Source organism: Actinomadura atramentaria DSM 43919 (assembly GCF_000381885.1).
GTDB lineage: Bacteria > Actinomycetota > Actinomycetes > Streptosporangiales > Streptosporangiaceae > Spirillospora > Spirillospora atramentaria.
This window is the reverse complement of sequence record NZ_KB907223.1, coordinates 1-81,216: the sequence shown is the minus strand read 5'-3', so window position 1 is coordinate 81,216 and position 81,216 is coordinate 1. Positions and strand designations below refer to the sequence as shown.

Sequence of the window (81,216 nt, the reverse complement as noted above, 5' to 3'; positions counted from 1 at the left end):
GAGAACAGAGAACAGAGAACAGAGAACAGAGAACAGAGAACAGAGAACAGAGAACAGAGAACAGAGAACAGAGAACGGTTTACGGGCTGGCGCCGGAGCAGTTGCTGCATCGCGGGCGCGTGATCCCGTCCGCCCTCGTCCTCTCCCATGACGAGCAGTTGCGGCGGCTGCGCGCGTCGTGCCCTCCGGCGGTTCCCGTCGCCCGCGTCGCGGGCGACGTGTGTTTCGACCGGATCGGGGCGTCTCTGCCGTGGCGTGCGTATTTCCGGTCGCGGCTCGGTGTCCGGGCCGGGCAGCGGCTCGTGGTCGTCTCGTCCACCTGGGGGGCGAACTCGACGCTGGGCCGCCATCCCGAGCTTCCCGCGCGGCTGCTGGCCGAGTTGCCCGCCGACGAGTACCGCGTCGCGCTGGTGGCGCATCCGAACATCCGGGCGGGGCACGGCGCGTGGCAGATCCGGTCGTGGCTCGCCGACGCCCGCCGGGCCGGGCTCCTGGTGATCCCGCCGCTGGAAGGGTGGCGGGCCGCGGTCGTCGCGGCGGACTGCGTCCTCGGCGATCACGGTTCGGTGGGGCTGTACGGCGCGGCGCACGGCCGGGCGACCATGTTCGCCACGTATGCGGCCGACGAGACCGATCCCGAAACCCCGATGGCGATGCTCGCGGCTCGGGCCCCCCGGCTGGATCACGATGCTCCGCTGCGTCCCCAGGTCGATGCCGCGATCACCGGTGCAGATCCCGCGTTCGCGGCATATCTGGCCGAGCACGCGGTCGCCGGACAGGGCGAGGCCGCCGCACGGCACCGCGCGCTGTTCTACGAACTGCTCGGGCTTCCCGAACCCGCATCTCCCGCCCGCTCGCTACCCGTGCCGCCCGCAGCGCCCGAACCGGCCGGGTGGGGTTACGGCCGTCCGGCCCTGCTCGTCGCGGCGCGAACGGGCGGCCCCGGCGAGCATCCGGTCATCGGTGTCGAACGGGTGCCCGCGATCGTCGCCGACCTGCGGACGCGGCCGCTGCGCGATGTTCATCTCCTCGTGGAGGACACCGAGACCGATCAGTCGCTCCGTGACGTCGCCGCGGTCCTGGTTCGCCGGGCGGACGAGCCCGGGGCGACCGCCGGGCTCACCGCACGCGAGGTGCTGAACCGCAACCCCCGGTGCCGGGTGGTCGCCGACATCGACTCCGGCCGCTGCGCGGTCTGGACGCGCGGCGGCGGACCGACCGTGTTCGACCCGCTTGGTGAGGCGGACGCCGCGTTGTGCGCGTCGGCCGCGCTGGCTCTCGGTGAGGCGCCGTACCCGCCGGAACTGACGATCGGGATCGGAGCCCGGCGGCTCAACGTCGAGGTCAGCCGATCTCGCGGGTGATCCGTTCCCGGACCTGCTCGGCCCGGACGCTGTTGATCCGCGCGTACGCCTCGACGGCCTGCTCCAGATGGCCCCGCCGGTCCTCGGTGCCCGTCTCCGCGAGCTTTTCGAGGATCTGCGCCTCCTGGTAGGCGCGCCCTTCACCGCGCATGATCTCCAGGGCCTCCAGCAGCGCGGCCCGCGCTCCGGAGACGTCGCCGTCGGCGAGCCGCGCCTGACCCAGCGTCGTGAGCGCGCGGCCCTGGTTGTAGCGGTCGGGTTCGGTTCCGGAGCCGTCCTTGCGGGGAATTTCGCCGAACAGCCGGTGCGCGGCCTCCGCCGCGTCGATCGCCGCCGCCCGCTCCCCCAGCCCGAGCCGCGCGCGGGCGATGTGGTGCGACTGGATCGCGGTGCCCCGCGCCCGCCGCCTCGGGTCGGTGCTGCGTTCTTCCAGGTTTTTCGCTCGTTGGAAGAATGGCAGCGCTTCACCGAACTCCCCGGCGTCCAAATAGGCCCGGCCCGAGAACTCTTCCGCGGTCGCCTCGTCCTCTCGCCGGCCCGTCGCCCTCGCCGCCGCCAGGCCCTCCGCGAGGACGGCGTGCGCCTTGGGGAAATCCGCCGTCTCGAAATACGCGCGGCCCAGTCGGCATGCGATCTGGAAGATCCACCGATCGTCTCCCAGTTCGCGGGCGGCGCGCATCCCCGTCTCCAGAACCGGCAGCAGCGAACCGTAGGGGCGCGTGGCCAGTTGCAGCGCCCACTGGGCGTCGCAGAGTTGGACCACGAGGCCGTGCCAGCCGCGTTCGGCCGCCGTGCGCGCGCACGCGCACAGGTTCAGATGCTCGATCTCCAGCCAGCGCACGGCCCGGTTGCGCCCCTGCGCGCCGCCGCCGAAGGCCGATGGCCCGTCGGCGCCGACCGCGACCAGGCGCGGCCGGTAGGGGTTGATCGTGACGTCCGCGACCCATGCCATCGCCAGATACGACTCCACGACCCGGCGGACCGCCCGATCCCGGAGATCCTGCGGAATGTCCCCCGCTTTGCGCACGGCATGGCGGCGCACCCGGTCGTGCAACCGGTAGCGGCCGTTCTCCTCGGTGAGGAGCTGCCAGTCGAGCAGGGTCTCCAGGTCGTCCTCCGTCTCGTCGGCGGACGCTCCGAGCAGCGCGGCGGCCGCCGGCAGAGCGAACGACGCCCCGGACGCGGCCGCCCGGCCCGGCCGGTCGCCGGCGGCCGGATGCAGCCCGAGCAGCAGGAACGCGCGGCGGGCGCGTTCGGGCAACGCCTCGTAGGCGCCATCGCTGACCGCGACGATGCGAGGCCCCTCCGGACCGGCGCCGTCCGCGTCGCGCGCGGCCCGCAGCCGCCGCACCGCCGCCGTGATCTCCCGGCCCGACCGCTTGCGCAGCCAGCCCGCGGCCAGGCACAGCTCGTCCGGCCAGCCCTCGCTCAGCTCCAGCAGCGCCCGGACGGCCTCGGGATCGCCCGCGACCCGCTCCGCGCCGACCATGCGGTCCAGCAGCTCCCGGCACGACGCCTCGTCCAGCGGGCCCACCCGCAGGCGCGTCGCGCCGTAGGCGTCGATCACCGAGTCGAGGTCGTGGTCGGTCGTGACGAGGACGACGGCCTTGTCCGACGACGGCATGACCGCCTCGATCTGGGCGTGGACCTGGACGTTCGCGAGCACCACCAGCAGCTTGGAGTTGAAGGTGCGCGCCCGCCACACCGATTCGAGATCCGCGCCGGACGCCGACAAGTCCTCTTCCGGGACGCCGAGCTGCCGCAACAGCGACGCCAGCAAATCCGTCGCACTTGTCACCGCGCGCCCGGCCGGGCCGTCGAAATCCACGTAAAGGCTGCCGTCGGGAAACGAACCGGCGTTGTCGTGCGCCCAGCGCAACGCCGCGGTACGACGCCCGACCCCGGGCGTTCCGGCCAGCACCACCACCGCCGGGCTCGCCTTGTCCCGCGCCGCCGCGACGGCCGTGTCGATCGCCGCGAACTCGGCCGTGCGGTCGGTGAAATACGCGATGGCCGCCGGGAGGGTGTTCAGCGCCCCCACCCGCCGATCGAGCCTGCCGTGGTAATGATGGTGAATGCTTCCGATGGACCTCGCTTGGACGACGTTGTAGGCATCCCCGTCCGACCGGTTCTCGACACCGCCCGCCTCGTCCATCGACCCCACGATTCCGCTCGCCGCCACAACCCGGTCGCGCGCCAACCTAACCCGTCCACCGGAAAACGCGCGGCCGATTCCCCGAACCCGACCACAAGCGGCCTCTGATCACCCCGCGGCGCCCGGCGGGGTCGGTACTGGGCCCGGTGGCGACGAAGGTGCGGCAGCACCTGCGCGGCAGGCCCGACGTCGTCCAGCGGCGAGGCGACCGGTTTTCCGTCGATCAGCGACCGCATCTACGCCGCGGCCGACTGTCTCAATTGAACGTGATGTTGCCGCTGTTCTCGGTGATCTGGACGACGTTCTGCGCCGTCCCGTTGAAGGAGTTCCCGTGGTTCGCCTGCTGCCACAGCGAACGGATCTCCTTCGCGAAGGCCGGGTCGCGGGCGAATTCCGCTTCGAGCGCCTCGGCCATCTCCTCGGTGGTCCGCGGCTCCCCGGTGATCCGCTGCCGAACGCGCCCGGCCAGGGTCGCAATGGCCGTGCCGGCGCGCTCTCCGACTCCCGTCGCCATCCCCGTGCCCAGGGCACCGGCGATGGCCAAGGTAATCGGGTCCATGAAAGCCTCCTTCTTGCCGGGGAACTCCAAGAGTCAACCACGAGACCCGCCGACCTCGGAAGCGCGTCGGCATCCCGATGAACAGGGCCCGCAGGCAAGAACAGCACGAACGGCGCCCACAGTCGGACATCAGATAACGAATCGGGCACCTACTATCTGCACAGAGCACCATTGCGGTTAGCCGATCCAGTCCCTGGCCGAACGCGGCGAGGCCGACGTCACCCACCTGCCCACCGGTGAATCGCTCTACCGGCACTGCAGCCCCGAGCACCACCACCACGTGGTGTGTCGCTCGTGCGGCGCGGCCGAGGAGATCCGGGAGGGCGCCATCGAGGACTGGGTCGCCCGCGTCGGCGGCGAGCACGGCTACACGCAGCTCACTCACAGCGTCGAGATCTACGGCCTGTGCGCCGTTTGCGCCGCCTGACGAGTCGCATAGACCAAGCGGTACTGGCTGCCGTCCGAGGGCCGCCACGTCCGGCTGAAACTGTCGGCCCGCGCCATCAAGACGGTCGACGAGATCGGGATCGAGGCGGCCGTCGCCCGCATCCGCGCCCGCGGGGAGAAGGTCTGATGGCCAAGGAGAGCAAGATCGCCGCCAACGAGCGCCGCCGAAAGGTCGTCGCCCGGTACGCCGCCCGGCGCGCCGAACTCAAACGGCTGATCGCCGCGCCGCGCACCGACGCCGGGGCCCGCGCGGCGGCCGTCGCCGAACTCCGGCGCCAGCCGCGCGACGCCAGCGCGACCCGCGTCCGCAACCGCGACGCCATCGACGGACGGCCGCGCGGCCACCTGCGGCGATTCGGCGTGTCCCGCGTCCGCTTCCGGGAGATGGCCCACCGCGGCGAACTCCCCGGCGTCACCAAGCTGATCGTGGACCTGTGGGACACGGTCGAGCCCCGGTCCGTCGCGGACGCCCGTCCGGACCGCCGCAAGACCAACCCGCTCAAAGCCGAGCCGGATGCCGGTGCTACAGCGCGGGACCGCGCCGACTCGTGCGCCATCGCTCACGAACAGATGCCGCCACTGCGCGGGGTTTGCGCACCGAGCCCGGTCCGGACGCGGGGCGGCGGGCTCCTTAGTCGCGGGTGCCCTGGTCTCCGCCGCGCGGGTCGTCGGCTCGGGTGCGGCGGCCGGCCAGGACGCGGTCGGCCAGGGCGGTGAGCGTGGCGCGGTCGGCCGGGTCGAGGACGGCGGTCAGGGCGCGGACGCGGGCGCGGACGTCGCGCTCGGCGGTGCGGGCGAGGCGGCGGCCGTGGCCGGTGAGGGTGACCAGGACGGCGCGGCCGTCGCGCGGCGAGGGGACGCGGCGGACCAGGTCGCGGCGTTCGGCGCGGGTTACCAGGCCGGTGACGCTGGACTTGTCGAGGTCGAGATGACGGGCGAGCTGCCGCATCTCGGCGTCGCGGTCGCGCAGGATGCCGAGGAGGCGGACCTGCGGCAGGGACAGGTCGTGCTCGGCCGCCGCGGCGGCCAGGACAGCCTGGACGTGGAAGGAGAGCTGGACGAGCCCGTCGACCAGCGCGTCGGCGGGCGGGTCGGCGGGGCCGGACGGCTGTGCGGGCATGGCGGGCAGTCTAGTTGACTTGGTTTGTTGGGCAAACTAATTTGGTTTGTGTCACCAACTACTTGGAGTTCCGCCATGCCGTCCACCGCGCCCGCGTCCGTGCGCGCCGCCGTCGTCCGCGCCTTCGGCGAGCCGCCCCGCTGCGAGTCCGTGCCGCTGCCCGAGCCGCACGGCGCCCACCAGCGCGTGGTGGACGTCCTCGCGGCGGGACTGCACCCGCGCGTCCGCTCGGCCGCCGACGGCGGCCACTACACCTCCACCGGGGAGCTTCCCCTGGTCCCCGGTGTCGACGGTGTCGGCCGCGACGCCGACGGGAGCCTGCTGTACTTCGCGTTGCCCGACACCGCGTTCGGGTCGATGGCCGAGCGCACCGTGATCGACCGGCGCCGCGCGTTCCCGCTGCCCGCCGACGCCGACCCGGTGGCGGTCGCGGCCGGGATGAACCCGGCGATGTCGTCGTGGGTGGCGCTGCGCCACCGCGCACCCGCGTTCGCGCCGGGGAGCGCCGTGCTGGTACTCGGCGCCACCGGCAACGCCGGCCGGGCGGCCGTCTCGGTCGCGCGGCTGCTGGGCGCGGGCCGCGTGGTCGGGGCGGGGCGGGACGCCGCGCGACTCGCCGCCCTGCCCGCGCTGGGCGCCGACGCGACGGTGCCCCTGGTCGGCGCGGCCGACGAGGTGGCCGGACGGCTCGCCGCGCAGGCCGCGGACGTCGACGTGGTCCTGGACTACCTGTGGGGACCGCCCGCCGCAGCGGCGATGGAGGCACTGGTCCGCGCCCGCGCGGACCGGTCCGCACCGCTGGACTGGGTGCAGATCGGCGCGGTCGCCGGCCCGGAGCTGGCACTGCCGTCAGCGCTGCTACGCGCCGCGAACCTCCGCGTGTCGGGCAGCGGCCAAGGATCGGTCGGCCTCGACGCACTGCTGGCCGACCTGCCGGAGCTGGCCGACCGGATCTGCGCGGGAGACCTGCCGGTGGACGCCGAGGCGGTGCCGCTCGCCGACGTCACCCGCACGTGGACCCAGCCACCACCGGAGGGCCGCCGCGTCGTACTCGTCCCCTGAACCACACCCCAAGCCCGATCCCGCACAGACAATCCCAACGATTCCGCTCCGCGGGCCTGTAACTCAATCGTTTTCACGGGCATAGTCGCGCCAGAACGGCACGGTTGCCTCGGGCGGCCAGGAGTCGGGGTATTCGGGCCGAGGCTCTTCGAACTCCTGGTCGATGTAGTCGAGCAGGTCGGCGCCGTAGGAGATGATGTCGTGGCCCCGCATCGACAGGACCGGGTGGCCGAAGGCGCCGCGGCCCGCAGGCAGGAATCTGTGCGCGTAGACGGGGACCATTCTCGGCACCTCGGCCAGCCGCGACCGTGCCAGGTCGACGGCCGCTTCGCCGGAATCCGGCCGCGCGTCCCAGCCGGGCGGCCAGTGACCGCGCCGAATGTCGCTGAGGAGAAAGTCGATCGGCCAGTCGAGGTGGTTGCGGAGTTCGTCGGGGTCACCGTTGCGCCAGTCCGGCCACGGTCTTTCCCAGGCGTGGGAGACGTCCGGTTCCTCTTCCCGCGGCTCGTGGACCGGCAGTCCAGCGGCGAGGAACGCCCGGTGGTCGTCTGCGAACTCGAAGCCGTACTCGCGCTCGATGCGAGCGAATTCGGCGTCGGTCAGCCCCGCTTCGATCACGCAGCAGTCCAGCCGGACCAGACGGCGCGCGGCCTGCTTTCCGAGCCGGGTCCCCCCTTCGGTGATCACGTCCGAACCGTACCGCCGCCCGGCTCGCCGAGGTCAAGGGATCCGGGTCAGTGGGCGGTGTAGCCGCCGTCGACTGGGAGGGCGATGCCGGTCACGTAGCTCGCGCCGGGGCTGCACAACCACAGGGCGGCCTGGGCGATCTCGTCGGCGGTGGCGAGGCGGTCGATGGCCTGGCCCGGCCTCGGTTCGGACGCGGTCGAGTTCACCGCTCGCGATCATGGCGTCGACCATCGGCGTGCCGATGGTGCCGGGGCGGACGGCGTTGACGCGGACGCCGTCGTCACGTGGCCGGGGCGGCGGCGTACTCGGCGTCGGTGTCGGGCGTCAGCCAGTGGACGCCGACGAAGCCGACGACGCCGCCCGGCCGCGCGGAGCGCAGTGCCTACCGCATGGCCTGCGGAGTGCCGACGCATTCCAGCACGCTGTCGGCGCCGATCCCGCCGGTCAGTTCCTTGATGTGGGCGACACCTTCGTCGTCGCGCTCGGTGATGATGTCGGTCTCGAAGTCGTGGGCCAGCTTCTGGCGGGGTTCGTGCCTGGCGATGATCCGTTCCGCGCCGGTGCCCATCACGTCCGGGACGGCCAGGAGGCCGGGCTAGGGCCGCCGGGACCTCGGCGGCGGCGGCCAGCGTGCCCTGGGCGTTGGGGGTGCGGACGTACTCGGACTGGCGGGCTCGAAGCGGATGTCGCCGGCGCGTGGATCAACTGCTCCGCGCAGGGCCGCCGCGCCCGCCCGCGCGGCGTGCTGCGGGGCCGGTCGCCGGGTGGGCGCTGATCAAGTTCGGTGCCAACGGCCGCACTGGAGATCGCCAAGGGTCGCGGCGGACGGGGTGGTCTCCGGCGTCGGCGGGGCAGGTTCCCGCACGGGGCGACCCTCACCGCCGTTCTTCCTGTCCGTTCGCGGTGACGCCGGCGACGAGGTCGCCGCGCTGTGGACGGGCCTCGCGGACGGCGCGGCGGTCATCGAGGAGTTCGGCCCGTCGCCGTGGGCGCCCGCGTTCGGGATGCTGCGCGACCGTTTCGGCGTCACGTAGATCCTCGCGGCCGAGTACGCCTAGAGGATCTCCCGCAGGTCGCGGCGCATCTGCGTCACCTCTTCGCCGCCCGCCATGTGCCGGACGAGCTCGTCCAGCGTGATGTCGGAGGCGGCGGCGTCGATGGCGACCGCACCCCGTTTGAGGACGACGAACCGGTCCCCGACCGCCCACGCGTGGTGCGCGTTGTGCGTGATGAGGACGACGCCGACGCCCTGCCGCTTGGCGCGCACCGCATAGCGCAGCACCGTCTCGGCCTGGCGGACGCCGAGCGCGGACGTCGGCTCGTCCAGCAGCAGCACCCGCGCGCCGAAGTACACGGCCCGCGCGACCGCGACGGACTGCCGCTCGCCGCCGGACAGCGTGGAGATCGGCCGTTCGGGGTCGGTGAGGCGGATGCCGATGGACGCGAGTTGCTCCTCGGTGATCGCGCGGGCCTTCCGCTTGTCGAACCGCGCGAGCGGTCCCCGGCCCCGGACGGGCTCGTGCCCCATGAAGAAGTTCCGGTAGACGGGCAGGGCGGGGACCATCGCGAGGTCCTGGAAGACGGTCGCGATGCCGCGGTCGAGGGCGTCCCTCGGGTCGGCGAAGCGCACGGGTTCGCCGTCGACGGCGAGCGTGCCGCCGTCCGGGGCCGTCACGCCCGACAGCACCTTGATCAGGGAGGACTTGCCCGCGCCGTTGTCACCCAGCAGGCACGTGATCTGCCCGGCTCGGACGGCCAGGTCCACGGACGTCAGCGCCCGCACCGTCCCGTACGCCTTGCTGACGCCGCGCGCCTCGAAGACGACGGCCTGGTCATCGGTCATCGCGCAACCGCCTCATCGTGAACTCCCGCGCCGTGTTGTTGCTGGTGACGGCGATCAGCAGAAGGATTCCGAGCAGTGCCTGGAACCAGTTGGTGTCGATGTCGGTGAAGTAGAAGCCCTGGTAGACGAGGCCGAAGAACAGCGCGCCGAAGACCGTCCCGATCGGTGTGCCGAGCCCGCCGAACAGGAACGTCCCGCCGATGACGGCGGCGACGATGACCTCGAACTGCAGGCTGCTGCCGTCCGCCGCGTTCGCGGTGTTGGTGCCGAGCGCCGCGAGGACGCCGGACAGCCCGGCCCCGGCGGCGGCGAGGACGAACATCAGGATCTTCACGCGGGCCACCGGGATGCCCGCGCGCTCGGCGGACGCGCGGGCGCCGCCCGTCACCGAGATCCAGTTGCCGAAGCGCGTGCCGCCGAGCACCCACGCGGCCAGGACGCTGAGGACGAGCCACCACGCGGCGGCGACCGGGAACCAGTCGGTGATGTTCCCCTTGAAGAGGGACAGCAGGGGGTCGCCGTCGAGGGCGTCGGTGACGCCCGCGATGGTCGTCCCGCCGAGGTTGCCGTTGGCTATGGCGGCCGCTCCCCCGGCGACGATGAACATCGTCGCGAGCGTCACCAGGAACGACGGGATGGACGTCCGGACGGAGAGAATCCCGTTCACCAGGCCGATCGCCGCGCAGACCGCGAGCGTCAGCAGCAGCGCCGACCACAGCGACCAGCCGTGGACGACCGCGTACCCGAAGACGATCTCGGCCGCGCCGACCGTGGACCCGACGGACAGGTCGAACTCGCCCGCGACCATCAGCAGCGTCATCGGGGCCGCGACGATCCCGATCGTCGCCGACACCTGGAACACGTTGCGGATGCCGAGCGCCGACAGGAACCCGTCGTCCCCGCCCGCGACCGCGAAGATCACGAAGACGACGACCGTGCTGGCGACCGCCGTCAGCTCCGGCCGCAGCAGGGCCCGGCGGCCCGGCGCGGTCATGTGCGCGATGGCCACGTCAGTGAATCCCTTCCGCGGCGGCCTTCTGGTATCCGGCGATGTTGTCGCGGGTCACCAGGAACGGGCCGGTCGCCATGACGGGGTCGGCGGGCTTGAGCCCGTACCGGACGTACTGGTGGCAGACGAGCGCGGCCCAGTAGCCCTGGAGGTACTGCTGCTGGTCGAGGGCGAAGGCGAGCTTCCCGTCCTTGACCGCGCCGAGGATCTGCGCGCTGGTGTCGATCGTCGCCCAGGTGAGTTTGTCCGCGCGGGCACCGGTGGCGTCGCGCGCGGCGAGGACGGCGGGCGCGAAGACGACGCCGGTGGTGAACACCGCGTCGATCGACGGATCGCGCGCCAGCTTCGCTTCGATCGTTCCAGCGATGGACGCGGTCGTGCCGGACGCCTCCCGCAGCGACATGTAGAGCCAGTCGGTCTTGCCGCTGAAGCCCTGCTTGAACCCGTCGTTGCGCTGGTCGGTGAGCGGCAGCGAGCCGGGCGCGAGCGTCACGACCAGCGGGTGCTTGACGCCGCGGCGGGCGAGTTCCTGTCCGCCCGTCCGGCCCTGCGCGGTCTCGTCCGAGCCGATGTACGTCAGCGCGCCGTACTTCTCGGCCTCCTGGTAGCCCGCGTTGGCGAACACGACGGGAATCCCGGCGCCGATCGCCTTCTCGACCTCCGGTCCCTGGGCGGACGGGGTGTCGAAGGTGACGATCATGCAGTCCGGCTTCTCCGCGACCGCGTTCTGCAGGAGCCGCTTCTCCTGGGCCGGGTCGCTCGCCTTGGTGTTGGCGGGCGCGCCCTGGAAGACGACGTCGTCGCCGAGGGCCTTCCCGGCGGCCTGGTAGCCCTTGACGATCGGGGCGTCGAAGGGCGCGGGCTGCGGCACGTCCCGCACGTAGACGATCTTGAGCCGGGGGCCGCCCGCGGCCGCGCCGCCCGACGACCCGCACGCGGTCGCGAGCGCCGCGACGGCGGTGATCGCCGCGGCGGTGCGCACCCCGGTGCGCAGGTTCGAGTGCTTCACGTTGCGCTCCCTTCCCGGGACCGGCGTTCGGCCCGGTCCGCCCCCTGTGACGCAGCTCACCGGGGCGTGTAACGAACGACTATCGGCGCGCGCCGGAGCGGTGTCAATAGATTCTTGTCAGTCTTGAAAATTTTTCTGGGCCGTGCGATCGTCCCTGCCATGCGATGGCCAGAGGGGTTCATATGGGGCACGGGAGCGTCGGCGACTCAGGCGGAGGGGGCCGCGCCGGCCTCCGACTGGCACGCGTGGGAACGGCTCGGCCGCGCCCCCGCGTCCGGTGACGGCAACGGGTTCGCCCGCTCGTACGCGGCGGACTTCGCGCTCTACGCCGGGCTCGGGCTGCGCCACCACCGGATGTCGGTCGACTGGGCGCGGCTGGAACCGGAGCCGGGCCGCCGCGACCGCGCCGAGGTCGCGCGCTACCGGGACGTCCTGCGCGCCGCCGCCGACGCCGGGATCACGCCGTGGCTGTGCCTGCTGCACTTCACGCTGCCCGCGTGGTTCGCGGACGACGGCGGGTTCGCCGACGAGCGGACGTGGCGGCGGCGCTGGCCCGACCACGTCGAGTTCGTCGCGGACGCGTTCGGCGACCTCGTCGGCGGCTGGCAGCCCGTCAACGAACCCAACTACTACCCGTGGATCGCCTACGGCGGCGGCCCGTTCCCGCCCGGCCGCGACGACCCCGACGAGTTCGGCCGCGTCAGCGAGGGCATCCACCTCGCCACCGCCGAGGCGGCGCGGCGGCTGCGCGCCACCGGCCGGCCCGTCGCGTCGATCTACGGGCTCTCGACGGCGGTCGCGCTGGACGACTCCGCCGCGACGGCCGCGCGGATCGCCGAGCACCGGGCCGACCACTGGGCGTCCTGGCTCGGCCTCGTCCGCGACGGCGTGCTGCGCGTCCGGGACCGGCCGCCGATCGAGGCCCCCGACCTCGCGGGCGTCTTCGACATGATCGGGTTCTCGTACTACCGGACGGTGGGCGTGCGCGACGGCGCGCCCGTCGGGTACCCGTCCGGCGCGCCGCGCTCGGACATGGGGTACCGGGTCTCGGCGGACGGCCTGCGGCTCGTCCTGGACGAGCTGCGCCGCGAACTGCCCGGCACGCCGCTGCTCGTCGCGGAGTACGGCGTCGGCACGGCCGACGACGGGCTGCGCGCCGCGTACCTGCGCGACGGACTCGCCGTCGTCCGGGCCGCCATCGCGGACGGCGCGGACGTCCGGGGCTTCTTCCACTGGACGGGCGTGGACAACTACGAATGGCTGCGCGGCCACGACGTGTCGTTCGGCCTCATCGACCGGGACCGGAACGTCCGGCCGAGCGCGGCCGTCCTCCGCCGCGAAGCGCTCGGCTGACCGCTCAGCCCGCCGCCGCGCGGACGGCCCGCATCAGCTCCAGGGCGCGGGCGTCGCAGCGCGGCGGCAGCGCGATCCGCTTGACCGTGTAGCCGAACGCCAGATCGTGGAACGGGTCGCAGACGCCCGCCGAGCCGCCCAGCCCGTCGTGCCCGAACGCCCACGCGCTGCCGTAGGCGAGCCGGGGCGCGACGGGCCGCTGGAACACGATCCCGTAGCGGAACGGCAGGCCGGAGAGCAGGTCGTCGCCCTGGACCTGGAGTTGCGCGACCTGCGCCACGGCGTCGGCCCCGGCGATCGGCTCCGCGCCGACGTCGTGGCGCAGCGCCGCGTACATCCGGGCGAGGCCGTGCGCGGTCGCGAGCCCGGCGAGGGCGGCGGGGCCGACGCGGCGGGGTTCCTCGGCGTTGACCCAGTCCCAGACCGGGCCGCAGTCGCGCGGGGCGATGAAGGCGTCCAGCGTGTCGGGTTCGGCGGGCCGGATCGCGTCGGCGTTCGCCGTGATCTCCTCGACGGTCGGCAGGTCCACGGGGACGACGCGGTGGTCCAGTTCGGGCGGGACGCCGAGGTGGACGTCGATGCCGCGCGGCGCGGCGACGTCGTCGCGGAAGACCTGCGCGAGGGGGCGTCCGGTGACGCGGCGGACGAGTTCGTCCGCGAGCGTCCCGATCGTCACGCCGTGGTACGCGAACGCCGCGCCGGGGTGCCAGAGCGGGCGCTGCGCGGCCAGCCGCCGGGCGAGTCCGTCGTGGCCGAGGAGTTCGGCGGCGCCGTAGCCGCCGTCCACGGTCGGGAGTCCGGCCTGGTGGGACAGGAGCCGGCGGACGGTGACGTCCTGTTTCCCGGCGGCGGCGAATTCGGGCCAGTAGTCCGCCACGCGCGCGTCGAGGTCGAGCAGTCCGCGCCCGACCAGCAGCGCGACGGTCACGCCGATCGCGCCCTTTCCGCAGGAGAAGACGGGCAGCAGCGCGTCGTCGTCCCACGGGCCGCAGGCCAGGTCGACGACGGGCGTCGCGCCCCGGTACGCGGTGAACTGGGCGCAGTACGTCGGGTCCGCGGCGGCGAGCGCCGCGAAGGCGTCGCGCACGGCCTCGTAGCCGGGCGCGACGCGGCCCCGGACGTCTGGAGCGGTCATGGCCGATATTATACAGTCCTGTAAAGAAATTCCTCCTCTATCGTGGACCGGCACCGCATCCCCTCCAGGGAAGGACCTCGCATTGGCGGACAGCCCGACTGACGAGCCGCGCGCGCCGCGCAAGCGCGCCCCGGCGGACGGCGCGAAGCGCCAGCCGCGCGGCGAGGCCCGCCGCCAGGCCATCCTGGACGCCGCCATCGAGGCCCTGGCCCGCAAGGGCCAGCGCGGCCTGCGGCTCACCGAGCTGGCCGAAGGGCTCGGGATCAAGCACTCGCACCTGATCTACTACTTCGGCAGCAAGGCGCGGCTGCTCAGCGAGGCGGTCGAGGAACGCGAGCGGCGCGAGCGGTGGTTCTACCGGATTCCGGACGAGATGGTGAGCCTCGGCGAGCTGTACGACGCCGCGAAGCTCATCAAGGAGAACGCGCTCTTCACCCGGCTCTACATCGTCCTGGCGGCAGAAAGCCTCGATCCGGACGACAGCCTGCACGAGTTCTTCGTGAACCGCTACGACCGCGCCCGGCAGCGCATCGTCACGGCGGTCACCACGGACAAGGCGGCCGGGCGCGTCCGCCCGGACGCCGACGCGGAGCAGATCAGCTACGAGGTCATCTCGATGATGATGGGCCTGGAGATCCAGTGGCTGATGGACCCCGACAACGTCGATTACCTCGCCGTCATGCGCAAATACACCGAACAGCTCCACGACCGCTTCGCCGTTCCCGAGAGCGAGCGCGCGGCGGACGAGTGAGCGCCCGTCCGCCGCGCACCCGGCGGATCAGCGGCACCGACACCCCACCAGGCGGCGGGTCGAGAATTCCTCGGCCCGCCGCCGTCGCATGTCCGGACTCGAAAAAGCGAATCTCCCGTGCGTCGCGGCAGGTCACGCGCGGGATACCCGGATTGGTATAACAAGACCGGCAATTGGCATTGGTTCCGCGAATTTCGGCGAGTGCATGATACCGGCACGCTCCCGGATGGCGGCGCCGATGATCCACCGCGTTATCCCGAAAACCCGATGACGGAGAGATCCCATGCTGACCGAACGCGCCGCCGAACTCGACGCCGCCGACGCCCTCGCCCACGTCCGCGACCGCTTCCTGCTCCCCGAAGGGGTCGTCTACCTCGACGGGAACTCGCTCGGCGCGCTGCCCGCCGCCGTGCCCGCCGCCGTCGAGGACGCGGTGCGGCGACAGTGGGGCGTCGACCTGATCCGCTCCTGGAACGGCAACGGCTGGTGGGACGCGCCGATCCGCGTCGGCGACGCGCTCGGGCGGCTGCTCGGCGCGGCCCCCGGCCAGGTCGTCGTCGGGGACTCCACCAGCGTCCAGTTGTTCAACACGCTGGTCGCGGCGGCGCGGCTGCGGCCCGGCCGCCGCCTGCTGCTGACCGACCCCGACCACTTCCCCACGGACCAGTACATCGCGGACTCGGTGGGGCGGCTGCTCGGGCTGGAGGTCCGCCGGGTGCCCGCGCGGGACGCCGCAGCGGCGCTGGCCGCGTACGGCGCGGACGTCGCGGTCGCCGCGTACGCCCCGGTGGACTACCGCACCGGCGAGCTGTACGACATGGCCGCGCTCACCGCCGCCGCGCACGGCGCCGGGGCGCTCGCCCACTGGGACCTGTGCCACGCGGCGGGCGCGCTGCCGGTCGGGCTCGACGCGATCGGCGCGGACTTCGCGGTCGGCTGCGGCTACAAGTACCTGTCCGGCGGCCCCGGCGCACCGGCGTTCGCGTACGTCGCGCAGCGCCACCAAGCCGACTTCGACCACCCGGTCACCGGCTGGCACGGGCACGCGGAGCCGTTCGCGATGTCCGGCGCGTACGCCCCCGCGCCGGGCGTCGCCCGCGCCCGGATCGGCACGCCGCCGCTGCTGTCGCTGCTCGCGCTGGAGGCCGCGCTGACGGCGTACGACGGCGTGGAGATGGCGGACGTCCGCGCCAAGGGCACGTCCCTGACCGGCTTCTTCCAGGAATGCGCCGACGCGCTGCTGGACGGCCTCGGCTTCACCGCCGTCACGCCGCGCGACCCCGCCCGGCGCGGCAGCCAGGTCTCGCTCCGCCACCCCGAGGCGTATCCGCTGGTCGCCGCGCTGACCGCGCGCGGCGTGATCGGCGACATGCGCGCCCCCGACCTGCTCCGGTTCGGGTTCAACGCCCTCTACGTCACGCACGCCGACGTCCTGCACGCCGTGCGGGAGCTGCACGACATCGCGACGACGGGCGCGCACCGCGCCCCGGAGTTCCAGCAGCGCCCGACGGTCACCTGAACGCGCGGGCCCGGGCCCGCACGCGCTTCTCGACGCCCATCCCCCCGAAAGGACCGTCAGATGCGACATGCCCGAAGGAACACCGCCCTGGCCGCCGCGGCCGCCGCCGTCACGGCCACCGCGCTGATCGGGACCGGCACGGCCGGCGCCGGTCCGGCCCCCGATCCGAACATCCCCGACGTCTGCGCCGACCGCCGCCCCGAACCGGCCGATCCCGGCTCGTACGGAATGCAGTTGGACGGCACTTTCCGGCACCCCTCCCTCACGCCGGTCGACGAGGAGAACGGGCATCCCTTCCCCGGCCGCAACAAGAATTACGACACCCGCTCGTACATCAGGAACATGAAGGTCGAGGCCGCCTACGAGGGCGCCGACTTCACCCCCGACTACTGGCACACCTGGCAGAACATCGTCGATTTCGACGGCCGCCGCTACCTTTTCCAGTACGACCGCTCGGAGGGCCGCGTCTACGACGTCACCGACGTGAAGAAGGTGAAGGTCGTCGAGAAGCTGAGCCGCGGGGACGTGGACGGCGACGAGACGAAGCCGAACCGCGACTGGGCGGCGAACGACTACTGGGGCGCGTCCACGATCCAGTGGAACAAGCGGCTGAACGCCTACGTCATGGTCCAGAGCTTCGAGAGCAAGCGCCAGATCGACGACCTGCTGGACGACCCGGCGAAGGACAAGTACCACAACCCCGACGGCGTGAAGAAGGTGCGGAGCAAGCCGGGCCTGAAGGGCTTCAAGGTCTACCGCCTCGACGGCCCGCGCAAGAAGGACTGGAAACTCCTCGCGACCGTCTCCACCGATTCCACGCAGCGCGACCCGCTGCACAGCGACACGTCCAAGGCGCAGCAGGGCTCCGGCTCGCTCGACGTGCCGTACTGGACGGGCGAGCGGTACATGTTCATCGCCACGGCCCCCGACGACACCTACTCCGGCAGCGAGTACCCGACCAACCTGTACTCGGCGGGCTACCAGTCCTGGGACATGGCCGATCCCGCCCACCCGAAGCTGCTCGACACCTGGCACCTGCCCGGCCAGCGCACCGGTGAGGACGCGGCGTACGCCAAGAACCCGCGCTGCGGCAACCACACGAGCTGGATGGGCGCGCGGATGCCGCTGTTCCTGCCGAAGCCCGTGGAGCGGGGCGGCCGGTACGCGTTCGCCGCGATGGGCGGCTACGGGCTGACCGTGCTGGACGTCTCCGACCCGGCGCACATGCGGACGGTGAGCCACCTGGACCTGCCCGCGTCGGTGTCGGGCACCGAGGGCGACAACATCGACGTCTCCCAGTACGAGAAGACCGGGATGATCTACTTCTCCGGTTACCCGCTCACCGAGGACTGCTACGAGCCGTACAAGGACGTCTACCAGATCGACGTCAAGGACCCGAAGAATCCCCGCGTCGTCGGGGCGCTCCCCCGCCCGACGCCGCCCCGGTCCGCCGGATTCACGGACTACTGCCAGCGGCGCGGCAGTTTCGGGCCGAAGCGCACCGGCTACTACACCAATCCCGGCCGGCACACGCCGGGCGTTCTCGGCTACGGCTTCTACAACGCGGGCGTGCAGTTCTTCGACGTCTCCAACCCCGCGAAGCCGGAGATCACCGCGTACTTCGTCCCGAAGGCGTACGCCGCCGACACCCCCGACTACGCCTACGGCAACCAGACCCACGGCATCTACGTGGAATGGGACCGCAACATCGCCTGGGCGATGACCAATCACGGCATCTACGCGCTGTCCTCGCGCAAGGTGCTGGGGAAGCCGGACCTGAACCGGCCCGCCAAGCCGTTCCGCAACAGCGAGTTCTGAGACGACCCGCGGGGGCGGCGTGAGCCGCCCCCGACCCACCCCCCCCCGCTCAGAAGGACAGTTATGGCTTCCTCGGAAAAGTCCGCGCCGCCGCCGACCGAAACAAGGACACCGGCGCGGGACGGCGAAAAGCTCGTCCGCGCCCTCACCCACCGCCAGACCACCATGATCGGGCTGGGCTCCGCGCTCGGCACCGGCCTGTTCCTCGGCTCCGGGTCGGCCATCGGCGCCGCCGGGCCCGCCGTGATCGTCTCGTACGCGGTCGGGGCCGTGCTGGTCGGCGTCATCGCCGTGCTGCTCGGCGAGATGTCCGCCGCGCACCCCGTCCAGGGCTCGTTCGGCGCGGTCGCGCAGCGGTACCTCGGGCCGTGGGCCGGGTTCCTGAGCCGCTGGCTGTACTGGTTCAGCGCCGTCGTGGTCATCGGCACGGAGGTCGTCGCGTCGGCGCTCTACATCCGCTGGTGGTGGCCGGGCGTGCCGATGTCGGCGGCGATCCTGGCGGTCGCGGCGGTCGTCCTGGCGATCAACGTCATCAGCGTGAAGTCGTTCGGCACCGCCGAGTTCTGGCTGTCCACGATCAAGGTCGTGGCGCTGTGCGCGTTCGTCCTGTGCGCCGCGCTGCTGGTCTTCTTCGGGCTGCCCGACACCGAGGCGACCGGGTTCGCGCACCTCACCGACGACGGCGGGTTCCTGCCGCACGGCGCCAGCTCGATCTGGATCGCGATGTCGGTGGTGATGTTCGCGTACGCGGGGTTCGAGGTCGTGGCCATCGCGTCGGCCGAGGCCGCCGACCCGCAGCGGACGATCCGGACGGCGATGCGGCAGCTCGCGTGGCGGCTGGCGTTCTTCTACGTCCTGTCGATCGTCCTGGTGACGGCGCTGATCCCGTGGCGGAACCTGGCGGCGGGCGACGGGAGCGTGGAGGCGAGCCCGTTCGTCCGGGTCTTCTCCGACGTCGGCGTGCCCGCCGCCGCGACCGTCACCAACGCGGTCGTGCTCATCGCCGCGATGTCCGCCGCGAACGCCCACCTGTACGGCGCGTCCCGGCTGCTGCACTCGCTCGGCGACGACGGGCTGGCGCCCCGGGCGACGGCGCGGCTCAGCGGCCGGGGCGTGCCCGCCGTGGCGCTGGCGTCGTCCAGCGCGGGGATCGCGGCGGCCGCACTGCTCGCCTTCTACGACGTGGGCGGCCTTTTCTCGATCTTCATGTCCATCGCGCTGTTCGCGGTCCTGCTGGTGTGGCTGCTGATTCTCGCCGCCTACGTCGCTTTCCGGCGGCACCGGAACGCGAATCCCGGGGAATTCACCGGATTCAGCGTTCCGGGCGGCAGCGGGCTGGCGGCCGTCGCGAGTGCCGGGGTCGTCGCGGTCGCGGCGACGGCGGTCAAGGTGCCGGACATGCGGCGGGCCGCGGGAATCGGGCTGGCGTTCACCGTCGTCCTGCTTGGCTGCTACGCGCTGACGGCCCTGCGCCGGAAATAGCGATGGCAAGGAGGAGACTCCTTGCCACTACCAACATATAGCGCACCGGGGGGCTTGCGGCAAGACCCGGGTCGTCCCTCATCATTGCCGACCGGAAATGGAGTCGAGGGGACGGGGGATTCTCCGCATGCGAATTCTGCTCACGACCTGGGGGTCGCGCGGGGACGTCGAACCGCTGGTCGGACTGGCGGCGGCGTTGCGCGGACTGGGCGCGGAGGCGCGGGTCTGCGCGCCGCCGGACGACGATTTCGCGGAGCTGCTGAGCGGCGCCGGCGTTCCGCTGGTGCCGCTCGGCCCCGCGGTCCGCTCGATCGTCGCCCGCGACCGGCCGCCGACCGCGCAGGACGCGTTCCGGCTCGCGGCCGACCTGGTCGCCGCCCGGTTCGAGACGCTCGGCGCGGCGGCCGGGGACTGCGACGCGCTGCTGGCGACGGGCCTGATGCCCGCCGGGGCGCGGGACGTCGCCGAGCTGCACGGCATCCCCTACACGATGGCGTGCTTCCACACGTTCGGGCTGCCGTCGCGGCGCTTCCCGCCGGGGCGGCGGCCGGGGAGGGCGTCCGACCCGGCCGAGACCGACCTGAAGGTGCTGTGGCGGGAGGACGCGCAGCGGGTGACCGCGCTGTACGGCCCGGCGCTCGACGAGCATCGGGCGGCGCGGGGCCTGCCGCCGGTGGACGACGTCCGCGCGCACGTCTTCGCGGGCCGGGTGCTGCTGGCGGCCGACCCCGTCCTGGCCCCGTGGAAGGACGACTGCGAACTGGACCTGGTGCAGACCGGGGCGTGGTTCCGGCCGGACCCGCGTCCGCTCCCGGACGACCTGGAGGACTTCCTGGCGGCGGGCGAGCCACCGGTCTACGTGGGGTTCGGCAGCATGGCGTCCTACCTCTCGCCGGACGTCGCGCCGACCGCCGTCGCGGCGATCCGCGCGCAGGGCCGCCGCGTCCTGCTCGCGCGCGGCTGGGCGGGCCTCGCCGCGACCGACGACGGCGACGACTGCCACGTCGTCGGCGAGGTGAGCCACCGGGCGCTGTTCGGCCGGGTGGCGGCCGTCCTGCACCACGGCGGCGCGGGCACGACGGCGGCGGCCGCGCGGGCGGGCGCGCCGCAGGTGGTGGTCCCGCAGATCGCGGACCAGCCGTACGCGGCGGCGCGCGTCGCGGAACTCGGGATCGGCGCGGGGCACGACGGCCCGGTCCCGACGTTCGCGTCGCTGTCGGCCGCGCTCACGACGGCCCTGGCCCCCGGGACCGCCGCGCGGGCGCGGGAGGTCGCGGGGACGATCCGCACGGACGGCGCGACCGTCGCCGCGCGGCTGCTGCTCGACGGGTTCAACGGGTGAGCAGGTCCGCGACGGCGGCGGCCACGTCGTCGGCGTCCGCGTAGTAGGTGAACGCGGGCGCGGGGTTGGCCTCGAAGCAGAACCACTCGCCGTCCGGCGTGACGCGCAGGTCGATCCCGGCGACGTGCAGGCCGAGGCCGCGGGTCAGCGCGACGCAGCGGGCGGCGAGGTCGGCGGGCAGGTCCACGCGGCGCTGGCGGGGGTCCGCGCCGGGGGTGCGGTAGTCCACCGCCTCCGACTCCACGCGGACGGCGAAGACGCGGTCGCCGACGACGTGGACGCGCACGTCGTCGCCCGGCACGTACCGCTGGAAGTACGTCGGGCACGCGGCGAGGCGGGCGAGCCGGTCGCGGTCGCCGGGGTCGACGAGCGCGACCCGCGCCCGCACGCCGCTGCCCGGCTTCACCACGACGGTCCCGTGCCGGGCGGTGAAGGCGGCGAGCGCGTCGGCGTCGCCGGTGACGAGGCTCGGCGGGACCGCGAGGCCCGCCGCCTCGATCAGCCGGCCCTGGTACGCCTTCGCGCCGTTGCTCGCCGACGCGGACGGGCGGTTGACGACGCGCGCGGGCGCGTGGTCGGCCCAGGCGGTCAGCGCCGACTCGGCGCGCGCGGCCCGCCGGGTCAGCGCGGTGCGCGCCGCCGAGCGGGTGACGGCGGCCATCCGCGCGGCGTCGTAGGGCCGCAGGTAGGCGGCGGTCACGTCGGCCAGATCGAGGCGGACGCCGTCGCCCGTGCGGACGCGCGTCCCGACGACGGCGACGTGGCGGCGCTGGTCCAGGACGGCGAGCGGCGCGCCGCGTTCGCGCAGCGTGCGGACCATCCGGGCGAAGGGCCGGTCGGCCGGGTGGCCCCACAGCAGGATCATCGCGTCCCTCTCGCCAGGAGCGCCGCGACGGCCTCGGCGGTCGCCCGGTCGGCGGCCCGCCACCACGGCTCGACGGCCGACACCGCCCAGCCGCCGGAGCCGCACGCGACGCGGGCGCACAGCACCTCGGCGCCGAGCGCGGCGGCGAGCGCGCGGACCAGCTCGCCCGCCCCCGCGTCGGCGGTGGCACCGGTGCCGGCGGGCAGCAGCCGGTCCCCGACGAGCGTGAGCCGGACCGCGTCGCGGGCGGGCCGGTCCAGCACCGGGAGCCCGGCGGCCCGCGCGGCCCACCGGACGTCGTCGGCCTCCAGCCCGCGCCCGCACAGCACTCCCCCGGCGGGCCGGTTCACGACCCGCCGCGCACCCTCCAGCCAGAGGGCGAGCAGCGCGGTCAGCTCGGCCGCGACGAACGCCCGCTCGGCGCGGGCGATGTGCGGCAGGTCCCACGGCGTGACGGCCGGGAGGCACGCCGCGACGTCCGCCGCCCCGGCGCGCAGCGGCCCGGCGCGGGTCGCCAGGACGGCGTCGGCGGGGCGGGCGGGATCGCAGCGCGTCCCCGGCCCGGCCAGGGTCCGCGCCGACACCAGCCGGGCCGGGGACAGCGCCGCGAGCAGCGGCCGGGACGGCCGGTGGCCGTGCCCGGTGAGCAGGACGATCAGCGCCCGTCACCGCCCTCGTCCGCGCCGTCCGTGTCGTCCGTGTCGTCCGTGTCGTCCGTGTCGTCCGTGTCGTCCGCGTAGACGTGCGAGCCGACGTCGGGCCGGTCGTGCCCGCTGATCCACGGCGTCGCGCCCGCGCCGCCGTCGTCGGGCCCGAGCTCGTCCGGACTCCCCCCGCGGACGTTCTCCATGTCCTTCTCCTTGGGGAGCAGCTTCTCGCGGCCCAGCTTCTCGATCTTCGGCTTCTCCTCGCCCTTCGGGAGCTCGACGCGCAGCGTCGCCTTCCACTCCCGCATCCCGGCCACGACCCAGATCGTGTGGATGCCGACCGTCAGCAGCGGCAGCGTCATGCCATCGCTGTAGAGGCTGTTGCGCTGGACGTTGTACGTCCCCACGTTCACGTTGTCGATGATCAGGTACACGGGGAACGCCTGGGGCGCGGGGACGTTGAGGACGGCGCGCAGCACCGGCCGGACGCCGTGCTCGATCACGGCGGGAAGCGCGGTCCCGTCCGTCCGCGTCACGGTCGTCATGCCGCAGACGGTCAGGCTCCACGTGCGGAGCGGGCCGAAGTATCCGACGTCGCGCTGCGTCATGCGCAGGTAGAGCGGCAGGACGCCGACGTCGTCCAGGTTCGTCGCCAGCAGGACCTCGACGGTCTGGCCCGGTTCGACGGTCCCCACGTCGCCGCGGTAGGTGTGGAACCAGTCGACGCCGTCCGGCGGGGCGGCGACCAGGCGGTGGCCGAACAGGTCGAGCCACGGGACGGTCCCGGTGTTGGTGGCGTACACCGGAAGCGAGGGCGAGCCGCCGGAGACGAGCGGCGGGAGCACTCCCAGTTCGAGCCGCGCGGAGAGCTGCGCCGGGCCGACCTGCGCGACCGCGACGGTCCGGGTCGCGGTCGGCTGGCCCCACGTCGCGGTGATCGGGCCGGGGACGCCGCCCGTGGACGTCACGGTCGCCATCCGGAACCCGCCGGTCAGCGTCGCCGGGGCGTGCGGGGCCTGCGCGACGAGGTCGAAGACCGCCTCCTCCCCCGGCAGGATCACGCCGGGCACCGGGACGCAGCTCGCCAGCTCGACGCTGGTCCGGTAGATCCGCAGCCGCGTGAAGTCCCCGAACGGCACCAGGGCGTGGCCCGCCTCCGGACGCCAGATCGTGTTCCCGGTGTTCCGGTAGCGGATCTTGAAGCGGTACGCCTGGTCGGTGTACGCGCTCGCCGGGAGGTCCGCGCTCGTCGGGGACGCGTCCAGCAGCGGGGTGTCCACGTCCACCGCGCGGATCTTCCACTGCTGCTCGGGCAGCCCCTTGTACTCGGTGACGGTGCAGGACGGGCCGTTCGGCCCGTCCACCGCCGTCAGGCACCGGTAGCCGCCCCGCAGGTACATGACGACGTACCCGTCGCCCGTCGAGACGGGCTGCCAGAGCTGGTTCGAGTTGGGGTACGAGCCCGGCGCCGGGGCCTGGACGACCGGCGCGCCCTCCTGCCCCGCCGGGTCGGCGGTCAGCAGCAGGCCGCTGTTCCACGCCGTGACGGCGAAGTTCGCGTGCTCGACCCAGCGGAACGCCCACTGCTGGTTCGGCCCGCCGTGCTGCGGCCAGGTGATGATCGGGACGCCCGCGTCCACGACCGCCGCGCCGCCGGTGACGTCGAGGCAGTCGCCGTCGCCGCGGACGGACAGGAAGTACCGCCGGTAGGCGTCCTTCGGGTCGAACGACGCGGTGTTGGCCCGGTCGTAGATCTTGATCTCGGGGATGTCGGTCTCGGGCAGCGTGAGGAGCGGGTCGGTGAAGTCGAGCGGCAGCGTCGTGTAGAGGAACGGGTCGCCGTCCGGGTTCGGCTCGACCTTGATCCGCCGGGCCTCGCCCGCGGGCCGCCCGGCCGGGTTGCCGTCGTCGGTCGGCTGCATCCAGAACTCGAACCGGCCGCTGCGGACCAGCTCCGCGACGTGCTCGGCGGTCAGCGACCACGGGCGTCCGTCGGTGACGCCGCCGATGCGGCGGACCGGCGCGGTCAGGAGCTGCCGGGGCGCCTGGCTGACGGCCGAGACGTCCACCCGGACGGCGTACTGCTCCCAGCTCGCGTCCACCAGGCCGAGCCGCAGCCAGCCCTCCTCCACGACCGGCGGCCGGGCGGGCTGCGCGCCGTCCGCCGCGGCGGGCGGCAGCGCGGCCACCTCGTCGGCGGCCCAGGCGTACGGGTCGGGGCGGTGCAGCCACGACCACGCGCCGTGGACGTCGGCGGGCAGCGGCAGCCGCCGGTTCTCCCGGTCCACCAGGACCGGGCCGTACCGGAACGTCGGCGTCATGCGGGCCAGCGGCTCGGCCACCCACGCCCGGCGCATGCCGACCGCCTTGGCGGGCAGCAGGCCGGTGCGCACGTGGACCTGGCAGTCGGGCGCGACCAGCAGCGTCAGCTCGACCGGGACGCCGGGCCGGACGATCAGCGGCTCGCCGGTGACGTACCGCTCGGCGAGCGGGTGCCCGGACTCGCGGGCGGCGTCCACGACGGCCGGGTCCACGACGTGCAGCGTGTCGGGGTCGCCGTCCACGAGGTAGCCGACCAGGCCGTCCTCGAAGCGGTCCAGCGCGCCGAGCCGGACCTCGACCGGGACGTCCCGCCGGGGGCCGCCCGCCGGGTCGTCCACCTCGACGGTCAGTTCGGCGCGCAGCACCGCGATCGGGTGGCCGAGCAGCAGCGCCAGGTGCTCGTCGCCCGCCTGGCCGGTGAAGTCGATCGTCCACCACGTGGTGTCGGCGACCTTGAGCAGCGACGACAGCGCGGTCGGCTCGTAGGCGCCCGCCGCGCCCCGGTCGGCGCGGACGACGGCGGAGGCCAGGTCCGCGAGCGCGGGGTCGTTGATCGCCTCGGCGGGGTCCGCGCCGAGGCGGCCCGGCCGGTCGGGGCGGGCCGGGTCGTCCTCCCAGCCCGTCGCGCCGGTGCCGGTGTCGCGGAGGCGGCCGAGCCCGGCCCCGGCCGCGTCGAAGAACTCGGCGGAGCCGTCCACGTAGTCGGGCATCAGGAAGCCCGCGACGGGGCTCACGGTGTCGTCCGCCTCGACGCGCGCGCCGGTGACCGGGTCGGTGCGGCCGTCCGCCGCGACGTACCGCAGCGTCACCCGCGCGGGCGCGGTGAAGCGGGGCGCGAGGGTGAGGACGCCCGCGCGGCCCGAGCCGGGCGGGACGGCGACGGGCGGGCGGTCCGGCGGCGCGACGCTCGCCGGGTCGCCGCCCGTGCCGAACTCGACGGTCTGGCCGTAGGTGTCGACGAGCCGCAGCCGGGTCAGCGTGACGTCGCCCGCGCGGACCGGCGGGGGCGGCGACGCGGGCGGCGGGCGCTCGCCGTCGCCGACGAGGTGGCCCTGCGGCTCGCCGCGCAGCATGCTCGTCAGCCCGTCCAGCCGCCCGCCGAGCAGGTCGAGCAGGTCGAGCGCGCCGGGATCGGCGGCGGGCGCGGCGAGCCCGGCGGCGTCCGCGCGCCGCCGGGCGCGCCGCGCCGCCCCCGACAGGACGGACGCCGGTCCGGCCGCGAGCGGCGCGCGGCCCCGGAACACGCGGGCCGGTTCGGGCAGCGCGGGGCGCGGCGCGCCCTCCAGGTCGGTGTCGCCCAGCCGCCAGCCGGTCGCGGCGAGCGGTTCGTAGCGCAGCTCCCAGTCGGCGTGCAGCGGGTTCCACGGGCGGGTCGGCGGAGTCACCGCGACCGGGGACGGCAGCGCGGCGCCGTCCGCCGCCGGGGGGTTCTCCGGGTTCCACGTCGCCCACCAGTCGGTGCGGGCGAGCGCCGGGGGGCGCTCGCCGGGGCCGGGCGGCGGCGCGGAGCCGGGGTCGAGCGCGGCGAGTTCGGCCAGCAGGTCCTGGCAGGGGGCGGGGACGCCGGGGCGCAGGACGCCGTCCGCGAGGCGGTCGGCGGGCGGGCCGCCCGACCCGTCGGCGGCGGGGCCGAGCGTGCGCACGACCATGCCGCCGAGGCGGACGGTCAGCATCCCGTCGTCCTCGTGGCGGCCGTCGCCGCCGTGCTTGAAGCTGCGGCCGCCGCCCTGCACGACCAGGACGGGGTCGGTCGGCTCGAACCGGCGGGGGCGGGCGCGGTCGACGCCGACGAACCGGCCCGCGCCGACCGGGTCGGCGGCGGCGGCGAGCCCGGTGACGGCCGGGCGGGCGTCGGCGGCCTCCCAGATCGTGTCGGCGTTCGGCTCGTCCGGCGCGGCCCCGAAGCGCAGCGCGTGCAGGGCGGCGGCGAGCCGGGGCGCGCCGTCGGCCGATCCGTCGCCGAGGCTCTCGCCGTCCGCCTGCGCGAGGAACGCCTGGATCGCGGCGGCGTCGGCGGCCGGTTCGCCGGGTTCGACGGCCAGCGCGGTCAGCGCGTCCACCAGCGACTCGGCCAGCGCGAGCCGGACGTCGGCGGGGTCGGGGCGGCGGTCGGCCTCCTGGGACAGGACGCCGCCGAGGTCCCCGGCCCAGCCCTCGTCCGGCCAGCCGATCGACACGGCCGAGCCGTGCAGCAGCAGGCCGGACGGCGGCGCGGCGAGCGGGTCGTACTGCCCGGCGGGCAGCCGCCAGCGGTGCGCGGTGAGGAAGTCGGCGACCGCCGTCCACGTCGTCGCGCGGGCGCGGCGCAGCGGGTCGAGGTCCCGGTGCGCGTACCAGCCGCAGACGAGGTAAGCGACGGGGCCCTGCGCGTCGGTGAGCGGGTCGTAGAACCCGAGGCGGCCCTCGACGTTGTCGTAGTAGGCGGCCCAGCCGAAGTCGCCGTGGCCGAGGGCCGTCAGCGGCTTGTCCGGCACCGGGCCGGGGTCGGGCGCGGTCCACTGCGGCAGCGGTGTGACGACCGGCGGCGCGGCCGCCCCGGCGGTCGCGTCCAGGACCCACGCGCGGACGGCGCGCGGCCTCGGCCCCGGCCCGGCGGACACGCGGACGACCAGCCACCGGTCGGGCAGCGCGGGGAAGTCCACGCCGCCCGGCGCGCCGCCGGTCGGCGGGGCCTGCTCGGCGTGGGTGAGCCCGTCCGGGACGCCCCAGTGCAGGTACGCCCCGGCGGGGCGCGGCGCGGACCGGGCGGCGAACGGGTCGGGGAACAGTTCCTGGACGGTCGGTCCGGCCGGGTCCGGGACGCGCATCGCGCAGTCGGCGAACGGCGGCCCACCCGGTCCGGCGCGCAGCGCGAGGACGTCGAGGGCGACCGGGACGAGCAGCCAGGACGCGGCGTCGGGGGCGATGGCGGTGGTGTTCAAGGCGGGTCCTCCCGCGTCGCGTGTCACTGGAAGACCTGCCGGTAGGGGCGGCGCAGCAGCGCCGCGCCGAGCGGGCCGGGGGCGGCGGCCGGGGTGCGGCCGGGCTGGACGGCCAGCAGGTTCGCGAGCTGGGCGACGTCCACGGCGCGTCCGTCGCGCGTCGGGACGGGCACCGGACCGCCGCCCGACGCCGGGACGGGCGGGACGACCAACTGGCCGCCGGAGCGGTCGAAGCCCTGGCCGAGTTCGCGCTCGGGCTCCTCGATCCACACCGCCGCCGGGGTGCCCGGCCACAGGACGAGCAGCAGCGTCGGCGTCAGCGTCTCCGACCGCAGCGGCACGAGCGCGCCGCGCGGCTGCGCCGCGTCCGGGGCGGGCGGCGGCGTGCCGAACGCCCGGACGCGCAGCGTCGGCCAGCGCGCGATCAGGCTGGAGCGCAGCAGCATCCCCGACACCGGCCCGGGGAACGCGGCCGTCCGCCGGAGCGACTTGAGCGCGGCGGCGTGCCGGGCGGTGAGCGCGCGTTCGCGGCTGCCGGTGCCGCCGACGCCGAGGACGCCTTCGGCGAGCGCGTCCAGCCACGCGTCGTCCAGGACGAAGAAGCGCGCCGACTCCTGCGGCAGCAGGTCGGGGTCGGGGATCAGGTGGTCCAGCGGGATGCCGTACAGCAGGCGGTACCGCTCGACGGCGTCGGCCACGGCGGGCGGCGGCTCGCTGGGGGCGGCCGCCGCGAGCGCGGCGGGGCCGGGGCGGACCGGCGGTGGCTCCGCCGCGAAGTCCTCCGCCGCGGCGCGGCGCACGCGGCGGGCCGGGGGCTCGTCCGGCTCCCGCAGCGCCTCGGGCACGCGCCACGGGTCGGCGGTCGCCGCCGAGAGCCGCGCGGCCGTCTCCTCCGCGACGTCCGCCGGACTCGTCCGGGCGGCGCGCGCCAAGGGTGAGAAGGCGGGCGGGCCGAGCGCGGACATCAGGTCGCGCCTGCGCCACTCGCTCAGCTCGCGGACGAGCGGCCGGTCGGCGGCGGCCAGCAGGCGGCCGAGCGTCGCGGCGGCGGCCAGGCTGACGTCGGTCTCGTCGTCGGCGGGCTGCTTCGGGTCCGTCGCGCGGCCCACGATCGGCCCCCGGTACAGGGCGGTGCCGGGCGTGCCGTCGCGGCGCGTGTGGGCGAGCCGGACGGGATTCGCCGCCGTGACGCCGAGCAGCGCGGCGCGCTGCGCGAGGTTCAGCGCGACCTCCTGGAACGTCCCGCCCTCCCCGACGCGGAACGTCCAGTCGTAGAGGACGGGCAGCGCCACCGACGCGGGCACGGGACCGCCCGAGCCGACCGCGTCCAGCACCGCGCCGTGGTCGGCCAGCGACACCAGGCAGGCGCGCTGCGGCTCGCCGTGCGCGGGGAGCCGGTTCGCGGTGACGACGGCGACCCAGCCGTCGTCGTCGGCGGCGACGTCCGCGCCGCCGGGGGCGACGTGCCGGGCGTGGCAGAGCAGCCGCACGTCGGCGCGGCGCGGCAGGGCGCGGCGCGCGACGGCCTCGGTGAGCGTCACCGTCGTGCAGGGCCGGCCGTCCGGCGCGACCGCCTCGCGTTTGAGAACGGCCTCGCTCTCGCCGAGGACGAGCACGGCCAGCCACGGCGTCGTCGTGCCGGGCGGGACGACCCGCTCCCACGGCAGCGTCCGGCGGCGCAGCACGACGTGCGGGAGGGTCGTGTCGTAGTCGCCCTCGGCGTCGGGCGGCGGGAACGCGGCGAGCACTTCGCCGCGGTCCAGCCGGTAGCGCGGGCCGGCGACCTCGATCCAGCGGTCCTCGGTGAAGACCTCCAGGACCTGGGCGTCGGAGGCGTCCGGGGCGTCGGCGTGCTCGACGGTCGTCGTCACGCGGACGCGGTACCGGTCGTCGCGCAGGCCCGGCGTCACGTCGTCGTAGAAGTCGATGCGGCCCGGTTCGAGTTGTGCGGTCATTCCTGTCCCCCGTTCTGCGAGTCCGTCCAGCGCACCGACGCGGGCGCGCGCGCCGCCAGGCGCGTCTCCGCACGGGTCGCGCGCGGCGCGGTTCCGTGGACGGCGACCGGCCGCCAGCCCTCGGGCAGCGCGACGTCCACCTCCACGGGACGGTCGGTGTCGTCCCGCGCCGGAACCTCCAGCAGCAGCCGCACGCCGGTGGCGGTGCGGGCGGTCTCGCCGCGCGCGGGCAGGCCGTCGACGGTCACGGCGGCCATGAGGTCCATGCCGGTTTCCGTGCCGGTTTCCGTGCCGTCACCGGTCGGTTCGGCGACGACCGTCACGGCGGTGACGGTCGGCGGCAGCAGCGTCCGGCAGGCCGCGCGGCCCCGGAGCAGGTCGGCCGCCGTCAGCAGCGCGACGCCGTGCGCGGCGGTCGGCATCGGGACGGGCCCGTCCGGCAGCAGGGTCGCCCCGCCGCCGAGGGCCGCGCCGGGCAGGATCTGCGCGAGCGGCGTCCCGAGGTGCCAGCCGGGGTCGGCGGCGTCGGGCTCGTCGTGGACGACGACGCGGGACGTGCCCGTCGGGACGGCGAACGCGCCGCCGTCCACCGCGCGGTCGGCGAGGACGTTCCCGGACTCCGCGACGCACACGACCCGGACCCGGCCCTGTTCCACCGTCAGATCAGGCGCACCGGAAGGTGAAACTCGCCAGACCTGCGGTGAACCAGGTTCGAGATCCACCGATTCGGCGGCCAGCGAGGCGCGCGCCGGTCCCGGGACGGGCCGCAGCGCGCGCCGCCCGCCGGGGCGGACGACGGCGAGCAGCGCGGGCGGCTCGACCTCCGCAACGGGCTCGGGCTCAGGCACGGGCACGGGCTTGGGCACGGGCACGGGCGCGATGCGCTCCGGCACCGCCGACTGCGCCGGTCCCCCCGACGACGACCCCGACGCGAACGGCAGCGACACCCGGTTCACGTCCGGCCCGGGCCGCGCCGTCACCGGCGCCGCCGCGACGGCCGTGATGAAGTCCAGGTCCAGCCCGCCGAGCGCGGGCAGCGCGTCGGTGTTCTGCGACCGGTCGCCGGGGCCGGGCGCGGGCTGCCAGAGCGCCGTCTGGAACCCGCCCTGGCGCGGCGTCGCCGCCAGCGACGGCGGCGGCGCGCCGAGGCTGTCGGTCACCGTGACCTGGTGCGTGACCCGGACGCGCGCGCGGACGTTCGTGCCGCACGGCGTCGGGTGGATCGGGTGCGCGCCGCCGACGACGACGCCGGTCAGCGGGACGTCGGCCGTCCCCACCTGCGCGCGGGTCGCCGGGACGCGGGTCTCGGTGCGCAGCCGGCACGACGCCTGGACGAGCCAGGGCCGCTGCTGCGTCCCGTCCGGCGGCGCGGCCGCGCCCGGATCGGCGGCGGCCCCGGCCGACACGGCGACGACCGCGGGCCCGGCGGGCCCCGCCAGGTACCGCCCGCTGAACGCGAGCCAGGTCAGGTAGGACGGCGGCGGCGGGACCGGCTTGCCGATGTGGACCGTCACCGACGCGACGGCCAGGTCCACCCGCGCCTTGCCGTGCAGCGGCGGCCCCTCCAGTTGCAGGGACGCGCTGAGGCTGACGCTGACCTTGACCGTCACGCACGCGATGACGCACACGCGCATCCGGAACGACGCGCCGACCTCGATCCCGAGGTCGAGCCGGTAGTAGAACGGGTCCCAGCCGATGAGGACGTCCAGCCAGGCCGTGAACCAGACGCGCACGATGTCGGTGGCGTACGCGGCCTCGATCCGGCCGCCGAACATCACGAAGCCCGGGACGAGCGCGAAGTACGTCTCGCCCTTGACCGACACCTCCTTGGACACCGCCCAGCGCAGCCCGACGCGCGGCACGGCCGGGAACCCCTCGGCGTCGAACCACGGCGAGTAGCCGCCGATCGTCAGCACGAACCGCCGTTCGCGGAACCAGATGACGAACGCGAACCCGCCGGTGAGCTGGCAGTCCCGCGACAGCAGCCACGAGTTGTCGGTGAGCTGCGCGCGGATCGACAGCAGTTCCTCGGCCGAGTCGTAGCGCGCGTTGACGGCCAGTTCGACGTTGGCGATCGGCGGCCCGGTCATCGGCAGCGTCATCCGCGAGACGCCGAGCAGCCCGACCTGGAAGCCGCGGTCCAGCGCCGCGTACACGACGGCGGTGGTGTGGACCAGCTCGAAGCTGGTGAAGCGCACCCCGGCGGCGATCCAGTGGCTGCCGCGCCGCGCGGGCGCGGCCTTGCGCAGCGCCGCCAGCGCCGTCTCGGGGCTCTGCGCCTGCCCGACGTCGCCGTGCTGGATGGCCTGGACGAGCGGGAACGACGCCGCCGCGACCGGGTCGGTCGGGACGACGAGCGCGCGGTTGTACCCCACGCCCCCGGCCAGTCCCTCGACGAACAGGTACGGCGGGCCGCCGAGCGGGTAGCCGAGCGAGGCGAAGACGAACAGCGACGTCGCGCCGTCCGCGGCGCGGGAGAACCCGCCGATCGCCGTGAAGCCGCGGCCCGCGACGTCGACCGTGACCGCGCCGTCGTACTCGACCTGGCCGTCCTCGACGACGCGGCTGAGCCCGCCCGCGACGCGGACGCCCGGCAGCTCCAGCGACATCGCGATGCCGTCGAGGCCGATCTCCCACTCGCCCGGGTCGCCGAGGTGGGCGAGCGGGACCAGGACGCGCAGCCCGTCCGGCTCGACGGCCATGCCCGCCAGGGCGACGCCGCCGTCGAAGTAGACGGCGACGGCGTCGGGCGCGGCGGCGTGCTCGGGGCCGGTGAGGCGGCGGTGCGCGAGGCCGATCTGGTCGAGGTGCAGCGGGCCGAACGTGCGCTGGACGCGCAGCCAGTGCGGTTCGGCGGCGTCGGCGCCGTCGAGGACGACCTGCGGGCCGTTCGGCCCGGTCGCGACGACGACGTCGATCGGCGGGTTCGCGGGCGCCGCGTCGCCGCCGCCGGGCGCGAGGATCGACCCCGCCACCGGATCGTTCGGCGGGCCGGGCGGCGCGAGCAGCGGCAGGCCGAGGCCGCCGAGGACGACGGCCGTCCCGAACGCGCCCGCGCCGGTCCGGCGCGGCGGCGTGCCGATCGGCAGCGCGATGTCGGCGCGGACGAAGCCGGAGACGCGGCCGACGCGGAAGCCGCCCGCGTCCACCAGCGCGGCGGCGTCGCGGCGCCGCACGGTGAGGCCGACGCCGCCGAGCCGGAGCCGGGGGGCGAGCCGCGGGGCCGCGCCGGAGACGTCCAGGAGCAGGACGGACACGCCGCCGCCCCCGTCCGCCCACTGCACGGCGGACCCGGCCGGGAGCCCGGCGTGCAGGTCCGCGACGATGTCGCCGCCGCCGAGCGCGGCGGTGCCCGACAGCCGCAGCCCGAGCAGGTCCCCGGACCGGACGGTCGCGAGCCGCACGCCGCCGGGCAGCGGGACGGCGATGCCGTCGATCGCGCCGATCAGGTCGCGCAGCGCGGTCGCCGGTTCGGGCGGCGGGAGGACGAGCGCGCCCGCCGCGTCCACGACCTTCGCGGCGCGCAGCAGGTCGCCGGCGGTCTTGGCCCCGGTGCCGCGCCACAGCGGGCGCGTGAGCCAGGGCGCTGCCGCGTCGAGCATGAGCTTCGTCGCGGGCGGGACGATCCAGGCGCGGGCGAGGCGGACGGCGTCCGCGACGGTCGGCGGCGCGGGCACGGGGGCCAGCGGCACGACGACCTGGTCGTCCCCGAGCGGCCGGAACTCGACCGTCAGCCGTCCGTCCGCGGGCGCGGCGGACACGTCGAGGCGCGGCGTCAGGACGAGCCCGACGCCGGTGTCCAGCCGCAGCCCGAGCCGCGCCGACGCGGTCAGCGCGCCGCCGGACCAGCCCGCCGCGACGTCGGCCGTGACGCGCCCGGCGGCGGGCGTGGCCAGCGTCAGACCGGACAGCGCGACGCTCACGGCGGGCGCGGACGCGGTGCGGGCGTCGAGGGTCACGGTGCCGCCGAGGACGCCGGTCGTGACGCGCAGCGCGCCCGGCTCCGGCGACGCGACGGTGACGCCGGGGCCCAGCAGCCGCCCGAGCAGCGTCGCCGCCGCCGTGACCGACGCGGCGGTGACGCCGTCCGGGCCGGTGAGCCCGGCGGCGGCGAGCCGGGCGAGCCGGTCGCCGCGCGCCGCGAAGCCGTGGCCGGGGCCCGCCGCCGGGTCGTAGGCGCCGAGCGCCTCGGCGACGGCGAGCGCGTCCGCGAGCAGCGGGGACGGCGCGGAACCGGCGGCTGCGGCGGTCAGGCCGTCCAGGACCTCCGGCAGCAGCCGCGCGGCCTGCGCCGACACCAGTTCGGCGACGCCGCTGACGGTCGGCAGGAGTTGCACGACGGCGTTCGCGCCGGGCAGGCCGACGCTCAGCCGCGTCCCGTCCGGGCCCTGGCCGAGGGAGAACCGGACGCTCCCCCACGAGCCGGGCAGCGGGACGTCGAGGCCGAGCGTCCCGCCGACGACGGCGTGGCGGCCCGCCAGCGCGACGGACGCCGCGAGGGTCAGGGCCGCGCCGCCGACGTTCAGCGGCGTCGCGGTGGCCAGCGACAGCGCGGTGCCGTCGTCCGTCGCGTCCGCGCGGACGGTGAGGCCGCCGGGCAGGGCGAGCGGCCGGTCCGGGCCGCCGCCGAGGCCGACCGCGCCCGCGAGTTCGGCGAGCACCGCGTTGACCGCACCCGCGTCGGGGGTGCCGTCCGTCCCGTCCAGCAGGGCGTCCAGCAGCCAGCCCGCCGGGTCGTGCAGCGCGCGCGACAGCGCGGCGGCCGGGAACGGGATCGCGCGTTCGAGCAGGCCGGTGAGGCAGACGTCGGTGACCAGGCGCAGCGCGAGCGGCGCGAGGACCGTCCGGAGCCCGGCGGCGCGCAGCGGCACCGGCTCGGTCAGCCAGGGGGCGCGCAGCAGCGGCCCGCCGTCCGCGGCGCGCTCCAGGCGCGCGCCCGCCAGCGACAGGGCGGCGTCCGCGTCGGCGGCGCCGTCGAACCGGAATTCGCCGGTGCCCTCGAAGCGGCCGTGGCCGGAGGTGCGCAGCCCGCCGTCGACCGTCCGCACGGTGACCCGCCAGGGGTCGGCGGCGACGGCGAGTTCGACGGGCAGGTCCGGCGAGCGCCACCGCCACGCGCCGTCGCCGGCCGCCGCGTCGCGCGCCAAGCCGTACAGGCCCTCGGCGCGGTCGAGCAGCGCGACCAGGCGCGGGCCGAGGAAACCGGCGGGGTCGTCGGCGAGGGCGCGGAAGGCGTCCGCGACCAGGACCGCGCCGTCCGACGCCGGCGCGGTCAGGCCGAGGTCGGCCAGCAGCGCGCGGAACGCGGCGAGCGAGCCGCCCGCCGGGTCCTCCGCGCCGAGCGCGGCGACGAGCCGGGCCAGCAGCGGCTCGGCGCGCGCGTCCCCGAGCCGGACGGACGGCGACCAGCGGCCGTCCAGCGCGGCGTCGCGCAGGACGGCGTCGAACACCGCGCCGTCCGCCGTGACCGCGACGGCCAGCTCCGCCGAGCCGACGCGCGCGCCGGTCTCGCGGGCCGCGCCGGTCTCGGTGTCCAGCAGCGGGCCGTCCGCGCGGGTCAGGGCGATCCGGACGGTCAGCCCGGTCGCCGGGGCCTGCGGCTCGGGCGCGCCGACGACGAGCGGGACGCGGCCGAGGTCCAGGCGGACGTCCGCGTCCGCCCGCACCGCGCCCGGCACGCCCGGGGCCGGCAGGCCGATCCGGACGCCGTGCCCGAGGTGCGTGACCTCGTCGCTTCCCGCGACCGCGGCACCGGCGACCAGCGCGCCGAGCCGGTCGGTCAGGTCGGCCGGGAGCCGCCCCGCGACGGCCAGGACCGGGACGGACCCGGTGCCCGGCGGCTCGGCCGGGACCGCCGCGAACCGGGCGGCGGGCAGGTCCGCCGGGCCCGCGGCGGGCGGCGGGTCGTCCGGCGTCGGCGCGAGGAACACGAGCATGTCGTCGGTGCCGGGGGCGTCGAGCCCGTCCGGCGCGGCGCCCCGGACGAGCCGCGCGGCGGACCGCACGTCCGGCCCGGCGAGCCCGGTCACGTCCACCGGGGCCAGCGGCGTGCCCAGCGTGACGAGCCCGAGCACGCCGCCTTCCGCCGGGAGGTCCGCGACGAGCCGCCGCGCCGCGACGCCCGCGACGGAGTGCGCGACGAGCACCGTCCGCACGCCGGGCCGCGCGACGGCGACGCGGTCGAGCACGCGGCGGAGCTGCGCGGCCTGGTGCTCGGCGGGATACCGGTCGTCCTCGTTCAGGCGGACGACGTAGTACGACGCCGCGCCGACCGCGCCGAGGTCGGCGCGCAGCGGGTCCGGCGCGGCCCGCAGGTCGGCCGTCGCCACGCTCGCGGGCGCGGCGGCGGCGAGCAGCTCCGTCCAGCAGTCGTCCCCGGCGAAGGACGGCGCGACCAGCACGACCGACCACGGCGTGCCGCCGAGCCCGGCGGTGCGCCGCCCGACCTCGTCCAGCACCGCCTCGACCGCGCCGGACGCGCGCGGCAGCCGGTGGTGCGCGGCGGCGACGACGCGGCTCGGCAGGCCGGGCGTCCACGGCCCGGCGTCCGCGAGCGGGACGACGCCGTCGCCGTCGCCGAGCGTCGCGGCGAGCAGTTCGAGGGCGGCGGTCGCGCCGCCGAGCGCGGCGGTGTCGGCGTCGAGGAACGGGGCGAGCGCGGCGGCCGCGTCGGCGACGTCGGCGGCGTCGGGCCGCCGCTCCAGCAGCCGTCCGACGGCCGGGGCCGCCCACGCGCCGGGCGCGCCGTCCGGCAGCGCCCAGGCCAGGAGTTCGACGGGCGCGCCCGCCTGCGGCTGGAGCGGCACCGTCCACGGGTCGGCGGCCGTGCCCCGGCCGCCGGGTTCGACGCCCGTCCCGCCGGCGTCGGCGAACAGCCCGGCGCGGTCGGTGAGGAACGCGGCGAGCGGGCGGCGGAGTTCGGCGAGATAGGGCAGGCCGTCCGCCGCCAGGCCCGCCTCGGCGGAGACGAGCGCGGCGGCCCACTCCCGCAGGGCGTCCAGCGGGCGGTCGAGCAGCGAGCCCGCGTCGTCCGGGTCCGGCGGCGCGAGCGCGGGCGCGCCGAACAGCGCGGGCAGCAGTTCCGCGCCGGGCCCGCCCCAGGACCGGGCGGCCCGCGCGACGGCGGCGCGCAGGACCGCGACGGCCTGCTCCGGCGTGACGGGCAGGCCGAGCGACGCGTCCAGGGCGTCGGCGGCGGCGGGCAGCCGCAGCGTGCCGAGCGCGACCTGCTCGTCCCCGGCCGACAGCGTCACGTCCGCCAGTTCGGCCGACGCGGTCAGGGGCGCGCCGGGCCGCCACGACGCCGTGGCGCGCACCGCGCCGACCGTCAGGCCGAGGTCGTCGTCCAGGATCTCGGCGGGCGGCGTGACGGACAGGTCCGCGTGGACCGCGCCCAGCCACGCGACGGTCCCGCCGCCGCCTTCCGGCAGGTCGACCGCCAGCAGCGCGGCGCGCGCCGACGCCGCCCACGCGGCGCGGGCGTCCGGCGCGGACGCGGCGCGCAGCCGCAGGCCGAAGCGCAGCCGGGGCTCGGCGGCGTCGCCCTCGTCCCACAGGGCGAGGCCGAACCCGGCGGTCGCGGCGGGCCACCAGTCCAGCGGCAGGACCCACGGGTCGGCGGCCGTGCCCGCGCCGGTCACGCGCGCGACGTCGTCCGGACGGTCCGAGCCGAGGAGGCCGCCGACCGCGGCGAGCAGCCGCCGCCAGCCGTCCGGGGCCCGGCGCAGCCGCCGGACGCGGTCCGCGAGCGCGCGGGTCGGCGCGGTGGTGAGCAGGCCGAGGTCGACGGGGGTGTCGCCGCCGAGGCCCAGCAGCGTCCGCAGCGCCGACGCGTACGGCCCGGCCGCGCCGAGCCCCTCGTCGAGCGCGTCGCCGAGGGCGGTCACGGCAGCCGCGCCGAGGCCGCGCGCGTCGGTCAGGTCGAGCCGGGGGAACACGTGCTCGGGCGTGACGACGTCGCGAAGCTCCACGACGGCCGCCGGGCCGCCCGACCCGTGGTTCAGCCCGTGGTTCAGCCCGTGGCGCAGCCCGACCCGGACGTCCCCGACGCCGAAGCCCGCGCCGCCCACCGGCACGACCGGGCCCGCCGCCGTCCGCCGGACGGTCAGCTCGACGCGCTCGACCAGCGCGGTCGGCGCGGTCCCGCTCAGCGGCACCGTCAGCAGCACGGCCTCGCCGACGACGGCGACCCCGGCGGACGGGACCGGCAGCTCGGCGGACAGCGCCGCGACCAGCACCGGCGTCCCGCTGTCGGGTGCGGGCCGCAGCCAGACGCGCGCCGTCACGGCCGGGCTCGCGCCCGCCGCCGTCAGGTGCAGGACGACCGGGTTGTCCTCGCCCGGCTGCCCGGTCGCCGGGGCGGTCGGCGGCGGGCCGCCGAGCAGCCCGCCGACGTGCCGCAGCCACGCGACCAGCGCCGAGCCGCCGTCCGCCGGCGTCGTCGCGGCGAGCCGCGCCAGCCAGCCGCGCAGCGCGGCCGGGTCGCGGACCAGGTCGCCCACCGGCAGCGGCGGCAGCGCGCCGTCCAGGCCGAGCAGCCCGGTCAGGCCCGCCGCGAGCCGCCGCACGTCGGCCGGCTGGTCCGCCGACGACAGCACCGCGTCGACCAGCGCGACGGCGAGCGGGGCGAGCCCCGCCGGGGCCGCGACCGGGTCGAGGTCGAGCGGCGGGAACACCGAGCCGGGGCCGGGGCGCAGCCGGGCGCGGAACCGGGCGGCGTCCGCCGCGACCGCGAGGGACGCCGCCAGCTCGCCGTCGTCCGGCAGCCGCACCGCGACCGCGAGGTCGACGGGGTGGTCCGCCGAGCCCGTCACCGCGACGAGCGATCCGTCGCGGACGAGGACCAGCGGGACCGTCGCGGTGACGCGCGGCGCGGCCGGACCCGGCCGCGCCACCGCGACGAGATCGAGCCGGACCGTCTTCGCTTCGGGGGTCACGCCCAGGTAGACGCCGCCGACGCCGTTCGGCGGCACGAGCGGGTGCAGCCGCGTGCCGTTCTCCTCGGCGGTGTGCGGCAGCAGGAGGTCCAGCGCCTCCAGCACGGCGTCGCGCTGCTCGGCGTCGGCCAGGAGCCGGGCGACGTGCTCGCCGGGCGAGCCGAAGAAGTCCTTGTCGAGGTGCAGCCCGCCGGCGGCGTCGCGGCGCAGCAGGCCGATGGCGCGGCCGAGCGCCGCCGCCTCGGCGGCGATGTCCTGGGGGTTCACGGCGCGGGCCATCCCTTGAACGTGCCGGGCTTGGGGTCGAGGTCGTCGGTGGCCGCGTCATGGCGGGTCAGCAGGACGTCGTCGCGGCGGCCGCGGTCGTCGGGGATCACGCGGCGGATCGCCATGTAGTTGACCGCGAGCCGCATCAGCCACTCGTCGTCGCGGCTCCCGCCCAGCGTGTAGGCGTCGGCGGCCTGGGTGCGGCGGTAGGCGGTGTCGATGTCCTTGACGACGTATTTCGGCATGTTGATGTGCGAGTCCAGGACGATGGCCGCCGCGAACTGCGACGACATCAGCCGGGCCAGCGGGTACCGCGGCGCGGGCGGGGCCGCGCCGATGGGATACAGGATCGGCTGCCCGTGCTCGTCGAAGGTCGCGTCGAGCAGCCGCTGGAACCGGAACACCGCGACCTGGAACTGGACGGCGCGCAGATCGGGCGACATGTCCGCGGCGAGCCGCGCGACGCCGCTCCACACCGACGAGAACTGGATGACCTTCCCCGGCTTCTCCACGCCGCCGAACAGCGCGTAGCGGGGCTTCCAGTCGCGCGCGACCGGCCGCGGGACCTCGACCGTCCCGCCGGTGCTCCAGCCGAGGGAGTACAGCTTGGCGTAGGTCGCGAACCCGTCGTCGGGCGGTCCCGACCCGGCGTCGCCCCACCGCGTGAACGGCGGCGCGGCGTACGGGCTCCGCCAGGTCTCGGGGGTGTCGGGCCGGGCGCGCGGCCGCAGGTGCTTGTTGGACGCGTCGATGTCCGCCGGGCCCGGCTCGGTCGCGGCGTCCGCCTTGGTCCACGGCCGCACGCTGATGCCGCGGATGCCGAAGAACAGGTCGAAGTGGTCGGGGGCGACCTGCTGGTAGCGGTACAGGACGACGGTCAGCTCGTCGTCGCCCATGATCGTCCACTGCTGGATGCCGATCGAGATCAGGCCGTAGTCGGCCTGCCGGGTGGCGTTCAGCTTGCCCTCGCTGGGCGCGATGGCCTCCACGATCTTGCACGCCGCCGCCAGCAGCGGCGTCGGGGACGGGCCGAGGAGCCCCGGCGTCGCCTTGCTGTAGACGTCGGCGCTCAGGCTCCCGGACGCGCCCGGACCCGTGAAGGCGTACCCGTCGTGCTTGCGGGTGTCCTCCGTCCCGACCTTCATGACGCGGCCGTACGTGATCGCGGTGTACCTGGGCTTGGCGCCCTTCTCGTAGCCCTGGTTCCTGGTGAGCGCCAGGTCGACCGGCTGGACGGACGGGCCGCGCTCGGTCGGCGCGTACCAGGTCGCGGTCCCGTTCGGCGCGAGGCCGAGGGCGTCCGCGAGCAGCGCGCGGGCCGCCGCGACGGCGGGCTTGTCGGCGGCGGGGACGGCGTCGCCCTTGCGGCGCAGCGCGTCCCAGAAGCGGCGGAACAGCGCGTTGCCCGCCATCGTCCAGCCGACGACGCGGGCCTGGTGCTCGGGCAGGCCCGCCAGGACGGCGAGGACGAGCGGCAGTTCGTCGGCGGGCCGGTCGCGGCGGAGCTGCCGCAGCACCTCGACGGCGTCGAAGAGGTCCGCGAACGGGTTGGCCAGCAGCGACGTGCGGAGCTGGCCGCCGAGCGCCTGGATCTGCGCGGGGGCGGCGGGCGACGCGCCGAGTTCGGCGACCCGCGCCGCGACCCGGGCCTCGACGTCCTCGGGGCGGTTCGGCGCGGCCTCCGGCGACCCGAGCGGGCGGGCCGTCATCGTCAGCAGCGTCTGGAGCTGCGCTTCGCCCCAGGTCGCGCCGGTCGCGGCCCACGCGCGCATCTGCGCCCGGCCGACCGTCCACCGAATCCCGGTCGGCGCGGCGGTGAGCTCGATCGGCAGCAGGACGCGGTCGCCCACCCGCCAGCTCGACGGCGCGACCGGGCCGAGGCTGAGGTCGAGGTAGACCAGCAGCGCCCGTTCTAGCTGCTGCTGGGTGAGCTTCAGGTCGGTCGCGCCGGGCGGCGTCGCGGGGTCGGCCGGGTCGAGCGCGCCCTGGTTGACCAGCGGCGCGATGGCGGCGGCGAGGCCGCGCACGGTCGCGCCGAGGCTGAGGAACGCGCAGACGCGCGGCGGGCCGGCGACCTCCAGCGCCGGTTCGGCGTGCTCGGCGGTGAGGGTTCCGTCCACGACGGGCGGCGGGTCCGCCGGAACGGTCCCGTCCGGCTTGGTGACGCGCCAGAGCAGGACGTTGGCCTCCTCCGCGCTCGGCGGGCGCGGCGGCGCGGGCGCTTTCGGCGGCTTCGCCGCGACCGCGTTCTTCAGGACCGGCAGGGACGGGCTCACGGGGCCACCTCCGTGGACGGAACGGGCGCGGTGCGCGGTGCGGCGACCCGTTTCCGGGCATGCCGAAGAGAACTTCCGATCACGGAAAAGACCCCCATCGAAGAAAACCCGAGGCCCCCGCCTCCGGGCTTGGCGAGGTTGATAGAAGCACATCTTCGCCGCCGCCAAGGAGCCGTCCGCGTGACCGCATCCGGACGCGCCCGGACGTCAACCGGCCGCCGGGCGACGCGGCACGGAGTCGATCATGAAAAACGGATCGAATTCCCTTTCCCATTCCCCCGGAAGCCGTGACTCAGGTCAAGGAGCCAGTGAACGAACCCCCGCCGACCGGGGCGTTCGGCGGTCCTGACGGCCGAGTCGACCACGGCTCTCCCGGCCCGTCGACCCCGCTACCAGCCACGTTCCCCCGAGGCCGCGACCCGCCGGTCATCAGACCCCGGGAAATCCCGCCCATCGCCCAACTATTACAGAAGTAACCATCGAACCGGAATGCATTTCACAAGCACACAAGATCAATCTTCAATTCCGCGTGGAATCGGCGGGCCGCCGAGCGTCCGGAAACGCGACCGCGCCGCCGCCCGGAAGGGGGTCCGCACGCGTTCCCCGTTCGGGGACGTGGGTCGCGGAGGTAGTCGGCGAGCCCCGAAGTCCTTGATCACGTCGCCGTTGCTTGATCTAATGCGCCCGATGACAACGTTGTCGGCACATCCCGCCCTGGCGTTGCTGCTCCTCGTGCCCGCGCCCGCGAAGCCGCCCGTCGTCGTGGGCGTCCGCCCGGACGCGGGGCTGACCGGCGCGTGGCACCGGTTCGGCGACGCGGGCGGCGGCCGGGCCGACCGGCGCGGCTGGGCGGCGGGCGACGGCACGTACTCGGTGCCGCTGCCGGACGGGCGCGTCGCCTGGCTGTTCGGCGACACCTTCCTCGGCCCCGTCGACGCGGACGGGGGCCTGCCGCGCGACGCCCCCTTCCTGCACAACAGCATGGTCGTCACCGGCCCGGACGGGCGGCCGGGCACGACCGCCGCGCGCGGGACGCCCGCCGCCCCGCGCTCGCTTCTCGGCGCGACGCCGACCGCGCCGCCCTGGAACCCGTCCGGCACCAACCCCCGCTGGTACTGGCCCGGCGACGGCATCGTGGACGGCGGCAGGCTGCGCGTGTTCGCGTACACGATCGCTCCCGCCGACGCCGCGCCGCCGTGGAACTTCCGCTGGGTGCGCAACGGCCTGGTCACGTTCGGCCGCGGCCTGCGCCCCGGCCGGGTGCGGCGGACGTACGGCGACGGCGGCGTGATGTGGGGCGTCGAGCTGCTGCGCGCGGGCGGGTACGTCTACGTGTACGGCTCGGAGGCGGGCCATATGCACCTCGCGCGCGCCCACAACGGGCACCTAGCTGAGCGGTCGTGGGAGTTCTACACCGGTTCGGGCTGGTCACGCGATCCGAAGGCGTCCGCGCGGATCGCTGACAACGTCGGCGCGTCCTACAGCGTCACGCGGGTCGGCGGTCGGTACGTCCTGACAACGACGGACGCCTACCTCGGCCACGACGTGTACGCGGCGACCGCCTCCACGCCGACCGGCCCCTTCACCGGCCGCACGGCCGTCTACACGGCCCCCGAGGGACGCGGCACCATCTACGCGCCGTACAACGTCGCCGCGCATCCGGAGTTGAGCCGCCCCGGCGAGCTGGTGATCTCCTACAACGTCAACAGCGAGAAGCTGGACGATCTGTACGCCGACGCCGACAACAACCGGGCGCGCTTCCTCGTCCTGCGCTTCGCCCGCTAGCTCCCGATCCCGCGCCGTTCGAGGCGCGTCGGGACGACGGTCTCCGAAGGCCAGGACGCGTCCCCACCGATCCGCGCGAACAGCCGCGCGGCGGCGGCGCGGCCGAGTTCCCGCACGTCGTAGCCGACGACGGTCAGCGGACGCGGCATGAGCGCCGACAGCTCGAAGTCGTCGAACCCGGTCAGCGCGGCGTCGTGGCCCCGGCGGCACAGCTCCTGGATCGCGCCGACCGTGATCCGGTTGTTCCCGGTGAAGAACGCGGTCGGCGGGTCCGCGCCGTCGAGCATGGCGGCGACGGCGCGCGCGGCCCGCCCGGGGTCCGCGACGTCCGTCCTGACCAGCGCGTCGTCGTAGGGGACGCCCGCGCCCGCGAGCGCCGTGCGGACGCCCGCCAGCCGCTCGCGCGCGGTGTAGACGGACGGCGAGTCGGTGATCACGCCGATCCGGCGGTGCCCGGCGGCGAGCAGGTCCGCGACGCCCGCCGCCGCGCCCGCCGCGTTGTCGACCACGACGCTGTCGGCCAGGATTCCCGAGGGCGGCCGGTCCAGGAACACCATCTTCAGGCCCAGCTCGGCCTCGGACCGCGTGTAGGCGTGGTCGGACCCGGCCGGGACGATGATCAGCCCGTCCACGCGCCGCTGGCACAGCTCCGCGAACTGGCGCCGCTCCAGCGCGGGGTCCTCCTCGGAGCTGACGGTGATCAGGTGGGTGTCGTGCCCGCGCGCGACCTTCGCGACCGCCGCGGCGATCGTGGAGTAGAACGGGTTCGCCAGGTCCTCGATGATCAGGCCGATCGTGGCGGACGCGCGGCCGGAGCGCAGCCCGCTGGCCAGCGCGTTGCGGCGGAACCCCAGCTCGGCGACGGCGGCGAGGACGCGTTCGGCCAGCGCGGGGCGGACGCCCGGTTCGCCGTTGATGACGCGGGACACCGTCTTCACGCTGACCCCGGCGGCGGCCGCCACGTCCGAGATCGTCGGCCTGCGCCGTCTGTCCTGCCCGTCCACCGCAGCCTTTCCGCCGAACCCCGTCCAACCGTATCCGACCGCCCGGGGACGCCGTTGACAACGATGTCTTCCGTGGGCGACATTGGCCACCATGCACCCCCTGCTGCTGCCCGCCAACCAGCCCCGGCACTTCTACCGGGGCGGCGCGGGGATCGGCCGCTTCCGCGGCGCTCCCCCGCCCGACGACCACCGCCCCGAGGACTGGGTCGGCTCGGCCACCGGCCGGTTCGGCGGCACCGCCGGCCCGACCGTCCTGCCGGACGGCCGCCCGCTGCGCGCCGCCGTCGCCGCCGACCCGGCCGGCTGGCTCGGCCCCGCCCACGTGCGGGCGCACGGCGACTCGCCCGCGCTGCTGGTCAAGCTCCTGGACGCCGCGCAGCGGCTCCCGGTCCACGTCCACCCGACCCGCGAGTTCGCGCGGTCGCACCTCGGCAGCCCGTTCGGCAAGACCGAGGCGTGGCTGGTCCTGGACGTCCCGGGCGGCGCGGGCGGCACGGGCGAGGTCCACCTCGGCTTCCGCGAGGACGTCGGCGCGGACCGCCTGCGCGGCTGGATCGACGCCCAGGACGGCGCGGCCATGCTCGCCGCCCTGAACCCGGTGGCCGTCCGCCCCGGCGACGCCGTCCTGGTCCCCGCCGGGCTCCCGCACGCGATCGGCGCGGGCGTCTTCGTCGTCGAGGTCCAGGAGCCGACCGACTTCAGCGTCCTGATCGAGTGGGCGGGGTTCGCCCCGGACGGCGCGGACGCCGACCTGCGCCTCGGCTGGGACACGGCGGTGCGCTGCGTGGACGGCCGCGCCCGCTCGGCGGCGGACGTCGCCGCGCTCGTCCGCCGCCCCGCCGGGCTGCCCGAGTCGCGGCCCGGCGTCCGCCGGGTGTGGCCCGAGGCCGCCGACCCGTTCTTCCGCGCCGAGCTGGTCGGGGACGGCGCCGACCTCGACCCCTCGTTCGCGGTGCTCGTCGTGCTGCGCGGGGCGGGCGAGCTGCGCGCCGCCCGGACGACGCCGCTGCGCGCGGGCCAGACCTGCGTCGTCCCGTACGGGGCGGGGCCGGCGACGGTGCGCGGGGACGTCGAGATCCTGCGCTGCCTGCCACCGGCGGCGACAATCTGACCACCGACGGCTGCTGAGGGAGTGCGGATGGCGCGGATCACGGTGCTCGGCGAAGCGCTGGTCGACCTGGTCGGGGAGCCGGGCGGGCGGCGGTTCCGGGCCGAGCCCGGCGGCGGCCCGGCGAACGTCGCGGTCGGGCTCGGGCGGCTCGGGGAGCCGGTCACGCTCGTCACCGGGCTCGGGGACGACGCGTTCGGCCGGCTGGTCGAGGCGCGGCTGGCCGCGTCCGGCGTGGTGGCGGACGTGTGGCGCGCGCCGTTCACGCCGCTGGCGGTCGTGTCGGTGGACGGCGCGGGCGTCCCGTCGTACGACTTCGCGTTCGCGTGGGAGCCGCCCGCGCTGCGGCCGCCGCCGGACACGGCCGTCCTGCACACCGGGTCGCTGGCGGCGGCGCTGGCGGCGGACCGCGTGGAGGCGGCGATGGCGGCCGCGCCGACCGCGACGTACGACCCGAACGTCCGGCCGCCGCTGCTCGGCGCGCGGGACGCGGAGCGGGCGCGGGTCGAGCGGCAGGTCGCGCTGAGCGCCGTCGTCAAGGCGAGCGACGAGGACGTCGCGTGGCTCTACCCGGGCGAGGACGCGCTGGCGGTCGCGCGGCGCTGGCGCGGCCTCGGCCCGGCGCTCGTCGTCGTGACGCGGGGGCCGCGCGGCTGCGTCGCGGTCACGGGCGCGGGCGCGACCGCGTGCCCGGCCCCGCCCGTCGAGGTCGCCGACACCGTGGGCGCGGGCGACGCGTTCATGGCGGGCCTGCTGTCCGGCCTCCGCGCCGCCGGCCTGCTCGACCCCGCGCGCCGCGCCGACCTCGCCCGCGCCGACGAGGCCGCGCTCGCCGCGCCCCTCTCCCGCGCGACGAGGGCGGCTGCGCTGACCTGCGCGCGCCCCGGCGCGGACCCGCCCACCGCCGCCGAACTCGCGGCCCCGGCCCCATGAGGCCGGGACGGGCCGTTCCCACAGCATAGAAACCGTTCGCTTTTCCAAATACCTCATCCCGGTGCAGCGCGCCTCGTTGTGGCCGCCCCGCCCACCGTTGATCTTCGGTGGGAACGTTCGACGGGGGGACGGGAATGGCAGAGGACGAAACCTACGAGCCGGTCCATTCCGACCGGGAACTCGGCATGGACCGGGCGATCAGCCGCCGCGACTTCCTCGACGGAATGGCGGTGGCGGTCGGGGCGGCGGTCGCGGGCGGCGCGGTGGCGGGCTGCTCGGCGGGCTCGTTCGGCGGCATCCACGACAAGGTCGTCAATCCGCCGAACGGCTGGAACTACGCGGGTCAGGGGAATCCCGCGTACCCGCCCGCGATGACGGCGCTGCGCGGCAGCACGAATCCCGCGATGCGCATCCCCCACGAACTGCGCGACGGGATCTTCTGGACGGCCGACCGCTCCGTCCGGCCGACCGGCGAGCACTACGACCTGGTCGTGGTCGGCGCGGGGATCAGCGGGCTGAGCGCCGCGTACTTCTACCGGCGGCAGCACCCGGACGCGACCGTCCTCATCATCGACAACCACGACGACTTCGGCGGCCACGCCCGCCGCAACGAGTTCCGCCCGAACGGGAACCTGATCATCGGGTACGGCGGTTCGCAGTCGATCGAGGCGCCCTCGGTATGGAGCCCGGTCGCCAAGGGCCTGCTCACCGACCTCGGCATCGACGTCCAGCGGTTCAACCAGTTCTACGACCAGAAGTTCAACGACCGCTGGAAGCTGAACGACTCGGAGTTCTTCACCCGCGACCTGTTCGCCCACGACTACCTCGCGGTGATGAAGGGCGACACCCAGAACGCCGAGACGCTGCGGAACGCGCCGATGTCGGAGGCAGCGAAGGCCGCCTTCCTCGAACTCCAGGACCACCCGCGCGACTACATGCCGGGGCTGACCGCCGAGCAGAAGAAACAGCGGCTCGTCGGCCTGACCTACAAGGAATACCTCCGCGACTACGCGCGGATGCCCCCCGAGGTCCTGAGCTATCTGCAGACCTACACCAGCGACGAGTGGGGCTTCGGGATCGACGCGTTCGGCGCGGTCGACTCCTGGGCGCTGGAATACCCGGGATTCGACGGCCTGAAGGTGGACCGCACGAAGACCCCGTACAAGTACTGCGGTCCGACCGTCCAGATCCAGTGGAACGAGGACGAGCCCTACATCTACCATTTCCCGGACGGAAACAACGGGATCTGCAAACTGCTGATCGACAAGCTGATCCCCGGCACCGGCGCGCCCCGCTCGATGGACCAGGAACCGCTCGCGCACATCGACTACGCCAAGCTCGACGTGAGCGGCAACCAGGTCCGGCTTCGGCTGAACTCGCCGTGCGTGCGCGTCCAGCACGAAGGCGGGCTCATCAACGCCAAGACCGTCAACGTGGACTTCTTCCACGCGGGCGAAGTCCACCGGGTGACCGCGAACGGCGTCGTCCTGGCCTGCTACAACACGATGGTCCCGTACCTCGTCCAGGACCTGCCGATCGAGCAGAAGCGCAATCTGTTCTACGGCACGAAACTGCCGATCGTCTACGCGATGGTGCAACTCAGGAACTGGCGCGCGTGGGAGAATCTGAAGATCTACCACACGCGTTTCACCAGCGGAGACTGGTGCGTCGCCGAACTCGACTACCCCGTCAGCATGGGCGGCTACGAGTTCTCCAAGGACCCGGACCAGCCGATCCTCGTCCACATGATCCGGATGGCGACGCAGGAGGGCTACCGCAATCCGCGCGGCGGCATCGGGCCGGGCCGCCGCGAGCTGTTCGGCCGCCCGTTCGAACGCTACGAGCGGACGATCCGCGACCAGCTCACCCGGCTGCTCGCCGCCGGGGGCTTCGACCCGGCGACCGACATCCAGGCGATCACCGTGAACCGCTGGGGCCACGGCTACGCGCTGGAGTACGGCCGCCCGTGGGCGGAGTTCTGGCCGGACGGCCCGCTGCCGTCCGTCGAGGGCCGCCGCAAGTTCGGGCGGATCACGATCGCCAATTCCGACTCGGAGAACCGCGCGTACGCGGACGCGGCGATCGACGCGGCCTGGCGCGCCGTCAACGAACTCGGCTGACGGCGGTCAGTGCAGCACGAACGCCACGGCCTGGTCGAGCTGGAGCGCCAGCGACGCCAGGCCGCTGGTCGTCACGCCCGTCCCCGCGAGCGTCACCGGCCCGCTGATGGTGTTCTGGCCGGGCGGGTCGGTGAGCAGCGCCTCGACGCGCCGGACGACGGCCGAGTCCGCGAAGCCCGGCGCGAGCGGCGGCCGCGCGCCCCGGCTCAGCGCGACGTGCGCGATCGTGCGGGCGACGAGCCGCCGGTCGCCGAGGCGTTCGGCGGCGTCCTCGTCCGCCCAGCGCTCGACGGCGAACCGCAGCCGCTCGTTGAGCCGCCGCAGCGGCGGCAGCGTCGCGGCGGCGAGCGCGCCCGCCGCCAGGTACCGGTGGTGCCGGTGCCGCAGGTGCGCCAGCTCGTGCTCGAGGACGGCCCGCAGTTGCGGCGGCGCGAGCGCCGCGAGCAGGCCCCGCGACACCAGGACGCCCCCGGCGCGGCCCGGCACGGCGACGGCGACCAGGTCGTCGGTGTCCAGCACGGTCCCGGCGGCCTGCCGCTGCGCGGTCCGCACGTCGGCGCGCCAGCGGCGGGCGAGCCGCGCCACGACGGCCGCGTTGACGAGCGTCACCGCCAGCGCGGGCGCGCCGAGGACGGCGGGCACGGCCACGTCGTCGCCGAACAGGGCCCACTCGGGCAGCCGCCGCGCGGCGGCGGGGGCGAGCGTCGCGACGTAGTTGACGGCGACGAACAGCGCCGTCCCCGCGACGGCGGTCGCGGTGGTCCCGGCGACGACGGCGAGCAGCCGCGCGGACCAGCGCGGGTGCAGCGGCGGCGCGACGCGGCCGAGGACGACGCCGAGGGTGAGGGTGAGCGCGGCGGGCAGCAGCGTGAACCAGGTCACGGCGCGGCCTCCCCGGGGCGGCGCGCGCGGTCGAGCAGGTCGCGCAGCGCGTTCTCCTGCTCGGGGCTCAGCTCCTGGAGGAACTGCGCGAGGACGCCGTGCGGGTCGCTGGCGTGCCGCAGGTGCTGGTGCATGCGGTTCGCGACGAGCCGCGACTCGTCCACCGCGAGGACGTACCGGAACTGCCGCCGGTCGCGCCGCCGCGTCACCATGCCCTTGCGGTACAGCCGGAACAGGATCGTGTTGACGGTCGTGTAGGCGGGTTCGCCCGCGAGGCGGCCGCCGACGTCGCCCGCCGACAGCGGCGCGCCCGCCGCCGCGAGCGCGGCGAGGACCTCGGCTTCGAGCTGGCCGAGCGGTCGTCGGGACACGGGCTCCCCCTCACCGGGTCGGGTCGGCGGGGCCGCCCGCGCGGGGCGGCCCCGGGGGGATCACAGGTCGAACTCGGCGGGCGGCAGGCCGACCGCGTAGCACGCCTCCCGGACGACGGCCTTCTCGTGGTCGTCGAAGTGCCCGTCCGCGCCGCCGATGACGATGCCGATCTGGATGACGGCGCGCGCCTCGGCGGGCTTCTTCTTCACCTTCGCGACGTCCTGGAGGACGCCGACCTTGCCGAACTCGAAGTCGGCCTCCAGTTTGGCGAGGTAGCCGTTGAAGCGCTGCCGCAGGTCGTCGGCCGGGAAGTTGGCGAGGACGTCGTTGGCGCCGATGAGCGCGGCGGTCCGCTGCCGCTCCGCCGGGTCGACGACGCCGTCCGCGGCGGCGACCAGGGCGCAGATCGCCATGCTCGCGTCCCGGAACGCTCCGCTCTTCAGTTCGTTCTTCTTGGCGTTGAGCTGTTCCTGCATCGTCTGGGTGGACTCGCGCAGCCTGGACCAGAGCGCCATCGAAACCTCCACGTCACCGGGGACGGCCCGGCCGGACCGTCTGCTACGAGTGTAGTAGCGGCTCGGTCCGGTCCGCCGTCACCGGCCGGGCCGGCCGCCGATCGGCTTGCGCAGGACGAACCGGTCCAGTTCCTCGTAGTTCCGCGAGCCGAGATCGGCTCCGTAGTGCGTCACCGTGATCTGCGTGTGCCCGCGCTTCGCATGCGGCTCGAAGTCGAACGACGCGAACCCGTAGGGGCGCATGAGGTCCCGGTACGCCGACCACGGCGCGGGCTCGGTCGCGAACTTCGACGCCCGCCCGCTGCGCGGCCCGCCCGCGCCGACGCCCGTGATCACGACGCCGTCGTTGGGGCTGTCGAACGCCGACCACGGCGTCGCCGACGAGTGCCCGCCGCCGCCGATGATCATGTGGACGGCGCCCTTGGTCGTGTCGATGACCGACGGGTCCGTCTCGCGCGGCGCGGGCGTCAGCAGCGCGCTGCCCGGCAGCACGCCCCGGACGGGGAACGTCCGCTCGAAGTGGTGCTCGTGCCCCGCCAGCACCAGGTCCACCCCGTACTCGTCGAACAGCGGCAGCCACTCCTGCCGGATGCCGAGGTCCGCGCCGTTGAAGTGCGCCGACGACATCGCGACCTGGTGCATGCACACGACGATCCAGTCGATCGCCGGATCGTGCGCCGCCGCGCGCAGCGTCCGCTCCAGCCACCGCTTCTGCTCGCCCCGGCTGTAGCCGCGGATGTAGGGGTCGTAGCCCTTGGCGTCGTAGCCGGGGACGTGGTCGCGGCGGTACGCGCTGAACGCGCCGTCCTGGAGGCACACGTCGTCGTTGTTCAGCGAGACCACGCGGATCGGGCCGACCGTGAACGCGTACCAGTTGCCGGAGAACTCGCGCGAGCCGTTGTCGGGCAGCGCGAACCGCGTCCGGTACGCCTCGTAGCCCTGCGGGCCGTTGCCGACCTCGTTCTCGTGGTTGCCCGCGCACGGCATCCACGGGCGGCGGCTCGCCGACCGCTGGTTGTTGGCGAAGAACGACCGCCACGTCCCCACCGGGTCGTCGCTGACGTTGGCGTAGCACAGGTCGCCGTTGAGCAGGTGGAACAGCGGGTCGAGCCGGTCCACGGCGTCCACGACGTACCCGGCGTTGGGCGTCGCCGGGCCGAGGCCCGCGCCGACCGCCGCCGGGATCGCCTGGTCCCCGAAGCTGGTGAACCGGAAGCCCCTGGACCGGCCGTGCGGCGCGGTGCGGAACGAGCCCGCGACCGGCGCGGCCCCGTCGTGCTCGACGCGGTAGACGTAGCCGGTGTCGGGGCTCAGCCGGGGCAGCTCGGCGTGGTACGTGAAGACGCGCTCGCCGGTCAGCGCCTCGGTGTAGACGCGCTCGCGCGCCCGGACGGTCGTGCCGAACCCGTGCCCGGGGCGGCCGAGGCGCACCAGCGGCCGGGCGACGCGCCGCGGCGCGGCCCAGGACACCGCCATCTCGCGCGCCGCGTCCGCGCCGAACTGCAGGTGGAGCTGCTCGGGCGCGGGCGCGCCCGCCCGGTCCGGCGTCGTCACCAGCGCGGCGGCGGTCCCCGCCCGGCCGAGCACCGGGACGGCGATCGCCGCCCCGCCCAGTCCCCGCAGCACCTGCCGCCTGCTCGTTCCGTCCGTCACGCGGGCCTCCCTCGGTGGTCGTTCGCGGCTGGAACGATCCACCTCGCAGGTGAGCGGGACGTGACGCCCGGGTGGACGGGCGGGTGAACGCTAGTCGGCCGCGGGCGCGGACCGGCGCAGCAGGTAGGTGTCCATGATCCAGCCCTTGCGGCGGCGGGCCTCGGCGCGCGCCTCGGCGATCTGCGCGGCGACGTCGGGCAGCCGCCCGGAGATCAGGATCTCGTCGGGCATGCCGAGGTAGGCGCCCCAGAAGATCTCGACGTCCCCGCCGAGACCGGCGAAGGCGTCGCGGGCGTCGAGCATGACCACGACGTCGTCCGCGTCGTCCGGCCAGCGCTCCGCGAGCCGCCGGCCCGTCGTGATCTGCACCGGGCGGCCGACGCGGTTCAGGACCGTCCCGTGCCGCGCCGCGAGCGCCGAGACGCTGCTGATGCCCGGGACGACCTCCACCTCGGCGTCCAGCGCGCCGCGTTCGCGCAGGTCGTCGAGGATCGCCAGCGTGCTGTCGTACAGGGCCGGGTCGCCCCAGACCAGGAACGCGCCGGTCTCGCCGTCCGCGAGGTGTTCCGCGATCAGCCCCGCGCAGACGTCCGCGCGCCGCCGCCGCCAGTCCGCGACGGCCTCGGCGTACGCGCCGCTCGCCCGGTCGCGGTCGGGGTCGCGGCCGACCGCGACGCGGTACTCCCGCCCCTCGACGTAGCGGTCGAGGATCTCCTGCCGCAGGTCCACCAGCTCCCGCTTGACGTCGCCCTTGTCCAGGACGAAGAACACGTCGACGCGGTTCAGCGCCCGGACGGCCTGCACGGTGACCTGCTCGGGGTCGCCCGCGCCGATCCCGATCACGATGATCCTTCTCACCGCGCCATTCTCCCGCATACCGGGCACCCGGCCGGACCGGGCCGTCCGGGAAAGCCCGCGTCAAGTCTTCGTCCCGGAACGTCCCGGAGCGCCCCGGAACGCGCACCACCGCGCGGCGGCCGGGGGTACGGAGCGGGAAACCACAATCCTCGGAAAGTGGGACCAATGCTCAAGAAACTCGTGGCGGAATTCCTGGGGACGGCGCTCCTCGTCTACTTCGCCGTGGGCGTGGCGACCCTGTCGTTCGGCTTCGGCGTCACCGGGCGGAGCCTGTCGGCCGGCGTCGTCGCGACCGCGCTGACGTTCGGTCTCGTCGTGCTCGTCCTGACGTACGTGCTGTCGCCGATCTCGGGGGCGCACGTCAACCCGGCCGTCACGCTCGGCGCGCTGCTGGTCGGCCGCATCAGCCCGCGCGGCGCGGTCGGCTACTGGATCGCCCAGTTCCTCGGCGGCATCATCGGCGCGCTGCTGCTCTGGGCGACGTACTCGGCCTCGCCGCTGTACCGCCGTCCCACGACGGGCCTCGGCGCGGACGGCTGGGGGTCGCTGAGCCTCATCCACATCAACGCGGGCGGCGCGTTCCTCGTCGAGGTCATCCTGACGGCGTTCTTCGTGTTCGCCGTCCTGGCCGTGACGAGCAAGACCGCCGACCGCACGACGGCGGGCCTGGTCATCGGCTTCGCGCTCGCGACGGCCCACCTCATCGGCCTCGCGATCACCGGCACGTCGGTGAACCCGGCGCGGTCGCTCGGCCCGGCGCTGATCGCGGGCGGGACGGCGCTGCACCAGGTGTGGCTGTTCATCCTCGCGCCGTTCGTCGGCGCGGTGCTGGCGGCGGCGATCCACATGTTCTTCAACGGGCCCGCGCGGATCGCGACGGCCCCGCCGACCGAGGAGCGCGCCGGCGCCGAGCCCCAGCCGGGAAACCCGCCGGACGACGGCTCCCCCGGCTAGGGTCCGCCTCGAAGTGCCTCAGCCACAGCGCGAGTGCGTTACCTGGCCGGGGAAGCGACGCCGGAGGCGAGCTTCCCCGGCCGGATCGCGAAGCGATGCCGCGCTCGCACAGGCCCGGTGAGGCCCGAGCCGCCAGGCGAGGGCCGTAGGCCGGGACTTTGGAAATTCAGCCGTAAAGATCCTGGTCCGTCGGGCGGGGGCCTTCGGGGCCGTCCCGCCCGACGCGTACGGCGCGGGTGATGCGGACCATTCGGAACGAGCGGCCGAACGCCGTGAAGTCGGGGCCGGGGGACGCCTCGATCGCGTCCGCCGCCGCCTGCCACTCGGCGAGGTCCTCGGGCGTCGGCGGCCCGCCGCGGTGCCGCCGCAGCACCGGGAGGATCTGCGTCCAGTACGTCGCCAGCATGGTCCGCGCGGCGGCGGGCCCGTGGCCGCTGGTGAACGGCTTCCACCGCTCGCCGTCGACCTCGATGACCGTGAAGCTGGGCGGCAGCAGGACGACGCCGGGGTGGGTGCGCACCGCGTGCCGCGCCTCGGTCTCGGCCGCCGCCGGGACGGTCTCGGGCGGCGGCAGGTACCCGACCAGGTTCAGCCGGAACTGAGCCTCCCACGGCCCGGCCGGGGCGGGCGGGTCGATGAGCCACCCGCGCGCCGGGTCGCGGCCGTCGGCGGGGTCGGTGTCGCCGGCGCGCGGCGGCTCCAGCTCCCCGGTGCGCAGCAGCGTGAACTTCTCGACGCGAATGACGCGGTAGCGCCGGTCCCCGATCTCCCACTCGTCCTTGGCGAGCTGCTCCCCGTCCTCGGGGTCGAGGCGCGCGGCGGCGGCGAGCATCGCGTCCGCCGCCTCCGCGTCGGCCTCGCGGGCGGTCTGGCGCAGGCGCGCCCCCAGCGCGATGCGGGCGGTCGCCGGGTCGGGGCAGCCGAGTTCGGCGACGCGCCACTCGGCGCCGCGCTGGACGGCGAAGCCGAACTCGGGGCGCTCGGGCGAGAACAGCTTGGGGTAGGCGCGCATCCGCTCCCCGAGCTCCCCGTCCCGCACGGCGGCGACCGGGTCGAGGTCGGCGACGATCTGGATGTGGTCGTATCCGGGCATGAGGGGAAAGGACTTCGCACCGTTCATGCTTTCCATCCTGACCTTCGCCGCGCGCCCGGTCAGGGAATTTCCGGGATTCGGCGGGCGAATGCGCGGTCCGGCCGCGAGCATTTCCGACAAAAGCCGAATTTCAGAAACCCGCTAACGGGCGTCGCCGAGGACCGCCGCCCACAGCGCGTCCGGATCGGCGCTCGCCGCGCCGCGCCACGCGACGTGCTGGTCGGGCCGCACCAGGACGAGCGGCGCGCCGAACAGCGCGTCCGCCCGCTTGTACGCCACCTCCGCGAGCGGGACGCCGCGCCGCCGGGCCGCCGCCGCGATCGGTGCCGCGCCCGGCTCCCCCAGATCCCCGACGAGCGAGAATCCCGGGCCGAGCCGGTCGTACAGCGACTCGTCGGGGCCGAGCCAGACGTGCGGGAGCCGCGCGCCGGGGGCCGCCTCCGGCTCATAGACCGAATGGTCCCATTCGTCCGCCGCCGCGCCCCCGACGACGTTCGGCGAGTCGCCGTAGGCCGTCCCGAGGACGAGCCCGAGGCTGCGGAACTCCGCCGACTTCGTCCGGCGCACGGCCGCCTCGACGGCGGGCTTGGCGGCGCGGAACTCCTCGTCGGCGCCGACGAGCCGGCGGTCCCCGAGTTCGGGCGTGAGCACGGCCATGTTCCGCGCCGCCGCGTCGATCGTCGCGGCCGCGACGGGCCGCCGCTCGGCCTCGTAGCTGTCCAGCAGCCCGGCGGGGGCCCAGCCGGACAGGACGGCGGCGAGCTTCCAGCCGAGGTCCACGGCGTCCCCGACGCCGGTGTTGAACCCGTGCCCGCCCCACGGCGGGTTCAGGTGCGCGGCGTCGCCCGCGAGGAACACCCGGCCGCTGCGGTAGCGGTCCGCGAGCCGCATCCGGGCGCGCCACGGGTCGGTGGCGACGACCTCGATCGGGACCTCGCCGTCCGCGTCCCCGATGAGCGCGCGGACCATCCCGACCGGGTCGGCGGACCCGCGCTCGGCGTCCACGCCGATGCCGATGCACCACCAGGCGTCGTCGAGGTCCAGGCGGCCGACGAGCCCGGGGCGGCCCGGGTCGAGCACCCAGTACTGCACGGCGCGGCCGTGCGGGACGCGGTCCGCGAGGCCCGGCGCGCGGAACACGACGTTGAAGTTGGGGCGGCTGTCGTCGTCGCCCTCCAGCGCCGCGCCGATCGCGTCGCGGACGACGCTGCGCCCGCCGTCGCAGCCGATCACGTAGGACGCGCGCAGGGTGCGGTCCCCGGCGGCGTCGCGGACGTCCACGTCCACGCCGTCCGCGTCCTGCCGCAGCCCGGTGACGGTCGCGCCGGTCAGCAGCACCGGCCCGGGCCGCGCCTCGACGGCCTCCCGCAGAACGCTCTCCACCAGCGGCTGCGGGACCTGCTGGCCGCCCTCGGCGACCAGGTCGTCGCGCAGCAGGTCCAGGCCGAAGCAGCGGTCGAACCGGGCGACCTCGCGGCCGAGCAGCGTCGTGCAGAACACGACCTCGTCCGACCACGCCTGCGGCAGCGGCGCGCGCTCGCGCAGCGTCCGGGCCAGGCCCCAGCGGCGCAGGTGCTCCATCGTGCGGGCCGAGGTGGTCTTGGCGCGCGGCCGGGCGTGGTCGACGGACGCGCGCGGCTCGACGACGGTCGCGGCCACGCCGTGGTGGGCCAGTTCCAGCGCCGCCGCGAGCCCGACCGGCCCGCCGCCGACGATGAGCACGGGGAGGTCAGCGTCCACGGGTTCGTCCTTCCGTCGCGGGGGTTCCGGTGGCATCGTGGCCGCTCGCGACCCGCTCCGGGCCGGAGGTTCCATTGGACGGAACGCGGGTCAGCGCCCGCCGAGGCCCCGCGAGACGGCCCGCGCGGCGGTGCGCACCGCCGGGACGAGATGGCGCACGTCCGCCCCGCCGTCCGGCACGACGACCGACAGCGCCGCGACGACCTCCCCCGCCGCGTCCCGGACCGGCGCGGCCACCGACACCATCGGCGCGGGCGCGGGCCGGGCGACGACCGCGAACCCGTCCCGGCGGACGGCCGCCAGGTCGCGGCGCAGCGCGTCCGCGCGGACCGGCACGCCCTCGGGCTCGGCCCGCCGGTCCCGCGCCAGGTACGCGGCCTGCTCGTCGAACCCGGCGTGCGCGAGCAGCACGTGCCCGACGCCGGTCGAGTGCAGCGGCAGCCGCCCGCCGACGCGGTACAGGACGGGGTCGGCGCCGGGCGCGGACAGCCGCTCCACCAGGACGGCCTCCTCCCCGTCCCGGACGGCCAGCAGCACGTGCTGCCGCGTGACGAGTCCCAGGTCCTCCAGGTACGGCATCGCGACGGCGCGGAGCCCCTGCGCGCGGGGCGCGAGCGTGGCGATCTCGAACAGCCGCACGCCGATGGAGAACGCGCCGTCCTCGGACCGTTCCAGCGCGCCGAGCCCGGTCAGGACGCGGGCCAGCCGCAGCGCGGTCGTCTTCGGCAGGCCGCTGCGGCGGGCGAGTTCGGCGAGGGTCAGCGACCGGTGCCGGGCGTCGAAGGCCGCGAGCAGCGCGAACGCGCGCTCGACGACCGGTTCGCCGTGCGGCGGGCGCTTGCCGCGGGCGGGCTGCGAAGGCGTGGGATCGGCGGTCATGGGCGGTTCGAGCGTAACGCCCGGCGCGGCGGCTACGTTGGGCCGGGTGGAAAAGATCATTCTGCTGCTGTCGGGCAGCATGCGCGCCGGATCGTCCAACGAGGCGGTGCTGCGCACGGCCGCGGCGGCGGCCCCGCCCGGCGTCCGCGCGGTCCGCTACGACGGGCTCGCCGGACTCCCCCACTTCAACCCCGACGACGACGGCGACGCCCCGCCCGCCCCCGTCGCGCGGCTGCGCGCGGCCATCGCCGGGGCGGACGCGCTGCTGGTCTGCACGCCCGAGTACGCCGGGACGCTGCCCGGCTCGTTCAAGAACCTGCTCGACTGGACGGTCGGCGGCACCGAGATCTGCGACAAGCCCGCCGCCTGGGTGAACGCCGCCGCGCCCGGCCGGGGCGCCGGGGCCGCCGCGACGCTGCGGACCGTCCTCGGCTACACCGGCGCGGCCATCGTGGAGGACGCGGTCGCGGCGATCCCGGTCGGCCGGGACGCGGTCGGCGCGGACGGGCTCATCGCCGATCCCGGCGTCCGGCGGCGGATCGCCGGGGTGCTCGCCGCGCTGGCGGCGGCGGCCTGACGCGTCAGCGCGCGCCGCGGCCCCGGCCCTGGCCGTTCCCGTCGCCCTGGTCGTCCTCGTTCCCCTGGTCGCCGCGCGCGGGCGGCCCGCCGCGGCCCTGGTCGGGCTCGCCGCGCCAGTCCTGCCAGTCCGGCCAGTCGGACCAGGCCACGCCGCCGCGCGGCGGCGTGGCCGGGGCGTGCCCGCGCCCCGGGCCCTCGGCGGTCCCGGGCGCGGGGCGGGGGCGTGTCCGGCCGCCCGTCGCGGCCGCGTCCGGGCCGGGCGAGGCGGCGGTCCCGTCCGGGGACCCGGGCGTGCGGCGCGCCACCCGGTCGCGGCCCACCGAGTCGGCGGGCGCGGGGCTCGCCGGGGCGGACCGGTCCGCGTCCGGGCGCAGGTGGCCGCCCGTCGCCGCGAGGGCCGCGCCGCCGCCGAGCGCGAGGACCGCGCCGGTCACCGCGAGCGTGCGGGCGGTGCGGCCGCCGAACCGGCGGGACCGGCGGCCGGGCGGCCGGGCGGGGCGGGCGCGGCGGGCGGCGCGGAACGCGGCGGCGGCGCGCTCCTCGCCCGCCAGCTCGTCGGGCGTGCCGGGCGCGGCGGCGGCCGCCAGCAGTCGCGCGAGGTCCGGGTCGTCCGGGTGCCGGGCGTCGCGGACGCGGTCGCAGGCGGCGCGGCCGACGCACCGGTCGCCGCCCGTCTTCCCCGTGTCGCGGGTCATCGCGCCCCTTCCGTCCTCGGCCCGGTGCGCAGCGCCGACCGGACGGCCGCGCGCGCGGGCACCGGTACGGGCGCGGGCTCGTCCCGCCGCGCCTCCGCCGGGCGCGCCTCCGTTGGGCGCGCCCCGTCCGCCGCCCCGTCCAGTGCCGCCGCCTCGGCGGCGCGGGCCGCCTCCAGCCGCGCGGCCAGCCGCCGCAGGCCCCGGTGCGCGGCGGTGCGCACCGCGCCCGCCCGTTTGCCGAGCACCCGGCCCGCCCGCTCGGCGTCCAGGCCGAGCACGACGCGCAGCAGGACCGCCTCGGCCTGGTCGCGCGGCAGCTCGCCGATGAGGCGCACGGCGTCGTCGGTGGCGATCCGGCCGAGCGCGAGGGCCTCGGTGTCCTCCGGCGCGGGCATGCTCAGCACCTCCTCCAGCGGGCGGTCGGCGACCGGGCGGCGCGTCCGGCGGCGCAGCAGGTCCAGGGCGCGGTTGCGGACGATCGTCGCGCACCAGCCCCGGAACGCGTCCGCGCCGCCCTGGAACCCCGGCAGGTCGCGGGCGATCTGGAGCCAGGCGTCGGCGGTGACGTCCTCGGCGTCGACGCCCGTCAGCGCCCGCGCGTACCGCAGCAGCCGGGGCTGGACGTCCCGGTACAGCACGCGGAACGCGTCCTCGTCGCCCGCCCGCGCCGCCGCGACGGCGCGGCCGAGCACGTCCTCCGCCCCGCCGGGCGCCGCGCCGTCCACCGCGCCATTGTGCCGACATTCAGGGACTGGTGTGACGAAAACGGTCGGCAGAGCGCTGAAGGGGTCGGAGTCCGCCGCAGATTCGGACGCCGCCCCCGAGATCCGCGAAGGGACCATGACCGACGAGATGACGGCCCCCGCCACCCCGCCGCCCGGCGCGGGCCGCCGCCGCGCGCCGCGCCCGGCCCCGCTGGCGGCGCCCGTGCCGGGGCCCGTGCCGGGACGCGGGCTGGGGCCCGTCCCGGCCGCCTACTACCCGGGCGTGTCGGTGATCGTCGCCGCGCGGGACGCCGAGGACCGGATCGCCGCCGCCGTCCGCGCGGCGGCGGACGCCGAGTACCCGGGGCCGCTGGAGGTCATCGTGGTGGACGACGGGTCGCGCGACCGGACGGCCCGCGTCGTCGAGGCCCTGGCCCTGCCGCGCGTGTGGGTGGTGCGGGGCCGGCGCGGCGGCCGGGCGAGCGCGCTGAACACCGGCGTGGCCGTCGCGCGCCACGACCTGCTGGTGTTCGCCGACGCGGACGCGGTCCTGGCGCGCGACGCGGTCCGGCGGCTCGTCGCGGCGCTCACCGATCCGGGCGTGGGCGCGGTCGGCGGCGCGGTGCTGCGCGGGCCCGAGCGGGACCGCGCGGGCACGCGCGGCCGCGCGCCGGGCTCGGTCGGCGCGGTCCGGCGGCTGGCCCTGTCCGACGCGGGCGGCGTCCCGGACAGCGCGGCCGGCGGCACGGGACGCGGGACGGGTCGTAACACGGGTCGCGGCACGGGCCGTTACGGCGGCGACGCCGCCCTGCGCGCGGCGATCCGCCGGGCCGGGTGGCGCGTCGTCCGCCGCGACGACGCCGTGGCGTGGAAGGACGCCCCGCGCCGCAAGCGCCTGCGCCGCCTGCTGCGCCGCCGCCGCTAGCCGTCAGCGCAGGTACGCGATTCCGTCGATGCCGACCGTCGGCCGGCCCTTGGTCCCGGCGACGACCACGGCGATCGTGTGCTTGCCGGACGACGACCACGCCTTCGTCCAGGCGAGCTGCCGGTACGCGGTCGAGGACGCGCGGGTGTCGAGCGTCCCGGCCTTCTTCCCGTCGATGTAGACGGTGACCGCGCCGAGGTTCTTCGCGCGCTTCACGATGAGGCCGACCGACCGGCCGGTGAACGTCCACTTCGCGGTCGCGCCCTTGGACGACGAGTACAGGCCGCGCCCGCCCAGGTAGGACGACGTCGTCGTGGTCTTCCACTTGCCCTTGCGGGTCGCCGAGGTCTCGGCGACGAGCGCGGCCGTCCGCGCGACGCTGGACGACGCGGTGTTGCCCGCCGCGTCCGCCGCCGTCAGCGCCCACGTCTGCGCCGTGCCGGGCCGCGCGGACGCCGACCAGCTCGTCGTCGTCGCGCCGAACGTCCGCGCGGCGGGCGAGGTCGCCCGGACGGACGCGAGCAGCGTCCCGTCCATCGCCTTCCAGCTCAGCGTCACGGGCACGGCCGTCGTGGCGACGGTCCCGCGCCGCACGGCCAGCGTCGCGCCGGTCTTGAACACCGGCCTGGTGGTGTCGGCGGTGACGGAGTACGCGGTGGAGTCGGCCGTGGTCCCGTCCGCGTAGACGGCGCGGAGCCCGAGCGTGTGCGCGCCCGCCTTGAGCGGCACGGCCGCCGACGTCTCGGTCGCGGCGGGCTTGGCGACGACGGCCCCGTCCACCCTGACCTGGTACGACGCGGCACCGGTCGACTTCCAGCCGAGCGTGACCGCGCCCTTGGTGTAGTACCTGCTCCCCGACTTCGTCGCCCCGGACAGCGTGGTCGCCGGGGGCGGCGACGTGATCGCCTTCGCGGCGGTGCGGATCGCGGGCAGTTGCGCGTAGAGCTTCGCGCCGGGGCAGGCCGTGGCGAACCCGTCGCGGTGCCCCGAGACCGTCTTGAACGAGACCTTCTGCCCGTACTTGTACTTCCCGCCGGTCCCGTCCGGGGCCATCGACGTCAGCGTGGTCGAGCCGTTCGGGTCGACGCCGGTCAGCGCGAGCTTCCACGCGGCGACGCGGGCGACGGCGTCCAGCGCGGCCTTCGCCGGGGCGGTGGACTCGTAGTTCCCGAGGACGGCCACGCCCGTCGTGTCGGTGTTGAAGCCGTAGGTGTGCGCGCCGTGGACGGGCTTGTCCGCGCCGCCCGCGCGGCCCTCGAACACCGTGCCGCACTTGTCGACCAGGAAGTTGTATCCGATGTCGTCCCAGCCCTCGCTCTTCACGTGGTACAGGAAGATCGACCGGACGACCGACGCCGACTGCGCGCACGTCGCCGTGTTCGCGGTGTCGGTGTGGTGGACGAACACCGCCTTGACGGACGTGTCGTAGGTCGGCGGCCCCTTGACGATCGACTCGTCGGCGGCCCATCCGGCGCGCGAGACCATCGCGGGCCGCGGCACCGTCCGCTGCGCCTCGACGGGCGGCGGCGCGGGCTCCGAGGGCGCGGGCGGGTCCGGGGGCGGCGCGGACGGCTCCGGCGCCGGATCGGCGGGCGTCGGCGAGTCCGCCGGCGCCGGGGACTCCGGCGGCGCGGACGGGTCCGCCGGAGCGGGCGAGTCGGACGGATCGCCGGTGTCCGCCGCGAGCCGCACCGGCACGCCGCCGCCCGTCCCCGACGCGCGGGCCACGGTCCGCCCGCGCCTGGGATCGACGAGGTCGACGCGGAGCCCGGCGGGCAGCGCGGACCCGTGCCTGGACCCGTGCCCGGTCACGCGGACCTCGACGCCGTCGGACGGCCCGGTCCACAGCCCGCCCGTCCCGCCGCGCGCGGTCCGCTCCGGCGCGTCCGGCGCGTCGGCGGTCTCGACGGGCACGGTCTGCCACCGCGACCACGTCCCGGTGCCGAGCGCCCGCGCCCGCACCTTGACCGTCCCGCGCAGCTCGGCGCGCGGCCGGTCCCAGGTGACGCCGACGAGGCTGAACGGCTCGGTCGGCGCGGCGGGCAGCCCGCGCGCGCCGCCGGGCAGGGCGCGGAGCGCGTGCGCGGCGACGCTGCCGTGGTCGACGGAGACGGCGGCGGCCGCGCGGCCGGGCGCGGGCGCGTCGGCGAGCCGCAGCGCGACGACGCCGCCGCCGGACGCCGCGAGGACGACGGCGGACGCGCCGAGGAGGATGCGCCGGGACATGGGGGAGCTCCGTTCCGGGGGGAAGATCGCGCCCCAGAATCCCACGGCCGACGTCCGACCGGGCCACCAGTGCGGCTTATGTCCACATCCGGCGGGGAATGAGCGGAGACCCGGCCCGCCGATTCACCGCGCAGGACCGGCGGACCGGGCTCCGAACGCCGGAACGAACGTCACCGGCGAGCATGAGACTACTCTGTGTCACCACTTGATACGCACCGAAGTCGAAAATCCCGATCAACGGTGGCCCGGTTCGCCACGCGGTGTCTACTATGCGGCGCAGGCGGACGATCGGTTGGCGGGAGGCGCCTCCCCCGCTGCGGGTCACGGCGGTGAGGACGGGACGCCAGATGGGCATGCGGGGAACGGCGGGGCGCGGCGGCGTGCTCGCGAAGCGGGTCGCGGCGGGCGCGGTCGGCGCGGCGGCGGTCGCTTCGCTGGCCACCGGTGTCGCCCGGGTGACCGCCGGGGACGGCGAGGCGCCGGGCGGGCGCGCGCCGCGCGCGGGCGACCTGGTGTCGGTGGCGCAGGAGGCGCGGGCCCCGGTCGTCGCGCCGCTGGGCAGGCGGCTCGCGCCGAGCGTGCTCGCCGCCGGGACCGGTCCGCTGCCCGCCGCCGCCGTGGAGCGCGTCCGGCGGCTGACGGGCGTCGCGGGCGTGACCGTCGTGGACGCCGCGCAGGCGCAGGTCGCGGGCCGCCGCGTCGGGCTGCTCGGCGTGGACCCCTCGGCGTTCCGCGCGTACGCGCCCGCCGCGACGGCCGCGTCCGACCAGCTCTGGCAGACGGTCGCGACGGGCGGCCTGGCGGTCTCGTTCGACCTCGGGCGGGACGGGTCGCTGGCGCTCGGCGCGATCGTCCCGGCGGGCGACCCGCGCCGCCCCGGGCAGGTCCGGGTGGGCGCGTACGCGTCGATGGGCATCGGCGACGTGGACGCGGTGGTGTCCCGCGCGCAGGCCCGCGCGCTCGGCATGCCGGACGGCAACGCGCTGATCGTCAGCGCCCCCGAGGCCGACCCGGCGGCGCTCGGCAGGAAGCTGCGCGAGCTCCTGCCCGCCGGGACGAAGGTCGCGGCGCTGGCGAAGAGCGAGCAGCGGAAGCAGCGGGCACCCAAGAGCACCGGCCCGGCCGTCACGGGCCGTCCGGACGGCGCGCAGGGCGACCGCACGACGGTCTCGGGCAACCGGATGACGCCGACGATGCGCGCCGTCGTCCTGGAGATCAACCGCTACTTCGGCCCGTTCCCCGTCATCGGCTGCTTCCGCAGCACCGGCGACCCGCAGGACCACGGCGACGGCCGCGCCTGCGACTTCATGGAGACGACGACCGGGCGGATGCCGAGCGCCGCCGCGCAGCGGCACGGCGACGCCGTCGCGCAGTACGCGATCACGAACGCGCGGCGGCTCGGGATCTCGTACGTGATCTGGAAGCAGCACATCTGGAACGTGCGCGGCGGTGGGTGGCGGCCGATGGAGAACCGGGGCAGCATCACCCAGAACCACTACGACCACGTCCACATCTCGGTGTTGCGCTAGGGCAGCGGCTGTTCGCACCAGACGGCCTTGCCGCCCTGCGTGCGGCGGACGCCCCAGCGGCGGGAGAGGCGGCCGACGATGTGCAGGCCGCGCCCGTCCTCGGCGAACGCGTCGTCGCCCATGTGGACGCGCGGCCGCCCGTCCGAGGAGTCCAGCACCTCGCAGACCAGGCCCTCGTCGCGGATGAGCCGCAGCACGATCCGCCCGTCCGCGTGCCGGATGGCGTTGGTGACCAGCTCCGACGCCAGCAGGACGGTCGTGTCGGCGAGCGCGTCCAGGCCCCAGCGGCGCAGCCGGTCCCGGATGAGGCCCCGCGCGCGGCGGACGGCGGCGGGCTCGGCGGGCAGGTCGAACGAGACGTGGTCGTCGGCGGGGATGCGGTGCAGGCGGGCCAGCAGCATCGCGATGTCGTCGCGCTGCCGGTCGTCGTAGACGCCGTCGAGGGCGGCGCGGCACAGCTCGTCCAGGTCCGGTTCGCCCCGGTCGAAGACGCCGCGCAGCCGGGCGAGGCCGTCGTCGATGTCGCGGGCGCGGTTCTCCACGAGTCCGTCGGTGTAGAGGAACAGCAGCGTGCCGTCCTCGACGGCGAACTCGCGGCTGGCGACCGGGCCGTCCCCGACGCCGAGCGGCGGCGCGGGCGGGACGTCGAGGTAGGCGGCGGGCCCGCCGGGCGGGGCGAGCAGCGGCGGCAGGTGCCCGGCGCTGGCGACCTCGCACCGGCCGCTGACCGCGTCGTAGACGACGTACGCGCAGGTCGCGAAGTGGGGTTCGCGCTCGCCGAGGGTGCGCATCAGCGAGTCGAGCCGCTCCAGCGCCTCGGCGGGCGGCAGGTCGAGTCCGGCGAGGGTGTGGATGGCGGTGCGCAGCCGCCCCATCGTGACGGCGGCCTTGACGCCGTGGCCCGCGACGTCCCCGACGATCAGCGCGACGCGCGCGCCGGGCAGCGGGATCGACTCGTACCAGTCGCCGCCGACCTCGACCAGCTTGCTGCCCGGCAGGTACCGGTGCCGGACCTCGATCGGCGCGGGCGCGGACAGCCCGGTCGGCAGCAGGCTGCGCTGGAGCGTCAGCGCGGTGGCGCGCTCGCGGCCGTACCGGCGGGCGCTCTCCAGGAAGATCGCCGACCGGTTCGCGAAGTCCATCCCGATCTCGACGTCGTAGGCGTCGAACGGCCGGTACGCGGGCGTCCGGACGCACACGAAGAACCCGAGCAGCCCGCCCTCCGCCGTGATCGGCAGCAGCAGCATCGACGCGCCCTTGAGCAGCTCCGCGACCGGCGGCCGCCGCCACGCCTCGGCCAGCTCGGCGGCGCGCTCGCCGTCCAGCGCGACCAGCACCGGCTCGCCCGTCGCCAGGCACCGCGCGTACGGGCTGCCCTCGGGGTAGACGACGTTCTCCCCGGTGGGGAACGCCGCGTCCCACGCCGAGTCGCCGTCGTCGGCGGCCAGCGCCATCCGCCGCATCGGCGGGACGCCCGCCGCCGGGGGCTCCTCGGGGTCGAGCGCGCTCTCCAGCAGCAGCAGCGCGCCGGTGTTGCACAGGTGCGGGACGGCGACCTCGATGAGCCCGCGCGACAGCAGGTCGAGGTCGAGCGTGGACCCGATGCGCGGCAGCGCGTCGTCCAGCAGCGCGCGCCGCACGACCGCGGGGTCGACGAACCGCTCGGCGTGCGGGACGGGCACCCGGACGACGGCCAGCACCGCGACGCCGCCGCCGGCCGCCGCGCCGCTCAGCGGGTGCAGCGTGACGACCGCGTCGTGCGCCGCGCCGGACGGCGTCTCCAGCGGGAGCATGACCGTCCGCTCCCGGCCGCCGCGCAGCGCCTCGCGCAGCGGGCCCAGCGCGCCGGACACCACGTCGTCGAGGCGGTCGCCCGGTTCGACCTCCAGCACGGCCGCCGCGTTGCGGTCGAACTGGAGGACTTTCCCCGACGAATCCATGCCGAGGATAAGAATTCGGGTGGACGAGTCCATCGCTCGATTATGGGACACCGGAAGGCCGCGCGCAGGGCGATGCGCGGACGTGATCGAGAAGAATTGCGCCCGCCGTTTCCGGCGGCCGGAAAACACGCGGTCAGGGCCGCCCGAAGACCGGTTCGGGCGGGACGGGCGGCACCACGTCGGCGGCGTCCCGGATCGGGGCCGCGCCGCCGCCGAACGCGGCCAGGTCCGCGCCCGCCACCAGCCGCGCCCGCGCGATGCCCCCGGCGGCGCGCCGCCGCAGCGCGTCGGCGGGCAGCGGGGCGCGCGACGCGGCCAGCACGAGGTTGCCGAACCGGCGGCCGCGCAGGACGCCCGGGTCGGCGAGCAGCAGGACGTGCGGGAACACCGCGCGGACCGTCGCCGCGACGCGCCGCGCGAACGCCAGCCCCGGCCCGTCCGCGATGTTCATCAGGTATGCGCCGGACGGCCGCAGCACCCGCGCCGCCTCCCGGGCGAACGCCTCGGTGACCAGCTCGGCCGGGACGGCCGCCTCGGCGAACGCGTCGAGGACGACCAGGTCGTCGGCGGCGTCGGGGACCGCCGCGAGCCCGGCGCGGCCGTCGGTGATCCGGATCTTGACGCCGGGCACGCCGCGCAGCGGCAGCCGCTCGCGGACCAGCGCGACGAGCCGCGCGTCCGGCTCCAGCACGACCTGCCGCGAGCCGGGCCGGGTCGCGGCGACGTAGCGGGGCAGCGTGCAGCCCGCGCCGCCGATGTGGACGGCGGCCAGCGGCTCCCCCGCCGGGGCGAGGCAGTCCACGATGTCGCCGAGCAGCCGCATGTACTCGAAGTCCAGGTGCGTCGGGTCGCGAAGGTCCACGTAGGACTGGGGGACGCCGCCGACGACGAGCACCCAGCCGCCGTCGCGGTCGGCGTCGCGCAGCAGCTCCGCCGCGCCCGACCCGACGACGTGGAGGTCCGGCGCCGTCCTGCCCTTGCGTGCCATGCGCCCACTCTAGGAGGACGGATCGGCAGGTCGTTCCGCCCGCGCCTGATAAGGACCCCGCCCGTTCCCTGTGCGCGGCGATGAAGTAGGTTCGGCCGCGCGTCGGAGCAGCCGCGCCGCGGCGCGCGGAGAAAGGGGCCACGGTGACCGAACCGCTCATGGAGCAGCCCCCGGACTGGACCGAGCCCGGCGCGCACCCCGTCGTCCCCGGCGTCCACCGCGTCCCGCTGGCCCTGCCGATCCCGTCGCTGCACGCCGTGAACGTGTACGTCATCGACGACCCGGCGGGGCCGGTCGTGGTGGACGCGGGCTGGGCGATGCCCGACAGCCGCGCCGCGCTCGCGGACGCGCTCGGCGCCCTCGGCCACACGCTCGCGGACGTCTCCCAGTTCCTCGTGACGCACGCCCACTGGGACCACTACTCGCAGGCGCTGACGCTGCGCGAGTCCTTCGGGACGCGGGTCCGGATCGGGCGCGGCGAGGAGACGTCGATCAAGGCGTCCGAGGGCCCGCGGCGGCACCGGCGGCAGGTGGACCTGCTGCGCCGGTGCGGCGCGCCCGACCTCGCGGCGGAGATCGAGGCGCTGGACCGCGTCGAGGAGGAACGGTCCATCGGCAGCCGGTTCCCCGACGGCTGGCTGGACGACGGCGAGCGCGTCGGCCTCGGCCGCCGCGACCTGGAGGTCTTCGCCACGCCCGGCCACACGCGCGGCCACGTCGTGCTGCGCGACGCCGCCGCCGGGCTGCTGTTCGCGGGCGACCACGTGCTCCCGCACATCAGCCCGTCGATCGGCCTGGAGACCGAGCCGGAGCCGGGGCCGCTGCGCAGCTACCTGGCGTCGCTGCGGCTCGTCCGCGACATGCCCGACACGCTGCTGCTGCCCGCGCACGGCCCGGTCACCGGCAGCGTCCACACCCGGGTGGACGAGCTGCTGCGCCACCACGAGGAGCGGCTGACCGCCGCCGCCGACCAGGTCCGCGCGGGCCGGGCGACGGCGTTCGAGGTCGCGTCCGCGATGCCGTGGACGCGCCGCCGCCGCGCGCTCGCGGACCTGGACGTGTTCAGCCGGATGCTCGCCGTCCTGGAGATCGACGCGCATTTGGACGTCCTGGTGGATCAGCGCGTTCTCGAAACGGACGACTCGAACGGCATTCGCTCTTACGCCGTGCGCGCCTAATCGCGGGGGAACGGCGCCCCGTGCTCCACGCGGTCAAGAACCCGTCGTTCCGCGTCCTCCCAAAGCGAGGCGGCGGCGCGCGGGCCCGGAAGGGACTCCGCCGGAACGGTCCAGAAAACGAATTCCGCGTCGCGCGTCCACGCGGCGGCCCGCTCCCGGACGGCCGCGTGCGGGTCGGCGCGCGCGTAGGCGGCGAGCGCCGCCCGGTCCGTCCACGCCGACAGCGTCCAGAACTCGCCGCGCAGCGGGTGGGCGCGCAGCGACACCCCGAGCGCCCCGCGCGCCCGCAGCGCCTGGCGGCGAACGCGCAGAGCATCGAGCAGGAACGCGGGCGAGCGCCGGACATGTTGCAAGCGGAAGCGGGACGCCATGATCACGGCTTCCCCGTCGTCCTTCGCGACGACGGTCCACGGGAGTTCCACGGCTCCTCCTAGATCTTTCCGATGCCGAGCGTGTTCTCGGCGGGCAGCAGCCCGCTGCCGACCGCCGCGACCCAGACGGGCCCGAGCAGGTCCGCGAGCCGGTCGGCGTCCGCGCCGAGCGCGGTGTAGGCGGGCTCGGCGAGCTCGTCGGTGCGGCGCTCGACCTCGTCGCGGAGCGCGCGGCCCGCGTCGGTGGCCGCGCCGGACGCGTCCAGCAGCCCGCGCGCACGGAGCCGGTCGGCCGCCGCCGCCCACTCGTCCTCGCTCCAGCCCCGGCTGGCGAACACCTCGACGGGCGCGGCCCCGACGGCGGCGAACGACACCAGCGCCTCGACGGGGTCGAGCCCGGCGGCCAGCAGCGCCGCGACGTGCCCGTCGCCGCGCTGCTCGCGCAGGACCGTCGCGGCCTGCCACAGGACCAGGTGCGGCTCGTCCGGCCAGGGCAGGTCGGCGTTGGCGGCGGCGAGCGGGCGGCCCGCCAGCGGCGCGGCCTCGGCGGCGCGCCGGGCGAGCGCGGCGGCGGCCGCCAGGTCCGCGCCGCCGAGGGCGGGGCCGAGCAGCCGCCGGTACAGCGCGTCGATCCCGCGCAGCCGGGCGGCCAGGACGCGGTCGGGCGCGGCGGTGTCCCAGGCGCGCTCGGTGTGCCGGCGGACCATGCCGGGCTCGAAGCTGTAGAACGCGGCGGCGACCGCGCGCGGTCCGGGCGCGCCGAGCGGCGCGGCGCGCAGCGGGAAGTAGGCGGGCCAGCGGACGGCGGGGTCGTAGCCGAGCGCGGTCGTCTCGGCGACGACCTCCGGCGCGTAGTAGACGACCGCGTGGACGGGCTCCAGCAGGTGCCAGAGGCGGCGGGCGAGCACGGGCGGCTCCTCTCAACAGATCTTGACACCGACAAGATTCGCATCCGCGCGGCGAACTTGTCAACGTCAAGATTGCGGCTAGGATGCGGCGCATGTGCCCTTACCACCACGGCGACCTGCGGCGCACGCTGCTCACCGAGGCCGCCGTCCTGCTCGCCGAGCGCGGCCCGGACGGCGTCAGCCTGCGCAACCTCGCCCGCCGGACGGGCGTCTCGCACGCCGCCCCCGCGCACCACTTCGGCGACAAGACCGGCCTGTTCACCGCCCTCGCCGCCGAGGGCCACGCGCTGCTCGCGGACGCGCTCGGCACGCCCGGCACGTCCGGCCTGCGCGAACTCGGCGCGCGGTACGTCCGCTTCGCCCTGGCCCACCCGTCCCACTTCGCGATCATGTTCCGGACCGATCTGGTGGACCCGGCCGACCCCGAACTCCAAGCCGCGCAGGACCGCTCGTACGCGCCGCTGCGCGCGGCCGTCCCGGACGACGACGCACTGCTCGCCGCGTGGTCGCTCGCGCACGGCTACGCCTCGCTCGTCCTCGCGGGCGTCGGCCCCGAGCAGACCGGGGCCGCCGACCGCTTCCCCGCCATCGCCCGCGCCGCCGCGGTCCTCGGCGACGGAACCGCGCCGTCCTGACCTCATGCCGTCCCGGCTACAATCCTCCTTAGCCCTCAGAGATCCAGGCCCAGGAGACGCCGATGGCGCGCAGACCCGCGGATCGGCTCGACACGGTCGAACTGATCATGGAGCAGTGGCGGCGCGAGCGCCCCGACGTGGACGTGTCCGCGCTCGCGGTGTTCGGCCGCATGCACCGGGCGTTCCTGCGCTACGCGACGCTGCTCAACGAGGTGTTCGAGCGGTACGACATCAACATGGCCGCGTTCGACGTCCTCGCCACCCTGCTGCGCAGCGGCCCCCCGTACCGGCGGACGGCCGGCGAGCTGGCGGGCATCGCGCTCGTCACCACGGGCGGCATCACGCTGCGCCTCGACCGGCTGGAGAAGGCGGGGCTCGTCGTCCGCGAGCGCGACCCCGCCGACCGCCGCGTCGTCCACGCCCGGCTCACCGACGCGGGCCTCGCGCTGATCAACGAGGTCGTCGCCGTCCACTTCGCCAACGAGAAGCGGATGCTCGCGGGCCTCACCGAGGCCGAGTCCGAACGCCTGGCCCGCCTCCTGGCCAAACTCGAACGCTCCCTGCAACACGCGGAGCAGACGGCCCAGGCACCAGAAGAGGACCAGGAACCAGAAGAGGGCGCTGCGGACGCGCGGCCCGCGAGCCCGGGGGGCTCGCGGGCCGCGCGTCCGCAGCGGTGAGGCTGCGCCACAGCGCGAAACCGGCACCGCAGCGCGAAACCCCGCCACAGTGCGAGGCCACACACCTCAGCGGAGCGCCAGAGGACGCGGCCTCACCGCCCGCAGGGGACGGTCACCCGGCCCAGGGCAGTACCTCGTCGGTGCCCCAGTACACGCTCTTCTGGCGCATGTAGCCGAGGATGCCGTCGCGGCCCTTCTCGCGGCCGAGGCCGCTCTCCTTCATCCCGCCGAACGGGGTGGAGACGCTGAACTGCTTGTAGGTGTTGACCCAGACCGTCCCGGCCTCGACGCGGCGGGCGACGCGCCAGGCGGTGCGGTGGTCGCGCGTCCAGATCCCGCACGCGAGGCCGTAGACGGTGGCGTTGGCCTGGGCGACGAGGTCGTCCTCGTCGGTGAACGGCAGCGCGACGAGCACCGGCCCGAAGATCTCCTCCTGGCAGATCGGCGCGTCGTTCGGGACGCCGTCGAGGATCGTCGGCAGGTAGTAGGCCCCGGCCGCGTACTCGGGGCCGTCCGGGGCACGGCCGCCGCAGCGCACCCGCGCGCCGCCGGCGACGGCGGCGTCGACCATGACGGCGACGCGGTCGCGGTGCGCGTGCGCGACCATCGGCGCGACCTGCGTCGCGGGGTCGTCGCCCGGCCCGATCCGCAGTTTCCCGGTGCGGCGGACCAGCTCGTCCAGGAACTCGTCGTAGATCGACGCGTGCAGGAACAGCCGCGACCCGGCGATGCAGCTCTGCCCCGTCGAGGAGAAGATCCCGAACATCACCCCGGCCAGGGCCTGCTCGCGGTCGGCGTCGGGGAACACGATCGTCGGGGACTTGCCGCCCAGCTCCAGCGACACCGGCATGATCTTCTCGGCCGCGAGCGCCCCGATGCGCCGCCCGGTCGCTGTGCCGCCGGTGAACGACACCTTCCCGACGCCGGGATGCCGGACGATCGCCTCCCCGGCGACCGGCCCCGGGCCGGGCAGCACCGACATCAGCCCGGCGGGCAGCCCGAGGTCCGCGAGCGCCGCCGCGACGATCCGGCCGAGCGCGAGCGCGACCAGCGGCGTCCACTCGGCGGGCTTGAGGACGACCGCGTTGCCGCCCGCCAGCGCGGGCGCGACCTTCTGCGCGTCGCTGGCGATCGGGGAGTTCCACGGGGTGATCGCGCCGACGACGCCGATCGGCTCGTGGACGCTCAGCGTCACGTACGGCCCGCGCGACGGCGTCAGCGACCCTTCGAGGGTCTCCAGCGCGGCCGCGAAGTACCGGAACGTCCCCTCGGCGCTGGCGACCAGCGCGCGCGTCTCGTTGATCGACTTGCCGGTGTCGGCGGTCTGGAGCCGCGCCAGGTCCTCGGCCCGCTCCGCGACGAGGTCCGCGACGCGGGAGAGCAGCCGCGCGCGCCGGTGCGGCGGCAGGTCGCGCCACGCGAGGTCGGCCGCGGCGGCGGCCCCGGCGCGGACGGCCTCGTCCACGTCGGCGGGGCTCGCCCCGTGCAGTTCGGCGAGCGGCGCGCCGGTCAGCGGCGAGCGGGTCTCGAAGGGGTCGCCCGTGCCGCGCCGCCAGCAGCCGCCGACCAGGATCTCGTCCGGGTGTCCCATCGCCGCTCCTCCTCGCGCCAGTTACCTTAGCTCTAAGGTTAATACGGCGAAGTAGGCGCAACGACCAGCCGTCAACAACGGGATACGAAGCCAAGAAACCTGAGCCATCATCTTCTCGGCACCGAAAGACCGGTCCACGGCCGAGATACGCGCTGGACAGCGCGCCGCACGCCGCTGGAAGATGAACGGCGGACCGGCCGTACGGCCGGAGAAAGGGGCTCGTACCGGTGTCCGACCCGGCCGAGATCACCACATCCGACGACCTGCGCGCCCTGCTCGGCACGCCCAAGCCGCGCGCGGTCTCCAAGGAGCGCGTGAGGCTGCACGCGCGCGACCGCGAATGGCTGGCCGCGTCCCCGTTCTGCCTGATCGGCACCAGCGACGCCGACGGGAACTGCGACGTGTCCCCCAAGGGCGACCCGCCCGGCTTCGTCCACGTCATCGACGACACGACGGTCGCGATCCCCGAGCGGCCCGGCAACCGGCGCGGCGACGGCTACCTGAACATCCTGAGCAACCCGCACGTCGGGCTGCTGTCGATCGTGCCGGGCCGCAGCGAGACGCTGCGGATCAACGGCCGGGCCCGGCTGCTGCGCGACGCGCCGTACTTCTCGTCGATGGTCGTGAAGGGCCACCGGCCGATCCTGGCGATCGAGGTGGACATCGAGCAGATCTTCTTCCACTGCGCGAAGTCGTTCCTGCGCTCGCGGCTGTGGAAGCCGGGGACCTGGAACCCCGACGCCCTCCCGTCCCACGCGCGCCTGGTCAAGGAGGTGCAGGACACGCCGGAGACGCTGGAGGAGCTGGAACAGTACTACGGCGAGACCTACGCCAAGACGCTGTACGCGGGCTGATCCCGGCGGCGGGCCGCTCCGCCGCCGGGGCAGCCGTCAGCCGCTCTTGCGCCGGAACTGCCGTTGGTGGTCGGCGCGCTCGTGCGCGCCGCGCACCTTGGAGCCGCTGCGGCCGCCCGCGCCGTTCTGCCGGTCGGCGGCCGCGCCGCGCTTGCGCTCCAGCGCCTCGCGGAACTTGCGCTTGTTCTCGTCCGCCTGCTCGTCGGGCGTCTCGGGCATGGTGTCCTCCGGTGGGGTCGGTGTGGCGCGGTGTGCGCCGCTGGACGTTCCCAGCCTCGCACGGCTCCGCACCGGATGCGCGCCGCCACCCCACCAGACATTTCCTGATGTATCGGGACTGAGCGGGCAGCCGTCCTCTAGAGTCTGGGCCGATGGAGCCACTGACGCCGCCGAACGACCCCGCCCACGGCCATCCCCCGCTCGCCCGGCTGGCCGTCGAGCCGCTGCTCACCGGCGACGGCCGGGCGCGGCCCGCGCCGTTCCACGAGGAGCTGCGGGCCGCCCACGGGGCCGTCGCGCCCGTGGACGTCCACGGCGTGCCGGTCTGGCTCGTCCTCGGCTACGCCCAGACGCTCGACGTGCTGCGCGACACGCGCGCCGTCTGGAGCAAGGACCCCGCCGCCTGGCGCGAACGCGAGGGCGGCCGGGTCCCGGCGGACTGGCCCGCCGCGCCCGCCGCCGCCGAAGGGGCCGTCCCGTTCGCCGACGGCGCCGCCCTCGACCGGCTCCGCGCCGCGTGGAACGCCGCGCTGACCGCGTTCGGCGACGGCAAGCGCGCCGAGTCCCGCGCGCTGGAACGCCACGTCGCCCGCCGCGCGGACGAGCTGATCACCGCCCTGGTCACCGCGCACGGCGTCGCGGGCACCGCCGACCTGGCCGCCGGATACGCGCGGCCGCTCGCGCTCGCGACGGCGGCGCGGCTGCTCGGCCTGCCCGAGGGGGAGGACGACGCGGGCGGCGGCATCGTCGCCGACCTCGGCCGCTCCCTGGACGACGACGCCGAAGCCTCCGCCCGCGTCGCGGCGCTGATCGCGGACCGCTGCGCGGCCGTCGCCTCCGGCGAGCCCGCCGCCGAGCCCGTCCCCGACCTGCCCGCCGCCCTGCACGCCGCCGACCCGACCCTGACGGCCGACGAGCTGGCCCGCGAGTGCGCCCTCGCCGTCCGCTGGATCGGCGGCCACACCGCCGCCCTCATCACCGGGACCGTCGTGGAGCTGACCGGCGGCGGCCGCCCGGCGGGCCTGCCGCTGGAGGCGGTGAACCGGGCCGCGATGAGCGCACCGCCCGTCCCGTACCTGACGTTCCGGTGCCCGCGCTCGGACGTCCGCCTCGGCCGCTACCGCCTCGCGGCGGGCGATCCCGTCCTGCTGTCGCCCGCCGCCGCGCACGCCGACCCGGCGTTCGCGGGCGGCCTGGCCGCCGACGCGGTGTTCACCTCCCGCGCCCACCTGGCGTGGGGCGCGGGCCCGCACGCCTGCCTCGGCCGCGACCTGGCGACGGCGCTGACGGTCCTGGCCGTCGAACGGCTCCTGGCCCGCTTCCCGGTGCTGCGGGCCGCCGTCCCGGCCGAGTCGCTGGAATGGCGCGCGACGCCGCTGGCGCTGGAGGTCGCGGCGCTCCCGGTCGCCTACGAGGCCGCCGCCGAGCCCGTCCCCGACGAACCGGCGGACGAGGCGGACACCGCCCGCCGCCCGAACCGGTCCGCCGCCCGCCGCCTGCTGCGCATCCCCCGCCGCGGCCGCTCCCCCAGGGACACCGAACCCGGCGAACCGGACTGAGGGTTCACCCGCCCCGAACCGGGCAGGAGCGCGCTTCGAGGGAAGGGAGGACCCCATGACCGAGCAGCAGACCGGCAAGCACGGTCCGCACCTCGACGACGAGCTGGAGCGCGAGACCCGCGGCATGGTCAACGGCGGGCACTCGACGCACGCCGAGGAGTGGAAGGAGACCGAACCCGTCTCCGACGACCCGGTGTGGCACCCCGGCGAGCGCCCTGACCCCATGCAGCCCCGCGACCCGCTGCGCGGCTCCCCGCCCGGCATGACCGCCGGCGACGTGGACGGCCGCAGCGCCCTCGCCCGGATGCTGACGGGCGTCCGCTACCCCGCCCGCCCCGACGACCTCGCGGCGCACCTGCGCGCCGGGGAGTCCGACGAGGCGGCGGAGTTCCTGCGGGACCTGCCCGACCGGCCCTACGAGAACCTGGCGGACGTCGCCGAGGAACTCGGGTACGGCAGGGAAGAGCGGTTCTGAGCGCGCGTCACCCCGCGCCCCGGGCGGGCGCGGGGTGGTCCGCGCCCGTCCACGCGGCGAGCGCGTCGTGCGCCGTGGCGGGCGCGGGATCGTCGGCGGCCCAGGCGATGTGGCCGTCCGGCCGGACGAGGACCGTCGTCCGCGTCCGGCCGTCCGCCACCGCGTGGCGGACGCGGTCCGCGAAGTCGCGTTCGACCAGCGCCGCCAGAACCGGGTTCGCTTCGGGCGCCGCCAGGACGAACCGGCCGTCCCGCAGCGCCTCGAACAGCCGCGTGCCGCCCGTCAGGGGCACGTCCGGCGCGCGGCGGCCCGTGAGCGGATGCGCGTCCCGCGGCGCGGGGTAGTCGACGCCGATTCCGGACACCGCCCGCGCGACCCGGTCCCCGACCGGCGGCGCCGCCGCGACGGCCCGCAGCAGCACGTCCCGCGCGGCCCGCAGCGGCGCCGGCCGGAGCAGCGCGCCGCGCAGCAGCGCCCCGCTCCCCCGCAGCACCGCCCGCCCCACCGGATGCCGCTCGGCGTGGTACCCGTCCAGCAGCGTGTCCGGGACGCCGCCGCGCAGCACCGCCGCGAGCCGCCAGCCGAGGTTCGCCGCGTCCCCGAGGCCGACGTTCATCCCCTGCCCGCCCGCCGGAGAGTGGACGTGCGCCGCGTCGCCCGCGAGCAGCACCCGCCCGACGCGGTACCGGGGCACCTGCCGCTCGTCGCTGTGGAACCGGGACGTCCAGCGCGGCTCGCCGATCCCGTGGTCCGTGCCGTGCGCGGCGCGGACGGTCTCGCGCAGCTCGGCGACGTCCACCGGCTCGGAGTCCGGGAGCTGCCGGGCGCGGTTCCACGCGATGACGCGGTACCAGCCGTCGCCGAAGGGCGCGATGAACGCGAACGCGTCCCCGGTCGAGCCGAACGTCAGGACGTCCTCGGGCGCGTCGCGCAGCCGGACGTCCGCGAGCATCACCGAACGCACCGCCGACCGGCCCGGGAACGGCAGTCCCAGCGCGGACCGGACCGCGCTGCGGACCCCGTCCGCGCCGACCGCGTACGCCGCGCGCCGCACACCCGTGCCGCCGTCGTCGCGCACGTGCAGCACGACCTCGTCGGCGTCCTGCCGCAGCCCGGTGACCTCGACGCCGGTCTCGATCCGCGCGCCCGCCGCCAGCGCCCGGTCCCGCAGCACCCGCTCCGTCTCGTACTGCGGCGTCACCAGGACGAACGGGTACCGGCCCGGCAGCCGGGACAGGTCCACGGCCGTCCGCCCGAACAGCCGCAGCCCCGCGACCCTCGTGCCGGTGCGCAGCAGCTCGTCGGCCGCGCCGCGCATGTCGAGCAGTTCCAGCGTGCGCGCGTGGACGGCGAACGCCCGGGTCAGGTTGGACGTCTCCGCCCGCCGCTCCAGCACCGTCACCGCGACGCCCGCGCGGGCCAGGTCGCCCGCCAGCAGCAGCCCGGTGGGCCCCGCGCCCGCGATCAGCACGTCCGTCATGCGCACCCCTCCTCGTCGGTCGAGGGACGTCATGCCCGGCGGCGGGCGCGGCGAACGCCGGTCAGCGCGAACGCCAGTCCCCGGGCCCCTGACCTCGCGGTTCGAGCCCGAGATGGATGCGGTACCGGTCCGCGCGGTAAGTGGCCGTCGCGACCTCGACGCACACGTCCCGGCTGAACGTGCGCTGCAGCAGGAAGAACACGGCGCTGCCGGGCGGGACGCCGAGCAGCGCGGCCTCGTCGTCGTCGGCGGGCCCGGCCTCGATCGTCTGCTCGCCCCGGTCCAGGACGATGCCGTGGTCCTCTTCGAGCACCGCGAACAGGGACCGGTCGGACACCCCGCGCTCCAGCAGGCCCGGCGCGAGCGCCGCGAGGATGCAGGACCGCTCGACGGCCATCGGCTCGTCGTCGGCGAGCCGCAGCCGCTCGATCTGGTGGACGGGCGCGCCCGCGTCCACCCCGAACAGCCGCGCGAGCCGCGCGTCGGCGGCGACGGTCCGCGCGCCGAGGACCTTCGCGGCGGGCCGCAGCCCGCGCGCCCGCATGTCCTCGGTGAACGACACCAGCTCCTTCGGCATCTGCACCTTGGGCCGCGCGACGAACGTCCCCTTGCCGGGGATGCGGCGCAGCCGGTCCTCCGCGACGAGCTGGTCCACGGCCTGGCGGACGGTCATCCGCGACACCCCGAACCGGCGGCACAGCTCGCGCTCGGACGGGACCGGCGAGTTGACCGGCAGGCGCTCCTGCTCGATCAGCTCCAGCAGGATCGCCCGGAGCTGAAGGTACTTGGGCTGGGGGCCCGCGGGATCGATCACCCCCCATACATACCGGATTCGGCGGGCGGTCCGGCGAGCCCGTGCAGGAACAGGTCGGTGAGGGTGTCGATGATCTCGTCCTCGCCCGCGTCCGGCCCGTGCTCGCCCGCGGTCAGCACCGCGTACCCGAACATGCTGATCAGCGCGCCCATCGCGGGGGCGAGCAGCGCCGGATCACCGGGCAGCCGGTGCCCGCGCTCGCGCAGATACTCCAGATGGTCGCGGTAGACGCCGGTCTCCGTCGCGAGGCTCTTCCACAGCAGTCCCGCACCGGGCTCCCCGGCCAGCATCCGCTGCATCCGCGCGACGACGACGGGCAGGTTGTCCCGGTACACCGCCCACGCGACGCGGACGTGGTCGCGGAGCTGGCCGCGATCGGTCAGGTCGTGGTCGGGCGGGTGGCCGCCCGCGCCGATCTCCGCGTCCGCCTGCGACTCCATGTCGGCCATGAGGTCCGCCAGCAGCTCGTCCTTGCTCGCGAAGTGGTCGTAGAAGGACCCGGTCGCGCGGCCCGCCGCCGCCGTGATGTCGGTGATCTTGGTGTTGAGGTAGCCGCGCTCCATGAAGAGCGCGCGGGCGGCGTCCTTCAGCGCCGCGCGCGTCTCGGCCGCCCTGGCCTGCCGTACGCCCACGGGTCTCCTTCTCGGCTTGACGGTGCCGTGCCCCGCCATGATACTGAACTTTCATTCGCCGAATGAACATTCAGTGAATCAAGATTCAAGGAGACGGCCATGCGGGTGATCGTTGCGGGCGGCGGGGTCGCGGGGGCGGCGACGGCGGTGGCGCTGCGGCGCGCGGGCGCGGACGTGACCGTCCACGAGGCGTACGAGGACCCGGCCGGGCCGGTCGGCTCGTTCCTCAGCCTCGCCGTCAACGGACTGCGCGCCCTCGACGCGCTCGGCTGCCTCGACGCCGTGCGCGCCGCGGGCTTCCCGATCCCCCGGCAGCGGATGTGGTCGGGCGGCGGACGGCTGCTCGGCGACGTCCCGCGCGGGCGGCCCGCGGACGAGCCGATGGAGAGCGTCAGCCTGGAACGCGGACGGCTCGTCGCCGCGCTGCGCGCCGAGGCCGTCCGGGCTGGCGCGCGGATCGTCACCGGCGCGCGGCTGACCGATGCGACGCCGGACGGGACCGGCGTCCGCGCCGAGTTCTCCGACGGGTCCGCCGACGACGCCGACCTGCTCGTCGGCGCGGACGGCATCTGGTCGCGGACCCGCCGCCTGCTCGACCCGGCCGCACCCGAACCCGCGTACGCGGGCCTCTACTCGGTGGCGGGCGAGACCGCCGGCCCCGTCGCGGGCGTGGACCCCGGCACGTTCAACATGGTGTTCTGCCGGGCCGGCGCGTTCGCCGCGATCGGCCGCCCGGACGGGCCGGTGTGGTGGGCCGCGCAGGTCGCGGCCCCGGAGCCGCCCGACCTCGCGGCCGTCGACCCGGCCGCGCTCGCGGATCTCTACCGCCGCGAGCCGATGCCCTCAGCCGTCCTCGCGGCGGCGACGGAAACGCACCGCCCGACGCTCCACCACGTCATGGAACCCGTGCGCGTCTGGCGCACCGACCGGATCGTCCTGGCGGGCGACGCCATGCACCCGGTCGGCGCGGGCCAGGGCGCGTCGATGGCCGTCGAGGACGCCGCCGCCCTCGGCCGCGCCCTCCTGGCGGCGGCCGACGTCCCGGCCGCGCTCGCCGCCTACGAGGCCGACCGCCGCGCCCGCACCGCCGACCTGCTCAACCTGGCGCGCCGGAACCGCGACTCGAAGGTCGCCGGACCCGTCGCCGCCCGCGTCCGCGACATCGTCATGCCGCTGGTGTTCCGCCGCTTCCACGCGTGCGCGACCGCGTGGCTGTACGAGCGCGAGGAACCCCGCCTCGCGGCGGTCAGCGGGCGCGCAGATTGAGCCCGAGCGCCCGGAACTGCTCGACCGGCCGGTGGTAGCCCCGCTCGATGTGGTGGACGCCGCGCAGCGTGGACGGCCCCTCCGCCACCGCCGCCGCGAGGACGGCCGAGAACCCGGCGCGGATGTCCGGCATCGTCACGTCCCCGCCCCGCAGCTTCGACACGCCCCGCACGACGGCCGAGTGCAGCGCCGCCGTGTCGTGGTACCGGCACGCGGGCCCGCCGAGGCACGTGTCGTACACCTCGATCTCCGCGCCCATGCTCTGCAGCGCCGGGACGTACGCCAACCGGTTCTCGTACACCGTCTCGTGCAGCACCGACATCCCGTCCGCCTGCGTGAACAGCACCATCAGCGGCGTCTGCCAGTCCGTCGCGAACCCGGGATGGGTGTCGGTCTGGACGGCCGCGGGCCGCAGCCCGCCCGGCGCGGACGCCATGATCCAGTCATCGGTGATCTGGAACTCCGCGCCCATCCGCGCCAGCGTCGTGATCGCCGTGACGAGCCGGTCCTGCGGGCACCCGTGGACGCGCACCTCCCCGCCCGTCACCAGCCCCGCCACCAGGTAGGAGAACGCCTCGATGCGGTCGCCGCCGAGCCGCGTCTGCGCGCCGCCCAGCCGCTCGACGCCCTCGATGACGATGCGCCGGTCCGGGCTGAACGAGATCCGCGCGCCCATCCGCTGCAGGAACAGCGCCAGCTCGGTGATCTCCGGCTCGGTCGCCGCGTTGCGGATGACCGTCTTGCCCTCCGCGAGGACGGCCGCGAGCAGCACCGTCTCCGTCGCGCCGACGCTCGGGTACGGCAGGTCGATCCGGGTGCCGACGAGCCGGTTCGCGCGGGCGTGGATGCCGTCCGCCGCGAGCGTCACCTCCGCGCCGAACGCGCGCAGCGCCTCCACGTGGAAGTCGACGGGACGGCGGCCGATCGGGTCGCCGCCGACCAGCGGGACGAACGCCTCCCCGGCCCGGTGCAGCAGCGGGCCGAGCATCAGGATCGGGATGCGGTTCAGGCCGGTGAACGCCTTCGGGACGTGCGGGTCCGCGACCTCGCCGGGCACGAGCGTGATCTCGTCCCCGGAACGCTCCACGGCGGTCCCGAGGTGCTCCAGCATCGCACCGGTGATGCCGACCTCTCCCACGTCGGGGGTGTTGCGCAGGGTGCTCGGCTCCGTCCCGAGCATCGCGGCCACCATGTGCTTGCTGACGGCGTTCTTCGCCCCCCGCACGGTGACGTCTCCGCGCAGCGGTCCGGACGGCTCGATCTCCCACAGCTTGTCGGTCACCCGGTCAAGCCTACGGGCCGGGCCGGACGACACCAACCGCTCGCGCCCTCACAGGCCCTTCATCAGCAGCAGCGCGTAAGCCGCGATGGTGGAGTCGTCGGTGACCAGACCGTCCTCGACCATCGCGGCGAACGCGTCGCGGGAGAACCACGCCTGCCGCATGTCCTGTTCCTCAGCCTCCCGGTCGTGCTCGCCCTGGACGAGATCCGTCGCCAGGAACGCGTCGAACCCCTGACCGCTCGTGCCGTGCGCGCAGTGCAGAAATCCGAGGTGCCGCAGCGTTCCGGCGCGCAGCCCGGTCTCCTGCGCGAGCTCGAGCCGCGCCAGCTCCGCCGGCTCGGCCTTCTCCTTGCCGGGCATCGTGCCCTGCGGGAAACTCCACGTCCGCCGCCCGATCGGGTACCGGAACTCCTCGACCATGTGGAACCCGCCGTTTTCGGCCGGGACGACCACCGCGAAGTCCGGCTTGTGGACGACCCCGTACACGCCCTGCGACCCGTCCGGCCGCTCGATCCGGTCCTCGGTGACGGTCATCCAAGCGTTCTCGTAGACGACCGAACTCCCGAGCCTTCTGATGACACCGCCGTCGCCCATCCCCGAACCTCCGTCCGTCCCGCGCCGAGCCCGGCCCGCCGCACTTCCTGCCGAACGACGTTAGGGCACCCCTCCGCGCAGGCGCTCCACAAACCCAACCAGGGCACCGAAACAAAAAAGCCCCGCCTGACGGCGGGGCTCAAAAGAAAACAAATAAAACAGAGCAGGCCCCGCCTTGCGGCGGGGCCTGTTCCCAAGATGAGTCCGGCGGTGTCCTACTCTCCCACACAGTCCCCCATGCAGTACCATCGGCGCTGAAAGGCTTAACTTCCGGGTTCGGAATGGGACCGGGTGTTTCCCTCTCGCCAAAACCACCGAACGACCAACCCCAACCCCTCCGAAGCACCGAAGC

The 81,216-nt window shown here is 75.6% G+C and carries 64 protein-coding genes, 1 rRNA gene and 1 pseudogene; 26 read left to right on the top strand and 40 right to left on the bottom strand.

The window, feature by feature from the left end:
- A partial coding sequence (locus G339_RS41220) for a hypothetical protein (RefSeq protein WP_205625655.1) occupies positions 1 to 1,364 on the top strand: 1,364 nt, incomplete at its 5' end.
- On the opposite strand, the gene G339_RS0128325 is transcribed toward G339_RS41220, so the two are convergent.
- Both G339_RS0128325 and G339_RS0128320 read right to left on the bottom strand, forming a co-directional pair.
- The gene (locus G339_RS0128325; protein ID WP_019634441.1) at positions 1,345 to 3,405 is read right to left on the bottom strand and encodes a hypothetical protein; all 2,061 of its coding nucleotides are present in this window, start codon (positions 3,403 to 3,405) and stop codon (positions 1,345 to 1,347) included. The two genes, G339_RS41220 and G339_RS0128325, sit on opposite strands and share 20 nt — an antisense overlap.
- A 370-nt stretch (positions 3,406 to 3,775) precedes the next feature.
- Positions 3,776 to 4,078, bottom strand: coding sequence for a hypothetical protein (locus G339_RS0128320; protein WP_157408066.1), 303 nt, complete (start codon positions 4,076 to 4,078; stop codon positions 3,776 to 3,778).
- A gap of 184 nt (positions 4,079 to 4,262) precedes the next feature.
- Here G339_RS0128320 and G339_RS38245 point away from each other — a divergent pair, with 184 nt between their 5' ends.
- A complete protein-coding gene (locus G339_RS38245) occupies positions 4,263 to 4,505 on the top strand; it encodes a transcriptional repressor (RefSeq protein WP_084693461.1) in 243 nt (80 codons plus the stop codon).
- A 146-nt stretch (positions 4,506 to 4,651) separates the two neighbouring features.
- Positions 4,652 to 4,945: pseudogene (gene rpsN, locus G339_RS38235) on the top strand (30S ribosomal protein S14); the annotation flags it as partial.
- A gap of 211 nt (positions 4,946 to 5,156) precedes the next feature.
- On the opposite strand, the gene G339_RS0128305 reads toward rpsN, so the two are convergent.
- Complete coding sequence (locus tag G339_RS0128305; RefSeq protein WP_019634437.1) at positions 5,157 to 5,645, bottom strand: MarR family winged helix-turn-helix transcriptional regulator; 489 nt, start codon at positions 5,643 to 5,645, stop codon at positions 5,157 to 5,159.
- A gap of 75 nt (positions 5,646 to 5,720) precedes the next feature.
- Here G339_RS0128305 and G339_RS0128300 point away from each other — a divergent pair, with 75 nt between their 5' ends.
- On the top strand, positions 5,721 to 6,707 hold the full coding sequence (locus tag G339_RS0128300) for a hypothetical protein (protein WP_019634436.1): 987 nt from the start codon (positions 5,721 to 5,723) through the stop codon (positions 6,705 to 6,707).
- 63 nt (positions 6,708 to 6,770) lie between these two features.
- On the opposite strand, the gene G339_RS0128295 is transcribed toward G339_RS0128300, so the two are convergent.
- The 3 genes from G339_RS0128295 to G339_RS38230 all read right to left on the bottom strand — a co-directional run bounded on the left by G339_RS0128295 (position 6,771) and on the right by G339_RS38230 (position 7,965).
- Entirely contained in the window at positions 6,771 to 7,394 is a 624-nt protein-coding gene (locus G339_RS0128295) for a hypothetical protein (RefSeq protein WP_019634435.1), read from the bottom strand.
- 47 nt (positions 7,395 to 7,441) lie between these two features.
- Complete coding sequence (locus tag G339_RS0128290) at positions 7,442 to 7,600, bottom strand: SDR family oxidoreductase (RefSeq protein WP_019634434.1); 159 nt, start codon at positions 7,598 to 7,600, stop codon at positions 7,442 to 7,444.
- 176 nt (positions 7,601 to 7,776) lie between these two features.
- Positions 7,777 to 7,965, bottom strand: a complete 189-nt coding sequence (locus G339_RS38230) for a hypothetical protein (protein WP_240489924.1) — start codon at positions 7,963 to 7,965, stop codon at positions 7,777 to 7,779.
- 259 nt (positions 7,966 to 8,224) lie between these two features.
- Here G339_RS38230 and G339_RS35630 point away from each other — a divergent pair, with 259 nt between their 5' ends.
- Complete coding sequence (locus tag G339_RS35630; RefSeq protein ID WP_019634432.1) at positions 8,225 to 8,428, top strand: VOC family protein; 204 nt, start codon at positions 8,225 to 8,227, stop codon at positions 8,426 to 8,428.
- A gap of 20 nt (positions 8,429 to 8,448) precedes the next feature.
- On the opposite strand, the gene G339_RS0128275 is transcribed toward G339_RS35630, so the two are convergent.
- Genes G339_RS0128275 through G339_RS35620 form a run of 3 tightly spaced genes read right to left on the bottom strand, consistent with a single transcriptional unit; the run spans position 8,449 to position 11,255 of the window.
- Complete coding sequence (locus G339_RS0128275) at positions 8,449 to 9,237, bottom strand: ATP-binding cassette domain-containing protein (protein WP_019634431.1); 789 nt, start codon at positions 9,235 to 9,237, stop codon at positions 8,449 to 8,451.
- Positions 9,227 to 10,246 (bottom strand): ABC transporter permease, encoded by a 1,020-nt coding sequence (locus tag G339_RS35625; protein ID WP_019634430.1) that lies wholly within the window; start codon positions 10,244 to 10,246, stop codon positions 9,227 to 9,229. The genes G339_RS0128275 and G339_RS35625 overlap by 11 nt, the downstream gene beginning before the upstream one ends.
- 1 nt (position 10,247) lies before the next feature.
- Positions 10,248 to 11,255: a substrate-binding domain-containing protein gene (locus G339_RS35620; RefSeq protein WP_019634429.1), complete on the bottom strand. Its 1,008-nt coding sequence runs from the start codon at positions 11,253 to 11,255 to the stop codon at positions 10,248 to 10,250.
- A 159-nt stretch (positions 11,256 to 11,414) separates the two neighbouring features.
- Here G339_RS35620 and G339_RS0128260 point away from each other — a divergent pair, with 159 nt between their 5' ends.
- Positions 11,415 to 12,608 carry a family 1 glycosylhydrolase gene (locus tag G339_RS0128260; RefSeq protein WP_019634428.1) on the top strand — a complete coding sequence of 398 codons (1,194 nt, stop codon included), beginning with the start codon at positions 11,415 to 11,417 and terminating at the stop codon, positions 12,606 to 12,608.
- Positions 12,609 to 12,612: 4 nt separating this feature from the next.
- Here G339_RS0128260 and G339_RS0128255 read toward each other — a convergent pair whose 3' ends face one another.
- Positions 12,613 to 13,743 (bottom strand): serine hydrolase domain-containing protein, encoded by a 1,131-nt coding sequence (locus G339_RS0128255; RefSeq protein WP_019634427.1) that lies wholly within the window; start codon positions 13,741 to 13,743, stop codon positions 12,613 to 12,615.
- Positions 13,744 to 13,825: 82 nt separating this feature from the next.
- Here G339_RS0128255 and G339_RS0128250 point away from each other — a divergent pair, with 82 nt between their 5' ends.
- From G339_RS0128250 to G339_RS0128230, 5 genes are all read left to right on the top strand, one after another.
- Entirely contained in the window at positions 13,826 to 14,494 is a 669-nt protein-coding gene (locus tag G339_RS0128250) for a TetR/AcrR family transcriptional regulator (protein WP_019634426.1), read from the top strand.
- 283 nt (positions 14,495 to 14,777) lie between these two features.
- Positions 14,778 to 16,013 (top strand): kynureninase, encoded by a 1,236-nt coding sequence (gene kynU, locus G339_RS0128245; RefSeq protein ID WP_019634425.1) that lies wholly within the window; start codon positions 14,778 to 14,780, stop codon positions 16,011 to 16,013.
- Positions 16,014 to 16,073: 60 nt separating this feature from the next.
- Complete coding sequence (locus tag G339_RS0128240) at positions 16,074 to 17,831, top strand: LVIVD repeat-containing protein (protein WP_019634424.1); 1,758 nt, start codon at positions 16,074 to 16,076, stop codon at positions 17,829 to 17,831.
- Between the two features lie 63 nt (positions 17,832 to 17,894).
- Complete coding sequence (locus G339_RS0128235; RefSeq protein ID WP_019634423.1) at positions 17,895 to 19,313, top strand: amino acid permease; 1,419 nt, start codon at positions 17,895 to 17,897, stop codon at positions 19,311 to 19,313.
- Positions 19,314 to 19,440: 127 nt separating this feature from the next.
- Positions 19,441 to 20,655, top strand: coding sequence for a glycosyltransferase (locus tag G339_RS0128230; RefSeq protein WP_019634422.1), 1,215 nt, complete (start codon positions 19,441 to 19,443; stop codon positions 20,653 to 20,655).
- On the opposite strand, the gene G339_RS0128225 is transcribed toward G339_RS0128230, so the two are convergent.
- The 6 genes from G339_RS0128225 to G339_RS0128200 all read right to left on the bottom strand — a co-directional run bounded on the left by G339_RS0128225 (position 20,645) and on the right by G339_RS0128200 (position 40,844).
- Positions 20,645 to 21,520, bottom strand: a complete 876-nt coding sequence (locus G339_RS0128225) for an ATP-grasp domain-containing protein (RefSeq protein ID WP_019634421.1) — start codon at positions 21,518 to 21,520, stop codon at positions 20,645 to 20,647. The two genes, G339_RS0128230 and G339_RS0128225, sit on opposite strands and share 11 nt — an antisense overlap.
- The gene (locus tag G339_RS0128220; RefSeq protein WP_019634420.1) at positions 21,517 to 22,104 is read right to left on the bottom strand and encodes a hypothetical protein; all 588 of its coding nucleotides are present in this window, start codon (positions 22,102 to 22,104) and stop codon (positions 21,517 to 21,519) included. The genes G339_RS0128225 and G339_RS0128220 overlap by 4 nt, the downstream gene beginning before the upstream one ends.
- 71 nt (positions 22,105 to 22,175) lie before the next feature.
- Positions 22,176 to 27,410 (bottom strand): RICIN domain-containing protein, encoded by a 5,235-nt coding sequence (locus G339_RS0128215; protein ID WP_019634419.1) that lies wholly within the window; start codon positions 27,408 to 27,410, stop codon positions 22,176 to 22,178.
- A 23-nt stretch (positions 27,411 to 27,433) separates the two neighbouring features.
- Complete coding sequence (locus G339_RS37190; protein ID WP_019634418.1) at positions 27,434 to 29,365, bottom strand: hypothetical protein; 1,932 nt, start codon at positions 29,363 to 29,365, stop codon at positions 27,434 to 27,436.
- Positions 29,362 to 38,580, bottom strand: a complete 9,219-nt coding sequence (locus G339_RS0128205) for a DUF6603 domain-containing protein (RefSeq protein WP_019634417.1) — start codon at positions 38,578 to 38,580, stop codon at positions 29,362 to 29,364. The genes G339_RS37190 and G339_RS0128205 overlap by 4 nt, the downstream gene beginning before the upstream one ends.
- Entirely contained in the window at positions 38,565 to 40,844 is a 2,280-nt protein-coding gene (locus tag G339_RS0128200; protein WP_019634416.1) for a hypothetical protein, read from the bottom strand. The genes G339_RS0128205 and G339_RS0128200 overlap by 16 nt, the downstream gene beginning before the upstream one ends.
- Positions 40,845 to 41,531: 687 nt before the next feature.
- Between G339_RS0128200 and G339_RS0128195 the strand changes: the two genes are divergently transcribed.
- Complete coding sequence (locus G339_RS0128195; protein ID WP_169514795.1) at positions 41,532 to 42,629, top strand: DUF4185 domain-containing protein; 1,098 nt, start codon at positions 41,532 to 41,534, stop codon at positions 42,627 to 42,629.
- Here the strand turns inward: G339_RS0128195 and G339_RS0128190 are convergent.
- A complete protein-coding gene (locus tag G339_RS0128190) occupies positions 42,626 to 43,591 on the bottom strand; it encodes a LacI family DNA-binding transcriptional regulator (protein WP_019634414.1) in 966 nt (321 codons plus the stop codon). The genes G339_RS0128195 and G339_RS0128190 overlap by 4 nt on opposite strands.
- A 133-nt stretch (positions 43,592 to 43,724) precedes the next feature.
- Here G339_RS0128190 and G339_RS0128185 point away from each other — a divergent pair, with 133 nt between their 5' ends.
- The 3 genes from G339_RS0128185 (at position 43,725) to G339_RS0128175 (ending at position 47,794) form a co-directional block, all read left to right on the top strand.
- The gene (locus G339_RS0128185; RefSeq protein ID WP_019634413.1) at positions 43,725 to 44,744 is read left to right on the top strand and encodes a class I mannose-6-phosphate isomerase; all 1,020 of its coding nucleotides are present in this window, start codon (positions 43,725 to 43,727) and stop codon (positions 44,742 to 44,744) included.
- Positions 44,745 to 44,771: 27 nt separating this feature from the next.
- On the top strand, positions 44,772 to 45,674 hold the full coding sequence (locus tag G339_RS0128180) for a carbohydrate kinase family protein (RefSeq protein WP_019634412.1): 903 nt from the start codon (positions 44,772 to 44,774) through the stop codon (positions 45,672 to 45,674).
- Between the two features lie 134 nt (positions 45,675 to 45,808).
- Entirely contained in the window at positions 45,809 to 47,794 is a 1,986-nt protein-coding gene (locus tag G339_RS0128175) for an NAD(P)/FAD-dependent oxidoreductase (protein ID WP_019634411.1), read from the top strand.
- Between the two features lie 6 nt (positions 47,795 to 47,800).
- On the opposite strand, the gene G339_RS0128170 is transcribed toward G339_RS0128175, so the two are convergent.
- The 5 genes from G339_RS0128170 to cobF all read right to left on the bottom strand — a co-directional run bounded on the left by G339_RS0128170 (position 47,801) and on the right by cobF (position 52,074).
- Positions 47,801 to 48,676 (bottom strand): M56 family metallopeptidase, encoded by an 876-nt coding sequence (locus G339_RS0128170; protein WP_019634410.1) that lies wholly within the window; start codon positions 48,674 to 48,676, stop codon positions 47,801 to 47,803.
- Positions 48,673 to 49,047: a BlaI/MecI/CopY family transcriptional regulator gene (locus G339_RS0128165; RefSeq protein WP_019634409.1), complete on the bottom strand. Its 375-nt coding sequence runs from the start codon at positions 49,045 to 49,047 to the stop codon at positions 48,673 to 48,675. Before G339_RS0128165 ends, G339_RS0128170 begins: the two co-directional genes overlap by 4 nt.
- A 60-nt stretch (positions 49,048 to 49,107) precedes the next feature.
- Positions 49,108 to 49,563 (bottom strand): tellurite resistance TerB family protein, encoded by a 456-nt coding sequence (locus G339_RS0128160; RefSeq protein ID WP_019634408.1) that lies wholly within the window; start codon positions 49,561 to 49,563, stop codon positions 49,108 to 49,110.
- A 78-nt stretch (positions 49,564 to 49,641) separates the two neighbouring features.
- Positions 49,642 to 51,216, bottom strand: coding sequence for a purple acid phosphatase family protein (locus G339_RS0128155; protein ID WP_026341846.1), 1,575 nt, complete (start codon positions 51,214 to 51,216; stop codon positions 49,642 to 49,644).
- Positions 51,217 to 51,306: 90 nt separating this feature from the next.
- Positions 51,307 to 52,074 (bottom strand): precorrin-6A synthase (deacetylating), encoded by a 768-nt coding sequence (gene cobF, locus G339_RS0128150; protein ID WP_026341845.1) that lies wholly within the window; start codon positions 52,072 to 52,074, stop codon positions 51,307 to 51,309.
- Positions 52,075 to 52,239: 165 nt separating this feature from the next.
- On the opposite strand from cobF, the gene G339_RS0128145 reads away from it, so the two are divergent.
- Positions 52,240 to 53,028, top strand: a complete 789-nt coding sequence (locus G339_RS0128145; RefSeq protein WP_019634405.1) for an MIP/aquaporin family protein — start codon at positions 52,240 to 52,242, stop codon at positions 53,026 to 53,028.
- A gap of 166 nt (positions 53,029 to 53,194) precedes the next feature.
- Here the strand turns inward: G339_RS0128145 and G339_RS35610 are convergent, their stop codons facing one another.
- From G339_RS35610 to G339_RS0128130, 3 genes are all read right to left on the bottom strand, one after another.
- Positions 53,195 to 54,148: a DUF5954 family protein gene (locus G339_RS35610; protein WP_157408064.1), complete on the bottom strand. Its 954-nt coding sequence runs from the start codon at positions 54,146 to 54,148 to the stop codon at positions 53,195 to 53,197.
- A gap of 114 nt (positions 54,149 to 54,262) precedes the next feature.
- Positions 54,263 to 55,861: an FAD-dependent monooxygenase gene (locus G339_RS0128135; protein ID WP_019634403.1), complete on the bottom strand. Its 1,599-nt coding sequence runs from the start codon at positions 55,859 to 55,861 to the stop codon at positions 54,263 to 54,265.
- 90 nt (positions 55,862 to 55,951) lie between these two features.
- A complete protein-coding gene (locus G339_RS0128130; RefSeq protein ID WP_019634402.1) occupies positions 55,952 to 56,740 on the bottom strand; it encodes an IclR family transcriptional regulator in 789 nt (262 codons plus the stop codon).
- Positions 56,741 to 56,786: 46 nt separating this feature from the next.
- Here G339_RS0128130 and G339_RS0128125 point away from each other — a divergent pair, with 46 nt between their 5' ends.
- On the top strand, positions 56,787 to 57,317 hold the full coding sequence (locus G339_RS0128125; protein ID WP_019634401.1) for an NADPH-dependent FMN reductase: 531 nt from the start codon (positions 56,787 to 56,789) through the stop codon (positions 57,315 to 57,317).
- 4 nt (positions 57,318 to 57,321) lie between these two features.
- Here G339_RS0128125 and G339_RS0128120 read toward each other — a convergent pair whose 3' ends face one another.
- Entirely contained in the window at positions 57,322 to 58,014 is a 693-nt protein-coding gene (locus tag G339_RS0128120) for a hypothetical protein (RefSeq protein WP_026341844.1), read from the bottom strand.
- Positions 58,011 to 58,739, bottom strand: coding sequence for an RNA polymerase sigma factor (locus G339_RS35605; RefSeq protein WP_019634400.1), 729 nt, complete (start codon positions 58,737 to 58,739; stop codon positions 58,011 to 58,013). The genes G339_RS0128120 and G339_RS35605 overlap by 4 nt, the downstream gene beginning before the upstream one ends.
- 115 nt (positions 58,740 to 58,854) lie before the next feature.
- Here G339_RS35605 and G339_RS0128110 point away from each other — a divergent pair, with 115 nt between their 5' ends.
- Entirely contained in the window at positions 58,855 to 59,643 is a 789-nt protein-coding gene (locus tag G339_RS0128110; RefSeq protein WP_019634399.1) for a glycosyltransferase, read from the top strand.
- Positions 59,644 to 59,646: 3 nt separating this feature from the next.
- Here G339_RS0128110 and G339_RS0128105 read toward each other — a convergent pair whose 3' ends face one another.
- The gene (locus tag G339_RS0128105) at positions 59,647 to 61,869 is read right to left on the bottom strand and encodes a peptidoglycan recognition protein family protein (protein ID WP_019634398.1); all 2,223 of its coding nucleotides are present in this window, start codon (positions 61,867 to 61,869) and stop codon (positions 59,647 to 59,649) included.
- A 347-nt stretch (positions 61,870 to 62,216) separates the two neighbouring features.
- Here G339_RS0128105 and G339_RS40670 point away from each other — a divergent pair, with 347 nt between their 5' ends.
- The gene (locus G339_RS40670) at positions 62,217 to 63,398 is read left to right on the top strand and encodes a VldE C-terminal domain-containing protein (RefSeq protein ID WP_019634397.1); all 1,182 of its coding nucleotides are present in this window, start codon (positions 62,217 to 62,219) and stop codon (positions 63,396 to 63,398) included.
- Here the strand turns inward: G339_RS40670 and G339_RS0128095 are convergent.
- Together G339_RS0128095 and G339_RS0128090 are read right to left on the bottom strand one after the other, a co-directional pair.
- A complete protein-coding gene (locus G339_RS0128095; RefSeq protein WP_019634396.1) occupies positions 63,395 to 65,338 on the bottom strand; it encodes an ATP-binding SpoIIE family protein phosphatase in 1,944 nt (647 codons plus the stop codon). The two genes, G339_RS40670 and G339_RS0128095, sit on opposite strands and share 4 nt — an antisense overlap.
- A 133-nt stretch (positions 65,339 to 65,471) precedes the next feature.
- Complete coding sequence (locus G339_RS0128090) at positions 65,472 to 66,326, bottom strand: spermidine synthase (protein ID WP_019634395.1); 855 nt, start codon at positions 66,324 to 66,326, stop codon at positions 65,472 to 65,474.
- 143 nt (positions 66,327 to 66,469) lie between these two features.
- On the opposite strand from G339_RS0128090, the gene G339_RS0128085 reads away from it, so the two are divergent.
- Positions 66,470 to 67,504 (top strand): MBL fold metallo-hydrolase, encoded by a 1,035-nt coding sequence (locus tag G339_RS0128085; protein WP_019634394.1) that lies wholly within the window; start codon positions 66,470 to 66,472, stop codon positions 67,502 to 67,504.
- On the opposite strand, the gene G339_RS0128080 is transcribed toward G339_RS0128085, so the two are convergent.
- Together G339_RS0128080 and G339_RS0128075 are read right to left on the bottom strand one after the other, a co-directional pair.
- The gene (locus G339_RS0128080; protein WP_019634393.1) at positions 67,501 to 67,926 is read right to left on the bottom strand and encodes a DUF3291 domain-containing protein; all 426 of its coding nucleotides are present in this window, start codon (positions 67,924 to 67,926) and stop codon (positions 67,501 to 67,503) included. The two genes, G339_RS0128085 and G339_RS0128080, sit on opposite strands and share 4 nt — an antisense overlap.
- 8 nt (positions 67,927 to 67,934) lie before the next feature.
- Positions 67,935 to 68,783, bottom strand: coding sequence for an SCO6745 family protein (locus G339_RS0128075; RefSeq protein ID WP_019634392.1), 849 nt, complete (start codon positions 68,781 to 68,783; stop codon positions 67,935 to 67,937).
- A 92-nt stretch (positions 68,784 to 68,875) separates the two neighbouring features.
- Here G339_RS0128075 and G339_RS0128070 point away from each other — a divergent pair, with 92 nt between their 5' ends.
- Together G339_RS0128070 and G339_RS0128065 are read left to right on the top strand one after the other, a co-directional pair.
- Positions 68,876 to 69,418: a TetR/AcrR family transcriptional regulator gene (locus G339_RS0128070; protein ID WP_240489923.1), complete on the top strand. Its 543-nt coding sequence runs from the start codon at positions 68,876 to 68,878 to the stop codon at positions 69,416 to 69,418.
- Positions 69,419 to 69,480: 62 nt separating this feature from the next.
- Positions 69,481 to 70,098 carry a MarR family winged helix-turn-helix transcriptional regulator gene (locus G339_RS0128065; protein WP_019634390.1) on the top strand — a complete coding sequence of 206 codons (618 nt, stop codon included), beginning with the start codon at positions 69,481 to 69,483 and terminating at the stop codon, positions 70,096 to 70,098.
- 112 nt (positions 70,099 to 70,210) lie between these two features.
- Here the strand turns inward: G339_RS0128065 and G339_RS0128060 are convergent, their stop codons facing one another.
- Positions 70,211 to 71,689 (bottom strand): aldehyde dehydrogenase, encoded by a 1,479-nt coding sequence (locus tag G339_RS0128060; protein ID WP_019634389.1) that lies wholly within the window; start codon positions 71,687 to 71,689, stop codon positions 70,211 to 70,213.
- A gap of 227 nt (positions 71,690 to 71,916) precedes the next feature.
- Between G339_RS0128060 and G339_RS0128055 the strand changes: the two genes are divergently transcribed.
- A complete protein-coding gene (locus tag G339_RS0128055; protein WP_019634388.1) occupies positions 71,917 to 72,543 on the top strand; it encodes a pyridoxamine 5'-phosphate oxidase family protein in 627 nt (208 codons plus the stop codon).
- A gap of 36 nt (positions 72,544 to 72,579) precedes the next feature.
- On the opposite strand, the gene G339_RS35600 is transcribed toward G339_RS0128055, so the two are convergent.
- A complete protein-coding gene (locus G339_RS35600) occupies positions 72,580 to 72,762 on the bottom strand; it encodes a DUF5302 domain-containing protein (protein WP_019634387.1) in 183 nt (60 codons plus the stop codon).
- Between the two features lie 152 nt (positions 72,763 to 72,914).
- Here G339_RS35600 and G339_RS35595 point away from each other — a divergent pair, with 152 nt between their 5' ends.
- Both G339_RS35595 and G339_RS0128040 read left to right on the top strand, forming a co-directional pair.
- On the top strand, positions 72,915 to 74,321 hold the full coding sequence (locus tag G339_RS35595; protein WP_019634386.1) for a cytochrome P450 family protein: 1,407 nt from the start codon (positions 72,915 to 72,917) through the stop codon (positions 74,319 to 74,321).
- A gap of 55 nt (positions 74,322 to 74,376) precedes the next feature.
- Complete coding sequence (locus tag G339_RS0128040) at positions 74,377 to 74,796, top strand: DUF2795 domain-containing protein (RefSeq protein ID WP_019634385.1); 420 nt, start codon at positions 74,377 to 74,379, stop codon at positions 74,794 to 74,796.
- A 7-nt stretch (positions 74,797 to 74,803) separates the two neighbouring features.
- On the opposite strand, the gene G339_RS35590 is transcribed toward G339_RS0128040, so the two are convergent.
- The 3 genes from G339_RS35590 to G339_RS0128025 all read right to left on the bottom strand — a co-directional run bounded on the left by G339_RS35590 (position 74,804) and on the right by G339_RS0128025 (position 77,722).
- Complete coding sequence (locus G339_RS35590; protein WP_019634384.1) at positions 74,804 to 76,276, bottom strand: FAD-dependent monooxygenase; 1,473 nt, start codon at positions 76,274 to 76,276, stop codon at positions 74,804 to 74,806.
- 61 nt (positions 76,277 to 76,337) lie between these two features.
- Positions 76,338 to 77,090, bottom strand: a complete 753-nt coding sequence (locus G339_RS0128030; RefSeq protein WP_019634383.1) for a GntR family transcriptional regulator — start codon at positions 77,088 to 77,090, stop codon at positions 76,338 to 76,340.
- A complete protein-coding gene (locus G339_RS0128025) occupies positions 77,087 to 77,722 on the bottom strand; it encodes a TetR/AcrR family transcriptional regulator (protein ID WP_019634382.1) in 636 nt (211 codons plus the stop codon). The genes G339_RS0128030 and G339_RS0128025 overlap by 4 nt, the downstream gene beginning before the upstream one ends.
- Before the next feature lie 99 nt (positions 77,723 to 77,821).
- On the opposite strand from G339_RS0128025, the gene G339_RS0128020 reads away from it, so the two are divergent.
- Positions 77,822 to 78,988 carry an FAD-dependent oxidoreductase gene (locus tag G339_RS0128020; protein ID WP_019634381.1) on the top strand — a complete coding sequence of 389 codons (1,167 nt, stop codon included), beginning with the start codon at positions 77,822 to 77,824 and terminating at the stop codon, positions 78,986 to 78,988.
- On the opposite strand, the gene murA is transcribed toward G339_RS0128020, so the two are convergent.
- From murA to rrf, 3 genes are all read right to left on the bottom strand, one after another.
- Positions 78,969 to 80,270 carry a UDP-N-acetylglucosamine 1-carboxyvinyltransferase gene (gene murA, locus G339_RS0128015; protein ID WP_019634380.1) on the bottom strand — a complete coding sequence of 434 codons (1,302 nt, stop codon included), beginning with the start codon at positions 80,268 to 80,270 and terminating at the stop codon, positions 78,969 to 78,971. The genes G339_RS0128020 and murA overlap by 20 nt on opposite strands.
- A 48-nt stretch (positions 80,271 to 80,318) precedes the next feature.
- Positions 80,319 to 80,864, bottom strand: coding sequence for an NUDIX domain-containing protein (locus G339_RS0128010; RefSeq protein WP_019634379.1), 546 nt, complete (start codon positions 80,862 to 80,864; stop codon positions 80,319 to 80,321).
- 202 nt (positions 80,865 to 81,066) lie between these two features.
- Positions 81,067 to 81,183, bottom strand: a 5S ribosomal RNA gene (rrf, locus tag G339_RS0128005).
- Between the last annotated feature and the right edge of the window lie 33 nt (positions 81,184 to 81,216).

Excerpts from the sequence above, each read along its gene's own strand:
- G339_RS0128305 (WP_019634437.1), bottom strand. The coding sequence starts at position 5,645 with ATGCCCGCACAGCCGTCCGGCCCCGCCGACCCGCCCGCCGACGCGCTG.
- G339_RS0128065 (WP_019634390.1), top strand. The coding sequence starts at position 69,481 with ATGGCGCGCAGACCCGCGGATCGGCTCGACACGGTCGAACTGATCATG.
- G339_RS0128010 (WP_019634379.1), bottom strand. The coding sequence starts at position 80,864 with ATGGGCGACGGCGGTGTCATCAGAAGGCTCGGGAGTTCGGTCGTCTAC.
- G339_RS0128180 (WP_019634412.1), top strand. The coding sequence starts at position 44,772 with ATGGCGCGGATCACGGTGCTCGGCGAAGCGCTGGTCGACCTGGTCGGG.
- G339_RS0128195 (WP_169514795.1), top strand. The coding sequence starts at position 41,532 with ATGACAACGTTGTCGGCACATCCCGCCCTGGCGTTGCTGCTCCTCGTG.
- G339_RS35595 (WP_019634386.1), top strand. The coding sequence starts at position 72,915 with ATGGAGCCACTGACGCCGCCGAACGACCCCGCCCACGGCCATCCCCCG.
- G339_RS0128320 (WP_157408066.1), bottom strand. The coding sequence starts at position 4,078 with ATGGACCCGATTACCTTGGCCATCGCCGGTGCCCTGGGCACGGGGATG.
- G339_RS0128020 (WP_019634381.1), top strand. The coding sequence starts at position 77,822 with ATGCGGGTGATCGTTGCGGGCGGCGGGGTCGCGGGGGCGGCGACGGCG.
- G339_RS0128175 (WP_019634411.1), top strand. The coding sequence starts at position 45,809 with ATGGCAGAGGACGAAACCTACGAGCCGGTCCATTCCGACCGGGAACTC.
- G339_RS0128235 (WP_019634423.1), top strand. The coding sequence starts at position 17,895 with ATGGCTTCCTCGGAAAAGTCCGCGCCGCCGCCGACCGAAACAAGGACA.
- G339_RS0128095 (WP_019634396.1), bottom strand. The coding sequence starts at position 65,338 with ATGGATTCGTCGGGGAAAGTCCTCCAGTTCGACCGCAACGCGGCGGCC.
- G339_RS0128225 (WP_019634421.1), bottom strand. The coding sequence starts at position 21,520 with ATGATCCTGCTGTGGGGCCACCCGGCCGACCGGCCCTTCGCCCGGATG.
- G339_RS0128260 (WP_019634428.1), top strand. The coding sequence starts at position 11,415 with ATGCGATGGCCAGAGGGGTTCATATGGGGCACGGGAGCGTCGGCGACT.
- G339_RS0128090 (WP_019634395.1), bottom strand. The coding sequence starts at position 66,326 with ATGGCACGCAAGGGCAGGACGGCGCCGGACCTCCACGTCGTCGGGTCG.
- G339_RS0128145 (WP_019634405.1), top strand. The coding sequence starts at position 52,240 with ATGCTCAAGAAACTCGTGGCGGAATTCCTGGGGACGGCGCTCCTCGTC.
- G339_RS0128275 (WP_019634431.1), bottom strand. The coding sequence starts at position 9,237 with ATGACCGATGACCAGGCCGTCGTCTTCGAGGCGCGCGGCGTCAGCAAG.
- G339_RS0128130 (WP_019634402.1), bottom strand. The coding sequence starts at position 56,740 with ATGACCGCCGATCCCACGCCTTCGCAGCCCGCCCGCGGCAAGCGCCCG.
- G339_RS0128105 (WP_019634398.1), bottom strand. The coding sequence starts at position 61,869 with ATGTCCCGGCGCATCCTCCTCGGCGCGTCCGCCGTCGTCCTCGCGGCG.
- G339_RS0128240 (WP_019634424.1), top strand. The coding sequence starts at position 16,074 with ATGCGACATGCCCGAAGGAACACCGCCCTGGCCGCCGCGGCCGCCGCC.
- G339_RS37190 (WP_019634418.1), bottom strand. The coding sequence starts at position 29,365 with ATGACCGCACAACTCGAACCGGGCCGCATCGACTTCTACGACGACGTG.
- G339_RS0128070 (WP_240489923.1), top strand. The coding sequence starts at position 68,876 with ATGTGCCCTTACCACCACGGCGACCTGCGGCGCACGCTGCTCACCGAG.
- G339_RS0128060 (WP_019634389.1), bottom strand. The coding sequence starts at position 71,689 with ATGGGACACCCGGACGAGATCCTGGTCGGCGGCTGCTGGCGGCGCGGC.
- G339_RS0128255 (WP_019634427.1), bottom strand. The coding sequence starts at position 13,743 with ATGACCGCTCCAGACGTCCGGGGCCGCGTCGCGCCCGGCTACGAGGCC.
- G339_RS40670 (WP_019634397.1), top strand. The coding sequence starts at position 62,217 with ATGGGCATGCGGGGAACGGCGGGGCGCGGCGGCGTGCTCGCGAAGCGG.
- G339_RS0128110 (WP_019634399.1), top strand. The coding sequence starts at position 58,855 with ATGACCGACGAGATGACGGCCCCCGCCACCCCGCCGCCCGGCGCGGGC.
- G339_RS0128185 (WP_019634413.1), top strand. The coding sequence starts at position 43,725 with ATGCACCCCCTGCTGCTGCCCGCCAACCAGCCCCGGCACTTCTACCGG.
- G339_RS0128300 (WP_019634436.1), top strand. The coding sequence starts at position 5,721 with ATGCCGTCCACCGCGCCCGCGTCCGTGCGCGCCGCCGTCGTCCGCGCC.
- G339_RS0128040 (WP_019634385.1), top strand. The coding sequence starts at position 74,377 with ATGACCGAGCAGCAGACCGGCAAGCACGGTCCGCACCTCGACGACGAG.
- G339_RS0128205 (WP_019634417.1), bottom strand. The coding sequence starts at position 38,580 with ATGGCCCGCGCCGTGAACCCCCAGGACATCGCCGCCGAGGCGGCGGCG.
- G339_RS35600 (WP_019634387.1), bottom strand. The coding sequence starts at position 72,762 with ATGCCCGAGACGCCCGACGAGCAGGCGGACGAGAACAAGCGCAAGTTC.
- G339_RS0128230 (WP_019634422.1), top strand. The coding sequence starts at position 19,441 with ATGCGAATTCTGCTCACGACCTGGGGGTCGCGCGGGGACGTCGAACCG.
- G339_RS0128120 (WP_026341844.1), bottom strand. The coding sequence starts at position 58,014 with ATGACCCGCGACACGGGGAAGACGGGCGGCGACCGGTGCGTCGGCCGC.
- kynU (WP_019634425.1), top strand. The coding sequence starts at position 14,778 with ATGCTGACCGAACGCGCCGCCGAACTCGACGCCGCCGACGCCCTCGCC.
- G339_RS0128160 (WP_019634408.1), bottom strand. The coding sequence starts at position 49,563 with ATGGCGCTCTGGTCCAGGCTGCGCGAGTCCACCCAGACGATGCAGGAA.
- G339_RS35590 (WP_019634384.1), bottom strand. The coding sequence starts at position 76,276 with ATGACGGACGTGCTGATCGCGGGCGCGGGGCCCACCGGGCTGCTGCTG.
- G339_RS35610 (WP_157408064.1), bottom strand. The coding sequence starts at position 54,148 with ATGAACGGTGCGAAGTCCTTTCCCCTCATGCCCGGATACGACCACATC.